Below are 90,225 nucleotides of genomic sequence, written 5' to 3' on the forward strand. Positions count from 1 at the left end.
GAGCGCGCCGAGGACAACACCCGCGACATGCTGACCTCGCTCGCGGCCGGCTTCGGCGTCGAGGAGCTCACCGTGACCTTCGAGGACGACCCCGCCTGAGCCGACCGCGCCGGCGCCGCGAGGCGTGGGGGGGGGCCGGCCGCCCCCCCCCCCCCCCCGGCCGGGAGGCCCTCGAGGATGGCGGTGAGCTGCTGGCCGTGCGACTCACCGGCGGTCAGCCAGCGCAACATGGGCGGCATTCTGCCATTGGCGGCCGGGGCGCCCGGCTCACGGCAGGGGCACCGGTCCCGCGGCGGCGAGGGCGAGCACCGCGCCGACGAGCAGCGGCGGGCCGAACGGCAGCGCGGTGCGCCAGCCCACCCGCCGCAGCGCCAGCAGGAGCAGCGACACCACGGCGCCGACGAGCAGGCCGGCGAAGACCCCGGCGAGCAGCACGCCCCAGCCGACCCAGCCGAGCAGCAGGCCGAGCAGGCCCAGCAGCTTGACGTCGCCGAAGCCGAGCCCCTCCGGGGAGACGGCCGTGCCGAGCGCGGCCAGCCCGAAGGCGGCGGCCGCGGCCACGGCCGCCCGCAGCAGCGCCGGCCACGTGCCGAGCAGGGCGGCGTCGGCGACGAGGGCGGCGCCGCAGACGGCGTACGCCGGGAACGTGACGACGTCGGGCAGCCGGTGCGCGGCGAGGTCGGTGCCGGCCAGCACGAGCCCCGCACCGGCCGCCCAGACGAACGCCGCGGTCGCCGGGCGGGCACCGGTGCGCAGCACCGCGCCGGGCAGCAGCGCACCGGCGAGCAGCGCGGTGAGGACGACGGCAGCGGCGGACGGGCGGGCGGCGCGGTCGCGGGCGGCCAGCCGGGCCGCGGTCAGCGCCAGCCACGGCCCGGCGGCCACGCCCGCGACCGCCGCGAGGGCGAGCACCACGGTCAGCGGGCGTCCAGCGCGGCGCGCATCTCCGCGATCGGCGCCGGGTGCCCGGTCATGAGCTCGACCTGGGCGGTGGCCTGCCAGAACAGCACCTCGAGGCCGCCGATGACGGTGCCGCCGGCCGCCTCGACCCGCTGCGCCAGGGGCGTCGGCCACGGCGCGTACAGGACGTCGAGGACCGTCTGCCCGGCGCGCCAGCCGAGATCCAGCAGCGCGGGCTGCGCGCCGATCGGCAGGGTGCTGACGACCACCGGGGCGTCGACCACGCCGCCGGCCAGCGGGGTGACCGTCGCGGTGACCCCGAGGGTGCCGAGCACGCGCGCCAGGTCGGCGGCGCGCGCCGGCTCGCGGACGGCGACGTCGACCTGCTCGGCCCCCAGCGAGGCGAGCGCGACGGCGGCCGCGACGGCTGTGCCGCCGGCGCCGATGATCGCCGCGTGCGCCACCGACTCCACGCCGCCGAGCTGCAGCGCCATGCCGACGCCGGTCACGTCGGTGTTCTCCGCGCGCCAGCCCTGCTCGGTGCGGACCAGGGTGTTGGCCGCGCGCAGCAGCCGCGGCAGCGGCTCGACGACGTCGGCGGCCTCGGCGGCGGCCTGCTTGCACGGCATCGTCACCGAGAAGCCGCGCCACTCCTCGCCGAGGCCGGCCAGCAGCGTCGGGACGTCCTCCGCGCCCAGGTCGAGCGCGTCGTAGGTCCAGTCGGTCAGCCCCAGCGCGGCGTACGCCGCCCGGTGCAGCAGCGGCGACAGCGAGTGGCTGACCGGCCGGCCGATGACCGCGGCCCTCACGGGGCGCCGTCCGGCCGGCCGGTCGCTCCGGCCGTCATCCCCCGGGGTTCTCCCGCAGCCACTGCTGGAACAGCGCCACGTTGGCGGCGTGCTCCTCGGCCGTCGCCGCGAACCGGGTCTCGCCGGTGTCGGGGTTGACGACGACGAAGAACAGCCAGTTGCCGTCGGCCGGGGCCAGGACGGCGCGGACCGCCTGCTCGCCCGGGTTGTCGATCGGCCCCGGCGGCAGCCCGGCGTGCAGGTAGGTGTTGTACGGCGAGGGGTTGGCGCGGTCCTCGGCGGTCGTGGTGATGCCGGTCTTGCCGGTCGCGTAGTTCACCGTGGTGTCGAACTGCAGCGGCATGCCGGCGTACAGCCGGTTCTCGATGACCCGGGCCACCCGGGCCATGTCCTCGGCCGTGGCCGCCTCGGCCTGCACGAGGCTGGCCTTGGTGAGCACGGTCAGCCGCTGGTCCTCGGGCACCCCGAGCTCGTCGAGCAGCTGCGTGGTGCGGGTGACCATGCCGGAGAGCACGTCGGCGGCGGTGTCCCCGGGCTCGACGTCGTAGGTCGCCGGGAACAGCCAGCCCTCGAGCAGCCCGTTGGCGTAGGCGGGCAGACCCAGGGCGGCCGGGTCGGCGGCGGCGGCCTCGAAGTCGGCCAGCGGGATGCCGGTCGCCTCCGCCGCGCGCTGCAGCACGGTCCCGGCCTGCAGCCCCTCGGGCAGGGTGATGCGGGAGACCAGCCGGGAGTTCGGGTCGAGCAGCAGGTCCAGCGCGGCCGCGCCGCTCATCTGCAGCCGCATCCGGTAGACACCGGCCGTGATGCCCATGGCGGCGGGCTCGGCCTCGGCGGCGTCGACGAACGGCCCGACGGAGGCGATGACGTCGGCGGCGACCAGCGTGCGGCCGATGTCGCTGAGCGTGTCGCCGTTCTGCACGCGGACGTCCACGCTGCCGGTGCCGGTGCCGGTGTAGTCCTCGGAGACGAACAGCCCGAGCAGCTTCTGGCCGCCGAAGAAGATGCCGGCGCCCAGGGCGGCGAGGACGACGAGGGCGATCAGCACGGCGAGCGGCCGGCGGCGCTTGCGGCGCCGGCGGCGGGGCCCGTCGTCGGAGACGAACGGGATGCCGTCGTCGTGGTGGTCGTCCTCGTCGTCGTGCAGGTCGTGCTCGTCGTCGTGCAGGTCGTGCAGGTCGTGCTCGTCGTGGTGCAGGTCGGCCGGCTCGGGCGCGCGGCGGCGCCGGCGGCCGCGCCGCGACCCCTCGTCGACGTGCGCGCCGATGACCTCCAGGCCGCCGGTCTGCTCCTCCCACTCGGCGGGGACGGCGTCGTGCGTGTCGGTCGCGTCGTCCACCGGCTCACCCGGGAGCCCGGGCAGCACGGGCTGCGCCTGGGTGGCGTCGTCGTCGCCGTCGCGCCGGCGGCCGAGCTTCGCCCAGGCGCCGGGCGGCGGGGGCGGCAGGGGGGCGGAGGGGTGCCGGCCGGTGTCGTCGGCGCCGTGCCCGCCCCAGCCGGCCGGGGCGTCGTCCCGCGGGGACCCCGGCTCGGGGCCGTCGGGGTCGCCGCCGCGGTGCCGCCACTCGACGGGGACCGGGCCGGTCTCGTCGTCCTCCCGGTCGAGCAACCCGGGGACCCGGCGCACGCCGCCGGTCGACGCGCCGGCCAGGCGGTCGGCCCGCCGCGGCTGCCGGACGGGGGCGACGGCGGCCGTGTCGTCGTCCCAACGCTCGGACTCCCGGGACGGGTCCTGCGGCCGGGCGCCGGCCCCGGGGGCGGACCCGGCGGTCAGGGACGGGGGCCAGGGGGCCGGGACGCTGCTCGCGGGCTCGTCGGGCGAGGCGTGCCGCCCCCGCGGACGCGGCGCGCCCGGCTCGTTCACGAGGAAGACCTCCGTGAATCGAGGAAGTGCTGGAGGATCACCACGGCGGCGGCCTGGTCGATCACCGAGCGCTGGGCCCGGCTGTCGCGGCCGGCTTCCCGGAGGGAGTTGGCGGCGGTCACGGTGGAGAGCCTTTCGTCGACGTGGTGCAGCGGCACGGAGCCGATGCGGTCGGCCAGGGCCCGAGAGTAGGTCGCGGCGTCCTCGGCCGAGGCGCCCGACGCACCCGACAGGTGCCTCGGCTCCCCCACGACCACCTCTGTCACCTCGTGTTCCGCGACGAGGGCGGCGATCCGGTCGAGATCGGACCCGTCCTTCGCCCGCTTGACCGTCTCCAGCGGACTGGCGAGCGTGCCGGTGGCGTCGGACAGCGCGACGCCGACCCGGACCGTGCCGACGTCGATGCCCAGCACCCGGCCGCGGCGCGCCGGCCGGGGCGGCACGGTCAGCCCGCCCGGGAGGCCGCGGGACAGGTCGATCTCCGCGGTCTCGTTCGAGACCGGCGGGAACCCGCGCGTCAGGTCGATCTCGGTGGTCGGGTGGTACTGCGGCTGCCCCGGCGAGGTGCGGGGACGAGCGGGCGGGACGGCGGGCAGCCGGCGCTTGCGTTCGCCGACCGGGCCGGTGTCCTCCGGGTTGTACTCCGTCATCTCTACCTCCCGACGGCGGCCGCGACCGCCTCTTCTCCGGCCTTGAGCGCTGCAGGGATCCCGGCGGGATCGGTGCCGCCGCCCTGGGCGACGTCGGGCTTGCCGCCGCCGCGACCGCCGACCGGCACGGCCGCGGCCTTGATCAGGTCGCCGGCCGACAGCCCGCGGTCGACGGCGGCCGGGCTGAGCGCCGCCACCAGGGCCACCTTGCCACCCGCGGCCGAGGCGAGCAGGACGGCGGCCGGCCGGTCGGCGCCGAGCCGGCCGCGGACGTCGAGCGCCAGCGCCCGCAGGTCGCCGCCGGCCAGCCCCTCGGGGGCGCCGGTGACCAGGGCGATCCCGCCGACGTCGGTCGCCGACTGCGCCAGCGTGCCGGCCTGGGCGAGGGTCTGCTGCGCGCGCAGGTCGGCCAGCTCCCGGTCCACGTCGCGCAGCCGGGCGAGCATGCCGCCGACCCGCTCGACGATGCCGTCGGTGGGGGTCTTGAGCAGCTCGCCGAGCTGGCGGACCAGGTCGCGCTCGCGCGCGAGGTAGCGGAAGCCCTCGAGCCCGACGACCGCCTCGACGCGGCGGGCGCCCGAGCCGACGGAGGACTCGCCGGTCAGGGCCAGCGTGCCGATCTGCGCGCTGCCGCGGACATGCGTGCCACCGCAGAGCTCTCGCGACCACGGGCCGCCGATCTCGACGACGCGCACCTGCTCGCCGTAGGTCTCGCCGAACAGCGCGAGCGCGCCGATCGCCTGCGCCTCGGGCAGCGACATGTAGGTGGCGGTCACCTGGTGGTCGGCGCGGACGGCGGCGTTGGCGACGTCCTCGATGTCGTGCCGCTGCTGCCCGGTGAGCGCGCCCTGCCAGGCGAAGTCCAGCCGCAGGTAGCCGGGGCGGTTGTACGAGCCCGACTGCAGCGCCTGCGGGCCGAGCACCTGCCGCAGCGCGGCGTGCACGACGTGGGTGCCCGAGTGGGCCTGGCAGGCCGACAGCCGCCACTCGCGGTCCACCTCGGCGACGAGCTCGGTGCCGGCGCGCAGCTCGCCCTCGAGGATGCGCACCTGGTGGGCGACCAGACCCTTGACCGGCCGCTGTACGTCGAGCACCTCGGCGCGGCCGCCGTCCCACACGAGCTCGCCGGCGTCGGCGACCTGGCCGCCGGACTCGGCGTAGAACGGCGTGCGGTCGAGCACGACCCGGGTGATCTCGCCGGTCCCGGCGACGGTCTCGGCGCCGTCCTCCTCGAGGTCGGACACGACCCCGAGCACGCGGGAGTCGGTGCGCAGCGTGGAGTAGGCCTGCCAGTCGGTGGGGCCGTGGTCGGCGAGCAGCCGCCGGTAGGCCAGGACGTCGACCGAGCCGGTCTTCTTCGCGCGGGCGTCGGCGCGGGCGCGGTCGCGCTGCTGCTGCATGAGCGCGCGGAAGCCCTCCTCGTCGACGCGCACGCCCTGCTCGGCGGCCATCTCGAGGGTGAGGTCGATCGGGAAGCCGTAGGTGTCGTGCAGGGTGAACGCCTGCTCGCCGGTCAGCCCGGCCGTGCCGGCCTTCCTGGCCTCGTCGACGGCGGTGCCGAAGATCGTCGTCCCGGACGTGAGGGTGCGCCGGAACGCCTCCTCCTCGGCGTAGGCGACCGCGGAGATCCGGGCGAAGTCGGCGGCCAGCTCCGGGTAGCTCGGGCTCATCGCGTCGCGGGAGACCGGCAGCAGCTCGGGCAGGGTGGCCTCGTCGACGCCGAGCAGCTTCATGGAGCGGACGGCGCGGCGCAGCAGCCGGCGCAGGATGTAGCCGCGGCCCTCGTTGCCGGGTGTGATGCCGTCGCCGATGAGCATGAGCCCGCTGCGCACGTGGTCGGCGACCACCCGGAGCCGGACGTCGTCCTCGTGGTCCTTGCCGTAGGTGACGTTCGCCAGCTCGGCCGCGCGGCGCAGGACCGGGGAGACCTCGTCGATCTCGTAGAGGTTGTTGACCCCCTGCAGCAGGTAGGCCACCCGCTCCAGGCCCATGCCGGTGTCGATGTTCTTCTTCGGCAGGTCGCCGACGATGCGGAAGTCCTCCTTCGACCGCACGTCGTCGAGCTGGTACTGCATGAAGACGAGGTTCCAGATCTCGAGGAACCGGTCCTCGTCGACCACCGGACCGCCGTCCTGGCCGTGCTCGGGTCCGCGGTCGAAGTAGATCTCGCTGCAGGGGCCGCCCGGGCCGGGCTGGCCGGTGTGCCAGTAGTTGTCCTTGAGGCCGCGGCGCTGGATCCGCTCGTCGGGCAGGCCGGCGATCCGCTTCCAGGCGTCGGCGGCCTCGTCGTCGTCGAGGTAGACGGTGACCCAGATCTTGTCGGGGTCGAACCCGAGCTTGCCGTCGGCGACGGATCCGGTGATCAGGTCCCAGGCGTGCTGGATCGCCCCTTCCTTGAAGTAGTCGCCGAAGGAGAAGTTGCCGTTCATCTGGAAGAACGTGCCGTGGCGGGTGGTCTTGCCCACCTCCTCGATGTCGAGGGTGCGCACGCACTTCTGCACGCTGGTGGCCCGCGGGTAGGGCGCGGGCTCGCGGCCGGTCAGGTACGGGATGAACGGCACCATGCCGGCGACGGTGAACAGCAGCGACGGGTCGGGCGACACCAGCGAGGCGCTGGGCACGACGGTGTGGCCGCGTTCCGCGAAGTGCTCGAGGAAGCGGCGGCGGATCTCGGCGGTCTGCATTCGTCTCTACTTCAGTTCGGGCGGGCCGGACGGGGCGGGTCCCGACCGGCCCCGGGTCGTCAGGGTCGGTTGTCGGCGGCGTGCCGGCCGGGCAGGGCGAGCTGGTCGCGGGTCGGCAGCGGGGCGTCGAGGCCGGTGCCGGACCGCAGCTCGGCCTCGCGCTCGGCGGCGGCGGCGCGCACGTCGGCGCCGAAGTCGCCGATCGCGTCGGCCAGCTCGCGCAGGCCGTCGGCGAGCGAGCCGAGGATGCCGGCCGGGGTCATCCTCTCCGCCGCGGCGGAGAGCTTGCGGACGACGAGGGCGCCGATGGTGATGCCCATCGCCAGCCAGAACAGGCGGCGCATCAGGCGGCCCGCCGGGTGGCGCGGCGCAGGCGGCGCGCGTCGCGGTCACGGCGCGCGGCCTCGGCGATCGCCTGGCCCTCGCGCTTCTTGCGGGCGGCGCTGCGGACGCCGTAGCTGAACGCGGCCACCTTGATCAGCGGGCTGCCGAGGGTGGCGGCGACGACGCTGGACAGCGCCGCGACGTTGCTGGACACGTTGGCGGCGTTGCCGGTGATGTCGTCCACCCGCTCCAGGTTGCTGTTGACGTGCGCCACCGTCGTGTTGGCCTGCGCGAGGATCGGGGCGGCCTGCTCCCGAGTCTGCCGGATGGTCAGCGTCGTCTCGTCGAGCACCCGGCCCAGCTTGAGCAGCGGGATGGCCAGCAGCAGCACCAGCAGCACCAGTGCGAGGGCTGCGATGAGTCCGGCCCACTCTCCTGCGGACACGCGGTCTCCCCTGTCGTCGCGACGGTGCCGGGCGGACGACGGGCCCGGCGTGTGGTCACAGTAGTCGCGGGCCCGGTGGCCCGTTCGGGACGTGCCCGGGCGTCAGCGGGTCCGGCGCACGATCGCCCGCAGCTTGGCCAGCCGCGCGGCGATGCCGGCCTCGGCTCCCCTGCTGGTGGGCCGGTAGTAGTCGCGGCCGACGAGCGCGTCGGGCGGGTACTGCTGGGCGACGATCCCGTCCGGCGCGTCGTGCGGGTAGCGGTAGGTCTTCCCGTGGCCCAGCTTCTTCGCCCCGGCGTAGTGGGCGTCGCGCAGCCCCGGCGGCACCGGTCCGGCGCGGCCGGCCCGGACGTCGGCCACCGACTCGCCGATCGCCACCGTGATCGCGTTGGACTTGGGGGCGGTGGCGAGGTGGACGACAGCGTGCGCGAGCGGGAAGTGGCCCTCGGGCATGCCGATGAAGGCGACCGCCTCGGCCGCGGCCACCGCCGTCTGCAGCGCGGTGGGGTCGGCCATGCCGATGTCCTCGCTGGCGCTGATGACCAGCCGCCGGGCGATGAACCGGGGGTCCTCCCCCGCCTCGACCATGCGGGCCAGGTAGTGCAGCGCGGCGTCGACGTCGGAGCCGCGGATCGACTTGATCAGGGCGCTGGCCACGTCGTAGTGCTGGTCGCCCTGCCGGTCGTAGCGGACGGCGGCCTGCGCCACCGCCGTCTCCAGGGTCGGCAGGTCGACCTCGGTGGCCCCGGCCTGCAGCGCGGCGCCGGCGCCGGACTCCAGCGCGGTGAGCGCCTTGCGCCCGTCGCCGCCGGCGATGCGGACCAGGTGCTCCTCGGCCTCCTCGCTCAGCGTCACCGCGCCGTCGAGACCGCGGTCGCTGGTCAGCGCCCGGCGCAGCAGGGTGCGGACGTCGTCGTCCTCCAGCGGCTGCAGGGCGAGGACCAGGGAGCGCGACAGCAGCGGGCTGACCACGGAGAAGAAGGGGTTCTCGGTGGTGGCGGCGATGAGGCTGACGATGCGGTCCTCCACGGCGGCCAGCAGCGAGTCCTGCTGGGTCTTGGAGAACCGGTGCACCTCGTCGATGAAGAGCACGGTGCGCCGGCCGGCGTAGGTGAGCTCGCGCTTGGCGGCGGTGATGACCGCGCGGACCTCCTTGACGCCGGAGTCGAGCGCGGACAGCTGCACAAACTGGCGCTTGGTGGCCAGCGAGATGACGTGGGCCAGGGTGGTCTTGCCGGTGCCGGGCGGGCCGTAGAGGACCAGTGACATGGGCTCGTCGGCCTCGACCAGCCTCCGGAGCGGGGACCGGGGCCCGAGCAGGTGCTGCTGGCCCACCACCTCGTCGAGCGAGCGCGGCCGCATGCGCACGGCCAGCGGCGCCCCGGGGTCGACCGCGGGCGCGCCGTCCTCGTCCGGCGCGGGGTCGAACAGCGACGTCACGGTTCCCGACGCTACCCGCGGGGCACGACGCTTCCCGTGCAGGAGCGACGCATCGGGGACGTGACCGTCAGCGCCATCGGGCTGGGGGCGATGCCCCTGTCGACCAAGGAGGACCGGCCGTCGCCGTCCGACGCCGAGGCCGTGGTGCACGCGGCGCTCGACGCGGGCGTGACGCTGATCGACACCGCCGACGCCTACTCCTGGGACGAGGCGGAGTTCGGGCACAACGAGTCGCTGGTCGCCGCCGCGCTGCGCTCCTACGGCGGGTCGGCCGACGACGTGCTGGTGGCGACGAAGGGCGGGCACACCCGCCGCGGGCGGGACTGGGACCTCGACGGGACGCCGTCCTACCTGCGGCGGGCGTGCGAGGCGTCGCTGCGCCGGCTCGGGGTCGAGGCGATCGGGCTCTACCAGTTCCACCGGCCGGACCCGGCGACGCCGTGGGAGGAGTCGATGGGCGGCCTGCGCGCGCTGGTCGACGACGGGCTGGTGCGGATGGTCGGCATCTCCAACGCCGACGTGGCGCAGATCGACTCGGCGCGCGAGATCTGCGGGGACGCGCTGGTGAGCGTGCAGAACCAGTTCTCGCCCGGCTACCGCTCGTCGCTCGGCGAGCTGGAGCACTGCGCGGCGCACGGGCTGGCCTTCCTCCCCTGGAGCCCGTTCGGCGGGGTCTCGGCGGCCGGGTCGCTGGACGCCGCGGCGCCCGCCTTCGCCGAGGTGGCCGAGGAGCTCGGGGTGTCGGTGTACCGCGTGACCCTGGCCTGGCACCTGGCGCAGGCCGACGTCGTCGTCCCCATCCCCGGCGCCTCGCGGGTGTCCTCGATCGAGGACTCCGCCGCCGCGGCCGACCTCGAGCTCTCGGAGGCCCACCTCGCCCGCCTGAACTCGCCGTGATCATCGGCAGGTGGCGGCCCCTTCCGGCGTGTCGGTCAGCCACCTGCCGATGATCAACGCGGGTCCACAGCCGGCGGCCTCGTCCACAGATGCCGCTGGCGGCGACCGTCGGCGCTCCGGGCGACCGAGGCTCCCGGGCCATGGACCTGCCCCCCGCGTACACGGCCGCCTCGGCCCGCGCCGCCGGCCTCACCCGGGGTCGGCTGCGCGGATCGGCGTACCTACGTCTGAGCCACGACCTCGTCGTCCGCCTCGACGACGCGATCGACCTGCGGGAGCGGCTCGCGCTGCTCGCGACCGCGCTCCCCCGGGACGCCGCGTACAGCCACCTGACCGCGGCTGCGCTGCTCGGCGCGCACGTCGATGCTCCTCCCCGGCCGCACATCGCCCTGACGCCGCGCCGCGTGTTCCCCCAGCGCGCCGACCTGGTGGTCCACGGACGGCTGCTCGACCCCTGCGACGTGGTGGAGCACCAGGGCCTGCGGCTCACCTCCGGACCGCAGACGTTCCTCGACCTGGCGCACCCCCTGCCGCCGGCGGAGCTGGTCGCGGTCGGTGACGCCCTGCTGCGGGCCGGACACCTCACCCCGGAGTCGCTCGCGCAGCGGCTCGCCCGGGCCGACCGGGTGCGCGGTGTGGTGCGCGCCCGGGCCTGCGCCCCGCTGCTGTCGGCCGAGGCGATGTCCCGACCCGAGAGCCTGCTCCGGTACTGGCTGATCGACAGCGACCTGCCGGACCCCACGCCGCAGGTCCCGGTCCACGACCGGTGGGGCCGCGAGGTGGCGCACGGCGATCTGGGCTACGCCGAGTGGCGGGTGCTGCTGGAGTACGAGGGGCAGCAGCACGCGCACGTCGACAGGTTCGGCAGCGACATCGACCGCTACTCCCTCATGGCGGCCGACGGCTGGCTGGTCCTGCGGTTCGCGAAGCGCCACCTCAACAGGGGGACGGTCGTCGAGCGCACCCGCCGGGCGCTGGTGAGCCGCGGCTGGCGCCCCTAGGCCTCGTTGATCATCGGCGAGTGGCTGGGTGACACGCCGGTGGGGGCAGCCACCTGCCGATGATCACGGAGAAGGAAGGCGAGGAAGCTGCCGGCCACGAGGGCGGCCACCCAGGGCAGGAGGTCGCGGGCGGCGGGCGAGGCGGCCAGGCCGAACAGCTGCCAGGCGGCCGCCAGCGAGTCGGGCAGCGTGCCGGGGAGGCCGGATCCCGGGCGCAGCGGCTGCTCCAGGTAGCCGGCCGCGGTGAGGAAGGGCGCGACGAACCAGGCGAGGAGCACCACGACCGGCCACCACGCCAGCCGCGCCGCCGGCCGCGCTCCTGCGACCACCAGGGCCAGCACCAGCACCGCCGCCCCCGCCCACGTCGACACGCGGCCGACGAGCTCCACCCCGGCGTAGGACCGCGAGGTGTCGACGAACGGCACCAGCGCCGACGACAGCCAGGACGGCGCCGCGCCCGCCAGCACGCCCAGCGCCACGGCCAGGCCCGGCCGCCCGAGCGCCGCCGCGGACCCGATCGCCCACCCGCCCAGCGAGACCGCGACCACGATCGCGCACAGCGCCGTGACGACGAGCGGGTCGGCGGCGAACGCGTCCGGCCCCTCACCGCGGAGGCCGGCCGCCGACGGCACCAGCGCGGCGACCAGGCCCAGCACGAGACCGGCGCACGTGGCGAGCGCGCCGAGCGGGCGCCGGGCGACCACCAGGCACAGCAGCCCGGCGGCGAGCCCGCCCACCAGCGCCCCCGTGACCAGCGCGCCCAGCGTCGACGCCGACAGCGGCAGCGCCAGCCGCGGCCCCACCGGCACCGCCCGCAGCCCGCCGAGGAGCCAGAACAGGTAGCCGCCGGCCCACCACACGACGCCCGCCAGCGGCACGAGCGCCCACACGGGCACCCGCCGCACCGGTGCGCTCAGGCCCACAGGCCGCCCGCGAGCTGGTCGGAGACCAGGGAGTCGAACGAGCCCGCGGCCAGGATGTCGCGGGCCTGCCCGGCGGCGGTGCGCAGGAAGACGTGCTCGACGTTCGGCGTCACCGCCCGCAGCCCGCGGCCGTGGGTGACCCCGGGGAAGGTCGCCGCCAGGTCGGTCTCCTCGAAGTGCGGCGCCTGCTCCCACGGCAGCCAGACCGCGCCGACGTCGGCGAACCGGCCGCCGTACTTGCGGCCGGTGTAGCCCACCCCCTCGTGCCCGCGCCGGACCAGCTCGGCGGCCACGGCGGCCAGCGGCTGGACGTGACCGGCGAACGGCATCGCCGCGACGAGCACGCGCACAGGGCCTCCCAGGGATGCGGAACGCCCGGGGACCCTAGCGGCCGAGGCCGGCCTTCAGGGCCGCCAGCACCAGCGCCACGGTGTCCGGCCGCGCGTTGTGCCCCATGAGGCCGATCCGCCAGACCGTCGCCGCGTACGCCCCGACGCCGCCACCGATCTCGAGGTCGTAGCGCTCGAGCAGCTCCTTGCGCACCGCCGCGGAGTCGACGCCGTCGGGCACCTTCACCGTCGTCAGCTCGGGCAGGCGGTGCCCCTCGGCGGCGAACAGCTCGAGGCCCAGCTCCTGCAGGCCCTCGGCGAGCAGCCGGCCGGCCTCCTCGTGCCGGGCGTGGACGGCGTCGAGGCCCTCCTCCAGGATCCGGCCCAGCGCCGCGTGCAGCGAGACGACCATGCCGGTCGGCGCCGTGTGGTGGTAGGTCCGCCCGCCGCTGCCGGCCGCCTCACCGGCGTAGCCGCCGAGCATGCCGAGGTCGAGGTACCAGCTCTGCGGCTTCTCGATCCGCCGCTCCCACGCGCGGTCGCCGATCGTGAACGGCGCCAGCCCCGGGGCCACCCCGAGGCACTTCTGCGACCCCGAGTAGGCGAGGTCGACGCCCCACTCGTCGAGCTGCACGGGGATGCCGCCCAGCGAGGTCACGCAGTCGGCGAGCAGCAGCGCGTCGCCCTTTCCCTCCGCCAGCGGCACGAGGTCGGAGCGGACCCCGGTCGAGGTCTCGGCGTGGACGGCGGCGATGACCTTCGGCGACGGGTGCGCCGCCAGGACTCGCTCGGCGTCGACCGGCCGGCCCCACTCGTGCTCGACGGCGACCACCTCGGCGCCGCAGCGCGAGGCGACGTCGACCATCCGCTGCCCGAACAGGCCGTTGACCGCGACCACGACGACGTCACCGGGGCCCACGGTGTTCACGAACGCGGCCTCCATGCCGGACGAGCCGGTGGCCGAGAGCGGCAGGGTGCGCCGGTTCGCCGTGCCGAACACCGTGCGCAGCCGCTCGGACGTCTCGTCCAGGATCCCGAGGAACAGCGGGTCCAGGTGCCCCAGCAGCGGGTAGCCGAGCGCGGCCACCGCCTCCGGGTACGGGTTGGACGGGCCGGGTCCGAGCAGGGTGCGGGCGCGCAGCGGCATGTGCGGGACGCTACCGGGCGCCCGCGGGCGCCGTGGCGGTCACGCGGCGAGGGCGAACACCGGCCAGCTGCCCGGCACGCCGCGCAGCGTCCGCACCCCGCGCTCGGTGAACGCGAGCCCCGAGCCGATCACGAGGTCCTTGACCGTGCCGGAGGCCAGCACCTCGCCCGGCGCCGCCTCCCCCATCACCCGTGCGCCGATGTGCACCGCCAGGCCGGCGACGCCGCCGCCGTCGGTCCGCTCCACCTCGCCGGCGTGCACCCCGGCGCGGATCGTCAGGCCGGCGGCCACGGCCGCCGCCCGCACGGCCACGGCGCAGCGCAGGGCCCGGGCGGGTCCGTCGAACGTCGCGAACAGCCCGTCCCCGGCGACGTCGACCTCCACCCCGCCGTACCGCGCCAGCTCGTCCCGCGCCAGGAGGAGGAACCGGTGCCGCATGGACGTCCAGGCGGCGTCCCCGACCCGCGCCGCCAGCTCCGTGGAGCCGGCCACGTCGACGAACAGCACCGTCGCCAGCACGGTGCTGACCGGCGCGGCGGCCGGCCGGCCGCCGGTGAGGAACCCCTCGATGGTGGCCAGCACCCCGGTGGTGTCGCCGACGAAGTACAGGTGGTCGTCGCCGTCGATCTCCGCCAGACGGGCCTCCGGGATGTGCTCGGCGAGGTACCGGCCGACGCCGACGGGGACCATCCGGTCCCCGCGGCGGTGCACCACCAGGGTCGGCACCCGGATGGCGCCGAGGATCTCCCGGACGTCGATGTGCGGGTAGAGCGAGAAGAGCCGGCGGGCCATCCCGGGGCTGGCACCGATCCGCTGCAACGTGGCCCACCAGGACCGCAGGGCGGTGTCGCCACGCCTGCTGGGCGCCCACAGGCCGAGCCACGCGCCCTCGCCCCAGCGCTCGGCCAGGTCGGCCAACACCGCCGCCAGGGTGGCCTCGTCGACCCCGTCCGGGAAGCCGGGTGCCCGGGTGAGCCGCGGGTAGGCGCCGTAGAGGACCAGCGCCCGCGTGCGCTCCGGGTGCTCGGCGGCGAAGAGCATCGCCATGGAGCCGCCCTCCGACACGCCGAGCACCGCGGCGCGGTGCGCGCCGGCGGCGTCCATCACCGCGACGAGGTCGTCGACCCTGTCCTCGAGCGTCGCCGGCCCGGCGACGGGGTCGGACAGCCCCGTCCCGCGCTTGTCGAACAGGATCAGCCGGCAGCAGGAGGCCAGGTGCTCCAGGAACCGCCGCAGCGAGGGTTCCTGCCACTGCCATTCCAGGTGCGAGACGAAGCCCGGCGCCATCACCAGGTCCAGGTCGCCGTCCCCCACCACCTGGTAGGCGATGGACAGGTCACCGCTGCGGGCGTACCGCGTCCTCGGCAGCACGCCGCAGTCTGGCACGCACCCGGAGGCTGCTGGAACGGCCCGGCGCCGAGCCCGCGAGGTGCGGTGCCGGCCGGGTCCTCCTCCTACGGGCGGATCGTCACGTGCGTCGACGTGGGGCCGGGGGCGCCCGGCTCGTCGGGCAGCGGCGGCTCCTCCGGCTTCGCGTCGATGCCGGCCTCCTTGCGCTGCGCCTCGGTGATCGGCGTCGGCGCGCCGGTCAGCGGGTCGTAACCGGCACCGGTCTTCGGGAACGAGATGACCTCGCGGATCGAGTCGACGCCGGCCAGCAGCGCGGTCAGCCGGTCCCACCCGAGCGCGGCGCCGGCGTGCGGCGGCGGGCCGTAGGAGAAGGCCTCGAGGAAGAAGCCGAACCGCTCGCGCGCCTCCTCGCGCGACATGCCCAGCGTCTCGAACACCCGCTCCTGCAGCTCGGCGTCGTGGATGCGGACCGAACCGCTGGCCAGCTCGTTGCCGTTGACCACCAGGTCGTAGGCGTCGGAGAGCGCGTTGCCCTTGTCCTCGGCGAACCGGTCCCGCCACTCCGGCGTGGGCGAGGTGAACGGGTGGTGCATGAAGGTCCAGTCGCCGTCCTCGGTCTGCTCGAACATCGGGAAGTCGACGACGAACAGGAACGACCACGTGCCGGGCTCGATCAGCTCGAGCCGCTTGGCGATCTCGTTGCGCGCGGCGCCGAGCAGCTCCTGCGACGAGCGGCGCTGGCCGGCGGCGAAGAACACGCAGTCACCGGGCTTCGCGCCGACCGCCTCGACCAGCCCGTCGCGCTCGGCGTCGGAGATGTTCTTGGCCACCGGCCCGCCGAGCGTGCCGTCCTCGGCCACGGTGACGTAGGCCAGGCCGCGCGCGCCGCGGGACTTCGCCCAGTCCTGCCACGCGTCGAACGCGCGGCGCGGCTGCGAGCCGCCGCCGGGCATGACGACCGCGCCCACGTACGGCGCCTGGAACACGCGGAACGGGGTGCCGGCGAAGTAGTCGGTCAGCTCGGTGAGCTCCACGCCGAAGCGCAGGTCGGGCTTGTCCGAGCCGAAGCGGTCCATCGCCTCGCGGTAGGTCATCCGCGGGATCTGGGGCACGTCGTAGCCGGCGAGCTCCCGCCACAGCGCCCGCACGACGTCCTCGACGACCGCCAGGACGTCGTCGCGCTCGACGAAGCTCATCTCGAAGTCCAGCTGGGTGAACTCCGGCTGGCGGTCGGCGCGGAAGTCCTCGTCCCGGAAGCAGCGGGCGATCTGGTAGTACCGCTCGAGCCCGCCGATCATCAGCAGCTGCTTGAACAGCTGCGGCGACTGCGGCAGCGCGTACCACTTGCCCGGCTGCAGCCGCACCGGGACGACGAAGTCGCGCGCGCCCTCGGGGGTCGACCGGGTGAGGTTGGGCGTCTCCACCTCGACGAACCCGTGCTGCGCCATGACGCCGCGGGCCACCCGGTTGACCTCGCTGCGCAGCCGCAGCGTGCGCGCCGGGCCCTGCCGGCGCAGGTCGAGGTAGCGGTAGCGGTACCGGACGTCGTCGCTGGCCGCCTGGTCGGTCTCGATCGGGAACGGCAGCGGCGCGGCCGCCGACAGCACCCGCAGCCGGCTGGTGACGACCTCGATCTCGCCGGTGGGCAGCTCGGGGTTCTCGTTGCCCTCGGGACGGCGGCGGACCTCCCCGGTGACCAGCACGCAGTACTCGTTGCGGAGGGCGTGGGCCTCCTCCTCGCGGACGACGACCTGCACGTACCCGGAGGCGTCGCGGAGGTCGACGAAGACGACGCCGCCGTGGTCGCGGCGGCGGGCGACCCAGCCGGCGAGGGTGACGGTGGTGCCGGCGTCGGAGGCGCGCAGCGTTCCGGCGTCGTGGGTGCGGAGCACGTCAAAGGGCCTTTCGAGGGAGTGGGGCTACCAGCGGTCGTGCACGTGGGCGCGGATGCGCTCGTCGTACACCCGCTCCAGGTCGGCCAGCTGGCCGTCGGTCATGGGCGGGAGATCCGCGGCGGCGATGTTCCCACGGACCTGCTCGACGGTGCGCGCACCGGGGATGACGGTGGTGACGCCGGGCTGGTCGATGACCCAGCGCAGCGCGAACGCCGCGGTCGGCACGTCACCGGCGATCTCGCGCACCTCGCGGGCCGCCTGCACCCCCACCTCGTACGGCACGCCGGAGAAGGTCTCGCCGACGTCGAACGCCTCGCCGTGCCGGTTGTAGTTCCGGTGGTCGTCGGGCGCGAACTCGGTCGACTCGTCGTACTTGCCGGTCAGCAGGCCGCTGGCCAGCGGGACCCGGGCGAGGATGCCGACCTGCGCCTTCGCCGCCGCCGGCAGCAGCTCCTCCAGCGGCTTGCGCCGGAAGATGTTGAGGATCACCTGGATCGTCTGCACGCCCGGGTGCTGCAGCGCGGTCAGCCCCTCCGCCACGGTCTCGACCGACACCCCGTAGGCGGCGATGGCGCCGTCGGCGACGAACGAGTCGAGCGCGTCGTAGACCCGCTGGTCGGAGTACACCGCCGTCGGCGGGCAGTGCAGCTGCACCAGGTCGAGGGTGTCGACGCCGAGGTTGCGCCGCGACCGGTCGATCCAGGCGCGCAGGTTCTCCGGCGTGTACTGCTCTGCGGTGAACGGGTCGGCGCGGCGGCCCGCCTTGGTGGCGACGAAGGGGTGGTCGGACCGGGCCACCAGCGCCTGCCGGATGCGCACCTCCGAGCGGCCGTCGCCGTAGACGTCGGCGGTGTCGAGGAGGGTCACCCCGCCGTCGAGGGCCGCGTCGAGGACGTCGGCGGCGGTGCCGTCGTCGACGTCCCCCCAGTCACCGCCGAGCTGCCAGGTGCCCAGACCGACGACGCTCGCGTCGGCCCCCGTCCGGCCGAGCGGCCGCTGCTCCATCGTCACGCTGTGCCCTCTGCTCGACTCCGCACTCGCTCCGCTCCTCGCTCGTCCCTCGCTGCGATGCTCACTCGCCCGTCGTTCTCGCGTCCACCGTGTCACGAAGCCGCTCGAACAGCTCCCCGACCGGGACGGCGACCTGCTCCCCCGACCGCAGGTCGCGCAGCTGGCCCACGCCCTCGGCGAGGTCGCGGTCGCCGATGACGACGGCGTGCGAGGCGCCCGAGCGGTCGGCGGCCTTCATCGCGCCCTTGAGGCCGCGGTCGCCGTAGACGGTGTCGGCCGAGATCCCGGCCGCCCGCAACTGCCCGACCAGCCGCACCGCGAGCCGCTTGGCCTCGGCGCCCAGCGGGACGACGAAGGCCTGCACGCCGCCGGACGCGACGACGTCCAGCCCCTCGGCCTGCACCGCCAGCAGCGTCCGGTCCACACCGACGGCGTAGCCGATGCCCGACACGTCCGGGCCACCGAGCGCCGCCGACAGCCCGTCGTAGCGGCCGCCGCCGCCGATCGCCGACTGCGCGCCGAGCCCGGAGTGGACGAACTCGAACGTCGTCTTCGTGTAGTAGTCCAGGCCGCGGACCAGCCTCGGCGCCTCGGTCCAGGTCACCCCGAGGTCGGTCAGGTGCTGGCGGACGGCGTCGTAGTGCGCCCGGGTGGCGGCCGAGAGGTGGTCGACCATCAGCGGGGCGTCGTCGAGCTGGGCCTGCACCTCGGGCCGCTTGTCGTCGAGCACCCGCAGCGGGTTGATCTCGGCCCGCCGCCGGGTCTCCTCGTCGAGGTCGAGCTTCTCCAGGTAGGCGACCAGCTTCTCGCGGTACGAAGGCCGGTCGCTGCCGTCGCCCAGCGAGGTCAGCAGCAGCTCGAAGTCGGTGAGCCCGAGGTCGCGGAAGCCCTGCACGCCCAGCGCGACCACCTCGGCGTCCAGGGCCGGGTCGTCGATGCCGAGGGCCTCCATGTCGACCTGGGTGAAGTGCCGGTACCGGCCGGCCTGCGGCCGCTCGTAGCGGAAGGCGGAGCCGACGGTCCACAGCTTCACCGGCAGGGGGCCGGTGTGCAGCCGGTGCTCGATGAAGGCCCGCATCAGCCCGGCGGTGAGCTCGGGGCGCAGGGTCAGCGACCGGCCGCCCCGGTCGTCGAACGTGTACATCTCCTTGGTGACGACGTCGGTGGACTCCCCGACGCCGCGGGAGAACACGGCGGTCTCCTCGAACACCGGCGTCTCGACGTAGCCGTACCCGGCGCGCCGCAGCGGGGCGGTCAGCGTCTCGCGGACGGCGAGGAACCGCTCGGACTCCGGCGGCAGGACGTCGAACGTGCCCTTGGGCGCGCGCAGGTCGGTCACAGCCCCCGCCCCTTCGGCGCCGCGCCCTGGCCCGCGGCCGCCTCGGCCAGGTAGGGGTTGGTCGCCCGCTCGCGGCCGACCGTCGTCGCCGGCCCGTGCCCGGGCAGCACCACGGTGGCGTCGTCGAGGGGCAGGACGACGTCGCGCAGCGAGCGCAGCATGTCCTCCCACGAGCCGCCGGGCAGGTCGACCCGCCCGACCGAGCCGGCGAACAGCACGTCGCCGGCGAGCAGGCCCGGCGCGTCCCCCAGGTCCAGGGAGAAGACCACCGAGCCGCGGGTGTGCCCGGGCGCGTGCCGCACCGTGAGCCGGACGCCGGCCAGGTCGAGGACGGCGCCGTCGTCGAGCGGGCGCACCTCCGACGGGTCGGGCAGCCGCAGCCCGGTGAGCAGCGGCGCCAGCGCGGGACCGTGCCAGCGCGCGGGGTCGCTGAGCATGCCGCTGTCCTCGGGGTGCAGGTAGGCCGGGATGTCGTAGCCCTCGCACACCGGCAGGACGGAGAAGGTGTGGTCGAGGTGGCCGTGGGTGAGCACGACGGCGACGGGCTTGAGGCCGTCGGCGCGCAGCATGTCCGCGAGCGGTGCGACGGCGTCCATGCCGGGGTCGACGACGACGCACTCCTGCCCCGGGCCGGGGGCCACGGCGTAGCAGTTCGTGCCGAACGCGCCGGCGGGGAACGAGCGGATGAGCACCCGTGCAGGTTACGCGGCGGTGATCACGGCGCCCCGGCGCGCCGGACGTGCCAGGGACCTCGCAGGAACGGGACCTAGACTGGACCGTCGAGCGGCGGGAGCAGACCCCGCCCGGGTGGCACAGCTACACCCCGTGCCGCCCGCGGCCACCCCGCCCACGAGCGCAGACCCTCCGAGGAGTTCGACCGTGCCGACCAACAAGCAGCGGCGGCAGGCCGCCCAGCGGCGGCTGCAGCGCCAGATCGAGCGTCGCGCCGAGCTGGCCCGCAAGCGCCGGCGGAACCTGCTGATCCTCACCGCCGTGCTGGCGGTGATCGTCGTCGGGGGCGCCGCCTGGCTGATCGCCGGCGTCGGCGGCGGGGACGACGACACCGCCAACGCCGGCGAGACGACGACGTCGACCGAGCCGACCGTCGACGGCAGCGACGGCACGTGCGACTTCACCGAGGACGGCACCGGCACGGTCGGCGCGCCGGCGGCCGAGGTGCCCACCTCCGGCCTGGTCGACCTGACCATGACCACCAACTTCGGCCCGCTGGTGCTCACGCTGGACCAGGCCCAGGCGCCGTGCGCCTCGGCCAGCTTCGTCCACCTGGCGCAGCAGAAGTTCTTCGACGGCACCCCCTGCCACCGCGAGACCGACTCCGAGGGCCTCAAGGTGCTGCAGTGCGGTGACCCGACCGGCACCGGCACGGGCGGCCCCGGCTACTCGTTCCCGACGCAGGTCACCGGCGCCGAGACCTACCCGCGCGGCACCCTGGCGATGGCCAACTCCGGCCAGGGCTTCGACCAGAGCCAGTTCTTCCTCGTCTACGGCGACAGCCAGCTGCCGCCGAACTACACCGTCGTCGGCACCATCGACGAGGCCGGCCTCGCCGTCCTGGACACCATCGCGGCCAACGGCAACGACGGCTCCAACGGCGCCGGCGACGGCGCCCCCACGCAGCCGGTCACCATCCAGACGATGACGGTCGGCTGAGTGCGCGCCCGCACCGCCCTCGGCGTCGCCGCGCTCCTGCTCGCCGGCCTGACCGGCTGCGCCGACACCGTCGTCGGGTCGGCGAGCCCGAGCGGGTCGGGCGGATCCGGCGGGTCCTCGACGGCCGAGAGCTCCGGCGGGTCCGGCACGGTGTCCTGCGAGTGGACGCCGGACCGGAGCCCCAGCGCCGTCGACGCCGACGAGCCGGAGAGCACCGTGCCGGCCGAGGGCACCGCCGACCTGCTGGGGACGACCGGCCAGGGCGACCTCACCCTGGCCCTCGACCGGGCCGGTGCCCCCTGCGCCGCCGCGGCCCTGGTCGCGCTGGCCGAGCAGGGCTTCTTCGACGGGTCGCCGTGCCACCGGGAGACCGACTCGCCGGGTCTGCAGGTGCTGCAGTGCGGCGACCCCACCGGCACCGGCACCGGCGGGCCGACCTGGGCCTACCCCACCGACGTCGACGGCAGCGAGAGCTACCCGCGGGGCACCGTGGCCATGGCCAACGCGGCCGACGGCTTCGACGGCAGCCAGTTCTTCCTCGTCTGGGGCGAGGCGCGGCTGTCGCCGGACTACACCGTCGTCGGCACGGTGGACGACGCGGGCCTCGAGGTGCTCGACGAGATCGCGGCCAACGGCAACGACGGCGCCAACGGCCCCGGCGACGGCGCCCCGAACGAGCCCGTCACGATCGAGTCCGTGACCGTCGGCGGATGAGGTCGTCCACTCGCTGACCCCGCTCAGTCCTCGGCCGCCAGGACGACCGCGGCTCCCACGAAACCAAGCAGGTCGGGCGCTCCGGGTGCCTCCGGGTCGTTCGTACCCACAGTGACCAGGTCGAGTTCCGGCACGACGTGGATGATCTGCCCGCCGTAGCCGCGGGCGAAGTACGCGGGGCTCGAGCCGGTCTCGTCCAGCCACCACTGCCACCCGTACCCGGCCTCGGCCGCGGGCGTCCCCTCTTCCGCCGTCGTCGAGGCCTGGACGAAGTCCGCCGTCACGACCTGCTCCCCGTCCCACTCCCCCTCGTTGAGGTAGAGGAAGCCGATCTTGGCGAGGTCACGGGCCGGCAGCCGCAGGAGGGCCCCGCCGTAGTGGTAGCCCTGCGGGTCCACGGGCCAGGCGACGCGGGACCCGGCGTACCGGTCGAGGTCGGCCTGGGCGACCGACGGCCCGAGGACGGGTTCGAACGCGTCGTCGGTGTCGATGCCCAGCGGGCCGAACAACCGCTCCTGCGCGAAGTCGAGGGTCGACCGGCCCGTCGCATCGGCGACGACGACCGACAGCAGGTGCGAGCTCGCGTTGCTGTAGGCCCACTCGGTCCCGGGGTCCGCCTCGAGGGGTGTGCCCAGCGCGTGCTGCGCCCAGTCGGGGCTGGCGAACAGCGCGTCGAGCACCCGGGTGTCACCACCGGCGGCGCCGTCGTCGCCGGGCAGCCCGGCCGTCATGGACAGCAGGTCGGCAAGGGTCGCGCCGCTGATGCGCGGATCGGCCCCCGGGGGCACGTGCGGCCCCAGGAGTTCGCCCACCGTCGCGTCCACGCCGTCGACGGTCCCATCCCGGAGGGCGATGCCGACCAGCACGCCGATCACGCTCTTGGTCACCGACCGGACGTCGTGACCGTCGTCGGGACCCAGGCCCTCGCGGTAGTACTCGTGGATGACGTAGCCGGCTCGGACGACCACCAGGCTGCGCATGCTGGGGTAGACCTCGGTGGTCAGCCGCTCGATCTCGTCGAGTTCCTGGTCGTCGAAGCCGTGCTCGGCCGGATCGGCGGTCCGCCACCCCGCGGTCGGCCAGTAGCCGCGATCGCCCGGCCCCTCCGTCGCCGTCCCGTCGTCCCTGCCGCTGGAGCACCCCACCGCGACGACCGCGGCGACGGCGAGGACGGCGGACCGGGCCCCTCGGGTCCGCATGGGTCACCGTAGGACGGCGCCGGAGCCGTGCGGCAGGGTCGGAGGTCAGCCCCCGGACCGTGCTCAGGCGGTGACGCGCTCGACGTCGAAGACGCCCTCGACGTTGCGCACCGTCTGCAGGACGGCGCCGAGGTGGGCCGGGTCGGCCAGCTCGAAGGTGAACCGGCTGATCGCCACCCGGTCGCGGCTGGTCTGCACCGACGCCGAGAGGATGTTCACCCGCTCGTCGGCCAGCGCCTTGGTGACGTCGGAGAGCAGCCGGTGCCGGTCGAGCGCCTCGACCTGGATCGACACGAGGAACACCGAGCCGGGCGCGCTGGCCCACTCGACCTCGACCAGCCGCTCGGGCTTGCGCTGCAGGTCCTCGGCGTTGGTGCAGTCGGTGCGGTGCACGCTCACCCCGCCGCCGCGGGTGACGAAGCCCAGGATCTCGTCGCCGGGCACGGGGGTGCAGCACTTGGCGAGCTTGGCCCAGACGTCGGTCATGCCGTGCACGATCACGCCGGGGTCGCCGCTGGCGGGGCGCCGGGTCAGCGGGCGGCGGGTGGGGATCGCCGTCTCGGCGATGTCCTCGACCGCGCCCTCGGTGCCGCCGAGCGCGGCCATGAGCTTCTCGACGATCGACGACGCCGAGACCTGGTTCTCCCCCACCGCGGCGTAGAGCGCGGTGACGTCGGCGAAGTGCAGGTCCTTGGCCAGGGTCGACAGCGCCTCGCCGCCGAGCAGCCGCTGCAGCGGCAGGCCGGCCTTGCGCATGGCGCGGGTCAGGGCCTCCTTGCCGGCCTCGACGGCGTCCTCGCGGCGCTCCTTGGTGAACCACTGGCGGATCTTGGTCCGCGCGCGGGAGGACCCGACGAAGGACAGCCAGTCCTGCGACGGGCCGGCCGTGGGCGAGCGGGAGGTGAAGATTTCGACGACGTCGCCGTTGGACAGCTTGCTCTCCAGCGACACCAGCGCGCCGTTGACCCGGGCGCCGATGCAGCGGTGCCCGACCTCGGTGTGCACCGCGTAGGCGAAGTCGACCGGCGTCGACCCGCCGGGCAGGCTCATCACGTCGCCCTTGGGCGTGAAGACGAAGACCTCCTGCGGGCCGAGGTCGTAGCGCAGCGTCTCGAGGAACTCGCCGGGCTCCTGCGCCTCCCGCTGCCAGTCGAGCAGCTGGCGCAGCCACAGCATGTCGTCGGGCGACCCGGGCTTGGTGGCGCCGAACTCGCCCGGGGCCGGCTTGCCGGCGGCCTTGGCCTTCTCCTTGTACTTCCAGTGCGCGGCGATGCCGTACTCGGCGGTGCGGTGCATGTCGTGCGTGCGGATCTGCAGCTCGACCGGCTTGCCCTGCGGGCCGATCACCGTCGTGTGCAGCGACTGGTACATGTTGAACTTCGGCATCGCGATGAAGTCCTTGAACCGGCCCGGTACCGGCTGCCAGTGCGCGTGCATGATGCCCAGCGCGGCGTAGCAGTCGCGCACCGAGTCGACCAGGATCCGGATGCCGACCAGGTCCCAGATGTCGGTGAAGTCGCGGCCGCGGACGATCATCTTCTGGTAGATCGAGTAGTAGTGCTTGGGCCGGCCGGTGACGACCGCCTCGATCTTGGCCGAGCTCAGCTGCTCGTGGACCGCGGAGGTGACCTCCGCCAGGTAGGTGTCGCGGGACGGCGCCCGCTCGGCCACCAGCCGCACGATCTCGTCGTAGCGCTTCGGGTAGAGCGTGGCGAACGCGAGGTCCTCGAGCTCCCACTTGATCGTGTTCATGCCCAGCCGGTGGGCCAGCGGGGCGAGCACCTCGAGGGTCTCGCGCGCCTTCTTCTCCTGCTTCTCCGGCGGCAGGAACCGCAGGGTGCGCATGTTGTGCAGCCGGTCGGCGAGCTTGATGACCAGCACCCGCGGGTCGCGGGCCATCGCGACGATCATCTTGCGGATCGTCTCGGCCTGGGCGGCGTCACCGAGCTTGACCTTGTCGATCTTCGTGACGCCGTCGACGAGGTGCGCGACCTCCGGGCCGAAGTCGGCGGTGATCGACTCGAGGGTGGCGCCGGTGTCCTCGACGGTGTCGTGCAGCAGCGCGGCGACCAGCGTGGTGGTGTCCATGCCGAGGCCGGCGAGGATCGTCGCCACGGCCAGCGGGTGGGTGATGTACGGGTCGCCGCTCTTGCGCCGCTGCTCGGCGTGCGCGGCCTCGGCGACGTCGTAGGCCCGCTGCAGCAGCGCCAGGTCGGCCTTGGGGTGGCTCTGCCGGTGCAGCGCGGCCAGCGGCTCCAGCACCGGGCGGACCAGCCCGCTGCGCTGGCCGGCCACGATCCGACGGGCCAGCCGGTCGCGCACGCGCCGGCGGGGTACCTCGCCGTCGGCACGGGGCTCGGTCGCGACGTCGTCGGGCCGGCGGACGGCGGGACGGTCGGGCAGCGGGGTCCGCTGGACGGGGGCGCCCGCTACCGCGGCGGTGTCGTCCTTGCCCGTCGGGGTGGCCGCCCCGGCCCGTGCGGGAGCCGCGTCTGCGGCTGCATCGGGCGCCACGGCGACTCCTGCGGGTTCGAGGAGGAGGGGACCCTCCCCATGCTAGCCGGGCGACACGCCGGAGGCGCCGCTGCGGGCAGCGGGTCCCCCTCCTAGGTGGTCCAGAGGGAATGGACGGCGTGCGGGGCGATCCGCTCACGGCCTCCGAGGGCGGCGAGCTCGATGACGACGGAAACCGCGGTCACCACCCCGCCCAGCTGCTCCAGCAGCGCGATGGCCGCCCCGAGCGTCCCGCCGGTGGCCAGGACGTCGTCGACGAGCAGGACGCGCTGCCCCCGGGTGATCGCGTCGGTGTGCAGCTCGAGCGTCGCGGTGCCGTACTCCAGGTCGTAGTCGGCGGCCACCCGCTCGCGCGGCAGCTTGCCGGCCTTGCGGATCGGCACCACGCCGACGCCGGCGTCGAGGGCCACCGCCGCGGCGAGCAGGAAGCCCCGGGCCTCGACGCCGGCCACCACGTCGAAGCCGGGGTCGCCGGGGCCGGCACCGACGGCGGCGGCCGCCCGGGGGTCGGCCAGCGCCGGGGTGGCGAGGCCGTCGACCATGCGGCGGAACGCCACCGGGTCGGCGAACACCGGCGTCAGGTCGCGGAAGACGACGCCCGGGCTCGGGAAGTCGGGGACGTCGACGGCCAGCCCGGCGATGAGGACGTCGAGCGGTTCCCCACCGGCCGGGGCGGCGTCCACCGCTCCCGCGCTCACCGGCGCTTCTTGCTGCCGGCCTTGCGGTTCCCCGGCCGCTGCGGACGGGCGCCCGGCCGCGGCGCGGCGGTGGCGCCGCTGCCCGGGTCGGGGCGCACCGAGGACGGCGACTCGACGACGACGTCGGCCTCGACCCGCTCCGGCAGCGCCTCGTCGCGCTCGGCGACGGCGACCGGCGAGCGCCGCGACTCGGCCCGTGCCGCCCCGCCGGCCCGGCGGGCGCTGGCCACCTGCCCCCCGCCGCCGGCCGCGCGGGCCTCGGCCTGCCGGGCCGCGGCCGAGCGCCGGGCGAGCACCCGCTTGCGCAGCGCCTGCACCTCCGGCTCGCGCGCCTTGAGGTCGGCGGCGATCGGCGTGGCCAGGAAGATCGAGGAGTAGGCACCGGCGGCCAGGCCCACGAAGAGCACCAGCGCGAGGTCCTTGAGCGTGCCGACCCCCAGCAGGCCCGCGCCGACGAACAGCAGGCCGGCGACCGGCAGCAGCGCGATCACCGAGGTGTTGATCGAGCGCATCAGGGTCTGGTTGACCGCGAGGTTGGCCGCCTCGCCCCACGTCATGCGGGCGCTCTGGGCCAGCCCCTTGGTGTTCTCGTCGACCTTGTCGAAGACGACGACGGTGTCGTACAGCGAGAAGCCGAGGATGGTGAGCAGGCCGATGACCGTCGACGGGGTGACCTCGAACCCGATGAGCGCGTACACGCCGGCGGTGACGATCAGGTCGTGCAGCAGCGCCACGATCGCGGCGATCGCCAGCTTGGGCTGGAAGCGGACGGCGAGGAACAGCACGACCGCGACGAGGAACACCGCCAGCGCGATGAGCGCCTGCTGGGTGATGTCCTGGCCCCAGGCGGCGCTGACCGACTGCGGGCTGACCTCGCCGGGCGAGACCCCGGCGGCGTCGGCCACCGCGTCGACGACCGCGCTCTCCTCGTCGTTGGTCAGCTGGCCGGTGCGCAGCAGGATCTCGTTCCCGCCCACGACCTGGGCGCTGGCCACCTCGGCACCGGTGTCCTCGGCGGCGGTCTGCACGGCCTCGAGCTGCTCCTCGGAGGCGGGCACCCGGAAGCTGTTGCCGCCGGCGAACTCGATGCCGAAGTTGAAGCCGCGGAAGACCATCGCGGCGATGCAGACCAGCACCACCACGGCGGTGATCTGGTAGATCAGCTTGCTCTTGCCGACGACGTCGAGCCCGGCCTCGCCGTTGTAGAGGCGGTGGGTCAGCGACGCCCGGCGGACCGGGCGCCGGCGCCGGCCGCCGTCCTCCTCGTGCGGCAGACCCGCCTCGTCGAGCGCCTCGTCGTCGGCGGCACCGGCCGCGTCGTCGGCGGCCGACGACGCGTCGGCCGTCTCGTCGGCGTCGGTGCCGAGCGGCAGCTCGCGCTCCTCGACGTCCCGGTCGCGGCTCATGCCTTGCTCCTGTCCCGGGCGCCGGACCCGGCGCCCACCAGCTCCCGCTCGGCCGGCGCGGACGGCCGGGCCGCCCGCCGCGACCGGTCCACCTGGCCGAGGCCGCTGAACCGGCTGCTCCCGAACGACTTGAAGCGCGCCAGCACCGCCAGCAGCGGGTGGGTAAAGAGGAAGACGATGATCAGGTCGAGGACCGTGGAGAGGCCCAGGGTGAACGCGAAGCCCTTCACGTCGCCGATCGCCAGCACGTAGAGGATCGCGGCGGCGAGGAAGCTCACGGCGTCGGCCGAGAGGATCGTGCGCCGCGCCCGGGTCCACGCCCGCGGCACGGCCGAGCGCAGGCTGCGGCCCTCGCGGATCTCGTCCTTGAGGCGTTCGAAGTAGACGACGAACGAGTCGGCGGTGATGCCGATCGACACGATGAAGCCGGCGATGCCGGCCAGGCTCAGCGTGAAGCCGATCTCCCGGCCCAGCAGCACCAGGCTCGCGTAGACGACCACCGCGGACAGCCCGAGGCTGGCGATCATCACCAGGCCGAGCAGGCGGTAGTAGACCAGCGCGTAGACGAAGACCAGCACGATGCCGATACCGCCGGCGATGAACCCCGCCTGCAGCTGCTCCTCGCCCAGCTCGGTGGAGATCGACTGCGCGGTGGCCTGGGTGAAGGTCAGCGGCAGCGCGCCGTACTTGAGCTGGTTGGCCAGCTCCTCGGCGCTCTGCTGGTCGAAGTCACCGGTGATCGTCGTCTGGCCGTTGATCGCGCCCTGGATGGTGGGCGCGGAGACGACCAGCCCGTCGAGGGTGAACGCGACCTGGTTGCCGACGTTGGCGGCGGTGTAGTCCGCCCAGGTGGTGCGGCCCTCGGACTTGAAGTCGAGGAGCACGACCCAGGCGCCGGTGGCCTGCTGGGTGCCGGCGCTCGCGTCGGCGATCTCGGTGCCCTCGATGATCGTGGGGCCGAGCAGGTACTTGGTGCTGCCGTCGGTGCTGCAGGTCGCCACGTAGTCGTCGGACCGGCTGATCTCGCCGGTCGGGTTGGTGGTGTCGCAGGTCAGGGTCGCGTACTCGGCGGCCGCCTCCTCCTGCGTGACCGCCGGGCGGTCGGGGTCGAGGGACGGGTCCTCGACCGCGCCGTCGGACGACGCCGCGGCGCTGTCCGACGTGGGCGGGGCCGGCGCGCTCGAGGACGCCGCCGCGGTGCTGTCGGTGGGCGCCGCCGGGTCCGTGGGGGTGGCCCCGTCGGTCGGCGTCGCGCCGTCGGTCGGGGTGGCGCCGTCGGTGGGCGTGGCGCTGTCCGTCGTCGCCGGCGTGGCGGCGTCCTGCTGGACCACCGGGCGGAAGCGCAGCTGCGCCGTCGCGCCCAGCTCCCGGGCCTGCTCGCCGTCGTCACCCGGGACGGAGATGACGATGTTGGAGTCACCCTCGGTGACCACCTCTGCCTCGGCGACGCCGAGGCCGTTCACCCGCTGCTCGATGATCTGGCGGGCGAGCTCCAGGTCGGCCTGGTCGGGTGCCTGGCCGTCGGGGGTGCGCGCGGTCAGGGTCACCGTCGTCCCGCCGCGCAGGTCGAGGCCGAGCTGCGGCGTGCGGGTGTCGCCGGCGAAGAAGATCAGGCTGTACATCCCGGCGATGATCACCAGGAGGGCGGCGAAGTAGCGCCGCGCCGGGAGCTGTCGGTTGGCCACGGGAGACCTCCGGGTCAGCGCGTGCCGTCGGCGCCGTTGTCGTCGGCGGGACGCTCCGGCTCGACGGTGCTGCCGGGGACCTCACCGGCAGGCCTGCGCACCTCGAGGATGGCCTGCTGGACGAACGTGACGACGACCCCGGGCGCGATCTCGAGGTCGACGGTGGTGTCGCCCTTGCTGACCACGGTCCCGTGCAGCCCGCTGGTGGTCATCACCGGGGTACCGGGTGCGAGCGAGTCCCGCATCGCCTGCTGCTGGGCCTGCATGCGCTTGCGCTGCCGCGCGGGCAGCACGAACAGCAGGACCGCCGCCAGGGCGAGCAGGATGAGCGGGAAGTACTGCTCCAACACGAAGAGGGCCTCTCTACCGCGCAGCGTTCCGCGGTGGGTGCGCCCCCGCTGCCGGGGACGCTCGGGTACGTCCGTCTGTGGCGCCGACCCGGCGTGACCGGGCAGGACGCGCGCGGCCGCGGCCGGACGGGTTGCGCGCCAGCGCAAAGCAGTCTAGGCGTCGAACAGCGTCTCTGACGACGACCCTGGTACCTGTGGGACCCCTGGGAGGGAGCCCAGGATCCCGGCCCCCCTCGGTACCTGGTGCCCCAGGTGCCGCCACGCCGCCTCGGTGGCCACCCGACCGCGCGGGGTGCGGGCGAGCAGCCCGGCGCGCACGAGGAACGGCTCGCACACCTCCTCGACCGTGTGCGGCTCCTCCCCCACGGCCACGGCCAGCGTGGCCACGCCCACCGGGCCGCCGCCGAACTTGGTCACCAGCGCGTCGAGCACCTCGCGGTCCAGCCGGTCGAGGCCGAGCTCGTCGACGTCGTAGAGCGCCAGCGCGGCGCGGGCGACCTCGCGGGTGACCCGGCCGTCGGCCTTGACCTCGGCGAAGTCGCGGACCCGGCGCAGCAGCCGGTTGGCGATGCGCGGTGTGCCGCGCGAGCGCCGGGCGATCTCGGCCGACCCCTCGTCGGTGAGCTCCACGCCGAGCAGGTCGGCGCTGCGGGCGAGCACCCGCTGCAGCTCCTCCGGCTCGTAGAACTCCATCTGCCCGACGAACCCGAAGCGGTCGCGCAGCGGCCCGGTGAGCAGGCCGGCGCGGGTGGTCGCCCCGACGAGCGTGAACGGGTTGATTTCCAGCGGGATCGCGGTGGCGCCGGGCCCCTTGCCGACGACGACGTCGACGCGGAAGTCCTCCATCGCCATGTACAGCAGCTCTTCGGCGGGGCGCGCGATCCGGTGGATCTCGTCGATGAACAGCACGTCGCCCGGGCCGAGGTTGGACAGCATCGCCGCCAGGTCGCCCGAGCGCTCGATCGCCGGGCCGCTGGTGATCTTCACCGAGGTGCCGAGCTCCGAGCCGATGATCAAGGCGAGGCTGGTCTTGCCCAGCCCGGGCGGACCCGACAGCAGCACGTGGTCCGGCGGCCGGCCGCGCCGCTTGGCGCCCTCGAGGACGAGGTCGAGCTGGCGGGCCACCTTCGGCTGGCCGATGAAGTCGGCCAGCGAGTGCGGCCGCAGCGCCGACTCGACCACCCGCTCCTCGTCGCCGGCCGCCGCGGACACCGAGAAGTCCCGGCCGTAGCCCTCCGCGAGCTCGGCCGACATCGGGACGTCGAACGGGTTGCTCATGAGCGGCCCAGCATCTGCAGGGCCTGCCGCAGCAGGACCGCGACCTGGATGCCGCCGTTGGCGGCCTGCTCCTCGGCGACCGGCTCGAGCGCGCTCACCGCGGAGTCGGCCTCACGGCCGGACCAGCCCAGCCCGACCAGGGCCGCCGACAGCTGGTCGCGCCACGGGGCCACGGGCGTGACCGGGGGCAGGCCCGCGGGCGCGGGTCCGTCGAGCTGGGTGTCGCTGGTCGTCGCGCCGAGCCGGTCGCGCAGCTCCAGCACCAGGCGCTCGGCGCCCTTCTTGCCGATGCCGGGCACCTGCATGAGCGCCTTGAGGTCGCCCATCGACACCGCGCGGCGCACCTCCCGCGGCGGGTGGATGGCCAGGACCGCCTGGGCGAGCCGCGGGCCGACGCCGTTGGCGGTCTGCAGCAGCTCGAACAGCTGGCGCTCGTCGTCGTCGGCGAAGCCGTAGAGGGTCAGGGAGTCCTCGCGGACGACGAGGCTGGTCGACAGCCGCGCCTGCTCCCCCACCTGCAGCCGGGCGATGGTGCCCGGCGTGCACTGCACCGCCAGGCCGACCCCGCCGACCTCGACGACGGCGCCGTCCGGCGACACCGCGGCCACCCGGCCGCTCACGCTGGCGATCACCGGGAGACCCCCTGCCAGCGCGGCAGCGTGCGCGGCGCCATGGACGCGCCCAGCCCGCCGGCCAGCGCCGCCGTCCGGAGCCGGTTCTGCGCCGGGCCGCGCCAGACGTGGCAGACCGCCAGCGCCAGCGCGTCGGCGGCGTCGGCGGGCTTCGGCGCCGCCGAGAGCCCGAGGACCCGGGTGACCATGAGGGTGACCTGCTCCTTGTCCGCCCGGCCGTTGCCGGAGATCGCGGCCTTGACCTCGCTGGGGGTGTGCCAGGCGACCGGCCGGTCTGCCTGCGCGGCGGCCAGCGCCGCGACCCCGGCGGCCTGCGCGGTGCCCGTCGCCGTCCCCTTGTTGCTCTGGGTGAAGACCCGCTCGATGGCCACGACGTCGGGCCGGTGCTCGCGCAGCAGCGCGGTGACCTGGGTGTGCAGCTCCAGCAGCCGCAGCTCCAGGTCGAGCTCGGCGGAGCTGCGGATCACGCCGACGCCGACCGCGCTCGGGCGGGCGCCGGGGCGGCCGTCGACGATGCCCCACCCGCACCGGGTGAGGCCGGGGTCGATGCCCAGGACCCGCATGCTGGCGCCTCCCACCGTGAGCCGAACGGGTGTTCGACCCAGGCTAACCGTCCCGCACGACGACGCCGACGCGCAACACGCCGATCCGGGCCTCAGCCCACCTTCTCGAGGACCTCGTCGGACACGTCGTAGTTGGCGTAGACGTTCTGCACGTCGTCGCAGTCCTCGAGGGCGTCGATGAGGCGGAACACCTTGCCGGCGCCGTCCTCGTCGAGCTCGATCGTCGTGCTGGGCACGAACCCGGCCTCGGCGGAGTCGTAGTCGATCCCGGCGTCCTGCAGCGCGGTGCGGACGGCGACCAGGTCGGTCGGCTCGCTGATCACCTCGAAGGTGTCGCCGAGGTCGCGGACCTCCTCGGCGCCGGCGTCGAGGACGGCCAGGAGCACCGAGTCCTCGTCGGTCGCGCCGCTCTCCTGCGCCTTGGGCACCACGACGACGCCCTTGCGGGAGAACAGGTAGGACACCGAGCCCGGGTCGGCCATCGAGCCGCCGTTGCGGGTCATCGCCGTGCGCACCTCGGAGGCGGCCCGGTTGCGGTTGTCGGTGAGGCACTCGATGAGCACCGCCACGCCGCCGGCGGCGTAGCCCTCGTACATGATCGTCTGCCAGTCGGCGCCGCCGCCCTCGGCACCGGACCCGCGCTTGACCGCGCGGTCGATGTTGTCGTTGGGGACCGAGGACTTCTTCGCCTTCTGGATGGCGTCGTAGAGCGTCGGGTTGCCCGCCGGGTCACCGCCGCCGGTGCGCGCCGCGACCTCGACGTTCTTGATGAGCTTGGCGAAGAGCTTGCCGCGCTTGGCGTCGATCGCGGCCTTCTTGTGCTTCGTCGTCGCCCACTTGGAGTGGCCGCTCACGAGTCCTCCTCTGCACGCCCGGCCCCGATCTGGTCGGCCAGGTTCTGTCGCACCAGGTCCACGAACAGCGCGTGCACCCGGCGGTCCCCGGTCAGCTCGGGGTGGAAGCTGGTGGCCACCAGGTTCCCCTGGCGGACGGCGACGATCCTACCGTCGGCCGGCCCGCCCTCGACCCGGCCGAGGACCTCCACGCGCTCGCCGGCCTCCTCGACCCAGGGCGCGCGGATGAACACCGCGTGCACCGGGCCGCCGGTCAGCCCCGCCACGACGACGTCGGACTCGAAGCTGTCGACCTGGCGGCCGAAGGCGTTGCGGCGCACGGTCACGTCCAGCCCGCCGATGGTCGGCTGGCCCGGCGGGGCGTCGAGGAGCCGGTCGGCCAGCAGGATCATCCCGGCGCACGAGCCGTAGACGGGCAGCCCGCCGGCCACCGCCGCGCGCAGCGGCCCGAGCAGCCCGAACCGGTCGGCCAGCTTGGCGATCGTCGTGGACTCGCCGCCCGGCAGCACCAGCCCGTCGACGGCGGCGAGCTCCTCCGGACGCCGGACCGGCACCGCCTCCGCGCCCTGGGCCCGCACCGCGGCGAGGTGCTCGCGGACGTCGCCCTGCAGCGCCAGCACCCCGACGCGCGGGGCCCGGTCCACCGTGATCACGGCGCCCCGACCACCGATGCGGCCGTGCGGGTGGTCACGACGCCATGATCGCGGGGAGAGACCGGTCGCGGTCACCAGCCGCGGGTGGCGTACCGCTCGGCCTCGGGCAGCGTGGTGACGTTGATGCCCACCATCGGCTCGCCCAGGCCGCGGGACACCTTGGCGATCACGTCCGGGTCGTCGAAGAACGTGGTGGCCTGCACGATCGCGGCGGCACGCTGCGCGGGGTCGCCGGACTTGAAGATGCCCGAGCCGACGAAGACGCCCTCGGCGCCGAGCTGCATCATCATCGCGGCATCCGCCGGGGTGGCGATGCCGCCGGCGGTGAACAGCACGACCGGCAGCTTCCCGAGCCGGGCGACCTCGGCCACCAGCGGGTACGGCGCGCGCAGCTCCTTGGCCGCGACGTAGAGCTCGGTCTCGTCGAGCGTGCCCAGCCGGCGGATGCCCGCCCGGATCGCCCGCATGTGCCGGGTGGCCTCGACGACGTTGCCGGTGCCGGCCTCGCCCTTGGAGCGGATCATCGCCGCGCCCTCGGCGATCCGCCGCAGCGCCTCCCCCAGGTCGGTGGCGCCGCAGACGAACGGCACGGTGAACCCGTGCTTGGCGATGTGGTGCTCCTCGTCGGCGGGCGTGAGCACCTCGGACTCGTCGACGTAGTCCACGCCGAGGGCCTGCAGCACCTGCGCCTCGACGAAGTGGCCGATCCGGGCCTTGGCCATCACCGGGATCGAGACCGCGTCGATGATCCCGGCGATCATGTCGGGGTCGCTCATCCGCGCGATGCCGCCCTGGGCGCGGATGTCGGCCGGCACCCGCTCCAGCGCCATGACGGCGACGGCGCCGGCGTCCTCGGCGATCCGCGCCTGGTCGGGGGTGACGACGTCCATGATGACGCCGCCCTTGAGCTGCTCGGCCATCCCGCGCTTGACCAGGTCGGTGCCGGTCGAGGGGGTGGTGTCAGGGGATTGGTCGTGCGTCGCCACGGGATGCTGCCTCGAGTCGTCGGGGATCTTGACCTGGCGATCCTACGGCCGCTCGGTCCCCCGGTCGGCGGCCGTCGGCCCGCGCAGCTCCTCGGCCACCTCGTCGTCGATGTCGAAGAAGCGCGGCAGCGGGCGGCGGGCGTGCAGCCGCATCAACCGGGCGAACCGGCGCCGGCGCAGCTCACGGGTGTCGCGGACGGCGTCGTTGTAGAAGCGCCGGGCAAGCTGCACCCGGGTGCCGGTGCCGACGAGGTCGGCCACCAGGGCGGTGGGGATGGCGAGGTCGGTGGGCAGCTCGCGCAGCTCGCGGCCGAGGGCGTTCTCGGCCAGCTCCCGGTCGCCGGCCTGCGGTGCGCGGACCCCGGCGGCCGCGGCGGCCAGCCGGGCGGCGGTCGGCTCCCCCACGGCGGCGGCGTGGTCACGGGCGAGCTCGTCGGCCAGCCCCGCGCGCCGCTGCAGCTGCGTGTCCAGCGCCGTCCACGCCCGCTCCACCCGCGCCTCCAGCCGGCGCAGGCGGGTCAGCGTCCACGCCGTCCACACCAGCAGGAGCACGACGACGACGGCGCCGACGATCAGCCAGGCCCCGGTCGTCACGGGCCGTCACGCTATCGCCGCACGCGGATGCGGCGGGACCACCCGTCCCCCACGGCCGGCTGCGGCAGCCCGGGGAGGTCGTGGTCGGCCGCCGTCACCTCGCCGCCGGGGACGGCGACGGTCTCGTAGACGGCGAGGATCCGCTGGGCGAGGACCGACCAGTCGTAGCCGGCCGCGACCTGCCGCCCGTGCGCCGAGAGCCGCGCCCGACGGTCGGGGTCGGTGATCAGCTCGTCCAGCGCCGCGGCCAGCGCCGCCGCGTCGCCCCGGCGGACCAGCACCCCGGCGGCGCCGTCGTCGAGCACCTTGGCGAAGGCGTCGAGGTCGCTGGCGACGATCGGCGCGCCCGCGGCCAGCGCCTCGATGAGGATCACGCCGAAGGACTCGCCGAGCAGGTTGGGGGCGCAGTAGACGTCGACCGACCGCAGGAACGCCGCCTTGTCCGGCTCGCTCAGCTCGCCCAGCAGGGCCACGTGCGCCCGCAGGTCGTCGCCGACCAGGTCCTGCAGCTCGCCGGGGTCGCCGCGGCCGGCGATCAGCAGCCGCGCCCCGGGGTGGCGGCGGACGACGGTCCGCATCGCCTCGAGCAGAACCGGCAGGCCCTTGCGGGGCTCGTCGTAGCGACCGAGGAAGCCGATCGTCGGGCCGTCGACGCCGCGGGTTTGCCCGGGCAGCCCGGGGCCGTCGGCGAAGGCGGCCACGTGCACCCCGTTCGGGATGATCACCGCGTCTCCGCCGAGGTGCTCGACCTGCACCCGGCGGGCGAAGTCGGAGACGGCGATGCGGCCGGTGATCTTCTCCAACCAGGGCCGCACGATCGGCCCCCAGGCGGCCAGCCACTTCGAGCGCACCGTGGCCGCGTGGAAGGTGGCGACGATGGGGCCCTCGGCCATCATGCAGACGAGCAGGCCGATCGACGGCGGTGCCGGGTCGTGCACGTGGACCACGTCGAAGTGGCCGTCGCGCAGCCAGCGCCGCACCCGGGCGGCCGACACGGGTCCGAACTGGACGCTGGCCATCGAGCCGTTGTACGGGATCGGCACGGTGCGGCCGGCGAAGGTCAGCCAGGGCTCGGTCAGCGACTCCTCGCGCTCGGCGGGGGTGAGCACCTCCACGTGGTGGCCGAGGCCGCGCAGGGTCTCGGCCAGGTCGCGCACGTGGTACTGGACGCCGCCCGGCACGTCCCACTGGTAGGGGCACACCAGGCCGATGCGCATCAGGACGCCCCTCTCCTCGGGGTCGTGCGCGGCGGGTCTCGGGGCACATCGGACCAGATCCGGCCCAGCACGTGCCAGTCCTCCGGCTGCGCCGCGATCACCCGGGTGAACGCGTCGGCGACGCCCTGCATCGCCCCGGTGACGCGGTCCTTGAGCCGGCCGCCCCCGTCGACCGGCACCTCCGGCAGGATGCACAGCCGCCAGCCGTCGTCGGTGAACTGGCAGACCACCGGGTGCAGCGCGGCACCGGTCTGCGCGGCCAGCAGCGCCGGGCCGCCGGGCATCGTGGTCGCCCGGCCGAAGAACTGCACCGGCACCCCGCCGCTGCCCAGGTCGCGGTCGACGACCAGGCAGACCGACCCGCCGTCGCCGACCCACTCGCGCAGCACCGTCGAGCTCGGCCGCGGGCCGCCGGTGAGCGGGACGACCCGCATGCCGAGGGTCTCGCGGTACTCGAGGAAGCGCCGGTACACCGACTCGGGCTTGAGCCGTTCGGCGACGGTCATGAACGGCCCGCCGAGGAAGTCGACGAACCACACGCCGGCGGCGTCCCAGTTCCCGCTGTGCGGCAGGGCCAGGATCATCGGCCGACCGGACGAGCGGCCCCGCTCCAGGTGCTCGATCCCGTAGCCGCTGGTCCCGCGGACGATGGCCCGGGGGTCCATGGCCGGCAGCCGGAAGGCCTCGCGCCAGTAGCGGGCGTAGGACCGCACCGCCCGCGCGGTCAGCTCGTCGAGCTCCGGCTCCGACAGCGCACCGCCGGTGGCGACCCGCAGGTTGGCCCGCAGCTGCCGGGTGCCCGGCCCGTCCCGCCGCGCCGCCCAGGTCCCCGCCGCGTCGAAGGCCCGGCGCGCCGCCCCCTCGGGCAGCAGCCGGATCGCGCCCCAGCCCGCCGCGAACCCGGCGTCGGTCAGCGCGGCGCCGGCGCGGGCGCGCAGCCCGCGATCGCCGCTCACGGCGCCGGTGCGGCCGGCGGGGCCGGCTCCGAGCTGGGCAGCGGCCGGCCGCGGGCGGCGCGGTGCACGGCGACGAACCGCTGCCCGACGGTGATCGCGCTGCCCACCAGCAGGATCCAGAGCGCGACGTGCAGGGCGTAGGGCACGCCCAGCCCGGTCAGGCCGGCGCCGGTGAGCACCAGGATCAGCCGCTCGGTGCGCTCGACGATGCCGACGTCGGCGGAGAGCCCGACCCCCTCGGCGCGGGCCTTGACGTAGGAGGTCAGGACGCCGAGCACCAGGCACACGAGGGACAGCAGGACCAGCAGCCGGTTGTCGCCGGGCCCGGCGAACCACCAGGCGAGCGAGGCGAAGATGGCGGCGTCGGAGGCGCGGTCGCCGGTGGAGTCGAGCACCGCGCCGAACAGCGACCCGCCGCCGCGGGCGCGGGCCAGCGCGCCGTCGAGCATGTCGAGCAGCACCAGCAGCGTGACGACGAGGGCGCCCCAGAACAGGTGCCCGGTGCCGAGCAGGAACACCGAGGCGGCGATCGAGCCCAGGGTGCCGGTGACCGTCACCGCGTCGGGGGTCACGCCCGCGCGCGCCAGCCGGGTCACCACGGGCGCGAGCACCCGGGCCACCGCGGGGCGCGCGCCGCCGAGCACGTCAGGCCTCCCCGGCCGGCGCGTGGTCGGCCCAGGCCGCGGCCAGCAGGGCACGGGTCTCGGTGAGCACCTGCGGCAGCACCCGGGTCAGCCCGACCACCGGCATGAAGTTGGTGTCGCCGCCCCACCGCGGCACCGCGTGCTGGTGCAGGTGGTCGGCGATGCCGGCGCCGGCGATGTGCCCCTGGTTCATCCCGATGTTGAACCCGTGGGCGCCGCTGATCGCGCGGATGGTCCGCATCGCCGTCTGGGTGAAGGCGCCCAGCTCGGCGACCTCGTCGGTGGTGAGGTCGGTGTAGTCGGGCACGTGGCGGTACGGGACCACCATCAGGTGCCCGGCGTTGTACGGGTACAGGTTGAGGACGGCGAACACCGTCTCCCCCCGCGCGACGATCAGCCCCTCCTCGTCGCCCATCTTCGGGATGAGGCAGAAGGGGCAGTCGTGGTCGCCGGTCGGCTTGCCCTCGCCGCGGATGTAGGCCATCCGGTACGGCGTCCACAGGTGCTCGAACACCGACGTCGGGCCGCCGTCGTCGTTCGGGACGGGTACGGCGACGCTCTCGCGCTCGCTCACACCGGGACCTCGGCATTCGGGTCGGCGTTGTGCCGGGCGCCGACCCAGTTCGCCACGTGCTCGACCGCGGCGGCGATCGGGACGCCGTTGCGCTGGCTGCCGTCGCGGTAGCGGAAGGAGACCGCGCCCGCCTCGGCGTCGGTGGCACCGGCGATGAGCACGAACGGCACCTTCTGCTTGCTCGCCGTCCGGATCTTCTTCTGCATGCGGTCGTCGGAGTCGTCGATCTCCACCCGCAGGCCCCGCTCCCGCAGCCGCAGGGCGACGTCCTGCAGGTACCCGACCTGGTCGTCGGTGACCGGGATGCCGACCACCTGCACCGGTGCCAGCCACGCCGGGAAGGCGCCGGCGTAGTGCTCGGTGAGCACGCCGAAGAACCGCTCGATCGACCCGAACTTGGCCGAGTGGATCATCACCGGCTGCTGGTGGCTGCCGTCGGCGGCGGTGAACTCCAGGCCGAAACCGGCCGGCTGGTTGAAGTCGTACTGGATGGTCGACATCTGCCAGGTGCGGCCGATGGCGTCGCGGGCCTGGACCGAGATCTTCGGCCCGTAGAAGGCCGCGCCGCCCGGGTCGGGCACGAGCTCCAGGCCGGTCTCCTTGGCCGCCTCCTCGAGCACGGCGGTGGCCTTGGCCCAGTCCTCCTCGGACCCGACGAACTTCGACTGCTTGGCCGGGTCGTCGCCGCGGGTGGACAGCTCCAGGTAGTAGTCGTCGAGGCCGAAGTCGCGCAGCAGGCCGAGCACGAAGTGCAGCAGGTGGCGGATCTCGCCGGGCGCCTGCTCGGGGGTGACGTAGCTGTGCGAGTCGTCCTGCGTCAGGCCGCGCACCCGGGTCAGGCCGTGCACGACGCCGGACTTCTCGTATCGGTACACCGAGCCGAACTCGAAGAACCGCAGCGGCAGCTCGCGGTAGGACCGTCCGCGCGACCGGTAGATCAGGTTGTGCATCGGGCAGTTCATGGCCTTGAGGTAGTACTGCGCGTTCTCCAGCTCCATCGGCGGGAACATGGTGTCGGCGTAGTACGGCAGGTGGCCCGACAGCTCGAAGACGTGCGCCTTGGTGATGTGCGGCGTCCCGACGTAGGAGAAGCCCTCCTCGATGTGCCGCCGGCGGACGTAGTCCTCCATCTCCCGCTTGACCACGCCGCCCTTGGGGTGGAACACCGCCAGGCCGGAGCCGATCTCGTCGGGGAAGCTGAACAGGTCCAGCTCGGCGCCGAGGCGCCGGTGGTCGCGCCGCTCGGCCTCGGCCAGCTGCTCGAGGTAGGCCTTGTGCGCCTCCCGGCTCTCCCACGCCGTCCCGTAGATGCGCTGCAGCTGCGGGTTCTTCTCGCTGCCCCGCCAGTAGGCGGCGGCCGAGCGGGTGAGGGAGAAGGCCGGGATGTTGTTCGTGCGCGGCAGGTGCGGGCCGCGGCAGAGGTCGGTCCAGACGCGGTCGCCGGTGCGCGCGTCGAGGTTGTCGTACATCGTCAGCTGGCCGCCGCCGACCTCGACGCTCGCGCCCTCGGCGTCGTCGTTCCCGCCACCCTTGAGGTCGATGAGCTCGAGCTTGTACGGCTCGTGCGCCAGCTCCGCCTTGGCCTCGGCGTCGCTGATCTCCCGGCGGGAGAACCGCTGCCCGGCCCGGACGATCTCGGTCATCTTCTTCTCGAGAGCCTGCAGGTCCTCGGGCGTGAAGGGCCGCTCGGGGTCGAAGTCGTAGTAGAAGCCGTTCTCGACCGGCGGGCCGATGCCCAGCCGCGTGCCGGGGAACAGCTCCTGCACCGCCTGGGCGAGCACGTGCGCCGTCGAGTGCCGGATGACCGCGCGGCCCTCGGGGCTGGCGGCCGGCACCGGCTCCACCTCGGCGTCGGCGTCGGGCACCCACGCGAGGTCCTTGAGGTCGCCGGAGGCCAGGTCGCGGACGACGACGGCGCCGTCCGGGCCCTTGAGCGCGACGCCGGCCTCCTTGAGCGCGTCGGCCGCGGTGGTCCCGGCCGGCACCCGGATCGGGGCGAGCGCGGCGGGGGTGGGTGCGGCAGGCACGAGGAGCTCCCAGGGGTCGGTCGGTGCGCCCGCGCCGGTCGGGCGGGCACCCCTGAGGTTAGTGCCCGTCGCCGTGGACCCCGGCGGAATACGCCGACCCGCGCCTCAGGGCAGCAGCTGCACCGGGTCGCCGGGGCGCACCCGCCCGGGCGTGCGCACCTCGGCGTAGACGCCGAGGCAGTGCTTCGGCGTCCGGGTCACCTGGAGCTCGGCCTCGCCGATGCGCACCGTCCGGCCCACCCAGCCGCGCTCGTCCTCGCCCTCGGGCAGGTCGAGCAGCAGGTTGGCCCGCGGGTCGGCGGCCGAGCAGCCCTCGGGGACGTCGCCGGCGGCCGCGCGGTCGATCGCGGCCCGGCTGACCAGGTGCACCGCGGCGGCGTCGACCTGCGGTGACCCGGCCCGTTCCAACCGGACCGGGCGGCCGAGGACCTGGGTGAGGGTGATCGTGTCGGCCTCGTCGTCCCCGGTGGCGACGACCTGGGCCATCTCGGGGGTGCTCTTGACGGTGACCCGCTCCCCCGTCGTCGCGTCGACGACGGCCCAGGCCCGGTCCCCGGCCAGCCCGCCGGGGCCGACCTCGGCCTCGGGCACGGTGCGGCCGCCGAGGCTCTTCACCGGGTAGACGAACACCTGCAGAACCGAGCCCACTACGCGACCGTACGTCCGGCCCCTCGGCGGCGCAGCCGCCGCAGCTGGGAGTCCAGGTAGGGCCGCGCCCGGCGCTGGCCACCGGTGCGGGCGATCGCGACCTCCAGCGCCGCCAGCGTGCGCACCAGGCGTGCCTCGTCGGGCGCCCAGCCGCGCCGCTCGCACTCGGTCAGCCAGTCCGCCGGGGTGCGGTGCCCCCGGTCGGCGTTGCACCGCCGGCAGGCGGCGACCTCGTTCTCCAGCCACGACGGCCCGCCCTTCACCCGCGGGACGACGTGCTCGGTGGTGGGCCGCACCAGCGGCCCGAAGGCCCGGCCGCACCAGACGCAGGTGGGGCCGTCCCGCTCGAGGATCGCGTCGAGCCGGTCGGCGCGGTCGAGCTGGGGCACTCCCCCATGGTGCGCCCGCCGGCCGCACCGCGCCGCCGGTCGGGCGGTGGGGAGCACGGTCAGGCGAGTCGGGGCTGGCCGTCCTCACCGAGCAGGCCCTGCCGCACCCACTCGCGGACCGGCACCTCCATCGGCAGACCCGGGACATCGGCGACGTCGACCCATGCGGCGTCGGAGGTCTCGCGCCGGTCCCCGCGCGGTTCGCCGTCGACGAGCTCCCCGCGCACCACGACCGCGAACTGCTGGCGCACCAGCCCGTCGGCGCCCCGGATCACCAGCAAGGGGTCGGTGAACACCCCGGCCAGCCCGGTCACCCGGATGCGCAGCCCCGCCTCCTCCGCCGTCTCGCGGACGGCGGTGTCCGCCGCGCTCTCCCCGATGTCGACCCGGCCGCCCGGCAGCTCCCACCGGCCGCTGTCGCAGCGGCGCACCAGCAGCAGCCGCCGTCCCGCCCTCACCACGACGAAGACCGTCGGGACGACCACGGTCGCCGGAGGCGCCCCGGGATCGTGGAACCAGACCCGCCGCACCGGTGTGAGCATCGCCGCCGCCTCGTCATAGCCGCTGCCCACGAGCGTGCGGACGAGGAGTAGAGCGGCACGTCACCCCGCCGGGACGAGGACGGCGCGCGCGGGCAGGAGGACGCTCGGGCGGCCACCCACCCGAGCAGAGGGGGTCCGGCCGTGGTCGACCTGACCGACGAGCAGAAGCAGCGCATCGCCGACCTGATCGAGCCGCTGCGCGTCCCCCCGGGCAGCACGGTGGACCTCGCGAGGGACTTCGACCCGGGTCACCGCTCCGGCCTGGTCCGCAAGAAGGACGGCCGCCGGCTGCTGGAGACCGGCATCGCCCTGCTCGCGGAGTACCAGGCCCGGCTGGCGGCCCAGCAGAGGCACGGGGTGCTGGTGTGCCTGCAGTCGCTGGACGCCGGCGGCAAGGACGGGACCATCCGGCACGTCATGAGCGGCGTGAACCCGCAGGGCGTGCACGTCCGCGGGTTCAAGGTGCCCTCGGCCGAGGAGCTCGACCACGACTACCTGTGGCGCTACGCCTGCCGGCTGCCGGCGCGGGGCGAGATCGGCATCTTCAACCGGTCGCACTACGAGGAGGTCCTCGTCGTCCGGGTGCACCCCGAGCTCCTCGCCCGCCAGAAGCTGCCGCCGGGCCCGCCCGGTGAGGACATCTGGGCGCGCCGGTACCGCGAGATCAACGACTGGGAGCGCTACCTGGTCGACAACGGGCTGGCCGTCGTCAAGCTGTTCCTCAACCTGTCACGGGAGGAGCAGCGGACGCGCTTCCTCAAGCGGATCGACGTCCCGGAGCGCAACTGGAAGTTCTCCGCCGCCGATGCGCGCGAGCGCCGCCGGTGGGACGACTACCAGCTCGCCTTCTCGCACATGCTGTCGGCGACCAGCACGGAGCACGCGCCCTGGTACGTCGTGCCGGCCGACCACAAGTGGTTCGCCCGGATCTGCGCCGCCGCGGTCCTCGCGGACACGCTGATCAGGATCGACCCGCGCTACCCGACGGTGGACGACGACACCCGGCGGGACCTGGCCGCCGCACGGCGCGAGCTGGAGGAGCAGGCCCCCGACGGCGCCCCCGCCGACCCCTACGCCGCGGCGCACGAGCGGCACCACGACGGGCACCACCACCGGAAGGCGACGGGCACGCCGGCGCGCCGGGGGAAGGCCGCGGTCAGGGCCGGCACCGGTGTCTAGCCGCACCGACCCGGCGACCGGCACCGCGCCGTCCGCGGCCACGACGGCCTGGTACGGCCGGACGCCCGAGGACGTGGCGCAGGCCCTCGGCGTCGACCCCCGGGTCGGGCTGCCGGCCGCGACGGCGGCCGAGCGGCTGCGCCGCGACGGCCCGAACGCGCTGCCCGAGGAGCGGGCCCAGCCGGGGTGGTTGCGGTTCCTCCAGGAGTACCGCAGCTACATGCAGATCATCCTGGTGGCCGCCGCGATCGTGTCGCTGCTGATCGCCGAGTGGGGCACGGCGGTGCTGCTGCTGGTGCTGACGGTCCTCAACGCGGTCATCGGGCTCCGGCAGGAGGGCAAGGCCGAGAGCGCGATGAACGCGCTGCGGTCGCTGATGAAGGCCACCGCGCGGGTCCGCCGCGACGGCGCCGAGGCCGAGATCCCGGCCGAGGCGCTCGTGGTCGGTGACGTCGTCCTGATCGCCGCCGGCGACCAGGTGCCGGCCGACGGCCGGATCGTCGCCGCGAGCTCCCTCCAGATCGACGAGTCCGCGCTGACCGGGGAGAGCGTGCCGGCCGCCAAGGACGCGCAGGCCCTCGACGGCAGCGGCCTGGGTCCCGGGGACCAGACCTGCATGGCGTTCATGAACACGCCGGTGACCCACGGCAGCGGCACGCTGCTCGTGACGGCCACCGGTGCCGGCACCGAGCTCGGCAAGATCTCCGCGATGCTGTCGGCGCGGGGCCGGGAGAAGACCCCGCTCACCGCCCAGCTCGACCGGCTGACGCTGTGGATCGCCGGCGCGGCGGGGTTGACGATGGTCGTGATGTTCGTCCTCGGCCGCTCGCGCGGCGAGGCCTGGGACGTCCTGTTCGTCAGCGCCGTCACCCTGGCGATCGCCGCCGTCCCCGAGGCGCTGCCGACGGTGACCCAGATGATCCTGTCCCTCGGCGGGGTGGACCTGGCCGCGCGCAACGCGATCGTCAAGGAGCTGCCGTCGGTCGAGACGCTGGGGTTCACCTCGGCGATCAACTCCGACAAGACCGGCACGCTGACCATGAACCAGATGACCGTCGTCGAGGTCGTCGGACCCGGTGACCGCTGGACGGTCTCCGGCACCGGCTACTCCCTCGAGGGGCGGGTCCACCACCCGGTCGGGACGACGGGGTCGATCGAGACGGCGATCCTGCCCTACGTGGTCGCTAACGACGCGCGGCTCGTCGACGGCGCGGTCGTCGGCGACCCCACGGAGGGCGCCCTGCTGGTGCTGGCGCACAAGGCGGGACTCGACATCGACGCCACGCGCGAGGCGCTGCCCCGGCTCGCGACCCTCCCGTTCGACCCGACCACCAAGCTCATGGCCACCTTCCACGCGACCACGGGCGATGACGGGCGGCCGGTCGTGCGGGTGTTCGTGAAGGGCGCGGCCCCGGCGGTGCTGGAGCGGTCCACCCGGGCGCGGTCGGCGACGGGACTCCTCCCCGAGGGCGCCGGCCTGGCCGACCGCGCCCAGGAGCACGTGGAGCGGATGGAGCGCGCCGGCCGGCGCGTCATGGCCGGCGCCGTCCGCGACCTCGACCCGTCCGGCTTCGACCCGGGCGGCGACCTGCTGGCGCACGTGACCGAGCTCGAGGCGACCAGCCTGGTGGGGATGGTCGACCCCCCGCGGCCGCAGTCGAGGGCGGCGGTGGCCGAGGCGCAGGCGGCGCACATCCGCGTGCGCATGGTGACCGGGGACGACGTCATCACCGGCGCCGCCATCGCCGAGCAGCTGGGCATCCCCGGGGAGTCCCTGCTGGGCGAGGAGTTCGCCGCCCTCTCCGAGGAGGAGCGGCTGGCCCGGATCGACCGGATCGGCGTGGTCGGCCGGGTGGCCCCCGAGCACAAGGTCCTGCTGGTCGACACCCTGAAGAAGAAGGGGGACGTCGTCGCGATGACCGGCGACGGCGTCAACGACGCCCCCGCGATCAAGGCCGCGGACATCGGCATCGCGATGGGCAGCGGCACCGACGTCGCCAAGAACGCCGGGCGGATGATCCTCTCCGACGACGACTTCGCCACCATCGTCTTCGCGGTGGAGCAGGGCCGGAAGATCTACGACAACCTCACGAAGTACATCCGGTTCGTGCTGATCCTGCTGGTCGTGTTCGTGCTCACCTTCCTGGGCGCCAGCCTGCTGAACATCGCCGGCGGCGAGCCGTTCACCCCCGCACAGGTGCTGTGGATCCACTTCTTCGTCAACGCGGCGTTCGGGCTCGCGCTCGGCTTCGACCGGGAGACGCCCGGCCTCATGCGGTTGCGGCCGCGTCCGCGCGGCGAGTCGCTGCTCACCCCGCGGCTGGTGGTCACCGTCGGCCTCACCGGCCTGGTGATCACCGCCGGGCTGCTGCTGCTCATCTCGGTGGGCACCGACCCGTGGGGGCTCGAGGTGGCCCGCTCGGTGGCGTTCACCTCGTTCGCCCTGTGCCTGGTCGTCGCCGCGCTGGAGGTGCGCAGCGAGACGGGCACCGTGCTCACCACGAGCACGTTCGACAGCAAGCAGATGAACCGGGCGCTGGCGGTCGAGCTGGTGCTCGCCGTCCTGGTCACGCAGATGGACGTCTTCCAGCGGCTCCTGGACACCACCGCCCTCTCACTGGCCCAGTTCGGCTGGGCCCTCGTGCCCGCCCTGGCCCTGCTGGTGGTCTGGGAGCTCGGCAAGCTGGTGGCCCGCCGCACCGAGCGGGTGGACCCGGGCGCAGCTCAGCCGTCGCCGCGCGGCGCGTACATGATCACCAGCACTCCGACGAGGCAGACCGCCGCGCCGACCAGGTCCCAGCGGTCGGGGCGGTAGCCGTCGGCCACGGCACCCCAGGCGAGGCTCCCGGCCACGAACACCCCGCCGTACGCGGCGAGGACGCGGCCGAAGTGCGGATCGGGCTGCAGGGTCGCCACGAGGCCGTAGCCGGCGAGCGCCAGGAACCCGCCGGCGACCCACAGCCAGCCGCGGTGCTCGCGGATGCCCTGCCAGACCAGCCAGGCCCCGCCGATCTCGGCGACCGCCGCGACGGCGAACAGGACGAGGGACCGCAGCACCGTCACGCGGCGATCATGCCCGCGGACGGCGGCCGGCCGGACGATGAGTTGCGGGACCGGCGCAGGTCAGACCCCCCAGGACCACCGAGAGACCGACGTGCTCGCACCCGGAGGGGACGCATGGCCAAGCTCATCTACTCGATGATCACCTCGCTCGACGGCTACGCCGAGGCGGCCGAGGGCGACCTCGGCAAGGGGGCCGAGGACCCGGAGGTGCACACCTTCATCGGGGACGTCTTCCGCCACATCGGCACGTTCCTCTACGGCCGGCGCATGTACGAGACGATGGTCTTCTGGGAGACGGTGCACGAGGAGCCCGACGTGCCGCCGCACATCCTGGAGTACTCGCGCGACTGGCGGGCCGCCGAGAAGGTCGTCTACTCCACGACGCTGGAGTCGGTGTCGAGCGAGCGGACCAGGATCGAGCGGACCTTCGACCCGGAGGCGGTGCGCCGGCTCAAGGAGGAGTCCGCGCACGACCTCAGCATCGACGGCCCCACCCTCGCCGCCCAGGCGATCGCCGCGGGCCTGGTGGACGAGTACCACCTCTTCACGACGACGAGCGTGGTCGGCGGCGGCAAGCGGTTCTTCCCCGACGGCGTGCGCCTCGACCTCGAGCTGGTCGAGCAGCGCGCCTTCGCCACGGGGCTGATCTACGCGCACTACCGGACCCCCTGAGCGCCACCGGTCCGCGGAGCCCGGACACGACGAAGGGCCAGGCCCCCGTCCCGGGGTTCGCCTGGCCCTTGCGCGCGGTGGGCGATACTGGGTTCGAACCAGTGACCTCTTCGGTGTGAACGAAGCGCTCTACCACTGAGCCAATCGCCCGCGTCGGCTACGAGTATAGGCAGCCGGTCAGCGCCACAGCGGCACCCACCCCGGGACCCAGTCCGGGACGCCGAGGACGTGCAGCACGACGACCACGACGCCGTACACGAACGCCGCCGTGGCCAGCGCGATCAGCAGCCGCACCCAGACCGGCCGGGCGGTGACCCAGTCGGTCCAGCGCTTGACGTGCTTCTTGGTGAACTCCAGCAGCCGCTCGGCCCAGGTGAACTCGGTGGCCAGCACGAACAGGCCGGCGATCACGGTGAGCCAGCCGGGCCCGGGCAGCGGGATGGTGGCCAGGCCGACGGCGACGACGAGGCCGCCGACGACGCCGACCATCACCCGGTAGGTGTGGTTGGTCGTGCGGCGGGCGGCGAGCCGGCGGCGCCAGCCGGTGTCGCGGACGCGCTCGCGCAGGCTGCGGTGCTCGTCGGCGTCGTAGCGGGCGCGCCGCTGCTCCTCTGTCTCCCGCTCGGGCGGCTGCTGCGGCGCCCGCGCGGTGTCCGGTGCGCTCAGCTGGTCACCTCACCCGTCGCGACGACCTCCGACGGGGTCGCCGGAGCGTGGCGGCCGGGCTCGATGCTGACGGCGTAGCCGGTGTAGTCGTCGAGCCCGATCCGGTCGGAGCCTACGGTCCGCAGGTCCATCTGCGACCGTACGACGTCGAAGGTGCCCAGGGGGACCGGATCGCCGTCCCCCATCCCCCAGACGACGTAGATCTGCGACGCGGTGTCGTTCATGCCCAGCCCCTGGGTGACCACCTGGAGCTGCCCGTCGCGGGCGACGACCGTGGCGACCACGGTGTCCTCGTGGCTGAGCGGCGCGATCGTCGCCTGCCCGGGTCGCAGCAGCGACTGCATGATCTCCGACTGCTCGGCCACGGTGCTCTCCGCGCGGTCTCGCGCGTCGCCGAGGACGACGGTCCAGGTGCCGAGCGCGAGCAGCGCGGCGACCACGGCCGCCACGAGCGCCGAGGGCAGCAGCCGGCGCCACTGCGACCGCTGCGGGGCGGTTCTGGGCCGGCCGTGCTCGTAGAGGGGGAAACCGCTCGCCTGGCGCGGCGGCTCGAGATCGGCCGCGACCTCGGCGAGCGGGGCGAGGTCGTCGGCGGGCGGGCGGTCCTCGTCGGCCGGCCGGACCTGCTCGGTCGACTGCACCGCCGCCCGCAGCCGGTCGCCCAGCTCGGCCGACGGCTCGGCCGGCGGCAGGTCGGTGGCCAGCGCGGCCATGACGTCGGAGGTCTCGGCGACGGTGCGGGCGCAGCGGGCGCAGTCGGGCAGGTGCAGGCTGAAGGCCGCCTCGTCCTCGGGCTCGAGCGCGTGCAGCGCCCAGCCGACGGCCAGCTCGTCGTAGAGCGCGTGGTCACCCGCGCGGTGCGCGCCGCTCACCGGGTCGTCCCGTCCACCGGGGCGGCGCCGCCGAGGGCACCTCCGAGCGACGGCCCGCCGGTGGCGCCGCCCAGCTCCTCCTTGAGCCGGCGCATCCCGGCCAGCATGCGGGTCTTCACGGTGCCGAGCGGGGCGCCGGTCAGCGCGGCGACCTCGCGCTGCGTGTAGCCGCCGTAGTACGCGAGGGTGAGCGCCTCGCGCTGGGCCGCGGGCAGGACACCCAGCGCCACCCGCACCCGCTCGGCGACGACCCGGTTCCACGCCTCGTCCTCGACGTCGCGGGTGGCGGTGGGGGCGCTCAGCGCGAGCTCGTCCTCGGCCCGCGCCTGCCGGCGCCGCTGGGACTCCTCGCGGCGGACGGCGTCCACCGCCTTGTGGTGCACCATCGCCAGCAGCCAGGACGCGAAGCTGCCGCGCGAGCGGTCGAAGGCGCCGGGGTCGCGCCACACGGTGAGGAAGACGTCCTGCAGCACGTCCTCGGCGAGGATGTCGTCGCCGAGGACGCGGCGGGCCAGCGCGAACGCCGGGCGGCGGAACCGGGCGTACAGGTCGTCGACCGCCCCCCGGTCACCCGCCCGGATCCGGCGGACGAGTGCGGCGTCGGCCGGGTCCTCCGCCGAGCGCCGTTCCGGACGGCTCACGGCTCCTATCGTCACACGTTCCCTTCGGCCCCATGAGGGATTCCGGTTCGGTGCCCGTGGGGCGGATGTGACTCGTGGGGCGAGTCGGGTATCAGGACGTCACCAAGCGGGCACCACCTCGTTGTGAAGAACATGGCGCGCCGCTCCTCCTCCCGCTACTCCTCCCCGCTCACGCTGCAGCTGATCGGCCCCCGGTCGTGGACCGAGGTCCCCGCGCTGCTCGTCTACGACGCCGCGGACCCGTTCGCCGTCCGGATCACCTTCGGCGACACCAGCAGCAGGGCCGGTGAGGAGGACGGCGTCACCTGGCTCATGGGCCGCGAGCTGCTGCGGGCGGGCCTCGACCGCCCGGCCGGCGAGGGTGACGTCCGGCTGTGGCCGGCCTCGGCCACGGCCGACGTGCTGTTCCTGCACCTGCGGGCGCCGTCGGGCGAGGCTCTGTTCGAGCTCTCCCGCGCGACCCTCACGGCCTTCCTCCGCGAGACCGAGGCGCTCGTGCCGTCCGGGTCCGAGGCCGCCGCCCTCGACATCGACCAGGAGCTCATGGCCCTGCTCTCCAACGGCGGTGCCGACCCGACAGGCCGCTGACCTGGGAGGACACGCGTCCGAGACACCCGGCCGCCCCCCCTGCGCCACACCCCCGCGGCGGCCGTGTAAAGTTCTCGACGCAACGCGGACGTGGCTCAGTTGGTAGAGCATCACCTTGCCAAGGTGAGGGTCGCGGGTTCGAATCCCGTCGTCCGCTCGGAACCTCGGGCGCCGGTCGCAAGACCGGTGCCCGTGTGCGGTGGAGTGGCCGAGAGGCGAGGCAACGGCCTGCAAAGCCGTCTACACGGGTTCAAATCCCGTCTCCACCTCGTCGTCTCCCTCGCGGAGCACGAGCGCGGAGGAGGGTCCGGCCGCCAGGCCGGCTCGGGCGATTGGCGCAGTGGTAGCGCGCTACCTTGACACGGTAGAGGTCACTGGTTCGAACCCAGTATCGCCCACACGATCAGCGAGGCCCCGGGTCACCGACCCGGGGCCTCCTGCGTTCCCGGGGCCGGGGCGGAGGGGCACCCCCACCCCGAGCGGCAGGACGACGACGCGTCTTCCGCGGAGGTCAGCCGAGGCGCGGGGCCACGTGCTCGGCCCAGAAGCGGTCGACCTGCGCGGCCAGCTCGTCGCGGCTGCCGCTGTTGTCCAGGACGACGTCGGCCTCCGCCCGGCGCTGCTCGTCGGTGGCCTGGGCGGCGATCCGGGCCCGGGCGTCGGCCTCGGGCAGGCCGCGCTGCACGATCCGCGCCACCCGGGTGTCCAGGTCGGCCTCCACCACGAGGACGAGGTCGTAGCGGCCCGCCTGGCCGGTCTCGACCAGCAGGGGGATGTCGTGGACCAGGACGGCGTCCGGCGGGGCCGCAGCGGCCAGCTCGGCGGCCCGGGCGCGCACCAGCGGGTGCACGATGCCGTCCAGCCGGGCGCGGGCCTGCGGGTCGGCGAACACCACCGCCGCCAGCGCCGGCCGGTCCAGGCCGCCGTCCGGGCCGACGACGCCGTCCCCGAACGCCTCCACGACGGCCGCCAGGCCGGGCGTGCCGGGCTCGACGACCTCCCGGGCGATCCGGTCGGCGTCGACGACCACCGCGCCACGGGCGGCCAGCAGGGCCGACACCGTGCTCTTGCCCGATCCGATCCCGCCGGTCAGCCCGATGTTCAGCACCGGGCGAACCTATCCGGCGTCAGATCACGGAACGGCAACACCCGGAACTCGCGCCCGGCGCGTCGCACCAGTCACACGAGTTCCCACCAATAACCTCCGCCTCGGCGCTCTTCCCCCGCCGAGAGAGGCAGAACCAGAACATGTCCCGTCCCATGCAGGCCCGTCCCTCGACCCCGTCCGCCGGTCGTGGCCCCGGTCGCCACCGGATCGAGCGCGCCGGCGGGGTGCGCGTCACCGACCTGCCGGCCGTCCGCGAGCGGCTGCAGACCGAGCGCGGCGCCCCGCAGCGCAACGCCTTCCTGCGGTGGCTGCTGCCCACCGCCCCGTCCGGGCGGCACACCTGGAACTTCCTCGCCGTGTCCGGCGGCCGGCCGCGCACGGCGTTCGCGATCATCCTGTCCCTTTAGCAGCACGCCGGCCCCGCGGACCGACGTCCGCGGGGTCTCCCGCGTGCCCACGACTCGCCGGCCGGGGAACGACAGAGGCCCGGAACCCCGCGGGGTTCCGGGCCTCTGCTCGTCTGCGCGGGTCAGACCGTCAGACGGTCACTCCCCGCCGGCCAGCTTGGCGCGCAGCGCGGCCAGCGCCTCGTCGCTGGCCAGCGTGCCGCCGCTGGCGTCGCTCGCCGCGGCGTCGCCACCGCTGGAGTAGTTGCCACCGGCCGCGGCCTCGGCGTCGGCCTCCTTGGCCGCCGCGATCTGCTTGCGGTGCGCCTCGTACCGGGCCTGGGCCTCGGCGTACTGCCGCTCCCAGGTCTCGCGGGCCTCGTCGTAGCCCTCGAGCCACTCGCCGGTCTCCGGGTCGAAGCCCTCGGGGTAGATGTAGTTGCCCTGCTCGTCGTACGACGCGGCCATGCCGTAGGCGGCCGGGTCGAACACGTCCTCGTCGCCGACGACGCCCTCGTTGGCCTGCTTGAGCGACAGCGAGATGCGCCGGCGGTCGAGGTCGATGTCGATGACCTTGACCAGGATCTCGTCGCCGACCTGGACGACCTGCTCCGGGATCTCCACGTGGCGCTCGGCCAGCTCGGAGATGTGGACCAGGCCCTCGATGCCCTCGTCGACGCGGACGAACGCACCGAAGGGCACCAGCTTGGTGACCTTGCCGGGGACGACCTGGCCGATCTGGTGCGTGCGGGCGAACTGGCGCCACGGGTCCTCCTGCGTCGCCTTCAGCGACAGGGAGACCCGCTCGCGGTCGAGGTCGACGTCGAGGACCTCGACGGTGACCTCCTGGCCCACCTCGACGACCTCGGACGGGTGGTCGATGTGCTTCCAGGACAGCTCGGAGACGTGCACCAGGCCGTCGACGCCGCCGAGGTCGACGAACGCGCCGAAGTTGACGATCGAGGAGACGACGCCGGTGCGCACCTGGCCCTTGGCGAGCTTGTTGAGGAACTCGCTGCGGACCTCGGACTGGGTCTGTTCCAGCCACTGGCGGCGGGAGAGGACGACGTTGTTGCGGTTCTTGTCGAGCTCGATGATCTTGGCCTCGAGCTCGCGGCCCACGTAGGGCTGCAGGTCGCGGACGCGGCGCATCTCGACCAGCGAGGCGGGGAGGAACCCGCGCAGGCCGATGTCGAGGATCAGACCGCCCTTGACGACCTCGATGACGGTGCCGGTGACGACCTCGTCGGCTTCCTTCTTGGCCTCGATCGTGCCCCAGGCGCGCTCGTACTGGGCGCGCTTCTTGGACAGGATCAGGCGGCCTTCCTTGTCCTCCTTCTGGAGGACGAGAGCTTCCACCTCGTCGCCGACCTTGACGACCTCGTTGGGGTCGACGTCGTGCTTGATGGACAGCTCGCGCGAGGGGATGACGCCCTCGGTCTTGTAGCCGATGTCCAGCAGCACCTCGTCCCGGTCGACCTTGACGATCACGCCTTCGACGATGTCTCCGTCGTTGAAGTACTTGATGGTCTGGTCGATCGCGGCGAGGAAGTCCTCTGCGGTGCCGATGTCGTTGACCGCGATCTGGGGGGTGCTGGAAGGACGGACCTGGGTGGAGGTCATGTGGTCGAGTGCTCCGGACGGTTTGCTCGTAGGGACGGGACGACCCGCGGCCGGTCGGCCGCGGGAAGAGCGGGGAGAGCCGGCGGGCGCCGTTCCCCTTGACCGGGGCACAACGCTGACAGACCTCAAGCGCATTCCCATCGTACGGACGGAAGCTGGGGTCGGTCCACCTGGGTCGTGGCGGCCGGGGGCCGCGCGGGGTGCGACCCTGGCAGGCCATGAGCGCTCCCCCGCCACCCGATGACGAGCTGCCCCTCGGTACCGACGGGTACCCGGCGGCCAGCGGTGTGGCGCGTCGGCCGGCCGGGACGGCGGAGTCGGTCCGCGCCAACCGCCGCTGGTGGGACGCCGCGGCGCCGGCCTACCTCGCTGAGCACGGCCGCGACCTGGGCGACGTCGACTTCCTCTGGTGCCCCGAGGGGCTGCGCGAGAGCGAGGCGCACCTGCTGGGCGACGTCACCGGCCGGCGGGTGCTGGAGATCGGCTGCGGGTCGGCGCCCTGCTCGCGGTGGCTGCGGCAGGCCGGCGCCTCGCCCATCGCCCTCGACCTGTCGGCCGGCATGCTGCGCCGGGCGGCGGCGCTCAACCTGGCGACCGGCCTCGCCGTGCCCCTCCTGCAGGCCGACGCCGGCGCGCTGCCGCTGGCCGACGAGAGCGTCGACCTCGCCTGCTCCGCCTTCGGCGGCCTGCCGTTCGTCGCCGACGTCGAGGGCGCGCTGCGGGAGGTCGCCCGCGTGCTGCGCCCGGGCGGGCGGTTCGTCGCCTCGGTCAACCACCCGCTGCGCTGGCCGCTGCCCGACTCCCCCGACCCCGACGACCTGCGGGTCATCGGCTCCTACTTCGACCGCACGCCCTACGTCGAGACCGACGACGCGGGCCGCACCGTCTACGTCGAGCACCACCGGACCGTCGGCGACTGGGTGCGGGCCGTCGTCGGCGCCGGCCTGGTGCTCACCGACCTGCTCGAGCCGGAGTGGACGCCCGGCCGCACCCAGGTCTGGGGCCAGTGGTCCCCCGCCCGGGGCGCGCTCGTGCCGGGGACGCTCGTCCTCGTCTGCACGAGACCCACCTGAGCTCCCGGCCCTCACCAGGGGTCGCCGTCGCGCCGGTCGCAGGTGAGTTCCTCGTCGGGATCGAGCGCGAAGGCGCCGGGCAGCACGTGCACGGAGCCGTCGTCGTCGGGGTGGGCTGCACCCCCGACGGCGTGAGCGCCGAGGTCCGCCCCCGCCAGAGCCGGCAGCCGCGGGCGGCGTAGAGGGCCGCGCCGTCGTCGGTGGCCGACAGCGCCCCGAGGTCGTAGGCCGAGCGGACCACGTCCTCCAGCAGTGCCACCGTGCCGCCATCGTCGCCGGATCATCCGCCCCGAGTGACGCGGGCCGGCCGGTCCGGGGCGGACGCTGCCCGGCACCGGCGCGACCGCGCCCGGCACCGGACCGGCGAGGAGGGACCATGGCGCACACGCCAGCAACCGCCGACCGCAGCACGTCCCAGCCGTCCCGCGAGCCCACCCGCTGGGTCGGCCTGGTGGTCTTCGCCGGGGTGATGATGGCGATGCTGGGGTTCTTCCAGGCCATCGCGGGCCTCGCGGCGATCGTCAACGACGACTACTACCGCACGGCGCCCGACCGGCTGGTGCTGGTGGACGACTACACCACCTGGGGCTGGATCCACCTGCTGCTCGGCATCGTCATCTTCCTCGCCGGCGTCGGCGTGATGAGCGGCAACGCGTTCGCCCGCGCCGTCGGGGTCGTGCTCGCCGTGCTCAGCGCGGTGTCGGCCCTGGCCTTCAGCCCCGCCCAGCCGGTGTGGGCGGCGATCGTGGTGGCCGTCGACGTCCTGGTCATCTACGCGCTGACCGTGCACGGCGGGGAGATGGAGCGGGTCTGACCGCCTCCTAGTGGGCGGCGGCGTCCCAGCTGGCGCCGAAGCCGACCGACACCTCGAGCGGCACCGACAGCTGCGCGGCCCCGGCCATCTCGCGGCGGACCAGGGCCTCCAGCGCCTCGCGCTCCCCCGGCGCCACCTCGAGCACGAGCTCGTCGTGCACCTGCAGCAGCATCCGCGACGAGAGCCCCTCGGCGGCGATCGCCCTCTCCACGTCGAGCATGGCGACCTTCATGACGTCGGCGGCCGAGCCCTGGATGGGGGCGTTGAGCGCCATCCGCTCGGCCATCTCCCGGCGCTGCCGGTTGTCGCTGGTCAGGTCGGGCAGGTAGCGGCGCCGGCCGAGGGTCGTCTCGGTGTAGCCGGTCTGCCGCGCGTCGTCGACGACGCCGTCGAGGTAGTCCCGGATCCCGCCGAAGCGCTCGAAGTAGGCGTGCATCTGCTCGCGCGCCTCCTCCGGGGTGATCCGCAGCTGCTGGGCCAGCCCGTAGGCCGACAGCCCGTACGCCAGGCCGTAGCTCATCGCCTTGATCCGCCGCCGCATCTCCGGGTCGACGTCCTCGATCGGGATGCCGAACGCCCGGGAGGCGACGAAGGAGTGCAGGTCCTCCCCGGAGGTGAACGCCTCGATGAGGCCCTCGTCGCCGGAGAGGTGCGCCATGATCCGCATCTCGATCTGGCTGTAGTCGGCGGTCATCAGCGACTCGTAGCCGCTGCCGACCACGAACGCCTGCCGGATCTGGCGGCCCTCGGCCGAGCGGATCGGGATGTTCTGCAGGTTCGGGTCGATCGACGACAGCCGGCCGGTGGCGGCGATCGTCTGCTGGAACGTGGTGTGGATCCTCCCGCCGTCGTCGACCATCGGGATCAGCCCGTCGATGACGGTGCGCAGCCGGGTGACGTCGCGGTGGCGGAGCAGGTGCTCGAGGAACGGGTGCCCGGTCTGCGCCAGCAGGCTGGTCAGCGCGTCGGCGTCGGTGGTGTACCCGCTCTTGATCTTCTTCGTCTTCGGCAGGCCGAGCTCGTCGAACAGCACGACCTGCAGCTGCTTGGGCGAGCCGAGGTTCACCTCGCGGCCGATGACGGCGTAGCACTCGTCGGCGGCGGCGGCGACCTCGTCGGCGAACTGCCGCTGCAGCTCGGTGAGGAAGTCCAGGTCGGCGGCGATGCCCCGCTGCTCCATGCGACCGAGCACGAACGACAGCGGCAGCTCCAGCTCGCCCAGCAGCCGGTCGCCGCCGCGCTGGCCGAGCACGCTCTCCAGCGCGTCGGAGAGGTCGTTGACCGCGACGGCCTTGAGGACGTCGACCTTCGCGGCCTCGGCGGCGAGGTCCTCCTCGGAGGGCCCCATGCCGTCGAGGGTCAGCTGCGCCTCCTCGGCGGCGGCGTCCTTCAGCTCGCGCCGCAGGTAGCGGACGGCGAGGTCGCCCAGGTCGAACGACCGCTGCCCGGGCAGCGCCAGGTACGCGGCGAGCGCGGTGTCGCTCACCACCCCGGCGAGGTCCCAGCCGCGCGCCCAGACGGCCAGCAGCGGGCCCTTGACCTCGTGCACGACCTTGGGCTTCGACGGGTCGGCGAGCCAGGCGGCCAGCGCCTGCTCGTCGGCGGCGTCCAGCGACGGGCCGAGGTCGACGAAGGTGGCGGCGTCGTCGCCGGCGGCCAGGGCGAGCCCGGTCAGCTCGCCGGTGCCGCGCCCCCAGGTACCGCGGAAGATCAGCCCGGTCCGGCCGGTCGCGTGGGTGGCGAGCCAGTCCCCGAGCGCGCCGGGGGCGACCTGGTCGACCGAGACGTCGAAGCCGCCCTCCACCTCGGGCTCGGCGCTGGTCAGCGTCGCGAACAGCCGCTCGCGCAGCACCCGGAACTGCAGGTTGTCGAAGAGGGTGTGCACCTCGTTGCGGTCCCACGGCTGCACGGCGAGGTCGGCCGGCCCCACCTCGAGCGGCACCGACCGGTCGAGCTCGGTGAGCCGCCGGTTCTGCAGCACCGAGGACAGGTGCGCCCGTAGGGCCTCGCCCACCTTGCCCTTGACCGTGTCGACCCGGTCGACCAGCTCGTCGAGGGAGCCGTACTCGCGGACCCACTTGGCCGCGGTCTTCTCCCCCACGCTCGGGATGCTCGGCAGGTTGTCGCTCGGGTCGCCGCGCAGGGCCGCGAAGTCGGGGTACTGGGCCGGCGAGAGCCCGTACTTGGTCTCGACCTCCTCCGGCGTGAACCGGGTGAGGTCGGAGACGCCCTTGCGCGGGTAGAGCACGGTCACGTGCTCGTTGACCAGCTGCAGCGCGTCGCGGTCGCCGGTGCCGATGAGCACGTCCATGCCCTGCTCCACCGCCTGCACGGTGAGCGTGGCGATGACGTCGTCGGCCTCGTAGCCCTCGGCGGTGATGAACGGGATGCGCAGCGCGCCCAGGACCTCCTGGATCAGGCTGACCTGCCCGCGGAAGTCGGTGGGGCTCTCCGACCGGTTGGCCTTGTACTCGGCGTAGATCTCCGAGCGGAAGGTCTTGCGGCCGACGTCGAAGGCGACGGCGAGGTGCGTCGGCTGCTCGTCGCGCAGGATGTTGATCAGCATCGACGTGAAGCCGTAGACCGCGTTGGTCGGCTGTCCCGTCGTCGTGGAGAAGTTCTCGACGGGCAGGGCGAAGAACGCGCGGTAGGCCAGCGAGTGGCCGTCGAGGAGCAGCAGCCTTGGGCGCGGCCCCGTCGTCGGAGCGGCGGCGGAGGGCGCGGGGGCGGAGACCGGAGCGGACATCGGAGCCGATCCTAGGTGCGACCGCCGACAACGCCGTCCCCCCGCACGGAGCGGTGGGCGGGCCTGGTTACCGTCCCCCGGTGACCACCACCCGTCCCGCCTGGATCCCGGAGGGCACGATCAGCCCGCTCGACGACAAGCTGGGCATCCGGATCACCGACTACGACCCCGACCGGCTGGTCGCCACGATGCCGGTCGCGGGCAACCAGCAGCCGTACGGCCTGCTGCACGGCGGGGCCACCTGCACGCTGATGGAGACGGTCGGGTCGTGGGCCGGGGCCCTGCACGCCGGGCCCGAGCGGCAGGTCGTCGGTGTCGAGCTGAACGTCAGCTACCTGCGCTCGGCGACCGCGGGCTCGGTGACCGCCGTCTGCACGCCCGTGCGCCGCGGCCGCACCCTCGCGACCTTCCTCATAGAGGTCAGCGACGAGCAGGGCCGGCCGACCGCGACCGGCCGGCTGACCACGCTGGTCAGGGAGGCCTGAGCTACCGGTCGGCGACGGGGGCGTCGCGCCGGCCGAGGGCGGGGACGCGCCGGGGCACCGGCACGCCCAGCCGGCTGCGGCGCCAGGTGAGCAGCGAGCTCACCAGGGTCTCGCGGGGCACGATCCGGCGGGTGGCCAGCGGCGCGAAGCCCATCCGGGACAGGAAGCGCTGCCGTTCGGGCTCGTGCCCGCCGCAGGTGGCGACGACGTGCTGGGCGCCGACCTCCTCGGCGTGGGCGGCCGCGGCGGCGAGCAGCGCGGCCCCGACCCCGCGCCGCCGGTGCTCCCGGTGGACGACGAGGTTGTCCACGGTCACCTGCGGCGCACCGAGGACGACCGACAGCGGCTCCACGCCGAGCACCGCCAGCCCCACCGCCCGCTCGCGCCCGCCGCCGTCGTCGACGGCGAGGACGACGCGGTGGTCGGGATCGGCGAGCAGCCGGGCGAAGCCGGCCGCGGTCGCCGAGCCGGGCAGCTGACCGGTGAGCAGCCCCTCGGCGTGCGCCTCGGCCCGGTGCTGTCGCACCAGCTCCAGGACGGCGGTGAGGTCCTCGGCCTGCGCGATGCGCACGCTGCAGGACGACGACGACAGCGCCACGCGCGCACGCCAACCGGAACCCGGCACCGCAGCCTCCCCTGGACGGTGCCCGAAGCGTGCACCCGCAGAGGTCCGGGGAGGCGGCGGCGCGCCGGAGCGAAGTGCTGGAACGGCCCCCTGCAGGGTCCCGCCGCGAGCTCGCGAGTGGCGGGGGGCAGGGGGTCCTTTCAGACGTCGCCGCCGAGGTAGGCGGCGCGCACGCTGTCGTCCTGCGACAGCTCGGCGCCGGTGCCCTCGCGCATGATCTCCCCGGTCTCGAGGATGTAGGCGCGGTCGGCGATCCGCAGCGCCTGCGCGGCGTTCTGCTCGACCAGCAGGATCGTCGTCCCCTGCTCCCGGATGTCGGTGATGATCGAGAAGATCTGCTGGATCAGCTTGGGCGCCAGCCCCATGGAGGGCTCGTCGAGCAGCAGCAGCTTCGGCCGCGACATCAGCGCCCGCCCGATGGCCAGCATCTGCTGCTCACCGCCGGACATGGTGCCGGCCGGCTGGGTGCGCCGCTCCAGCAGCCGCGGGAACAGCGTGAACACGCGCTCGAGGTCGGTCGAGCGGGTCTTGGCCCGGTCGGCCCGCGCGTAGGCGCCCATGTCGAGGTTCTCCTCGACCGACATGCCCGGGAAGATCCGCCGTCCCTCCGGCGACTGGCTGATGCCCAGCGGCACCCGCTCGTGCGACGCCATGTGGGTGACGTCCCGCCCCTGGAAGCGGACGCTGCCCGCCCGGACCTTGCGCAGCCCGGAGAGCGTCTTCAGCGTCGTCGTCTTGCCCGCGCCGTTGGCGCCGATGAGCGTGACGACCGAGCCCTCCTCGACGACGAAACCGATGTCGCGGATCGCCTCGATGCGGCCGTAGTTGACGCACAGCCCCTCGACCTCGAGCAGCATCAGGCGCTCGCCTCCTCGTCGGTCTCGGTGCCCAGGTAGGCGGCGATGACGGCCGGGTCCTCGCGGATCTCGGCCGGCAGCCCCTCGGCGATCTTCCGCCCGAACTCCAGGACGGCGATCCGGTCGCTCACGCCCATCACCAGGCTCATGTCGTGCTCGATCAGCAGCACGGTGAGCCCGCTGTCGCGGATCCGGCGGATCAGCTGCATGAGCTGCCGCTTCTCCGCCGGGTTGAACCCGGCCGCCGGCTCGTCCAGGCACAGCAGCTTGGGCCGGGTCGCCATGGCCCGCGCGATCTCCAGCCGCCGCTGCTCGCCGTAGGAGAGGTTCCGGGCCAGCTCGTCGGCCCGCCGCTCCAGGCCCATGAACCGCATGACCTCGCGGGCGGTCTCCTCGCCCTCCTGCTCCTCGCGGCGGTGCCGCGGGGTGCGGAACAGCGCGTTGGCGACCCCGGTCCGGTGGTGCGCGTCGGCGCCCACCAGCACGTTCTCCCGCGCGGTCATGTTCGGGAAGAGCCGGATGTTCTGGAACGTCCGGGCGATCCCGAGGCGGGTGATGGCGTGCCGCTTGCGCCGGCCGAGCGGCTCGCCGGCGAAGCGCACCGAGCCCGACGTCGGCTGGTAGACGCCGGTCATCACGTTGAAGCACGTGGTCTTCCCGGCGCCGTTCGGCCCGATCAGGCTGAAGATCTCGCCCTCGCGCACGTCGAAGCTGACGCCGTCGAGGGCCAGCAGACCGCCGAAGCGGATGCTGACGTCGTCGACCGACAGGAGCACCTCGCGGGCGGACCGGTCGGCGGGGACGGGGTCAGACACGCTCTGGCTCATCGATGTCGGTCCCCTCTTCCAGTGCTTCCTGTTGCTCGTCGGCGGCCTTCGCCCGTCTCGCGCGGCGCGGCGGCAGCAGGCCCTGCGGCCGGAAGTTGGCCAGCAGCAGGAGCGCGAGGCCGAAGACCAGCAGGCGCCACTCCTCGAAGCCGCGGAACCGCTCGGGCAGGTACGCGACCACGATGGCGCCCAGGATGACGCCGTAGCGGTTGCCCGCACCACCGACGACGACGGCGGCGACGAACAGGATCGACAGCAGCAGCTGGAACGACTCGGGGTTGATGAACCCCTGCCGGGAGGCGAACAGGGCGCCCGAGAGGCCGCCGATGAACGCGCCGGAGGCGAAGGCCAGCAGCTTGAACTTGAACGTCGGGACGCCCATGAGCTCGGCGGCGTCCTCGTCCTCGCGGGTCGCCTCCCACGCCCGGCCCACGCGGGACAGCCGCAGCAGCCGGTCGGCGCCCAGCACCAGGAAGATCACCGTGAGCGCCAGCCAGTAGTACGGCGCCTGGTCGGCGACGCCGAAGGTGAGGAACACCGTCGTGTCGTCGAGGTCGACGAACGCGGTGAAGCCGTCCCACGACAGGTGCGGGATCTCGAACAGCTCGACGCTCGGCGGCCTGGGGATCTGGGTGATGCCCCGCGCCTCGCCGAGCCACTCGGTGTTGAGCGCCGTCAGCCGGATGATCTCGCCGAACCCGAGGGTCACGATGGCGAGGTAGTCACCGCGCACCCGCAGGGTGGGCGCGCCCAGCAGCACGCCCGAGATGGTCGTGAGGATCACGGCCAGCGGGATGAGCAGCCACCACGACCACTGGAACTGCAGCGACCCGAAGACGGCGACGGTGTAGGCGCCGATCGCGTAGAACCCGACGTAGCCGAGGTCGAGCAGGCCGGCGTAGCCGAGGACGATGTTCAGACCCAGCGCCACCAGCACGTAGCTGGCCACGGTGAACAGCACGGCGCCGAAGTCGGTGTCGGGCGTGCTGATGATCGGCAGCTCGAGCAGCGGCAGCGCGTACAGGAAGACGACCAGCAGGGCGACCAGCGCCCACTTGACCGGCTTCGGCAGGGCGTCCACCCGGCGCGCCAGCGCCCCGCGGTCCCACCCGGGGCGCTTGCGGCGCGACCCGGCCGCGGTCGCGGTGGCGCCGGTGGCCTTCGACGGGGCGCTCATGCGCGGGCCCTCCCCAGGCTCTCGCCGAGCAGCCCGCTCGGGCGGAACAGCAGGATCACGACGAGGAGGAGGAACGCGACGACATCGCGCCACTCCGACCCGACGATGGCAGAACCGTAGTTCTCCGCGAGGCCGAGGACGAACCCGCCCAGCAGCGCCCCGCGGATGTTGCCGATGCCGCCCAGGACGGCGGCGGTGAACGCCTTGACGCCCAGCAGGAAGCCGGCGTTCCAGCGCGTGACGCCGAACCGCATGAGGTACAGCAGCGCGGCGGCGCCGGCCATGACGCCGCCGACCAGGAACGTCGTCCGGATGATCCGGTTGCGGTTGACGCCCATGAGCGCGGCGGCCTCGGCGTCCTGCGCCACGGCACGGATGCCGCGGCCGGCACGGGTGCGGCGGATGAACTGGTCCAGCGCGATCATCATCACGACCGCGCTCACGAGGATGATCAGGTCGACGTTCGTCACGGTGTAGCCACCGATCGTGAACACGCCCTCGGTCTCGAGCGGGTTGAGGAAGCGGGTGTTGTCCCGGGCCGCGCGCACGTAGGTGTCGAGGTCGTCGCGCAGGCCGAAGAAGTCGGCGATGCGGTCGCGCAGGCCCATGAACTCGGCGAGCGCGAAGCTGGCGCCGATGGCGCTGATCAGCGCGACGAGCTTGGGGGCGTCGAGGCGGACGAGCCGGCGGTAGGCGACCCGCTCGAGGAGCAGGGCCACGCCGCCGCTGACCGCCATGGCGGCGATCAGGGCCAGCAGCAGGACGCCGATCGCGGTGATGAGCGGGCCACCCGGGGCGACGCCGAGGGTCACGGTCACCCAGACGGCGGCGAAGCTGCCGAACATCCAGACCTCGGAGTGCGCGAAGTTGATCAGCTGCAGCACGCCGTAGACCAGCGTGTAGCCGAGCGCGACGAGGCCGTACACCGCACCGAGGACGAGGCCGGTGATCGTGAGTTCGACGAAGTTGTTGAGGAGGAAGGTCACGGGGCCTCCGGGCCTGAACGGAGCGCACGGCCGGGCCCCTCGGCGGGACCCGGCCGTGCCACTCTAGGGGCGGGCGTCGATCAGGAGGTGGGGATCTCCTGGTCGGCGACGATCTCGCCGCCCTCGACCTTGTAGGCCCACACCGCGATCTCCTCGACCTCGCCGTTGTCACCGAACGAGACGTTCTTGGTGATGCCCTCGCCCGAGTAGCCGTTCACGAACTCGAGCATGGCCTCGCGGTCGGTGCTGCCGTCGTCGATGCCGGCGAGGAACACGTTGGCCGCGTCGTAGGCCTCGGCCGAGTAGGTGCCCGGCGCGGAGCCGAACGCCTCCTCGTAGGCGCTGAAGAAGTCCTGCTGCTCCTCCGGGGGCAGGCAGGGGCAGGTGATGATGGTGCCCTCGGCGGCGTCACCGGCGGCCTCGATGAAGCCCGGGTCCTTGACGCCGTCGGCGACCACGAACGTGGCCTCGACACCGGCGCCCCGCATCTGCTGCACGAGCAGGCCCGCCTCGGCGTAGTAGCCACCGAAGAACACCGCCTCGGCGCCCGAGTCACGGATGGCCGTGACCGTGGCCGAGAAGTCGGTCTGACCGGTCTGGATGGTGTCGGTGCCCACGACGGCGTCGCCGAGGTCCTCGACCACGATCTCGGCCAGGCCGGCGCCGTACTCCGAGGCGTCGTCGACGACGAACACCGTCTGGCTGCCCAGCACGTCGTTGATGTAGGACGCGGCCGCCGGGCCCTGGGTGGCGTCGTTGCCGAGGATCCGGTGGAACGTGTCCCAGCCGTTCTCGGCCAGCGCCGGGTTGGTGGCCGACGCGGTGATCGTCGGCAGCCCGCCCTCGGCGAAGATCGGGCCGGCGGTGTTGGACTCGCCGGAGAAGGCGGGGCCGACGATGCCGACGACGTTCTCGTCGCCGATGGCCTGCGTGGCCAGACCGGTCGCCTGGTTGGGGTCACCCGCGGAGTCGTACTCCTCGAGCGTCACCTGGCAGTCGGCGTTCTCCTCGTTGTGCTGGTCGACCGCCAGCTGGACGCCGTTGCGGATGTTGATGCCGAGGTTCGCGGCCGCACCGGTCAGCGCGCCGAAGAAGCCGATGGCGACGTCCTCGCAGCTGCCGGCCTCCGAACCGCCGCCGCCCGAGCCTTCGTCGTCACCGCCCGTGGTGCCGCCGCACGCGCTGAGCACGAGCGCCGCCGCGATTAGCGCACCACCGCTCTTGATCGAGAAACGCACATGACCTCCCGTGCCTGGTCGGCGAGCCGCCTGTCGGCACGCCGGACGTTTTCCGCCGTCCCACGGGACAGCGCCGGGTCACAGTAGGTCGCGAGATGCACCCTCGGGGACGGCCTGGGACCAGTCGTGACCGTCTCGTGATCGCAGAAGTCGCGGCGAGGGCGCCCTCAGGCCGGAGAATTCTCCGGCGCGGCGTCCTCGGCCAGCAGCTTCTCGGCCAGTGCCTTCATCGACGTGCGCTCGTTCATGGCGGTCCGCTGGATCCAGCGGAAGGCCTCGGCCTCGGTCAGCCCGCGCTCGGCCATGAGCTTGCCCTTGGCCTTCTCGACGACCTTGCGGGCCTCCAGCCGCTCCTCCAGCGAGCGCACCTCGCCGTCGAGCGCGGTCATCTCGGCGAACCGGGCGCGGGCCACCTCGATGGCCGGCACCAGGTCGTTCTTCGAGAACGGCTTGACCAGGTAGGCCATGGCGCCGGCGTCGCGGGCGCGCTCGACCAGCTCGCGCTGGCTGAAGGCGGTGAGCACGATGACCGGGGCGGTGCGGGCCTGGGCGATCTGCTCCGCCGCGGACAGGCCGTCGAGGACCGGCATCTGGATGTCGAGGATGACGAGATCGGGCCGCAGCTGCTGGGCCTGGTCCACCGCCTGCTGCCCGTCGCCCACCTCGGCGACGACGGTGTAGCCCTCCTCCTCCAGCATCTCCTTGAGGTCGAGGCGGATCAGCGCCTCGTCCTCCGCGATGAGGACCCGGGTCGTCTCGCTGCTCACGGTCCGGAAGCCTAGCGGCGCGGACCGTGCGCCGTCCGTGCCGTTCACCACGCCCGGAAAGCTGCCCGCTACCCTGCGGGGGCCGGTACCCCGGCGCGCCCCCGTACCCCAATCGGCAGAGGGAGCGGATTCAAAACCCGCGCAGTGTGCGTTCGAGTCGCACCGGGGGCACGGTGCTGTTCGTGCGGGTCCACCCGCGCCGGCGGCCGCGGAGCCGCGTCACGGCACGGCTCCGCGGTCGGTCCCCCGGCTCGAGCCGGCCGGGTGCCGGCCCCGCTCGCGGCCAGCCGACCCGGCGGTCAATACGGTGACTGCGTGACCGGCCACATGACGCCCGAGCAGTTCCGCCAGCACGGCCACGAGGTGGTCGACTGGATCGCCGACTACTGGGCGCGCATCGGGTCGTTCCCGGTCCGCTCGCAGGTCTCCCCCGGGGACGTCCGGGCCGCGCTGCCGCCGGCGCCGCCCGAGCAGGGCGAGCCGTTCGCCGCCGTCCTGGCCGATCTCGACCGCGTCGTCCTGCCCGGCCTCACGCACTGGCAGCACCCCGGCTTCTTCGGCTACTTCCCCGCGAACACCTCAGGCCCGTCGGTCCTCGGCGACCTGGTGAGCGCCGGGCTCGGCGTCCAGGGGATGTCGTGGGTGACCAGCCCGGCCGCGACCGAGCTCGAGCAGCACGTCCTCGACTGGTTCGCCGACCTGCTCGGCCTGCCGGGGTCGTTCCGCTCCACCGGCGCCGGCGGCGGTGTCGTGCAGGACTCCAGCTCGGGGGCCAACCTGGTCGCCCTGCTCGCGGCGCTGCACCGCGCCAGCAAGGGCGCCACGGTGCGCCACGGCGTGGAGCCGGACCGCGCCACGGTCTACGTCTCGGCCGAGACGCACTCGTCCATGGAGAAGGCGGTGCGGATCGCCGGCCTGGGCAGCGACGCCGTCCGGGTCGTCGAGGTGGACGGCGACCTGGCCATGCGGCCCGCCGCGCTCCGGGCGCGGCTGGAGCGCGACACCGCCCGCGGCTACACGCCCGTCCTGGTCTGCGCCACGGTCGGGACGACGTCGACGACGGCGGTCGACCCGCTGGCCGAGCTCGGCCCGATCTGCCGCGAGGCCGGCGTGTGGCTGCACGTCGACGCCGCGTACGCGGGCGTGAGCGCGGTCCTCCCCCAGCTGCGCGAGCTGCAGGCCGGCGTCGAGTGGGCCGACAGCTACACCACCGACGCGCACAAGTGGCTGCTCACCGGCTTCGACGCCACCCTGTTCTGGGTCGCCGACCGGGCCGCCCTCACCGGCGCGCTGGCGATCCTGCCCGAGTACCTCCGCAACGCCGCCACCGACGCCGGTGCCGTCGTCGACTACCGCGACTGGCAGATCGAGCTCGGCCGCCGCTTCCGCGCGCTCAAGCTGTGGTTCGTGCTGCGCTGGTACGGCGCCGAGGGGCTGCGCGAGCACATCCGCGGCTCGGTGGCGCTGGCTCAGGAGCTGGCGTCGTGGGCCGAGGCCGACGACCGGTTCGACGTCCCCGTGCCGCACCCGCTCTCGCTGGTGTGCCTGCGGCCGCGCTGGGCCGCCGACGTGGACGCCGACGTGGCGACGATGACGCTGCTGGAGCGGCTCAACGACGGCGGCGAGGTGTTCCTGACCCACACCACGGTCGGCGGGCAGGTGGTGCTGCGGGTGGCCGTCGGCGCACCGGCGACGACGCGGTCGCACGTCGAGCGGGTGTGGGCGCTGCTGTGCGAGAACCACGACTGGCTGGCGAACGACTTCGCCGAGCAGGCGGCGCAGCGGGCGGCCGAGGAGGCGGCGGCCCGCGCCGTGGCCGCTCGCCGCGCCGAGGAGCAGCGCGCGGCCCGGGAGGCAGCCGAGCGCGAGGCCGCAGCCGAGCGCGAGGCCGCGGCCGAGCCGGCACCGCAGCCGGACGAGGCCGTCGCCGAGGCCGAGGCGTCCCCCGCCGCCGCGGCCGCACCGGTGGTCGAGACGCCGGCGAGCCAGGACGAGTCGCCCACCCAGGCGGCCTCCCAGGAGGACCCGCCCACGCCCTGAGCCCGTGGCTCAGGGCGCCAGGGACCGGATGAGCCCCTCCTGGGCCACGGTGGCCACGTGGGTGCCGTCGCCGGCCCAGATCTGCCCGAGGCACAGCGCCCGGCCGGCCGAGGCGGCCGGGCTGTCCCCCTCGTAGAGGAACCACTCGTCGGGCCGCACCGGCGCGTGGAACCACACGGCGTGGTCGAGGCTGGCGCCGATGAACCCGCCCCAGCCCACGCCGAGGCGGGCCACCCCGGCCGAGAGCAGAGTCAGGTCGCTGGCGAACGTCAGCGCCGCGGCGTGCACGGCGGAGTCGTCGGGCAGCCGGCCCAGCACCCGCAGCCACGTGCGGTGCTGGGTGCGCGGCGGCTGCTTGGCCGTGGGCTCGAACGGGTCCTCGAGGAACCGCTGCTCGATGGCGACGCCCATCGCCTTCATCCACGCCGCGCGCTCGGGGTGCCGGTCGAACATCTCCGGGATGCCGGGGAGCCCGTCGGGACCGGGGACGTCGGGCATCGGCAGCGAGTGCTCGGCCACCGCCGCCTCCCCCGCCGTGAAGTCGGCGGTGAGCGCGAAGATCGCGACGTCCTCGCCCTTGCGCTGCTGCTGGGCGAGCACGCGGCGGGTGGTGAACGTCCGGCCGTCGCGGATCCGCTCGACGACGTAGCGGATCTCCTCCGCGGGGTCGCCCGGGCGGAGGAAGTACGAGTGCAGCGAGTGCACCGGCCGCTCCCCCGGCACGGTCAGGCCCGCGGCCATCAGCGCCTGCCCGGCCACCTGGCCGCCGAAGATGCGCTGCTGCTCCGTCGACGGCGTCTGCCCCACGAACACGTCGTGGTCGCGCTCCTCGAGGCCGAGCACCGCCATCAGCGGCGCCGTCCCCTCCCCCGTCACGAGTCCGTGCCCACCTCGTGCACGCGGATCAGGTTGGTGGAGCCGACGGTGTTCGGCGGGCTGCCGGCCACCACCACGACCCGGTCGCCCTCCTTGAGGCGACCGATGGCCAGCAGCGAGAAGTCCACCTGCCGGACCATGTCGTCGGTGTGCGACACCGCGGGCACGATGAACGTCTCCACGCCCCAGGAGAGGGCCAGCTGGCTCCGCACGCGCGCGTCGACCGTGAACGCCAGCAGCGGCTGGCGCGGGTGCAGCGCGGCCAGCCGGCGGGCGGTGTCGCCGGTCTGCGTGAAGGTGGCCAGCGCCTTGACGCCGAGGATCTCGCCGATGTCCTTGGCCGCGCGCACGATCGCGCCCGACCGCGACCGCGGGACCCGCACCAGCCCCGGCACGGGGGCGTGCTCGCTCTCGACCGCGTCGATGATCCGCTCCATCGTCCGCACGGCGGCGATCGGGAACTTCCCCACCGACGTCTCGCCGGAGAGCATCACCGCGTCGGCCCCGTCGAGGACGGCGTTGGCGACGTCGGAGGCCTCGGCGCGGGTGGGCCGCGAGGAGCCGATCATCGACTCGAGCATCTGGGTGGCCACGATGACCGGCTTGTTGCGCTCGCGGGCGGCCTGGACGGCGCGCTTCTGGACCAGCGGCACCTTCTCCAGCGGCAGCTCCACGCCGAGGTCGCCGCGGGCGACCATGACCCCGTCGAAGGCCTCGACGATCGCCTCGAGGTTCTCGATCGCCTCGGGCTTCTCCAGCTTGGCGATGACCGGGACCTCGATGTCCTCCTCGCGCATGATGTCGCGCACCAGCTCGACGTCGTCGGGCGAGCGGACGAACGACAGGGCCACGAAGTCGACCGACAGGTGCAGGGCGAAGCGGAGGTCCTCCTCGTCCTTCTCCGACAGCGCCGGCACGCTGACCGCGACGCCGGGCAGCGACAGGCCCTTGTTGTTCGAGACCGGGCCGCCCTCGACGACCAGGCACCACACGTCGGGGCCGTCGACGTCCACCACCGACAGCGCCAGCTTGCCGTCGTCGACCAGCAGCCGGTCGCCGACGCGCACGTCGCTGGCCAGGCCCTTGTAGGTGGTCGACACGCGCTGGGCGGTGCCCTCGACGTCCTCGACGGTGATGCACACGCGGCTGCCGGTCTCCCAGACCGCGCGGCCCTCGGCGAACGTGCCGAGGCGGATCTTCGGGCCCTGCAGGTCGGCCAGGACGGCGACGGCGTGGCCGGTGTGGTCCGAGGCCTGCCGCACCACGGTGTAGGCGGCCTGGTGGTCGGCGTGCGACCCGTGGCTGAAGTTCAGCCGGGCCACGTCCATCCCGGCCTCGACGAGCGCCGTGACCTGCTCGAGGGAGCTGGTGGCCGGGCCCAGGGTGCAGACGATCTTCGCGCGGCGGGGCATGGGGAGAACGCTATCGGCCGGGCCCGGACGCCGCGGGTCCGACCCCTGTGAGCGCTCACATGCAGCCCCTCCAGCCCCAGGACGTGACAGGGGCCGGTAGAAGGACCCCGTCCCCCTCACCCCTCGCAAGCTCGGGCGAGCCTCTGGACGGGGCCCCTCCCCTCAGCGCAGGGCGATCGCGGTGGGGGTGATGGGCCGCGGCAGCATCGAGCCGCCGGTCAGCCACGCGTCGACGGCGCCGGCCGCCGCCCGGCCCTCGGCGATCGCCCACACGATGAGCGACTGCCCGCGGCCGATGTCGCCGGCCACGAAGACGCCGGGGACGCTGGACATGAACTCGCCGTCGCGGGCCACGTTGCCGCGGTGGTCCACCTCGACGCCCAGCGTGTCGACCAGGCCCTCGCGCTGCGCGCCGGTGAAGCCCATGGCCAGCAGCACCAGCTCGGCCGGCAGCTCGCGCTCGGTGCCCTCGACCTTCTGGAACCGGCCGTCGACCCGCTCGACCTCGTGGAGGAGCAGCGCGCGGACCCGGCCCTCGTCGTCGCCCAGGAAGCGCTCGGTGTTGACCGAGTAGAGCCGCTCGCCGCCCTCCTCGTGCGCGCTGGAGACGCGCATGACCATCGGGTACGTCGGCCACGGGTTGTCGGCGCCCCGGCGGTCCGGCGGTGCCGGCATGATCTCCAGCTGGGTGACCGACGCCGCGCCCTGGCGGTGCGCGGTGCCGAGGCAGTCGGCACCGGTGTCACCGCCGCCGATGATCACCACGTGCTTGCCGGTGGCGGTGATCGGCGGGTCGTCGAGCTCGCCGAGGGCCTGGCGGTTGCCGAAGGGCAGGTACTCCATCGCGAGGTGGATGCCCGCCAGCTCCCGGCCCGGGGCGCGCAGGTCGCGGCCGATGGTCGCCCCGCCGGCCAGCACGACCGCGTCGAAGTCGCCGCGCAGCTGCTCGACCGACAGGTCGGCCTCCGCCGACCCGCCGACCTCGACGCCGGTGACGAACCGCGTGCCCTCGGCGCGCATCTGGTCCAGCCGCCGGTCCAGGACGGCCTTCTCCATCTTGAACTCGGGGATGCCGTAGCGGAGCAGCCCGCCGATCCGGTCGGCCCGCTCGAAGACGGTCACGTCGTGCCCGGCGCGGGTCAGCTGCTGGGCGGCGGCCAGCCCGGCGGGGCCCGAGCCCACGACGGCGACCTTCTTGCCCGTGCGCTCCTGCGGCGGCACCGGCTTGACCAGGTCGCGCTGGAACGCCTGGTCGACGATCTCCCACTCGACCTGCTTGATCGTGACCGGCGACTCCTGCAGGTTCAGCACGCAGGAGCCCTCGCACGGCGCCGGGCACAGCTTCCCGGTGAACTCCGGGAAGTTGTTGGTCGCGTGCAGCCGCTCGATCGCCTCGGTCCAGTCGTCGCGGCGGGCGAGGTCGTTCCACTCCGGGATCAGGTTGCCCAGCGGGCAGCCGTGGTGGCAGAACGGGATGCCGCAGTCCATGCAGCGGGCCGCCTGCTCGCGCACGGCGGTCACCGGGAAGACGGCGTCCTCCCCGTTCTGCCGGGAGAGGTAGACGTCCTTCCAGTCCAGCAGCCGCAGCTCGACCGGGCGCCGCGGGGGCAGCTTCCGCTCGTACTTCAGGAATCCGGTCTGGTCAGCCACGAGCGGCCTCCATGAGAGCACGGTCGACGTCGGTCCCGTTGGCCTCGGCCATCCGCTGGGCCTCGAGCGCCCGGCGGTAGTCGCGCGGCATGATCACGCTGAACTGGTCGGCCCAGCGGCCCCAGTCGGCCAGCAGGGCGGCGGCGACCGGTGACTCGGTCTCGGCGTGGTACCGCACGAGCACGTCGCGCAGCCACTGCGCGTCCTCGCCGTCCAGCGGCTCGACGTCGACCATCTCGGGGTTGACCCGGTGCCGGGCGAGGTCGAGCACGTAGCCGATGCCGCCCGACATGCCGGCGGCGACGTTGCGGCCGGTGGGGCCGAGGATCACCGCGCGGCCGCCGGTCATGTACTCCAGCGCGTGGTCGCCCACGCCCTCGACCACGGCCAGCGCGCCGGAGTTGCGGACGCAGAACCGCTCGCCCACCCGGCCGCGCAGGAAGATCTCGCCGCCGGTGGCGCCGTAGGCGATGACGTTGCCGGCGATGACGTTGTCCTCGGCGGCGAAGCTGGCCTCGCGCGCCGGGCGGACCACGATCCGCCCGCCGGAGAGGCCCTTGCCCACGTAGTCGTTGCCGTCGCCGAGCAGCCGCATGGTGATGCCGCGCGGCAGGAAGGCGCCGAAGGACTGGCCGGCCGACCCGGTGAAGGTCAGGTCGATGGTGCCGTCGGGCAGGCCCTCGCCGCCGAAGCGGCGGGTCACCATCGAGCCGAGCATCGTGCCCACGGTGCGGTTGACGTTGCGCACCGGCAGCTCGAGGCCGACCGGCCGCGCGTCGAGCAGCGCGCCCTCGCACAGCTGGATCAGCGTCTGGTCCAGCGCGACGTCGAGGCCGTGGTCCTGCTCGCGGACCTGGCGGCGCACAGCGCCCTCGGGCAGCTCCGGCACCGACAGCATCGGCGACAGGTCCAGCCCGGCGGCCTTCCAGTGGTCGACCGCCTTGCGGGTGTCGAGCAGCTCGACGTGGCCGACGGCCTCGTCCAGCGAGCGGAAGCCCAGCTCGGCGAGGTACTGCCGCACCTGCTCGGCCAGGAACTCGAAGAACGTGACGACGAACTCCGGCCGCCCGGTGAACCGCTTGCGCAGCTCCGGGTTCTGCGTGGCCACGCCGACCGGGCAGGTGTCGAGGTGGCAGACGCGCATCATCACGCAGCCGGAGACCACCAGCGGCGCGGTCGCGAAGCCGTACTCCTCGGCACCGAGCAGCGCGGCGATGACGACGTCGCGCCCGGTCTTCATCTGCCCGTCGACCTGGACGACGATGCGGTCGCGCAGCCCGTTGGCCAGCAGGGTCTGCTGGGTCTCGGCCAGCCCCAGCTCCCACGGGGAGCCGGCGTGCTTGAGCGAGGTCAGCGGGGCGGCCCCGGTCCCGCCGTCGTGCCCGGAGATCAGGACGACGTCGGAGTGGGCCTTGCTCACCCCGGCCGCGACCGTCCCGACCCCGACCTCGGCGACCAGCTTGACGTGGACCCGCGCCTGGTTGTTGGCGTTCTTCAGGTCGTGGATCAGCTGCTTGAGGTCCTCGATCGAGTAGATGTCGTGGTGCGGCGGCGGGCTGATCAGCCCCACGCCCGGCGTGGAGTGCCGGGTGCGCGCCACCCACGGGTAGACCTTGCCGCCGGGCAGCTGACCGCCCTCGCCGGGCTTGGCCCCCTGCGCCATCTTGATCTGGATGTCGTCGGCGTTGACCAGGTACTCGCTGGTGACGCCGAACCGGCCGCTGGCCACCTGCTTGATCGCCGAGCGGCGCAGGTCGCCGTTGGGGTCGGGGACGAACCGGTCGGGGTCCTCGCCGCCCTCACCGGTGTTCGACCGCGCGCCGAGCCGGTTCATCGCGATGGCGAGCGTCTCGTGGGCTTCCTGCGAGATGGAGCCGTAGCTCATCGCGCCGGTGGAGAACCGCTTGACGATCTCGCTGACCGGCTCGACCTCCTCGATCGGCACGGGCGGGCGCACGCCGGTCCTCAGCGTGAAGAGCCCGCGCAGCGTCGCCGCCTCCTCGGACAGCTGGTCGACGGTCTTCGTGTACCGCTCGAAGACGTCGTACTGCCGCGCGCGGGTGGCGTGCTGGAGGAGGAACACCGTCTCGGGGTTGAACAGGTGCACCTCGCCCTCGCGGCGCCACTGGTACTCGCCCCCGGTCTCGAGCTTGCGGTGCGCGCGCTCGGTCGGGTTCGGCGGGTAGGCACGGCGGTGGCGGATCGCCACCTCCTCGGCCAGGACGTCGATGCCGACGCCGCCGAGGGGGCAGGAGGTGCCGGTGAAGTACTCGTCGACGATCTCGCGGGACAGGCCGACGGCCTCGAAGATCTGCGCCATCGTGTACGAGCCGACGGTGCTGATGCCCATCTTGCTCATGACCTTGAGCACGCCCTTGCCGAGCGCCTTGACCACGTTGCGCACGGCCTGGGACGCCTCGACGCCGGTGAGCGAGCCGTCGCGGATGAGGTCCTCGATCGACTCGAACGCCAGGTACGGGTTGACCGCGGCGGCGCCGTAGCCGAGCAGCAGGGCGACGTGGTGCACCTCGCGGCAGTCGCCGGACTCGACGACCAGGCCGACCTTCATCCGGGTCTTCTGCCGGACGAGGTGGTGGTGCACCGCCGAGGTCATCAGCAGCGAGGGGATCGGCGCGCGCTTCTCGTCGGCGTCGCGGTCGGAGAGCACGATGATGCGGGCGCCCGCCGCGATCGCCTTGCTGACCTTGGTCCGCAGGTCCTCGATGGCCTGGGCCAGCGCCGGCCCGCCGCCGTTGACGTCGAAGTGGCCGGTGATCCGGACGGCGGCGAAACCGGGCAGGTCGCCGTCGTCGTCGATGTGCAGGATCTTGGCCAGCTCGTCGTTGTCGATGACCGGGTACGGCAGGAACACCTGCCGGCAGGAGGCCGGCGCGGCCTCCAGCAGGTTCTGCTCCGGGCCGAACGTGCGCCCGAGGCTGGTGACCAGCTCCTCGCGGATCGCGTCCAGCGGCGGGTTGGTCACCTGGGCGAACAGCTGGCCGAAGTAGTCGTAGATCAGCCGCGAGCGGTCCGAGAGCGCCGCGACCGGGGTGTCGGTGCCCATCGAGCCGATCGGCTCGGCGCCGGCCGAAGCCATCGGCGTGAGCAGCAGCCGCAGCTCCTCCTCGGTGTAGCCGAAGACCAGCTGGCGGCGGACGACGGACTCGTGGCTGGGCCGCGACCGGCGGCGCTCGGGCAGCGAGGGCAGCTGCACCAGGCCGGCGTGCAGCCAGTCGTCGTAGGGCTGGGCGGTCGCGAGCTCGCCCTTGACCTCCTCGTCGGAGACGATCCGCCCCTGGGCGGTGTCGACGAGGAACATGCGGCCCGGCTGCAACCGGCCCTTGGCCACGACGTCGGCGGCCGGGATGTCGAGGACGCCGACCTCGCTGGCGAGCACCACCAGGTCGTCCTTGGTGTGCCACCAGCGGCCCGGGCGCAGCCCGTTGCGGTCGAGGACGGCGCCGATGAGCGTGCCGTCGGTGAAGGCGACCGCGGCCGGCCCGTCCCACGGCTCCATGATCGAGGAGTGGAAGCGGTAGAAGGCCCGGCGGGCCGGGTCCATCTCGTCGTGGTTCTCCCACGCCTCCGGGATCATCATGAGGATCGCGTGCGGCAGCGACCGGCCCGACAGGTGCAGCAGCTCGAGGACCTCGTCGAAGGTCGCCGAGTCGCTGAAGTCGCTGGCGGTGATCGGGAAGATCCGGTCGAGGCCGAGCTCGGCGGCGGGGCTGCCCTCGGGGGCGTCGAAGAGCTCGGTCTCCAGCATCGCCTCGCGGGCGCGCATCCGGTTCCGGTTGCCCTTGACGGTGTTGATCTCGCCGTTGTGGGCGATCAGCCGGAACGGGTGGGCCAGCGGCCAGCTCGGGAACGTGTTGGTGGAGAACCGGCTGTGCACCAGCGCGATCGCCGACTCGTAGCGCTCGTCGCGCAGGTCGGGGAAGAACGCCGGCAGCTGGTCGGTGGTCAGCATGCCCTTGTAGCCGAGGGTGCGCGAGGACAGCGAGACGACGTACAGCGAGCTGCCGGCCTCGCGGGCGGAGCGCTCGGCCCGCTTGCGCAGCACGAAGGCGCGCCGCTCGAGCCGGCTCACGCCGTTGCAGGTCACCGGGCCGCCGTAGGCCTTCGTGTCGGCGCGCGCGGCCATCGTCTCGGCGACGAAGACCTGGGCGAAGTGCGGCATGACGGCCAGCGCGGTCGGGCCGACGTCGGCGCCCTCGGGGTCGACCGGGACCTCGCGCCAGCCGAGGACGGTCAGCCCCTCCTCGGCGGCCAGCCGGGCGACGTCCTCGACCCGGGCGGCCCGCTCGGCCTCGTCGACGGGGAGGAAGGCCAGGCCGACGGCGTACTCGCCGAGCGGCGGCAGGTCGAACCCGACGCTGGCGCGCAGCAGCGCGTCGGGGATCTGCGTGAGGATGCCCGCGCCGTCGCCGGAGTTCGGCTCGGAGCCGGCGGCGCCCCGGTGGTCGAGGTTGTGCAGCGCGGTCAGCCCGGCGGCGACGATCGCGCGGGACCGGCGCCCGCGAGCGTCGGCGACGAAGGCGACGCCGCAGGCGTCCTTGTCGTTCGCCGGGTCGTAGAGCCCGGAGGCCGGGGGCACCGCGGAGAACGGCACGGCGGGGGCGGAGAGCTCGGACATGTCACTCCCGTCGTCGGCTGGCGCCCGCGCCGGTCGGAGGAGGACGGTCGCGAGGAGGCCGGGGTGGTCAGTGGTGGGCGGCAGAGGAGCAGCGCGCGTTCCGCTTGTCACCGGACGGCTCGGCTCCGAGGGCCCACCGGGCGGGTGTCCGTTGGGCTGTCGTCCACGGGGCGGCACTGGCCCGGTTCCGACGAGGTCGGACCCGGTCAGGATCGCTGGCGGGTCCGGTCAGAAGAGTACACAGCCGTAACACGGGCCGAACGCGAGCAAACCCCGGGGACGGCGCGTCGTCGTCAGCGTGTCGTATCCGGGGGCTGGTCGGGGCGTCCGCGCTGGTCAGCGGCGAGCGGCCGGTCGGGGTCGGCGTCGCCGGCGGGCTCGTCGGCGGACGCCGCGGTGGAGCCGCCGGCGCCCGTGGGGCGTTCCGCGGCCGCGACTGTGTCCTTCGTCGCGCCCCGCCGGATGACCTCGCGCGGCTGGCCCCGCTGCAGCACGAGGTAGGCGACGGCGAGCAGGCCGACGACGATCGAGGTGAACACGTTGAGGCGCAGGCCGAAGAAGTGCTCGGCCTCGTCGATGCGCAGGCTCTCGATCCAGCCGCGGCCCAGGCAGTACAGCGCGACGTACAGGGCGAAGGCGCGCCCGTGGCTCAGGCGGAAGGACCGGTCGGCCCACACGACGATGCCGGCGGCGATCAGGTTCCACACCAGCTCGTAGAGGAACGTCGGGTGGTACAGCGCGACGTCGAGGTAGCCGGGCAGCCGGTGCACCGGGTCGATCTCCAGCGCCCACATCACGTCGGTGGGGCGCCCGTACAGCTCCTGGTTGAACCAGTTGCCCAGCCGGCCGATGGCCTGGGCGACGAGGAGGCCCGGCGCGATGGCGTCGGCGAACGCCGGCAACGGGATCTTCCGGCGTCGGCAGGCGATCCAGGCCCCGACGGCGCCGAGGGCGATCGCGCCCCAGATGCCGAGGCCGCCCTCCCAGATCGCGAAGGCCTTGAGCGGGTCCCCGCCCTCGCCGAAGTACGGCTCCGGCGTGGTGATCACGTGGTAGAGCCGGCCGCCGATGATCCCGAAGGGGACGGCCCAGACGGCGATGTCGAGGACGTCGCCCTTCGCGCCCCCGCGGGCGACCCAGCGCTTCTCGCCGATCCAGCACGCGGCCACGATGCCGGCGATGATGCACAGCGCGTAGGCCCGCAGCGGGAAGGGACCGAGCTCCCAGACCGCCTGCGACGGGCTCGGGATCGACGCGAGAGTCACCGGAGCACCGTACGGCGCCGGACGCCCTCGGCGAGGTTGCCGGCCAGCGTGCCGGCCGCCGTGGCGGCGGCCTGCTCGTCGGCGGCGTCGAGCAGCACCCGCACGAACGCCGAGCCGACGATCACGCCGTCGGCGAAGGCGGCGACCTCGGCGGCCTGGTCGGCGTCCGAGACCCCCAGGCCGACGCACACCGCGAGGTCGGGGGCCGCCGCGCGGGTGCGGGCGACCAGCTTCTCGGCGGCGTCGCCGACCGTGGCGCGGGTGCCGGTCACCCCCATCGTGGAGGCGGCGTAGACGAAGCCGCGGCAGGCCGCGGTGGTGGACCGCAGCCGGGCGTCGGTGGACGACGGCGCGACGAGGAAGACGCGGTCGAGGCCGTGCGCGTCGGAGGCGGCGATCCACTCGCCGGCCTCGTCGGGGATGAGGTCGGGGGTGATCGCCCCCGCTCCCCCGGCGGCGGCCAGGTCGGCCGCGAACCGCTCGACGCCGTACCGCTCGATCGGGTTCCAGTAGCTCATCACCACCGGGACGGCGCCGGCGGCGGCCACCGCCTCGACCGCCCGCAGCACGTCGCGCATGCCGACGCCGGCCCGGACGGCGACCTCGACCGCCTGCTGGATGACCGGCCCGTCCATGCCCGGGTCGCTGTAGGGGATGCCGACCTCGACGACGTCGGCGCCGCCCTCGACCGCGGCCACCATCGCCGCGATCGAGCCCTCGACGCTCGGGTAGCCGACGGGGACGTACGCGATCAGCGCCGCGCGGTCGTGCGCCTTCGCCCCCGCGATCGCCTCGGCCGACGAGCTCATGCCGACTCCCCCGCGTCCTGGCCGGCCACGGCCTCGTCGTTGGTGACCGCGCCCTCGGTGGGCTGCTGGTCGGTGTCCAGGCCCGGGCCGGGGGCGGCGTCGTCCCGGTCGCCGAGGCCGAACCACCGTGACGCCGTCTCGACGTCCTTGTCCCCGCGGCCGGAGAGGTTGACCAGCAGCAGGGCCCCGGGGCCGAGCTCCCGGCCGAGCACCAGCGCGCCGGCGAGCGCGTGCGCCGACTCGATCGCCGGGATGATCCCCTCGGTGCGGCAGAGCAGCGCGAAGGCCTCCATCGCCTCGGCGTCGGTGACCGCGCGGTACTCGGCCCGGCCGATGTCGTGCAGGTAGGAGTGCTCGGGGCCGACGCCCGGGTAGTCGAGGCCGGCGCTGATCGAGTGCGACTCGATCGTCTGCCCGTTCTCGTCCTGCAGCAGGTAGGAGCGGGCGCCGTGCAGCACGCCCGGCGTCCCGCCGGTGATGGTCGCGGCGTGCCGCCCGGTGTCGACGCCGTCCCCGCCGGCCTCGAGGCCGATCAGCCGCACGCCCTGGTCGGGCACGAAGGCCGTGAAGATGCCGATCGCGTTGGAGCCGCCGCCGACGCAGGCCAGGACGGCGTCGGGCAGCCGGCCCTCCCGGTCGAGCACCTGGGCACGCGCCTCGTCGCCGATGACCCGCTGGAAGTCGCGGACCATGGCCGGGAACGGGTGCGGGCCGGCGACGGTGCCGAAGACGTAGTTCGTCGTCTCGACGTTGGTGACCCAGTCGCGGAAGGCCTCGTTGATCGCGTCCTTGAGGGTGCGCGAGCCGGTGGACACCGGGATCACCTCGGCGCCGAGCAGCCGCATGCGGGCGACGTTGAGCGCCTGCCGGCGGGTGTCCTCCTCGCCCATGTAGATGGTGCAGGACAGCCCCATCAGCGCGGCGGCGGTGGCGGTGGCGACGCCGTGCTGGCCGGCGCCGGTCTCGGCGATGACCCGCTGCTTGCCGATGCGCTTGGTGAGCAGCGCCTGGCCCAGCACGTTGTTGATCTTGTGCGAGCCGGTGTGGTTGAGGTCCTCGCGCTTGAGCAGCACCGTGGCGCCGCCGGCGTGCTCGGCGAACTTCGGCACCTCGGTGACCGGGCTGGGCCGGCCGGTGTAGTCGCGCTGCAGCCGCTCGAACTCGGCGGCGAAGGCCGGGTCGACCCGCATCGCCTCGTAGGCCTCGGTCAGCTCGTCGAGGGCGGCGATCAGCGCCTCGGGGACGAAGCGGCCGCCGAAGATCCCGAAGTGGCCCGTCGCGTCCGGCCAGCTCGGCCGCGCCGGCACGAGACGGTCCTCGGGCGGGTGCAGCGAGCTGGTCGTCATGCGCCCAGCTTAAGGACCAGGCCGCCCCTCACCGCCCGCGCGTTCGCGGCGGCCCCGGTAGGGATGTCAGCGGGCGGCGCGCGGGGTGGCCGGGTGCGACCCCGCCGTGACCAGGTCGGCGACCGCCTGCCGGGCGTCGCCGGCGGTCACCAGACCCTCCCCGACGAGCACGGCGTCGGCGCCGGCGGCCGCGTAGCCGATCAGGTCGTGCGGCCCGCGGACGCCGGACTCGGCCACCTTGACCACGCCCGAGGGCAGCCCCGGGGCGATGCGCTCGAACGTCGAGCGGTCGACCTGCAGCGTGGTCAGGTCGCGGGCGTTGACCCCGATCACCGAGGCCCCGGCGGCGAGCGCGCGGTCGGCCTCGGCCTCGGTGTGCACCTCGACCAGGGCGGTCATGCCGAGCGACTCCACCCGCTCGAGCAGCCCGGTGAGGGCGTTCTGCTCGAGCGCGGCGACGATCAGCAGGCAGACGTCGGCGCCGTGCGCGCGGGCCTCGTGCACCTGGTAGCTGGAGACGATGAAGTCCTTGCACAGCACCGGGACGTCGACGGCGGCGCGGACGGCGTCGAGGTCGGCCTGCGAGCCGCCGAAGCGGCGCCGCTCGGTGAGCACGCTGATCACCCGGGCCCCGCCGGCGGCGTACTGGCGGGCCAGCTCCGCGGGGTCGGGGATGTCGGCCAGGGCGCCCTTGGACGGGCTCTGCCGCTTCACCTCGGCGATGACGCCGACGCCGGGCGCGCGCAGGGCCGCGAACGCGTCGAGCGCGGGGCGCGCGTCGAGGGCGGCGGCCCGCACGTCGGCCAGCGGCGTGAGCGCCTCACGCGCGGCGAGGTCCTCGCGCACACCGGCGACGATCTGCTGGAGGACGTTGCCGCGGGACTCGGTCACGCCACCACCGTGCCGGGGTGTGGGCTGGCGCACACGCCCCGGGGGTTTCTCGGACTCTGCACGGGATACGTCCCCTCACCAGGCGGATCGGTGGAACCACTCTAGAGGCGCGCCCGGACGGTCCCGACCAGGGGGCGTCGCCCTGGCCTGCCCTCCCACCTGCTAGTGCGTCCCGCGCCCGGGCGCGTCGCACGCACCCGCCGCCCCGTCGTCGGCGCCCGCCGGGGGTGGCCGGCAGTGGGCGGATCCGGCGCATCCCCGCGTGGGGGACGCGCCGTTCGCGCACCTCACCGGCTGCGGCCGCGCTCCGGCAGGTCCTCGGCCGGCTCCTCGGTGGGGTCCTCGCCGCGGTCGAGGGCCCGCCAGGCGTCGTCCGCCCGCTGCTCGCCGGTGCGGGGGGCGGCGGCCGCCCGCGACGCCGGGTCGCCGGGCCGCTGGTAGCGGCGGCCCATCGCCGGCCAGCCGCGGCCGCGGACGACGACGAGCGCACCGGCGGCGACCGCGAGCAGGCCGGCCACCAGCACGAGGACCGGCCCGGCGGCCGCCAGGTCGGTGCGGGCACCGGCGAGGGCGTCGTCGAGCACGGGCAGGTCGGCGGCGGCGACGTCGACCCGGCCGGCGAGCACGGCGCCGCCCGACCAGGCCAGCACGCCGCCCGCGACGACGACGAGGACGCCGACGCCGAGCCGGGCCGCTCCCCGCACCGCGACGAGGACCACGGCCGCCGCGAGCAGCAGCAGACCGGTCGCGGGGACCAGCGGCGCGGCGTCCGAGCCGCTCAGCACCGCGCCCACCGGCGGCAGGGGCGGCTGCCGGTCGGCGGTGACCTCGGCCCAGCGCTGACCGGCGGCCACCAGCGCCAGCGCGCCGGCCGCCGCCGCGCCGGCCACCGCCGCGGTCAGCTCACGGCGCTCGTTCACCCTGTTCGACTGTTCGCCTCCGCCCGGCGGAGCCGGCTGGTCGGCAGAGCGGCTCACCGCACCTCCCGCAGGCCTTCCGCCGTCGCGATCGCCGACAGCACCGCCCGGGCCTTGTGCCGGGTCTCGGCCTCCTCGGTGGCCGGGTCGCTGTCGGCCACCACCCCGGCGCCGGCCTGGACGTACGCCCGGCCCTGGTGCAGCACGGCCGTGCGGATCGCGATCGCCATGTCCATGTCGCCGCTGGCGTCGAGGTAGCCGACGGTGCCCGCGTACAGCGCCCGCCGGGTCGGCTCGAGGGTCTCGATGATCTCCATCGCCCGCGGCTTCGGGGCGCCGGAGACCGTGCCGGCCGGGAAGGTGGCGTCGAAGACGTCGAGCGCGTCGCGGCCCTCCTCGAGCTGCCCCGAGACGGTCGAGACCAGGTGCATGACGTGGCTGTAGTGCTCGATCCGCATGAAGTCGGGCACCTCGACGGTGCCCGGCACGCACACCCGGCCGAGGTCGTTGCGGGCCAGGTCGACCAGCATCACGTGCTCGGCCCGCTCCTTGGGGTCGGCCTTGAGCGCCTCGGCGAGCCGGACGTCCTCCTCCGGCGTCGCCCCCCGCGGCCGGGTGCCGGCCGGCGGGTGGACGACGGCCGACGTGCCGGTCACCGTCACCAGCGCCTCGGGCGAGGAGCCGACGACGTCGAACGGCGACTCCCGGCCGGCGAAGCGCAGCAGGTACATGTACGGCGACGGGTTGCTGGTGCGCAGCACCCGGTACAGGTCCAGCGCGTCGACGGCGGTGGCCACCTCGAACCGCTGGCTGAGCACGACCTGGAACGCGTCGCCGGCGCGGATGTGCTCGCGGATCCGCTCGACGCCGTCCTCGTAGACGCCGGGCGCCATGTTGCTGCGCACCTGCGGCACCTCGGCGGTCTCCAGCACCGCGATGCTCGCCGGCGTCGCCTTGAGGAGATCGGCGGCCATGGCGTCGAGCCGGGTCACCGCGTCCTCGTACGCCTGCGGCGTCCGCTCGAGGGCGTTGGCGATGAGCAGCACCGTGCCGTCGTGGTGGTCGACCACGGCGAGGTCGGTCACCAGCATCATCGCGAGCTCGGGCATGCCGAGGTCGTCGACGCTCCGCACCGGCAGCCGCTCCAGCCGCCCGACGACGTCGTAGCCGAGGTAGCCGACCAGCCCGCCGGTGAGCGGCGGCAGGCCCTCGGTGCGCGGCGTCCGCAGCGCGCGGGCCAGCCGGCGGACGGCGGCCAGCGGATCGGCCGGCAGCCCCTCGGTCAGGCCGGGGATCGGCTCCCCCAGCCACTGCGTGGCGCCGTCCCGCTCGGTGAGCACGCCGGCGCTGCGGACCCCCACGAAGCTGTACCGCGACCACTGCTTGCCCTGCTCGGCCGACTCCAGCAGCACCGTGCCCGGGCGGCCGGCGGCGAGCTTGCGGTAGATGCCGACGGCGGTCTCGCCGTCGGCGAGCAGCCGCCGGGTGACCGGCACGACCGGTTGGTCGAGCCGCCCGAACTCCTCCGCCGTCGGCGCGGTGACGCCGAGCCTCACGACGTCACCGCCAGCGGGCGGTGGAAGCACGACCGCTCGCCCGTGTGGCACGCCGGGCCCTCCTGGTCGACGAGCACGAGCAGCGCGTCACCGTCGCAGTCCAGGCGGACGTCCTTGACCCACTGCCGGTGGCCCGAGGTCTCGCCCTTCACCCAGTACTCGCGGCGGCTGCGCGACCAGTAGGTGGCCCGGCCGGTGGTGAGCGTGCGGTGCAGGGCCTCGTCGTCCATCCAGGCGAGCATGAGCACCTCGCCGGTGTCGTGCTGCTGGACGACGGCGGCGACCAGCCCCGCGGGATCGCGGCGCAGCGCTGCGGCGAGCTCCGGAGCCAGGGCGGACTCGACCGGTGGGACGGCGGACATGCGCCGATCATCCCCGCTCAGGGCACCGCGGGCGGCACCGGACCTCTCGCGGTCGCCCGCTGCTGCCGGAACCACGCCCCGACCGAGGCGGTGCCGGCCAGCCCGAGCGCGGTGCCGGCGAGCGCGGCGAAGCCCAGCGCCACGACGACGATCACCGGTCCGTCCCCGTGCTCGAACTCCTCGGTCATGGCCCGGGCCAGCCAGTAGACGGCGATGACCAGCACGAGGACCAGGCCGGCCAGCAGCACCGGCCGCCCGATCCCGTTCAGCGCCAGCAGGGCCGCCACCAGCACGAGCACCCCGCAGGCGAGCTCGACCAGGGCGACGACGTAGCCCTCGGGGAAGCCCGGCTCGCCGGGATCGGTGAAGGCCTCGCTGAAGCCGGCGATGAAGTAGGTGACGACCGCCCCGAGGATCGCCGCGACCGCCACGACCAGCGCGAGGACGCACGCGGCGATCAGCGCCCCCGGACGCCGGGGCCTCGGTGGCGGCGGTGGCGGCCATGGCGGCGGGGGCCACGGGTGGCTCACGGCCGCGCCGTCCCGGTGAACCAGGCCCTCCCCGCGCCGAGCAGGACCATGCCGAGGCCGACCGCCGGGCCGGCCGCGAACAGGAGGACGAACGCCAGCAGCGCCGTGGTCGGGTCCCCGCCGGGGATCTCGTCGCCGAAGGTGGTGAGCCGGACCGCCCAGTACACGCAGAGCAGCAGCTGGAGGGCCAGGGACACGACGAGCACCACGTGCGCCGGCCGACGCCGGCTGTTGAGGGCCATCACGCCGCCCACGATGAGCAGCACCGCCGAGCCCACCTGCACGAAGCCGAGCACGGTGCCCTCAGTGGCCAGCCCCTCGGCCTCCCCGGAGCCGTCGAGGTCGGCGGCGAAGCCGACGAACGAGGCCAGGAACACCACGTACACCGAGGCGAGCAGCACCAGCCCGGCCTGCACGAAGGCGAGCACGGCCGCCGTGATCACCTGCCCGGGGCGCTTGGGCCCCTGCGGCACCGGCACCCAGGGCTGCGGGTAGCCGGGCGGGTAGCCCGCGTAGGGCTGCGGCGGGAAGCCGTAGGGGGTGGCCGGGTAGCCGACCGCGGCCGGCGGCGGCGCGTAGGGCGCGGTGGCCGGCGGGCCGGCGTAGGGGGCGCCCGGCTGGGTGGGGCTGTCGGGGTCCGCCCAGGGGTCGGACATCAGAGCTCGGCCGCCAGGGCCCGGCCGGCCGTGCGCCCGGAGAACAGGCAGCCGCCGAGGAAGGTGCCCTCCAGCGAGCGGTAGCCGTGCATGCCGCCACCGCCGAAGCCGGCCACCTCCCCCGCCGCGTACAGGCCGGGGAACGGGTCGCCGCCCGGCCGCAGCACGCGGCCGGACAGGTCGGTCTCCAGCCCGCCGAGCGTCTTGCGGGTGAGCAGGTTGAGCCGGACGGCGACCAGCGGCCCGGCCTCCGGGTCGAGGATCCGGTGCGGCGACGCCACCCGGATCAGCTTGTCGCCGAGGTAGTTGCGCGCGCTGCGGATCGCCATCACCTGCAGGTCCTTGGTGAAGGGGTTGGCGATCTCGCGGTCGCGGCAGACGATCTCCGCCTCCACCGTGGCGACGTCCAGGGCCGGCTCGCCGCCGGTGACCCGGTTCATCCCCGCGACCAGCTCGGGCACGGTGCGGGCCACCACGAAGTCCTCGCCGTGGTCGAGGAAGCGCTGCACCGGCGGGGCGACCTCGACCCGGGCGCGCTTGAGCAGCAGGCGGACGTCCTTGCCGGTCAGGTCGGGGTTCTGCTCCGAGCCGGAGAGGGCGAACTCCTTGCCCACGATGCGCTGGGTGGAGACGAACCAGGTGTGCTCGTACCCGGTCTGGCCGATGTGGGCGAGCGTGCCGAGGGTGTCGAACCCGGGGAACAGCGGCACCGGCAGCCGCTTGCCGGTCGCGTCGAGCCACAGCGACGACGGGCCGGGCAGGATCCGGATGCCGTGCCGGTCCCACACCGGCGAGTGGTTGGCGACGCCCTCGGTGTAGTGCCACATGCGGTCGCGGTTGACGACGCTGGCGCCGGCCGCCTCGGTGGCCTCCAGCATCCGGCCGTCGACGTGCGCGGGGACGCCGGACAGCAGCCGCTGCGGCGCGGGCCCCAGGCGGGCCGGCCAGTTCTTGCGCACCAGCTCGTGGTTGCCGCCGATGCCGCCGGCGGTGACGACGACGGCCTGCGCGCTGATCTCGAACGGCTCCAGCTCGGCGCGGGAGCTGGCCTCGCCGCGGGCCACCGCGCTGGGCTCGAGCACGTGGCCGCGCACGCCGGTGACCGCCCCGCCGCTGACGGCCAGCTCGTCCACCCGGTGCCGGAACCGCAGCTGCACCAGCCCGCGCTCGACGGCGTCCCGCACCCGGCGGGCGAACGGCGCGACGATGCCCGGGCCGGTGCCCCAGACGATGTGGAAGCGCGGCACGGAGTTGCCGTGGCCGGTGGCGGTGTAGCCGCCGCGCTCGGCCCAGCCGACGATCGGGAAGAAGCCGATGCCCTGCTCCCTCAGCCAGGCGCGCTTCTCGCCGGCGGCGAACTGCAGGTAGGCCTCAGCCCACTGGCGCGGCCAGTGGTCCTCGTCGCGGTCGAACGAGGCGGTGCCGAACCAGTCCTGGCGGGCCAGCTCGAGGGAGTCGCGCACGCGCAGCCGGCGCTGCTCGGGCGAGTCGACCAGGAACAGCCCGCCGAAGGACCACCACGCCTGCCCGCCGAGGGACTGCTCGGGCTCCTGCTCGAGCAGCACCACGCGCTTGCCGGCGTCGGCCAGCTCGGCGGTGGCGACCAGGCCGGCGAGGCCGGCTCCCACGACGACGACGTCGGTCTCGGTTGTCACGCCCCGGACGCTAGCGGGCCGGGCGGCCGTCCCGCCGTCCCCCGGGAGCGCGAGTCCCCCGACCCGGCGCCCGGCCCCGCGCGGTCCACTCCCGCACCGGGCGGCGCAGGGTGAGCGCCAGGCAGCCGATCGGGCCGACGAGCAGCAGCAGCGCCTGCCACAGCGCGGCCCCGCCGCCGAGCGCGCCGAACAGCGCGACGAGGGCCAGCAGGCCGAGCAGCAGGACGACGGCGGCCGCGGTCTGCACCAGCCAGCCGCGGCCGCGGCCGAGGAGGACCAGCGCCGCGCCGGCCAGGGCGACCAGGGCCAGCACCGCGGGGACGACGACGAACCAGTCGAGGATCTCGGGGTCGCGGAGCAGCCAGGCCAGCCAGAGGTACTCGGCGGCGACGAGGACGCCGAAGACCGCGGCGACCGGCGCCTCCACCGGGCGGGTCGGCGCGGCGGGCGGGGCGGTGCGGCCGAGCGGCGCCGACCGCGGCGAGCGGCGGGGCGCCACCCGGGAGCGCGACGAGCTGGACGGCATGGCCGACAGGGTAGGACCGGGAGCCGGTCAGCAGCTCACGGCCGGCTGGACGTCGCCCGGACCGACCCGGGGTGCAGCTTCTGCCGGCGGCGGCGGGCGACCCAGTGCCGGACCTGCGGCAGCGCGGCGAGCACCGTCGCCGCGACGCCGACCGCCCAGGCGAAGCCGTGGAACCACGAGAAGCCGTCGCCGAGGCCGCCCTGGGCCAGGCCCACGGTCATGAGCGCCGCCAGGATCGCGGCGGGCACCGCCAGGCCCAGCCAGGAGCTGCCCAGCAGGAGGCGGACCGCGCCGACGAGCAGCGTCGCCGTCCACCCGATGGTGACGACGAGGACCATCCACTGCCCGGCGTCGTCGCCGACCGTGCCGGCGACGCTCTGCGCGGCGCTGCCGAGCGACAGGGTGATGAACGCGCCGGGCAGGGCGAGCACCGCGGCGGTCGCCGCCGCGACGGGCGGGCGGCGCTGCGGGTCGGTGGCCTCGGGCACGGCACGCAGCCTACGGCCGCGGTGTGGTCGCGACCACAGCGCGCGCCTCAGCCCACCGGTTCGGGTTCGCCCGCCGACGAGCGCCGCCACGAGGCGTGCAGCCGGGCGTACGGCCCCTCGGCCTCGACCAGCTCCTCGTGGGTGCCGCGCTGGACGACCCGGCCGGCGTCGACGACCAGGACCTCGTCGGCCCGCTCGGCCGTGGAGAGGCGGTGCGCGATGGTCAGCGTCGTCCGGCCGTCGGTGAGCTTGTCCAGGGCGCGGGTGAGCCGCTGCTCGGTGGCCGGGTCGACCGCGCTGGTGGCCTCGTCGAGGACCAGCAGGTCGGGGTCGGAGACGTAAGCGCGGGCGACCGCGACCAGCTGCCGCTCCCCCGCCGACAGCGCCTCGCCGCGCTGGCCGACCGGGGTGGCCACGCCGTCGGCCAGGCCCTCGACCCAGGCGCCGAGGCCGAGCTCGTCGAACGCCGCCTCGACGTGCCCGTCGGTCATGCCCGGCTTGCCGTACCGGACGTTGTCGGCGACGGTCGCGTCGAACAGGAACCCGTCCTGCGGCACCATCACGACCCGCTCGCGCAGCGAGGCGAAGGCGACCTCGCGCAGCGGGACGCCGCTCAACAGCACGCGGCCCTCGACCGGGTCCATGAGCCGGGTGACCAGCTTGGCGAACGTGGTCTTGCCCGAGCCGGTCTCGCCGACGATCGCGACGCGGCGGCGGGGCGCGATCTGCAGGTCGACGTCGTCCAGGGCCTTCGGCGCGCCGGGCGCGTAGCGGAAGGAGACGTGCTCGAAGCGGACCGAGAGCGGCCCCTCGGGCAGCTGCCGGCCGGCGCCGTCGAGCGCGGGGTCGCGGACGTCGGGCTCGGTGTCGAGCACGTCGAGCACGCGGCGGAAGCCGGCCAGGGCGTTCTGCGCCTCGTTGAGCACCTCGCTGGCCGTCTGCACCGGCGCGACGAACAGCGTGACCAGGAACAGGAAGGCCACCAGGGTGCCGGCGGTGATGTCGCCGGCCAGGCCGAGCAGCACGCCGACGATGACGACGGCGGCGTTGGCGACCGCGGCGACCAGCTCGCCGGTGACGAACACCGCCGCGGTGGTCCGCTGGGCCTTGACCGAGGCCCGGTAGTGCCGGTGGATGGCTCGGTCGATGCGGGCGGCGGTGCGCTCGCGCACGCCGTAGGCACGGACGGTCGAGGCACCGACGACCGACTCGGACACCGCGGCCAGCACGTCGCCGACGCGCTCGCGGACCACGCCGTAGACGGTGGCCAGCCGGCGGGCGAAGAAGCGGATCGCGAAGGCCAGCGGCACGAAGCAGGCCAACACCAGCAGGGTCAGCTGCCAGGAGTAGATCGACATGACGACGATCGCGACGACCAGCTGGCCGACGCTGATCACGCCGAGCACGCCGCCCCACTGCATGAAGACCGACAGCTGGTCGACGTCGCTGGTGACGCGGGAGACCAGCGAGCCGCGGCGCTGCCCCTGCTGGTGCAGCACCGAGAGGTCGTGGACGTGCCGGAAGGCCCGCACCCGCAGGCCCGCCAGCGCGGTCTCCGTCGTCCGGAACAGCCGGACGTTCATGCGGTACACGGCCACCGCGGTGAGCAGCACGACCAGCGCGCAGACGATCACCAGGTCGCGGACCAGATCGAGGTCCGGGCCACCGGGGCCGGACAGCCCCTGGTCGATGGTCTGCTGGACGGCGATCGGCACGACCACCCGGCCGGCGGTCGCCATGAGCGCGAGCAGGAAGGTCAGCGGCAGGCCGCGGCGGAACTCGGGCATCATCCGCAGGCCGCGGCGCAGGGTGGCGAAGGCACCCTCCTCGCGGCGGTCGGCGGGCAGGTCGATCTCGCTCACGCGGCAGCCGCCTCCTGGTAGGCGCGGACCAGAGCCGCGTAGCCCGGCACCTCGGCGAGCAGCTCCTCGTGGCTGCCGCGGGCGGTCACCCGGCCGTGCTCGAGCCAGACGACCTCGTCGGCGAGGGCGATGGTGGCCTGCCGGTAGGCGACGACCACGACGGTCGACGGCGGGTCGGTGGCCCGCAGCGCGTCGAGGATGCGCTGCTCGACCGCGGGGTCGACGGCGCTGGTGGCGTCGTCGAGGACCAGCAGCCGGGGACGGCGGACGACGGCCCGGGCCAGGGCCAGCCGCTGGCGCTGCCCGCCGGACAGCGAGGCGCCGCGCTCGCCGACGCGGGTGTCGAGGCCCTCGGGCAGCGCGGCGACGAACTCGTCGGCGGCGGCGGTGCGCAGCGCCGTCCACACCTCGTCGTCGGAGAAGTCGCCGCCGAGGGTGACGTTGCCGCGGACGGTGTCGTCGAAGAGGAAGGTGCCCTGGGGCACGAACGCCGCCTGGCCGCTGACCTCGCCCTCCCGCAGCCGGCGCAGGTCGACGCCGTCGAGCAGCACGTGCCCGTCGCCGGGGTCGACGAGGCGGACGAGCAGCCCGGCGAGGGTGGACTTGCCCGAGCCGGTGGGGCCGACGACGGCGAGCGTGGTGCCGGCCGGCACGTCGAAGGTGACCCCGGACAGGGTCCGCTTGTGCGCGCCGTCGAAGGAGAAGTCGACGCCGCGGACCTGCAGCGCCGCGCCGCCGGTGCCGGCCGGTGCGTCCTCCGGGCCGTGCGGCGTCCCGCCGGTGGCCTCCAGCACCGGGGTGACCCGGTCGAAGCCGGCCAGCGCCCGGGGCAGGTCGGCCAGCACCCAGCCGATGGCGCGGATGGGCAGCGTGAGCAGGCTGAACAGGTAGGCGATGGACACCAGCTGGCCGGCGTCGGTGGAGCCGTCGGCGACGCGGCTCGCGCCGACCAGCAGGATCGCGAGGATGCCGAGGTTGGGCAGCGCCTCGAGCAGCGGGTCGAACAGGCCGCGGACGCGACCGACGTCGACCAGGCCGTCGCGCAGCTCCTCGGCGCGCTCGCGGAAGCGCGCGGTCTCGGTGTCCTCGCGGCCGAGGGTCTTCACCACGAGGGCGGCGTCGAAGCTCTCGTGGGCGATCTCGCTGACCTCGGCGCGCAGCTGCTGGGCCCGCTGCATCTTCGGGCTCATCACCTGCGAGTAGACGACGTTGCTGAGGAAGACCAGGGGAAAGACGACCAGGCCGACCACCGCGATCAGCGGGTCGGTGAGCACCAGCGCCGTCACGGTGATGCCGATCATGACCAGCGCGCCGCAGGCGAAGGGCAGCGGCGCGACGAAGAACCAGGCGCTCTCGACGTCGGAGTTGGCGTTGGACAGCAGCTGGCCGGTGGGGTGCCGCTGGTGCCACGACAGGGGCAGGCGCAGGTACTGGCCGGTGACCCGGCGGCGGTACTCGGCCTGCAGGCGGTACTGCATCACGCCGGCGAACAGCCGGCGGCCGAGGATGCCGAGGACCTTGAGGACGGCGACGGCGAGGATGACCACCGCGGCCAGCAGAAGCGCGGCCGCCGTGGTGTCGTCCTCGCGGAACGCCGGGATGATGACCCGGTCGGTGACCTCGCCGATCACGTAGGCGCTGGCCACGGTCATCGCGGCGTAGAGGCTGCTGCCGAGCAGGGCGAGGACGAACATGCCGCGCTGCTCGCGGACGGCCCGCCCCACGTGACGCAGTCCGCGCCGCACGACGGCGTCTCGGCGGGGCACAGCTCTCCTCGGGGTCGGTCGGGGCGGTACCCCGACTCTACGTTCCTTAGGCGCGCTAAGCGCCTGCGGAGCGCCGGGCGCCCTGGCGGCGCCCGGCGGGCACCGTGGCTAACGTGGCGGGATGACCAGCTCTTCCCTGGCCGACCGCGAGCGTGCCGACCTGGCAGACCTGCTGGAGAAGCTGGGCCCGGACGCGCCGACCTGCTGTGCCGGGTGGACGACGGCGCACCTGGCCGCCCACCTCGCCGTCCGCGACCGCCGTCCCGACGCGCTGCCCGGCTACGGGCTGGAGCGGGTCAACCCGGCGCTGGGCGCGTGGGGTCACCGGCTGGAGGACAGGCTGCGCGCCTCGGCCCGCTACGAGGACCTGGTGGAGCAGGTGCGGTCGGGCCCGGCGCGGTGGCTGCCGATGGGCTGGCCGGGCGTCGGGCGGGTGCTGAACACGACCGAGTACGTGATCCACCACGAGGACGTGCGGCGCGCCCGGCCGGGCTGGACGCCGCGCCGCCTGTCCCGGGCCGACCAGGACCTGCTGTGGCGGGCGGTCGCGCTGCTCGGCCGCCAGGCCGCCCGGGGCCGCACCCTCGTGCTGCGGCGCGCCGACGTCCCCGGCAAGGAGAGGCGGCTCGGCTCCGGCGAGCGGGAGAAGGTGCTCACCGGCGAGCCGCTGGAGCTGCTGCTCTGGATCAGCGGCCGCAAGGACGTCGCCCGCGTCGCGGTGGGGTGAGCGGTGGGGGGGGGGGGGGGGGGGGGGGCGGGGGGGGGGGGCCGCCGGGGGGCCGGGGGGGGG

At 74.4% G+C, this 90,225-nt stretch carries 83 protein-coding genes and 5 tRNA genes; 18 read left to right on the top strand and 70 right to left on the bottom strand.

What is annotated here, in order from left to right; translation table 11 throughout:
* Positions 1-267 precede the first annotated feature (267 nt).
* The 8 genes from ACI797_RS16820 to ACI797_RS16855 form a co-directional block, all read right to left on the bottom strand.
* On the bottom strand, positions 268-915 hold the full coding sequence (locus ACI797_RS16820) for a prepilin peptidase (protein ID WP_456859890.1): 648 nt from the start codon (positions 913-915) through the stop codon (positions 268-270).
* A gap of 2 nt (positions 916-917) precedes the next feature.
* Positions 918-1,709, bottom strand: coding sequence for a shikimate dehydrogenase (locus ACI797_RS16825; protein ID WP_456859891.1), 792 nt, complete (start codon positions 1,707-1,709; stop codon positions 918-920).
* A 34-nt stretch (positions 1,710-1,743) separates the two neighbouring features.
* Entirely contained in the window at positions 1,744-3,570 is a 1,827-nt protein-coding gene (mltG, locus tag ACI797_RS16830) for an endolytic transglycosylase MltG (RefSeq protein WP_456859892.1), read from the bottom strand.
* Positions 3,567-4,220: a Holliday junction resolvase RuvX gene (gene ruvX / locus ACI797_RS16835; RefSeq protein ID WP_456859893.1), complete on the bottom strand. Its 654-nt coding sequence runs from the start codon at positions 4,218-4,220 to the stop codon at positions 3,567-3,569. Before ruvX ends, mltG begins: the two co-directional genes overlap by 4 nt.
* Before the next feature lie 2 nt (positions 4,221-4,222).
* Positions 4,223-6,904 (bottom strand): alanine--tRNA ligase, encoded by a 2,682-nt coding sequence (alaS, locus tag ACI797_RS16840; protein WP_456859894.1) that lies wholly within the window; start codon positions 6,902-6,904, stop codon positions 4,223-4,225.
* A gap of 59 nt (positions 6,905-6,963) precedes the next feature.
* Complete coding sequence (locus ACI797_RS16845) at positions 6,964-7,248, bottom strand: hypothetical protein (RefSeq protein ID WP_456541089.1); 285 nt, start codon at positions 7,246-7,248, stop codon at positions 6,964-6,966.
* Positions 7,248-7,673 (bottom strand): DUF948 domain-containing protein, encoded by a 426-nt coding sequence (locus ACI797_RS16850; RefSeq protein ID WP_456541088.1) that lies wholly within the window; start codon positions 7,671-7,673, stop codon positions 7,248-7,250. The genes ACI797_RS16845 and ACI797_RS16850 overlap by 1 nt, the downstream gene beginning before the upstream one ends.
* A 102-nt stretch (positions 7,674-7,775) precedes the next feature.
* On the bottom strand, positions 7,776-9,113 hold the full coding sequence (locus tag ACI797_RS16855; protein WP_456859895.1) for a replication-associated recombination protein A: 1,338 nt from the start codon (positions 9,111-9,113) through the stop codon (positions 7,776-7,778).
* Between the two features lie 36 nt (positions 9,114-9,149).
* Between ACI797_RS16855 and ACI797_RS16860 the strand changes: the two genes are divergently transcribed.
* Complete coding sequence (locus tag ACI797_RS16860; protein ID WP_456859896.1) at positions 9,150-10,010, top strand: aldo/keto reductase; 861 nt, start codon at positions 9,150-9,152, stop codon at positions 10,008-10,010.
* A 140-nt stretch (positions 10,011-10,150) separates the two neighbouring features.
* Entirely contained in the window at positions 10,151-11,011 is an 861-nt protein-coding gene (locus tag ACI797_RS16865; protein WP_456859897.1) for a hypothetical protein, read from the top strand.
* Here ACI797_RS16865 and ACI797_RS16870 read toward each other — a convergent pair.
* The 8 genes from ACI797_RS16870 to ACI797_RS16905 all read right to left on the bottom strand — a co-directional run bounded on the left by ACI797_RS16870 (position 11,008) and on the right by ACI797_RS16905 (position 19,697).
* Complete coding sequence (locus ACI797_RS16870; protein WP_456859899.1) at positions 11,008-11,907, bottom strand: hypothetical protein; 900 nt, start codon at positions 11,905-11,907, stop codon at positions 11,008-11,010. The genes ACI797_RS16865 and ACI797_RS16870 overlap by 4 nt on opposite strands.
* 17 nt (positions 11,908-11,924) lie before the next feature.
* Positions 11,925-12,284, bottom strand: coding sequence for a hypothetical protein (locus ACI797_RS16875; RefSeq protein ID WP_456859900.1), 360 nt, complete (start codon positions 12,282-12,284; stop codon positions 11,925-11,927).
* 34 nt (positions 12,285-12,318) lie between these two features.
* Positions 12,319-13,410: a pyridoxal-phosphate-dependent aminotransferase family protein gene (locus ACI797_RS16880; protein ID WP_456859901.1), complete on the bottom strand. Its 1,092-nt coding sequence runs from the start codon at positions 13,408-13,410 to the stop codon at positions 12,319-12,321.
* Between the two features lie 39 nt (positions 13,411-13,449).
* Positions 13,450-14,796, bottom strand: a complete 1,347-nt coding sequence (locus ACI797_RS16885; protein WP_456859902.1) for an adenylate/guanylate cyclase domain-containing protein — start codon at positions 14,794-14,796, stop codon at positions 13,450-13,452.
* Positions 14,797-14,864: 68 nt separating this feature from the next.
* Entirely contained in the window at positions 14,865-16,652 is a 1,788-nt protein-coding gene (aspS, locus tag ACI797_RS16890) for an aspartate--tRNA ligase (RefSeq protein WP_456859903.1), read from the bottom strand.
* A gap of 27 nt (positions 16,653-16,679) precedes the next feature.
* Positions 16,680-17,660 carry an aldo/keto reductase gene (locus tag ACI797_RS16895; RefSeq protein ID WP_456859975.1) on the bottom strand — a complete coding sequence of 327 codons (981 nt, stop codon included), beginning with the start codon at positions 17,658-17,660 and terminating at the stop codon, positions 16,680-16,682.
* 67 nt (positions 17,661-17,727) lie between these two features.
* On the bottom strand, positions 17,728-19,005 hold the full coding sequence (gene hisS / locus ACI797_RS16900; RefSeq protein WP_456859904.1) for a histidine--tRNA ligase: 1,278 nt from the start codon (positions 19,003-19,005) through the stop codon (positions 17,728-17,730).
* Positions 19,002-19,697, bottom strand: coding sequence for an MBL fold metallo-hydrolase (locus ACI797_RS16905; protein WP_456859905.1), 696 nt, complete (start codon positions 19,695-19,697; stop codon positions 19,002-19,004). The genes hisS and ACI797_RS16905 overlap by 4 nt, the downstream gene beginning before the upstream one ends.
* 187 nt (positions 19,698-19,884) lie before the next feature.
* Between ACI797_RS16905 and ACI797_RS16910 the strand changes: the two genes are divergently transcribed.
* Together ACI797_RS16910 and ACI797_RS16915 are read left to right on the top strand one after the other, a co-directional pair.
* On the top strand, positions 19,885-20,676 hold the full coding sequence (locus ACI797_RS16910) for a peptidylprolyl isomerase (RefSeq protein ID WP_456859906.1): 792 nt from the start codon (positions 19,885-19,887) through the stop codon (positions 20,674-20,676).
* On the top strand, positions 20,677-21,390 hold the full coding sequence (locus tag ACI797_RS16915; protein WP_456859907.1) for a peptidylprolyl isomerase: 714 nt from the start codon (positions 20,677-20,679) through the stop codon (positions 21,388-21,390).
* 23 nt (positions 21,391-21,413) lie between these two features.
* Here ACI797_RS16915 and ACI797_RS16920 read toward each other — a convergent pair whose 3' ends face one another.
* From ACI797_RS16920 to ACI797_RS17020, 21 genes are all read right to left on the bottom strand, one after another.
* On the bottom strand, positions 21,414-22,589 hold the full coding sequence (locus tag ACI797_RS16920; RefSeq protein WP_456859909.1) for a serine hydrolase domain-containing protein: 1,176 nt from the start codon (positions 22,587-22,589) through the stop codon (positions 21,414-21,416).
* Between the two features lie 63 nt (positions 22,590-22,652).
* Positions 22,653-25,103, bottom strand: a complete 2,451-nt coding sequence (locus tag ACI797_RS16925) for a RelA/SpoT family protein (RefSeq protein ID WP_456859911.1) — start codon at positions 25,101-25,103, stop codon at positions 22,653-22,655.
* Between the two features lie 92 nt (positions 25,104-25,195).
* Positions 25,196-25,801 carry an adenine phosphoribosyltransferase gene (locus ACI797_RS16930; protein ID WP_456859912.1) on the bottom strand — a complete coding sequence of 202 codons (606 nt, stop codon included), beginning with the start codon at positions 25,799-25,801 and terminating at the stop codon, positions 25,196-25,198.
* Positions 25,798-27,207 (bottom strand): protein translocase subunit SecF, encoded by a 1,410-nt coding sequence (gene secF, locus ACI797_RS16935; RefSeq protein WP_456859914.1) that lies wholly within the window; start codon positions 27,205-27,207, stop codon positions 25,798-25,800. The genes ACI797_RS16930 and secF overlap by 4 nt, the downstream gene beginning before the upstream one ends.
* On the bottom strand, positions 27,204-28,892 hold the full coding sequence (gene secD, locus ACI797_RS16940; RefSeq protein ID WP_456859915.1) for a protein translocase subunit SecD: 1,689 nt from the start codon (positions 28,890-28,892) through the stop codon (positions 27,204-27,206). Before secD ends, secF begins: the two co-directional genes overlap by 4 nt.
* A 14-nt stretch (positions 28,893-28,906) precedes the next feature.
* The gene (gene yajC / locus ACI797_RS16945) at positions 28,907-29,242 is read right to left on the bottom strand and encodes a preprotein translocase subunit YajC (protein ID WP_456859916.1); all 336 of its coding nucleotides are present in this window, start codon (positions 29,240-29,242) and stop codon (positions 28,907-28,909) included.
* Between the two features lie 153 nt (positions 29,243-29,395).
* Entirely contained in the window at positions 29,396-30,520 is a 1,125-nt protein-coding gene (gene ruvB / locus ACI797_RS16950) for a Holliday junction branch migration DNA helicase RuvB (protein ID WP_456859917.1), read from the bottom strand.
* Positions 30,517-31,152, bottom strand: coding sequence for a Holliday junction branch migration protein RuvA (ruvA, locus tag ACI797_RS16955; RefSeq protein WP_456859918.1), 636 nt, complete (start codon positions 31,150-31,152; stop codon positions 30,517-30,519). The genes ruvB and ruvA overlap by 4 nt, the downstream gene beginning before the upstream one ends.
* The gene (gene ruvC, locus ACI797_RS16960; protein WP_456859919.1) at positions 31,149-31,715 is read right to left on the bottom strand and encodes a crossover junction endodeoxyribonuclease RuvC; all 567 of its coding nucleotides are present in this window, start codon (positions 31,713-31,715) and stop codon (positions 31,149-31,151) included. Before ruvC ends, ruvA begins: the two co-directional genes overlap by 4 nt.
* A 92-nt stretch (positions 31,716-31,807) precedes the next feature.
* Positions 31,808-32,569 carry a YebC/PmpR family DNA-binding transcriptional regulator gene (locus ACI797_RS16965; protein WP_456541067.1) on the bottom strand — a complete coding sequence of 254 codons (762 nt, stop codon included), beginning with the start codon at positions 32,567-32,569 and terminating at the stop codon, positions 31,808-31,810.
* Positions 32,566-33,222 carry a pyridoxal 5'-phosphate synthase glutaminase subunit PdxT gene (gene pdxT, locus ACI797_RS16970; protein ID WP_456859921.1) on the bottom strand — a complete coding sequence of 219 codons (657 nt, stop codon included), beginning with the start codon at positions 33,220-33,222 and terminating at the stop codon, positions 32,566-32,568. The genes ACI797_RS16965 and pdxT overlap by 4 nt, the downstream gene beginning before the upstream one ends.
* A 71-nt stretch (positions 33,223-33,293) precedes the next feature.
* Positions 33,294-34,208 carry a pyridoxal 5'-phosphate synthase lyase subunit PdxS gene (pdxS, locus tag ACI797_RS16975; RefSeq protein WP_456859922.1) on the bottom strand — a complete coding sequence of 305 codons (915 nt, stop codon included), beginning with the start codon at positions 34,206-34,208 and terminating at the stop codon, positions 33,294-33,296.
* 42 nt (positions 34,209-34,250) lie between these two features.
* On the bottom strand, positions 34,251-34,802 hold the full coding sequence (locus tag ACI797_RS16980; protein WP_456859923.1) for a hypothetical protein: 552 nt from the start codon (positions 34,800-34,802) through the stop codon (positions 34,251-34,253).
* Between the two features lie 11 nt (positions 34,803-34,813).
* Positions 34,814-36,019 (bottom strand): glycosyltransferase family 4 protein, encoded by a 1,206-nt coding sequence (locus ACI797_RS16985; RefSeq protein ID WP_456859924.1) that lies wholly within the window; start codon positions 36,017-36,019, stop codon positions 34,814-34,816.
* Positions 36,019-36,975: a phosphatidylinositol mannoside acyltransferase gene (locus ACI797_RS16990; protein ID WP_456859925.1), complete on the bottom strand. Its 957-nt coding sequence runs from the start codon at positions 36,973-36,975 to the stop codon at positions 36,019-36,021. The genes ACI797_RS16985 and ACI797_RS16990 overlap by 1 nt, the downstream gene beginning before the upstream one ends.
* The gene (pgsA, locus tag ACI797_RS16995) at positions 36,972-37,619 is read right to left on the bottom strand and encodes a phosphatidylinositol phosphate synthase (protein WP_456859926.1); all 648 of its coding nucleotides are present in this window, start codon (positions 37,617-37,619) and stop codon (positions 36,972-36,974) included. Before pgsA ends, ACI797_RS16990 begins: the two co-directional genes overlap by 4 nt.
* Position 37,620: 1 nt before the next feature.
* On the bottom strand, positions 37,621-38,193 hold the full coding sequence (locus ACI797_RS17000) for an HIT family protein (RefSeq protein ID WP_456859927.1): 573 nt from the start codon (positions 38,191-38,193) through the stop codon (positions 37,621-37,623).
* Positions 38,190-40,220, bottom strand: coding sequence for a threonine--tRNA ligase (thrS, locus tag ACI797_RS17005; RefSeq protein WP_456859928.1), 2,031 nt, complete (start codon positions 40,218-40,220; stop codon positions 38,190-38,192). Before thrS ends, ACI797_RS17000 begins: the two co-directional genes overlap by 4 nt.
* A 105-nt stretch (positions 40,221-40,325) precedes the next feature.
* The gene (locus ACI797_RS17010) at positions 40,326-40,868 is read right to left on the bottom strand and encodes an MOSC N-terminal beta barrel domain-containing protein (RefSeq protein ID WP_456859929.1); all 543 of its coding nucleotides are present in this window, start codon (positions 40,866-40,868) and stop codon (positions 40,326-40,328) included.
* The gene (locus tag ACI797_RS17015) at positions 40,868-41,257 is read right to left on the bottom strand and encodes an HNH endonuclease (RefSeq protein ID WP_456859930.1); all 390 of its coding nucleotides are present in this window, start codon (positions 41,255-41,257) and stop codon (positions 40,868-40,870) included. The genes ACI797_RS17010 and ACI797_RS17015 overlap by 1 nt, the downstream gene beginning before the upstream one ends.
* A gap of 59 nt (positions 41,258-41,316) precedes the next feature.
* Positions 41,317-41,799: an NUDIX hydrolase gene (locus tag ACI797_RS17020; protein WP_456859931.1), complete on the bottom strand. Its 483-nt coding sequence runs from the start codon at positions 41,797-41,799 to the stop codon at positions 41,317-41,319.
* Between the two features lie 141 nt (positions 41,800-41,940).
* Here ACI797_RS17020 and ACI797_RS17025 point away from each other — a divergent pair, with 141 nt between their 5' ends.
* Positions 41,941-42,978 (top strand): polyphosphate kinase 2 family protein, encoded by a 1,038-nt coding sequence (locus ACI797_RS17025; RefSeq protein ID WP_456859932.1) that lies wholly within the window; start codon positions 41,941-41,943, stop codon positions 42,976-42,978.
* Complete coding sequence (locus tag ACI797_RS17030; protein ID WP_456859934.1) at positions 42,971-45,793, top strand: cation-translocating P-type ATPase; 2,823 nt, start codon at positions 42,971-42,973, stop codon at positions 45,791-45,793. Before ACI797_RS17025 ends, ACI797_RS17030 begins: the two co-directional genes overlap by 8 nt.
* Here ACI797_RS17030 and ACI797_RS17035 read toward each other — a convergent pair.
* Positions 45,703-46,041 (bottom strand): YnfA family protein, encoded by a 339-nt coding sequence (locus ACI797_RS17035; protein ID WP_456859935.1) that lies wholly within the window; start codon positions 46,039-46,041, stop codon positions 45,703-45,705. The genes ACI797_RS17030 and ACI797_RS17035 overlap by 91 nt on opposite strands.
* A gap of 114 nt (positions 46,042-46,155) precedes the next feature.
* On the opposite strand from ACI797_RS17035, the gene ACI797_RS17040 reads away from it, so the two are divergent.
* Positions 46,156-46,713, top strand: coding sequence for a dihydrofolate reductase family protein (locus ACI797_RS17040; RefSeq protein ID WP_456859936.1), 558 nt, complete (start codon positions 46,156-46,158; stop codon positions 46,711-46,713).
* 78 nt (positions 46,714-46,791) lie between these two features.
* Here the strand turns inward: ACI797_RS17040 and ACI797_RS17045 are convergent.
* The 4 genes from ACI797_RS17045 to ACI797_RS17060 form a co-directional block, all read right to left on the bottom strand.
* Positions 46,792-46,863 (bottom strand) — tRNA-Val (locus tag ACI797_RS17045).
* 27 nt (positions 46,864-46,890) lie between these two features.
* Positions 46,891-47,202, bottom strand: coding sequence for a PGPGW domain-containing protein (locus tag ACI797_RS17050; protein ID WP_456859976.1), 312 nt, complete (start codon positions 47,200-47,202; stop codon positions 46,891-46,893).
* 173 nt (positions 47,203-47,375) lie between these two features.
* Entirely contained in the window at positions 47,376-48,251 is an 876-nt protein-coding gene (locus tag ACI797_RS17055) for an anti-sigma factor (protein ID WP_456859937.1), read from the bottom strand.
* On the bottom strand, positions 48,248-48,892 hold the full coding sequence (locus tag ACI797_RS17060) for a sigma-70 family RNA polymerase sigma factor (RefSeq protein WP_456859938.1): 645 nt from the start codon (positions 48,890-48,892) through the stop codon (positions 48,248-48,250). Before ACI797_RS17060 ends, ACI797_RS17055 begins: the two co-directional genes overlap by 4 nt.
* Positions 48,893-49,024: 132 nt before the next feature.
* On the opposite strand from ACI797_RS17060, the gene ACI797_RS17065 reads away from it, so the two are divergent.
* From ACI797_RS17065 to ACI797_RS17080, 4 genes are all read left to right on the top strand, one after another.
* The gene (locus tag ACI797_RS17065) at positions 49,025-49,480 is read left to right on the top strand and encodes an SsgA family sporulation/cell division regulator (protein WP_456859939.1); all 456 of its coding nucleotides are present in this window, start codon (positions 49,025-49,027) and stop codon (positions 49,478-49,480) included.
* Between the two features lie 84 nt (positions 49,481-49,564).
* Positions 49,565-49,637: transfer RNA gene (locus tag ACI797_RS17070), tRNA-Gly, on the top strand.
* 41 nt (positions 49,638-49,678) lie between these two features.
* Positions 49,679-49,749 (top strand) — tRNA-Cys (locus ACI797_RS17075).
* Between the two features lie 57 nt (positions 49,750-49,806).
* Positions 49,807-49,878, top strand: a tRNA-Val gene (locus tag ACI797_RS17080).
* A 113-nt stretch (positions 49,879-49,991) separates the two neighbouring features.
* On the opposite strand, the gene coaE is transcribed toward ACI797_RS17080, so the two are convergent.
* A complete protein-coding gene (gene coaE, locus ACI797_RS17085) occupies positions 49,992-50,588 on the bottom strand; it encodes a dephospho-CoA kinase (protein ID WP_456859941.1) in 597 nt (198 codons plus the stop codon).
* Between the two features lie 140 nt (positions 50,589-50,728).
* Here coaE and ACI797_RS17090 point away from each other — a divergent pair, with 140 nt between their 5' ends.
* The gene (locus tag ACI797_RS17090; protein WP_456859942.1) at positions 50,729-50,995 is read left to right on the top strand and encodes a hypothetical protein; all 267 of its coding nucleotides are present in this window, start codon (positions 50,729-50,731) and stop codon (positions 50,993-50,995) included.
* A gap of 138 nt (positions 50,996-51,133) precedes the next feature.
* Here the strand turns inward: ACI797_RS17090 and rpsA are convergent, their stop codons facing one another.
* Positions 51,134-52,597 (bottom strand): 30S ribosomal protein S1, encoded by a 1,464-nt coding sequence (rpsA, locus tag ACI797_RS17095; protein WP_456859944.1) that lies wholly within the window; start codon positions 52,595-52,597, stop codon positions 51,134-51,136.
* A gap of 218 nt (positions 52,598-52,815) precedes the next feature.
* Between rpsA and ACI797_RS17100 the strand changes: the two genes are divergently transcribed.
* Both ACI797_RS17100 and ACI797_RS17105 read left to right on the top strand, forming a co-directional pair.
* Positions 52,816-53,670 carry a class I SAM-dependent methyltransferase gene (locus ACI797_RS17100; RefSeq protein WP_456859945.1) on the top strand — a complete coding sequence of 285 codons (855 nt, stop codon included), beginning with the start codon at positions 52,816-52,818 and terminating at the stop codon, positions 53,668-53,670.
* A gap of 376 nt (positions 53,671-54,046) precedes the next feature.
* Complete coding sequence (locus ACI797_RS17105; RefSeq protein ID WP_456859946.1) at positions 54,047-54,484, top strand: DUF7144 family membrane protein; 438 nt, start codon at positions 54,047-54,049, stop codon at positions 54,482-54,484.
* Between the two features lie 7 nt (positions 54,485-54,491).
* Here the strand turns inward: ACI797_RS17105 and polA are convergent, their stop codons facing one another.
* A complete protein-coding gene (gene polA, locus ACI797_RS17110) occupies positions 54,492-57,230 on the bottom strand; it encodes a DNA polymerase I (RefSeq protein WP_456859947.1) in 2,739 nt (912 codons plus the stop codon).
* Positions 57,231-57,310: 80 nt separating this feature from the next.
* Here polA and ACI797_RS17115 point away from each other — a divergent pair, with 80 nt between their 5' ends.
* Positions 57,311-57,715 (top strand): PaaI family thioesterase, encoded by a 405-nt coding sequence (locus ACI797_RS17115; RefSeq protein WP_456859948.1) that lies wholly within the window; start codon positions 57,311-57,313, stop codon positions 57,713-57,715.
* Between the two features lies 1 nt (position 57,716).
* Here the strand turns inward: ACI797_RS17115 and ACI797_RS17120 are convergent, their stop codons facing one another.
* The 7 genes from ACI797_RS17120 to ACI797_RS17150 all read right to left on the bottom strand — a co-directional run bounded on the left by ACI797_RS17120 (position 57,717) and on the right by ACI797_RS17150 (position 64,192).
* Positions 57,717-58,313, bottom strand: a complete 597-nt coding sequence (locus ACI797_RS17120; protein WP_456541041.1) for an N-acetyltransferase family protein — start codon at positions 58,311-58,313, stop codon at positions 57,717-57,719.
* Between the two features lie 167 nt (positions 58,314-58,480).
* The gene (locus ACI797_RS17125) at positions 58,481-59,197 is read right to left on the bottom strand and encodes an ABC transporter ATP-binding protein (RefSeq protein WP_456541040.1); all 717 of its coding nucleotides are present in this window, start codon (positions 59,195-59,197) and stop codon (positions 58,481-58,483) included.
* Entirely contained in the window at positions 59,197-60,012 is an 816-nt protein-coding gene (locus ACI797_RS17130) for an ABC transporter ATP-binding protein (protein WP_456859949.1), read from the bottom strand. Before ACI797_RS17130 ends, ACI797_RS17125 begins: the two co-directional genes overlap by 1 nt.
* A complete protein-coding gene (locus ACI797_RS17135) occupies positions 60,005-61,201 on the bottom strand; it encodes a branched-chain amino acid ABC transporter permease (RefSeq protein ID WP_456859951.1) in 1,197 nt (398 codons plus the stop codon). The genes ACI797_RS17130 and ACI797_RS17135 overlap by 8 nt, the downstream gene beginning before the upstream one ends.
* Complete coding sequence (locus ACI797_RS17140) at positions 61,198-62,187, bottom strand: branched-chain amino acid ABC transporter permease (RefSeq protein ID WP_456859953.1); 990 nt, start codon at positions 62,185-62,187, stop codon at positions 61,198-61,200. Before ACI797_RS17140 ends, ACI797_RS17135 begins: the two co-directional genes overlap by 4 nt.
* An 80-nt stretch (positions 62,188-62,267) precedes the next feature.
* Entirely contained in the window at positions 62,268-63,425 is a 1,158-nt protein-coding gene (locus tag ACI797_RS17145) for a branched-chain amino acid ABC transporter substrate-binding protein (RefSeq protein ID WP_456859955.1), read from the bottom strand.
* 167 nt (positions 63,426-63,592) lie between these two features.
* Positions 63,593-64,192: an ANTAR domain-containing response regulator gene (locus tag ACI797_RS17150; protein ID WP_456541035.1), complete on the bottom strand. Its 600-nt coding sequence runs from the start codon at positions 64,190-64,192 to the stop codon at positions 63,593-63,595.
* Between the two features lie 97 nt (positions 64,193-64,289).
* On the opposite strand from ACI797_RS17150, the gene ACI797_RS17155 reads away from it, so the two are divergent.
* Both ACI797_RS17155 and ACI797_RS17160 read left to right on the top strand, forming a co-directional pair.
* Positions 64,290-64,363, top strand: a tRNA-Leu gene (locus ACI797_RS17155).
* A gap of 144 nt (positions 64,364-64,507) precedes the next feature.
* Positions 64,508-66,232 (top strand): aminotransferase class V-fold PLP-dependent enzyme, encoded by a 1,725-nt coding sequence (locus ACI797_RS17160; RefSeq protein ID WP_456859956.1) that lies wholly within the window; start codon positions 64,508-64,510, stop codon positions 66,230-66,232.
* 9 nt (positions 66,233-66,241) lie between these two features.
* Here the strand turns inward: ACI797_RS17160 and ACI797_RS17165 are convergent, their stop codons facing one another.
* From ACI797_RS17165 to ACI797_RS17250, 18 genes are all read right to left on the bottom strand, one after another.
* Positions 66,242-67,108: an acyl-CoA thioesterase gene (locus tag ACI797_RS17165; RefSeq protein ID WP_456859957.1), complete on the bottom strand. Its 867-nt coding sequence runs from the start codon at positions 67,106-67,108 to the stop codon at positions 66,242-66,244.
* Positions 67,105-68,520, bottom strand: a complete 1,416-nt coding sequence (gene pyk, locus ACI797_RS17170) for a pyruvate kinase (protein WP_456859958.1) — start codon at positions 68,518-68,520, stop codon at positions 67,105-67,107. Before pyk ends, ACI797_RS17165 begins: the two co-directional genes overlap by 4 nt.
* Before the next feature lie 162 nt (positions 68,521-68,682).
* Positions 68,683-70,170: a glutamate synthase subunit beta gene (locus ACI797_RS17175; RefSeq protein ID WP_456859959.1), complete on the bottom strand. Its 1,488-nt coding sequence runs from the start codon at positions 70,168-70,170 to the stop codon at positions 68,683-68,685.
* The gene (gltB, locus tag ACI797_RS17180) at positions 70,163-74,806 is read right to left on the bottom strand and encodes a glutamate synthase large subunit (protein WP_456859960.1); all 4,644 of its coding nucleotides are present in this window, start codon (positions 74,804-74,806) and stop codon (positions 70,163-70,165) included. Before gltB ends, ACI797_RS17175 begins: the two co-directional genes overlap by 8 nt.
* Before the next feature lie 293 nt (positions 74,807-75,099).
* Positions 75,100-76,071 (bottom strand): prolipoprotein diacylglyceryl transferase, encoded by a 972-nt coding sequence (gene lgt, locus ACI797_RS17185; RefSeq protein ID WP_456859961.1) that lies wholly within the window; start codon positions 76,069-76,071, stop codon positions 75,100-75,102.
* A complete protein-coding gene (trpA, locus tag ACI797_RS17190) occupies positions 76,068-76,880 on the bottom strand; it encodes a tryptophan synthase subunit alpha (RefSeq protein WP_456859962.1) in 813 nt (270 codons plus the stop codon). Before trpA ends, lgt begins: the two co-directional genes overlap by 4 nt.
* Positions 76,877-78,226 (bottom strand): tryptophan synthase subunit beta, encoded by a 1,350-nt coding sequence (gene trpB / locus ACI797_RS17195; RefSeq protein WP_456859963.1) that lies wholly within the window; start codon positions 78,224-78,226, stop codon positions 76,877-76,879. Before trpB ends, trpA begins: the two co-directional genes overlap by 4 nt.
* Before the next feature lie 66 nt (positions 78,227-78,292).
* A complete protein-coding gene (trpC, locus tag ACI797_RS17200; protein WP_456541026.1) occupies positions 78,293-79,117 on the bottom strand; it encodes an indole-3-glycerol phosphate synthase TrpC in 825 nt (274 codons plus the stop codon).
* Between the two features lie 287 nt (positions 79,118-79,404).
* Positions 79,405-80,037, bottom strand: coding sequence for a Trp biosynthesis-associated membrane protein (locus ACI797_RS17205; RefSeq protein ID WP_456859964.1), 633 nt, complete (start codon positions 80,035-80,037; stop codon positions 79,405-79,407).
* A 53-nt stretch (positions 80,038-80,090) separates the two neighbouring features.
* Positions 80,091-81,590 (bottom strand): anthranilate synthase component I, encoded by a 1,500-nt coding sequence (locus ACI797_RS17210; RefSeq protein ID WP_456859965.1) that lies wholly within the window; start codon positions 81,588-81,590, stop codon positions 80,091-80,093.
* The gene (gene hisI, locus ACI797_RS17215) at positions 81,587-81,952 is read right to left on the bottom strand and encodes a phosphoribosyl-AMP cyclohydrolase (RefSeq protein ID WP_456859966.1); all 366 of its coding nucleotides are present in this window, start codon (positions 81,950-81,952) and stop codon (positions 81,587-81,589) included. Before hisI ends, ACI797_RS17210 begins: the two co-directional genes overlap by 4 nt.
* A gap of 17 nt (positions 81,953-81,969) precedes the next feature.
* Positions 81,970-82,383: a hypothetical protein gene (locus ACI797_RS17220; RefSeq protein ID WP_456859967.1), complete on the bottom strand. Its 414-nt coding sequence runs from the start codon at positions 82,381-82,383 to the stop codon at positions 81,970-81,972.
* Between the two features lie 95 nt (positions 82,384-82,478).
* Entirely contained in the window at positions 82,479-83,138 is a 660-nt protein-coding gene (locus ACI797_RS17225; protein ID WP_456859968.1) for a hypothetical protein, read from the bottom strand.
* Complete coding sequence (locus tag ACI797_RS17230; RefSeq protein WP_456859969.1) at positions 83,138-84,793, bottom strand: FAD-binding dehydrogenase; 1,656 nt, start codon at positions 84,791-84,793, stop codon at positions 83,138-83,140. Before ACI797_RS17230 ends, ACI797_RS17225 begins: the two co-directional genes overlap by 1 nt.
* 10 nt (positions 84,794-84,803) lie before the next feature.
* Positions 84,804-85,319, bottom strand: coding sequence for a hypothetical protein (locus ACI797_RS17235; RefSeq protein ID WP_456859970.1), 516 nt, complete (start codon positions 85,317-85,319; stop codon positions 84,804-84,806).
* A gap of 35 nt (positions 85,320-85,354) precedes the next feature.
* Positions 85,355-85,807: a hypothetical protein gene (locus tag ACI797_RS17240; RefSeq protein WP_456859971.1), complete on the bottom strand. Its 453-nt coding sequence runs from the start codon at positions 85,805-85,807 to the stop codon at positions 85,355-85,357.
* A gap of 47 nt (positions 85,808-85,854) precedes the next feature.
* Positions 85,855-87,669 carry an ABC transporter ATP-binding protein gene (locus tag ACI797_RS17245; protein WP_456859972.1) on the bottom strand — a complete coding sequence of 605 codons (1,815 nt, stop codon included), beginning with the start codon at positions 87,667-87,669 and terminating at the stop codon, positions 85,855-85,857.
* Positions 87,666-89,435, bottom strand: coding sequence for an ABC transporter ATP-binding protein (locus ACI797_RS17250; RefSeq protein WP_456859973.1), 1,770 nt, complete (start codon positions 89,433-89,435; stop codon positions 87,666-87,668). Before ACI797_RS17250 ends, ACI797_RS17245 begins: the two co-directional genes overlap by 4 nt.
* A gap of 121 nt (positions 89,436-89,556) precedes the next feature.
* Here ACI797_RS17250 and ACI797_RS17255 point away from each other — a divergent pair, with 121 nt between their 5' ends.
* Entirely contained in the window at positions 89,557-90,162 is a 606-nt protein-coding gene (locus ACI797_RS17255; protein WP_456859974.1) for a TIGR03085 family metal-binding protein, read from the top strand.
* Positions 90,163-90,225: the final 63 nt, after the last annotated feature.

It is taken from the genome of Geodermatophilus sp. SYSU D00691 (assembly GCF_054050275.1).

What these genes read in the sequence shown, in the direction of transcription:
- ruvX (WP_456859893.1), bottom strand. Translation starts at nt 4,220, where the DNA reads ATGACGGAGTACAACCCGGAGGACACCGGCCCGGTCGGCGAACGCAAG.
- alaS (WP_456859894.1), bottom strand. Translation starts at nt 6,904, where the DNA reads ATGCAGACCGCCGAGATCCGCCGCCGCTTCCTCGAGCACTTCGCGGAA.
- ACI797_RS16845 (WP_456541089.1), bottom strand. Translation starts at nt 7,248, where the DNA reads ATGCGCCGCCTGTTCTGGCTGGCGATGGGCATCACCATCGGCGCCCTC.
- ACI797_RS16865 (WP_456859897.1), top strand. Translation starts at nt 10,151, where the DNA reads ATGGACCTGCCCCCCGCGTACACGGCCGCCTCGGCCCGCGCCGCCGGC.
- ACI797_RS16880 (WP_456859901.1), bottom strand. Translation starts at nt 13,410, where the DNA reads ATGCCGCTGCGCGCCCGCACCCTGCTCGGACCCGGCCCGTCCAACCCG.
- ACI797_RS16895 (WP_456859975.1), bottom strand. Translation starts at nt 17,660, where the DNA reads ATGGAGCAGCGGCCGCTCGGCCGGACGGGGGCCGACGCGAGCGTCGTC.
- ACI797_RS16920 (WP_456859909.1), bottom strand. Translation starts at nt 22,589, where the DNA reads ATGCGGACCCGAGGGGCCCGGTCCGCCGTCCTCGCCGTCGCCGCGGTC.
- secF (WP_456859914.1), bottom strand. Translation starts at nt 27,207, where the DNA reads ATGAGCCGCGACCGGGACGTCGAGGAGCGCGAGCTGCCGCTCGGCACC.
- ruvB (WP_456859917.1), bottom strand. Translation starts at nt 30,520, where the DNA reads ATGAGCAACCCGTTCGACGTCCCGATGTCGGCCGAGCTCGCGGAGGGC.
- ruvC (WP_456859919.1), bottom strand. Translation starts at nt 31,715, where the DNA reads ATGCGGGTCCTGGGCATCGACCCCGGCCTCACCCGGTGCGGGTGGGGC.
- ACI797_RS16985 (WP_456859924.1), bottom strand. Translation starts at nt 36,019, where the DNA reads ATGCGCATCGGCCTGGTGTGCCCCTACCAGTGGGACGTGCCGGGCGGC.
- ACI797_RS17020 (WP_456859931.1), bottom strand. Translation starts at nt 41,799, where the DNA reads ATGCTCACACCGGTGCGGCGGGTCTGGTTCCACGATCCCGGGGCGCCT.
- ACI797_RS17040 (WP_456859936.1), top strand. Translation starts at nt 46,156, where the DNA reads ATGGCCAAGCTCATCTACTCGATGATCACCTCGCTCGACGGCTACGCC.
- ACI797_RS17050 (WP_456859976.1), bottom strand. Translation starts at nt 47,202, where the DNA reads ATGGTCGGCGTCGTCGGCGGCCTCGTCGTCGCCGTCGGCCTGGCCACC.
- ACI797_RS17065 (WP_456859939.1), top strand. Translation starts at nt 49,025, where the DNA reads ATGGCGCGCCGCTCCTCCTCCCGCTACTCCTCCCCGCTCACGCTGCAG.
- ACI797_RS17090 (WP_456859942.1), top strand. Translation starts at nt 50,729, where the DNA reads ATGTCCCGTCCCATGCAGGCCCGTCCCTCGACCCCGTCCGCCGGTCGT.
- rpsA (WP_456859944.1), bottom strand. Translation starts at nt 52,597, where the DNA reads ATGACCTCCACCCAGGTCCGTCCTTCCAGCACCCCCCAGATCGCGGTC.
- ACI797_RS17100 (WP_456859945.1), top strand. Translation starts at nt 52,816, where the DNA reads ATGAGCGCTCCCCCGCCACCCGATGACGAGCTGCCCCTCGGTACCGAC.
- ACI797_RS17105 (WP_456859946.1), top strand. Translation starts at nt 54,047, where the DNA reads ATGGCGCACACGCCAGCAACCGCCGACCGCAGCACGTCCCAGCCGTCC.
- polA (WP_456859947.1), bottom strand. Translation starts at nt 57,230, where the DNA reads ATGTCCGCTCCGGTCTCCGCCCCCGCGCCCTCCGCCGCCGCTCCGACG.
- ACI797_RS17125 (WP_456541040.1), bottom strand. Translation starts at nt 59,197, where the DNA reads ATGCTGCTCGAGGTCGAGGGGCTGTGCGTCAACTACGGCCGCATCGAG.
- ACI797_RS17135 (WP_456859951.1), bottom strand. Translation starts at nt 61,201, where the DNA reads ATGAGCGCCCCGTCGAAGGCCACCGGCGCCACCGCGACCGCGGCCGGG.
- pyk (WP_456859958.1), bottom strand. Translation starts at nt 68,520, where the DNA reads ATGCCCCGCCGCGCGAAGATCGTCTGCACCCTGGGCCCGGCCACCAGC.
- gltB (WP_456859960.1), bottom strand. Translation starts at nt 74,806, where the DNA reads ATGTCCGAGCTCTCCGCCCCCGCCGTGCCGTTCTCCGCGGTGCCCCCG.
- trpA (WP_456859962.1), bottom strand. Translation starts at nt 76,880, where the DNA reads ATGAGCTCGTCGGCCGAGGCGATCGCGGGGGCGAAGGCGCACGACCGC.
- trpB (WP_456859963.1), bottom strand. Translation starts at nt 78,226, where the DNA reads ATGACGACCAGCTCGCTGCACCCGCCCGAGGACCGTCTCGTGCCGGCG.
- hisI (WP_456859966.1), bottom strand. Translation starts at nt 81,952, where the DNA reads ATGTCCGCCGTCCCACCGGTCGAGTCCGCCCTGGCTCCGGAGCTCGCC.
- ACI797_RS17225 (WP_456859968.1), bottom strand. Translation starts at nt 83,138, where the DNA reads ATGTCCGACCCCTGGGCGGACCCCGACAGCCCCACCCAGCCGGGCGCC.
- ACI797_RS17235 (WP_456859970.1), bottom strand. Translation starts at nt 85,319, where the DNA reads ATGCCGTCCAGCTCGTCGCGCTCCCGGGTGGCGCCCCGCCGCTCGCCG.
- ACI797_RS17255 (WP_456859974.1), top strand. Translation starts at nt 89,557, where the DNA reads ATGACCAGCTCTTCCCTGGCCGACCGCGAGCGTGCCGACCTGGCAGAC.